The following is a 112,857-nucleotide window of genomic DNA, read 5'->3' on the forward strand; positions in this document are numbered from 1 at the left end:
GACAGCCTTCGCCGTGCCCGGCGGCGACGCCTACCTGGCCGGGCTGCTGATCCCGGCCCTGATGGGCGGGTTCGCGATGGTCGGGATCCGGGCGATGATCCGGACGACGAGAGAGCTCCGCGAGGCGCGGGCCACGGTGGCGCAGCTCGCGGCGAACGAGGAGCGCCTGCGGATGGCGCGGGACCTGCACGACCTGCTCGGCCACTCGCTGTCGCTGATCACGCTGAAGAGCGAGCTGGCGGGCCGCATGCTGCCCGGGCAGCCGGAGGCGGCGGCCCGGCAGGTCGCGGACATCGAGCGGGTCAGCCGGCAGGCGATGGTCGACGTACGGGAGGCCGTGAGCGGCTACCGGCGGCCGACCCTGCCCGGCGAACTGGCGGGCGCGCGGACCGCGCTGACGGCGGCCGGCGTGCGCGCGGACCTCCCGGCGGAGCCGGTGACGGGCCTCCCGAAGGAGGTGGAGTCGGCGCTCGCCTGGTCGCTGCGGGAGGCGGTGACCAACGTGGTCCGGCACAGCGGGGCACAGCGGTGCGGGGTCCGGCTGGAGGTCCTCCAGACCCTGGCGGGGCCGGTGGCGGAGCTGGCGGTGGAGGACGACGGCGAGGGAGGGGCGGTAGTGCCGGGGAACGGCCTGACGGGCCTGACGGAGCGCCTGGAGGCGGTCGGCGGCGCGCTGACGGCCGGTCCGGCCGGGAAGAAGGGCTTCCGGCTGCTGGCCCGGGTCCCCCTAGGATCGGGATCATGACGCCGCGACCCATCCGGATCCTCCTCGCCGAGGACCAGTCCATGGTCCGCGAAGCCCTTGCCGCGCTGCTGGGGCTGGAGCCGGACATCGAGGTGGTGGCGCAGGTCGCGCGGGGCGACGAGGTGCTGGCGGCGGCGCGGGCGCACGACGTGAACGTGGCGCTGCTGGACATCGAGATGCCGGGCATGACGGGCATCGAGGCGGCGGCGGCGCTGCGGGGCGCGCTGCCGGGGCTGGGGATCGTGATCCTGACGACCTTCGGCCGGCCCGGGTACCTGCGGGGCGCGATGGAGGCGGGAGCCTCGGCGTTCCTGGTCAAGGACGCGCCGGCCGCGCAGCTGGCGGACGCGGTGCGCAAGGTCATGGCGGGGGAGCGGGTCATCGACCCCACGCTGGCGGCGGCGGCCCTGGCGGAGGGAGCGAACCCGCTGACCGACCGGGAACGGGAGGTCCTGCGGGCGGCGGAGTCCGGTGCGACCAACGCCGAACTGGCGCAGCGGCTGCACCTGTCCCCGGGGACGGTCCGGAACTACCTCTCGACGGCGATCCAGAAGCTGGCCGCCCGCAACCGCGCCGAAGCGATCCGCGTGGCCCGCGACAAGGGCTGGCTCTAGCCCCTGCCGTAGCGCCGCCCGCCCCGCCGTTGCCGGGGGCTCCGCCCCGGACCCCAGCGCCTCAAAAGCCGGCGAGGCCGGAGTCGCCGGCGTGTGAGGCGCACGGCCTGGGGCGGAGCCCCAGGGGGCTTCAGTTCAGCAGCGCGCGAGCCGAAGTGGCCTCCGCGCGGATGCGGGACGCGGCGCCGGGGTCGATGGCGTCGACGACCTCCGCGTACGCCTCCAGCTCGGCCGCGCCCGCCGTGAACTCGGCCCGTTCCACCAGCAGCCGCGCCCGCTCGTACCGCAGCGACGCCGGGTGCGAGGGCAGGAGCAGCGAGAGGTCGAGGGCCCAGAGGGCCACCGCCGACTGCTCGGGGCGGGCCGAGGCCCACGCCCTGATGTTGTTCAGGACGCGCAGGACGATGTCCAGGGTGCGGGCCGGCTCGCGCGGCGACCGCGCCTGCTCCGCCGGCCCCGCGCCCAGCGAGGCGCCGCCCGCGAAGGGGTCGACGGTCACGCCCTCCTCCGGATCCCCGAAGCCCACCACGAAGTGCCCCGGCAGCCCCAGCCCGTAAACCGGCGCACCCGCCCGCCGCGCGACCTCCATCCAGACGACCGACAGGAGGATCGGCAGGCCCCGGCGCCGCCGCAGCACCTCGTGCAGCAGCGAGGACGACAGCCGGTCGTAGTCCGCCGGCGTGCCGTGGAAGCCCAGCCGCCCGCCGAGGAGTTCCGTCATCGCCGACGCCCACGCCCTGGCCCCGCGCAGCCCGTACGGGACCATCCCCGCCAGCCGGTCCAGCTCGATCTGCGCCCAGTCCATCGCCCGTTCGTCCAGGTCCGGGTCGGCCTCGGCCGCCAGCAGCAGGCACAGCACCGACAGGTCGGGCCGCTCCGCCCGGGCCTCCGCCGCGAACCGCTCCCGCGCGGAACTCACGCCGCCGCCCGGAAGTGGTGGTACATGTGGTGCGTCCCGAAGCCCATCCCGTCGTAGAGGCCCCGCGCCCCCGCGTTGTCCGTCTCCACCTGGAGCCACGCCGCCGACGCGCCCTCCTGAAGCGCCCGCCGCGCCAGCGCCGTCATCACCGCCGTCGCCAGGCCCCCGCGCCGGTGCTCCGGGTCCACCTCGACCGCCCCGAAGCCGGCCCAGCGCCCGTCCACCACCATCCGCCCGATCGCCCGCCCGGGCAGCGTCGCGAACCACACCGACGGGCCCTCCACCAGCATTCGCCGCGCCAGTTCGGGGTTCTCGACCTTCCCGTACCGGGCCAGCCACTCCTCGCCCGGGACCCGGGTCAGCCGTACCTCGTCCGCCACCGCGTCGACGGCGTCCGGGACGTCCGCCAGCGGCGCCAGCGCCCCGACGCGGACCTCCGCGGAGACCTCGTTCACCCAGCCCCGCTCCTCCAGCTCCGCGCACAGCGCCTCCTGGGTGCCCACGGCGCCCGTCGCGGCCTGCACGTACACCGGAAGCCCACGCTCCGCGTACCAGGCGGTCACTCGCGCGAGTGCTTCGTCCAGCGGTATCCCGGGGTCGCCGAGCGGCAGTACGGAGTTGGCGCGGCGGGTGAACCCCTCGGCCGCGCGCAGGGTCCACTCGCCCAGCGGCTCGCTCTCCAGCGGCTGCCAGGCCCGTGCCGTGACCCGCGCCAGCTCCTCGAAGGAGGCCGCCGGACCCCGCCGCCGGGCCGGTGCCGGGGGCACGACCTTGCCCGCCACCAGTGACGATTCCGCGATCCGGACCGTCTTCGCGTTCTTTTGTGTGATCACGAGCACACCCTCGTTCCAGGATGTGAGAACCCCTACCGCGTCACTGAACGCCGGGGGGCCGTCCCCCTTGAGATCCACCCGTCGTACAGAGACTCGTTTACCCACGTCAGCGGGGGTAATCCGGATCTCCAGCAGTCCACCCGCGGTGATTTCCACAGCTCTGTCCGCCCCTCCTGTTCGGATCGTGCCCGGGAACGGAGATACTAGGTGCGGGCATCGACGACGCCGCGCTCCCGCGCGATATGGAAAGCCCTACCGAGGAGGAACGAGAGCGTGACCTACGTCATCGCGGAGCCTTGTGTCGACGTCAAGGACAAGGCATGCATCGAAGAGTGCCCCGTCGACTGCATCTACGAGGGCCAGCGGTCCTTGTACATCCACCCGGACGAGTGCGTCGACTGTGGTGCTTGTGAGCCGGTCTGCCCGGTCGAGGCCATCTTCTACGAGGACGACACCCCGGAGGAGTGGAAGGACTACTACAAGGCGAACGTCGAGTTCTTCGACGAGCTCGGTTCGCCCGGTGGTGCCTCCAAGCTGGGCCTGATCGAGCGCGACCACCCCTTCATCGCCGCGCTGCCGCCGATGGGCGAGGGCCACTGACGGCCTCCGCCCCTGGCGGTTCGCGTGCCTCGGTCCCGTACGGCCCCTCGGCCGCGCGGGACCGAGCCGTTTCCGGCTCCCGTACGTACATCCCACAGCCCAGAGAGAGCAGAGCACCGTGGCCGCACTTTCCGCACGTCTTCCCGCCTTTCCCTGGGACAAGCTGGAGCCGTACAAGGCGACGGCGGCGGCCCACGCGGACGGCATCGTCGACCTGTCGGTCGGCACCCCCGTCGACCCGGTGCCGCAGCTGATCCAGCGCGCCCTCGTCGAGGCCGCGGACTCCCCGGGCTACCCGACGGTGTGGGGCACGGCCGCCCTGCGCGACGCGATCACCGGCTGGCTGCGCGGCCGCCTCGGCGCGAGCGCCGCCGGGCACCGCAACGTGCTGCCGGTGGTCGGCTCCAAGGAACTGGTGGCCTGGCTGCCGACCCAGCTGGGTCTGGGCGCCGGCGACAAGGTCGCGTACCCGCGGCTCGCCTACCCGACGTACGAGGTCGGCGCGCGCCTGTGCGGCGCCGAGGCGGTCGTGTACGACGACCCGACCGAGCTCGACCCGGCCGGCGTCAAGCTGCTCTGGCTCAACTCCCCGTCCAACCCGACCGGGAAGGTCATCCCCAAGGACGACCTGATCCGGATCGTGGCCTGGGCGCGCGAGCACGGGATCCTCGTCTTCAGCGACGAGTGCTACCTGGAGCTGGGCTGGGAGGCCGAGCCCGTCTCCGTCCTCCACGACGAGGTCTGCGGCGGGTCCTACGAGGGCCTGGTCGCCGTCCACTCGCTCTCCAAGCGGTCGAACCTGGCGGGCTACCGGGCGGCCTTCGTCGCCGGTGACGCCGACGTGCTCCGCGAGCTGCTGGAGATCCGCAAGCACGGCGGCATGATGACCCCCGCCCCGGTGCAGGCGGCCACCGTCGCCGCGCTCGGCGACGACGAGCACGTCGAGGAGCAGCGCGGCCGCTACGCCGCCCGCCGCGCGGCGCTGCGCGGGGCCCTGGAGGCGCACGGCTTCCGCATCGAGCACAGCGAGGCCAGCCTCTACCTGTGGGCGACCCGGGACGAGCCCTGCTGGGAGACGGTGGCGTACCTCGCCGGGCTCGGCATCCTCGTCGCGCCGGGCGACTTCTACGGGGAGGCGGGCGAGCGGTTCGTACGGGTCGCCTTCACGGCCACGGACGAGCGGGTCGCGGCGGCCGTCAAGCGGCTCGGCTGACCGGCGCTCGCGCCACGCACGACAGCCCGAGGGGCCGACAGCCCGAGGGGCCGGGAGTTCGTACTCCCGGCCCCTCGGTACGTGCGCGCGTGGCGGTGGTCAGCCGCCCAGGCCGCCCAGGGGCAGCCCGCCCAGCGGCAGCTCCGGCGCGGCGGGCAGCCCGGAGGTGGCCTGACCGGCGGCCGGCAGACCGCCGAGCAGCGAACCGGCGGTGCCGGTGAGCTCGCCCGGGGCGACCGGGGCCACCTGCGTGGCGGTGTCGGTGGCCGCGGCGGCGGTGGCCTCGCCGGTGCCGAGGGCCTCGCCCGCCGGAGAGTCGGCGGCGGGGGCGGTGAGCGCGCCCAGCTGCGGCAGCTGCGGCACGGCGTCCAGGCCCGCGGCGCTGGCCGCGCCGGCCGCACCGACCACGGGTGCTGCGCCGGCGGCGAGCAGCAGCGCGGTGCGGGCGATCCGGCGGGTCAGGGGGAGGGTCATGATGCTCCTAAGCGGTAGCGGCTGAGTACGCCGTGTACAACCGCTGTCGGGGCGGGCGAAGTTGCGGACCCCCCGGGTAAAGGATCAGTAACGCATCGTTTAATCGGCTTCCGCGACAACCGCATTGGATGCGCGCCGACCAGGCGTTTCCGCCGCTCGCGGGCACTGTGGGGCCGGTGCGCCAGTCACCCCCGTGTGGGGGACGTCCCGCACACGTGAACGCGGCCCGCGGCGGCGCGTGGTGGCGCGCGGCGGCGCGCCCCGGCTCACTGGGCCACGAAGATCCGCACCTCGTTCGCGTCCGCGCCGTACGGGTCGCCGCCGGACGCGCCGGCGCCGCCCTTGTCCTGCCAGGCGCCCTTGGCCTCACCGGCGACCCAGCCCTGCGCGCTGTAGGAGACCCGGGCGATGCCAAGGTTGCGCGAGTTGGCGACCGCCCAGTGCGCCAGCGCCTTGCCCCGGCGGTGCTCGGCCTCGTCGCCCTCCGGCTTCAGCGGCAGGTTGATCTCCGCCTCCTTGACGCCCCGGCCCGCGTCCGCGGTGGTGGCGGGCGCACCGCCACCGCCGGTCGCCAGGACCTTCTTCCCGAAGATCCGCACCAGTTGCTCCCGCACCTTCTCCGGGTCGCCCGGCTCGGTGGGCGCGGGGCCGCCGCAGGTCAGGGAGCCCCGGCCGCCGAAGGCCGCCGTCAGCACCATGGCGTCCGGCTCGTGCTTCGCGTACGCCTGCGGGTAGCCGCTGCGCTGCACCTTCTGCGCGGCCACGGTCAGCGGGAGCCGCGAGTAGCCCGGGACCTTGACCAGGTGGTCGTAGAAGATGCCCGACGAGTAGACGGGGTCCCTGATCTCGTCCGGGGTGCCCCAGCCCATGGAGGGCCGCTGCTGGAACAGGCCGAGCGAATCCCGGTCGCCGTGGTCGAGGTTGCGCAGGGCCGACTCCTGCATCGCGGTCGCCAGGGCGATGGTCACCGCCCGGTCCGGCAGGCCCTTGGAGACGCCGACCGCGGCTATCGTCGCCGCGTTCGCCGCCTGCTCCGGGGACATGTCGAACGACTCGCGGGTGCCGCCCTGCCCGGCCTCGTCGGCTCCGGTGACCACGCTGGCAGTGCAGTGCGGGGCACCGCCGCCCTCGTTCGACGCGTACTGCACCGAGAGGTAACCGACGAGCGCGAGCAGTACGAGCAGGCCGGCGGCCTTGCGGGCCGGCCGGCGACGTCGCTGACGGGAGTGATCGCTCTGAGACACGCGGCCCACCGTACTTGAGCCATCCGGCGCGTCCACCGGCCGGACGTACAGGGCTTCGTCACACCCCGGGGCGTTAGGGTCAGAGCCATGTCCGAATCCGAGCTGGACCTCACCCTGGACGCCGCCGAGCTGACTGCCCGGCTCGTCGACATCCCCTCCGTGAGCGGGGACGAAAAGGTACTCGCCGACCTCGTGGAAAGCGCGCTGCGCGACCTGCCGCACCTCACGGTGGACCGCCACGGCAACAACGTCGTGGCCCGCACGCACCTCGGCCGCGCCGAGCGCGTCGTCCTCGCCGGCCACCTCGACACCGTGCCGATCGCCGACAACCTCCCCTCCCGCCTCGACGAGAACGACGTCCTGTGGGGCTGCGGCACGACCGACATGAAGTCCGGCGTCGCCGTACAGCTGCGCATCGCCGCGACCGTGCCCGAGCCGAACCGGGACCTGACCTTCGTCTTCTACGACCAGGAGGAGGTCGCCGCCGACCTCAACGGCCTGGGCAAGGTCGCCGAGGCCCACCCCGACTGGCTGACCGGCGACTTCGCGGTCCTGCTGGAGCCCTCCGACGGAGAGGTCGAGGGCGGCTGCCAGGGCACCCTGCGCGTGCTGCTGCGCACCGCCGGCGAGCGCGCGCACTCCGCCCGCAGCTGGATGGGCTCCAACGCCATCCACTCGGCGAGCGCGATTCTCGCCAAACTCGCCGCCTACGAGCCCCGCAAGCCGGTGATCGACGGCCTGGAGTACCACGAGGGCCTGAACGCGGTCCGCATCGAGGGCGGCGTCGCGAACAACGTGATCCCCGACGCCTGCACCGTGACGGTGAACTTCCGCTACGCCCCCGACCGCAGCGTGGAGGAGGCCCTGGCCCACGTCCGGGAGGTCTTCGCGGACTGCGACATCGCGGAGTTCGTGGTCGACGACTCCTCCGGCGGCGCCCTCCCCGGCCTTGCCCACCCGGCGGCCGCGGCCTTCATGGAGGCGGTCGGCGGCCGCGCCATGCCGAAGTTCGGCTGGACCGACGTGGCCCGCTTCAGCGCCCTCGGCATCCCGGCGGTCAACTACGGCCCGGGCGACGCCCTGCTGGCCCACAAGGTCGACGAACGCGTCGAGACGAAGGCCATCCTCCACTGCGAGGAACGACTCCGCGCCTGGCTGACCTCCTGAATTCCGCTTGTCGTCACCTTTGTGCGCCTACCCTGATCCAACGATCAGCAGGAGGGAGCACATCATGGGCAACCCCGAAGGCAACGCTCGTCGTCGGCCCCAGGAGCAGCAGCTCGGGCCGGTGCTGAGGAGGCGGAGCCAGGTGCAGGCGGGCAGTACGACGGACCAGCGGCTGCTGGATTCGGCCGGGCCCTCCGAGTGGGTGCACACCGATCCCTGGCGGGTCCTGCGCATCCAGTCGGAGTTCATCGAGGGCTTCGGCACGCTGGCGGAGCTGCCGCCGGCGATCAGCGTGTTCGGATCGGCCCGTACTCCGGTGGACTCGCCGGAGTACGAGGCGGGCGTACGGATCGGGCACGCGCTCGTCGACGCCGGTTTCGCCGTCATCACGGGCGGCGGCCCGGGCGCCATGGAGGCGGCCAACAAGGGCGCCCGCGAGGCCAATGGCATCTCGGTCGGTCTCGGCATCGAGCTGCCCTTCGAGCAGGGGCTCAACCAGCACGTCGACCTGGGGCTGAACTTCCGGTACTTCTTCGTCCGCAAGACGATGTTCGTGAAGTACAGCCAGGGCTTCGTCGTCCTGCCGGGCGGCCTCGGCACGCTGGACGAGATGTTCGAGGCGCTGACCCTGGTGCAGACCCAGAAGATCACCCGGTTCCCGATCGTGCTGTTCGGCACGGAGTACTGGGGCGGCCTGATCGACTGGCTGAAGAACACGGTCATCGCCCAGGGCAAGGCCTCGGAGCGCGACCTCTACCTCTTCCACGTCACGGACGACGTGGACGAGGCGATCGCGCTCGTCACGAAGGAAGTCGGGAAGTAGGACCCGCCAGGGCTCAGGCGAGCCCCCGGCGGGCGACCGCCGGGGGCCGGTGGCCCTGGATCGATCGGACCATGTCGAGGATCTGCCGCGTCTCCGCGACCTCGTGGACGCGGTAGACCTGGGCGCCGAGCCAGGCCGAGACGGCCGTCGTGGCCAGGGTGCCCAGCAGGCGCTCCTTGACCGGCATGTCGAGGGTCTCGCCGACGAAGTCCTTGTTCGACAGCGAGACCAGCACCGGCCAGCCCGTGTCCGTCATCTCCGACAGGCGGCGGGTGGCCTCCAGCGAGTGCCGGGTGTTCTTCCCGAAGTCGTGCCCCGGGTCGATCATGATCCCGTCGCGGCGGACGCCGAGCAGGGCCGCCCGCTCCGCGAGGCCCACCGTGACCCGCAGGATGTCCGCCATCACGTCGTCGTACGCCATCCGGTGCGGCCGCGTGCGCGGCTCGACCTCGCCCGCGTGCGTGCAGACCAGGCCCGCCCCGTACCGCGCGGCGACCTCCGCCAGCTTGGGGTCAACCCCGCCCCACGCGTCGTTGAGCAGGTCCGCCCCGGCCTCGCAGACGGCCTCGCCGACCTCGTGCCGCCAGGTGTCCACGCTGATCACCACGTCCGGGTGGCGGCGCCGTACCTCGGCGACGAAGCCGACCGTGCGCCGCGCCTCCTCGGCCGCGTCCACGTGCTCGCCCGGGCCCGCCTTGACCCCGCCGATGTCGATGATCGCGGCGCCCTCGGCGACCGCCTGCTCGACCCGGTCCAGCGCGGGCTCGTCGCGGAAGGTCGCGCCCTGGTCGTAGAAGGAGTCCGGAGTCCGGTTCACGATGGCCATGATCACCGGCTCGTGCGTGTCGAACTCGCGCCTGCCCAGTCGCAGCATCCCGTTCTTTCCTCCTCCGGCGGCCCTCGCGCCTCGCTTGCGACCTTAACCTGATGGCTGAAGCCGCCCTCAGTCTGTCAGGGAGTTGATCGTGTTCTGGTTCTTGCTGATCGCGCTGGTCGTGGTCGTCGCAGCGGTCACCCTCGCGGTGGTCGGCGGCGGTTCCGAGGCCGTGCTGCCCGAGGCCGAGCCGGACCGGGTGGCCGACGGGCTGCCGGAGACCCGCCCCGTCGCGCGGGCCGACATCGACGCGCTGCGGCTGCCGGTCGCGCCGCGCGGCTACCGGATGGCCGAGGTGGACGACGTACTGGACCGGCTGGCGGCGGAGCTGGCCGAGCGGGACGCGCGGATCGCGCAGCTGGAGGCCTCCGCGGAGGCTCTCCGCGCCGGGTCCGCGGCGGGGCCCGACCTGACGAAGCGGGCCGGGCAGTGACGGCCGTCGCCGGCCCCGACGGCGGGCTGCGGTGCCCGTGGGCGCTGTCCACGCCGGAGTACATCGCCTACCACGACACGGAGTGGGGTCGTCCGCTCCACGGGGACGACGCCCTGTACGAGCGGCTGTGCCTGGAGGCGTTCCAGTCGGGGCTGTCCTGGCTGACGATCCTGCGCCGCAGGGAGGGCTTCCGTACGGCCTTCTCCTCCTTCGAGATCGCGAAGGTCGCGGAGTTCGACGACAGCGACGCCGAGCGGCTGCTCGCGGACGAGGGGATCATCCGCAACCGGGCGAAGATCGAGGCGACCCTCGCCAACGCCAAGGTGCTGGCCGGGTGGGAGCCGGGCGAGCTGGACACCCTGATCTGGTCCCACGCCCCGGAACCAGGCCGGGCCCCGCGCACGATCGCCGACGTGCCGGCGGTCACCGCGGAGTCCACGGCCCTGTCCAAGGCCCTCAAGAAGGCCGGCATCCGCTTCGTCGGCCCCACCACGGCCTACGCCCTGATGCAGGCCTGCGGCCTGGTCAACGACCACCTCGCGGCCTGCGTCTCGCGCGAGGCGGCCGTGCTGCCGAAGGCCTGAGCGGGGGCGCGGGTCCGAGCGGGGCCGCGGTTGCGGGTGGGATCAGCGGCCCAGGTACCGCGGCGGCTGCTTCGCGAGGAAGGCCTGCACGGCGATGGCGTGGTCCTCGGAGGCGCCGGCCCGGGTCTGGACGACGTCCTCGTGGGCCAGCGAGTCCCGCAGGGAGTGCGTGGCCCCGTAGGCGAGGGACTCCTTGATCGCGGCGTAGGCGACCGTCGGGCCGGCGGCCAGGGTACGGGCGACCGACTCGGCCTCCGCGGCCAGCGACTCCGCCGGGACCAGGCGGTTCGCGATGCCCAGGTCGTACGCCTCCTGCGCCTTGACGGAGCGCGGGAAGAGCAGCAGGTCCGAGGCGCGGGAGGCGCCGATCAGGCGCGGCAGGGTCCAGGAGACCCCCGAGTCGGCGGTCAGCGCGACCCCGGCGAAGGAGGTGTTGAAGGACGCCGTGTCGGCGACGACGCGGTAGTCCGCGGCCAGCGCGAAGCCGAAGCCGGCCCCGGCGGCGACGCCGTTCACGCCCGCGACCACCGGCTTCGGCATCTCGGTGAGCGCCCGCACGATGGGGTTGTAGTGCTCGGAGACGGTGCTCATCGTCAGCGACGAGCCGGTCTCGCGGTCGGACGTCAGGTTGCCGATGTGCTCCTTGAGGTCCTGGCCGACGCAGAAGGCGCGGCCGCCGGCGGCCGTGAGCAGCACGGCCCGTACGGCGGTGTCCTCGGCTGCCGCCCGGACCGCGTCGCGCAGGGCGACCTTGGCCTCCGTGTTCATCGCGTTCATCGCGTCGGGACGGTTGATCGTGATGGTCGCGAGTCCGTCCGTCACTTCGTAGAGCACGCTGTCGGCCATGGCAGGGGGTCCCCCTTCGTCGCGGGCTTGGCTACCGGCCGGTACCGGCCGGTGCAAGGGTCAGCATGGCGGACCGGACCGCCACCGGACATGTGATGTGCGTCAAAGAAAGCGAACGGCAGTCCTGGGGCGGAGCGGCGAAGTATGGCAGGCGGGTCCCCGAAATGAGTGGTTTTGGCCAAGCGCGTTGCACAAGCGTTCCCGGCCGATGTTGGTCATCGGGTCCTGACATGCGGGATAATGGCCGGGAAGCATTGTGTTCGATGCCGGGCATTAGGCGCCTGAATGGGGCCGTCGGCTGACGATGAGCTGGTTTCAGGAAGGGGAACGAGCATGGCGGCCATGAAGCCGCGGACGGGCGACGGCCCGCTCGAGGTCACCAAGGAGGGGCGGGGCATCGTCATGCGCGTACCGCTCGAGGGCGGCGGTCGGCTTGTCGTCGAGCTGACTCCGGACGAGGCGGACGCCCTGGGTGACGCCCTGAAGAAGGTCGTCGGCTAACCCGCTGACCGCACTTTCACCAAGATCTGAACTCTGCGCTGCCCCGATCGCCACCCGCGGTCGGGGCAGCGCTGCGTTTTCCCCCGGGGCGTTCGGACGCGGGGCCGTACGGGCGCGGGCTGACGGACGCGGGGCCGTACGGGCGCGGGCTGACGGACGCGGGCCGCACGGACGTGGGGCCGTACGGGGATCAGCGCCGTACCGCGCACAGCAGGCCGTCGCCCACCGGGAGCAGGGCCGCCTCCAGGGCCGGGCTCTCGCGGACGCTGCGCAGCAGCTCGCGCACGCGGAGGACCTCGACCGGCTGGGCGGCGGAGTCGACCGTACGGCCGTCGGAGAAGACCCCCTCGAAGCAGACCAGCCCGCCGGGACGCAGCAGGCGCAACGATTCGGCGAGGTAGTCGAGGGACTCGGTGGGGTCCCCGTCGCAGAAGACGAGGTCGTACCCGCCGTCCGCGAGCCGGGGCAGGACGTCGAGCGCGCGGCCGGGGATGAACCGGGCGCGGTTGCCGGCGAAGCCGGCGGCGCGGAACGCCTGACGGGCGAAGGCCTGCCGGTCGGGTTCGGGATCCACGGTGGTGAGCACCCCGTCGGGGCGCATCCCGTGGAGGAGGTGGATGCCGGAGACGCCGGTTCCGGTGCCGATCTCCGCGACCGCCTTGGCGTCCGCGGTGGCGGCGAGCAGGCGCAGCGCGGCGCCGGTGCCGGGGGAGACGGAGCGCAGGCCCGCTTCCCTGGACCGGTCGCGGGCCCATCGCAGAGCGTCGTCCTCGGCGACAAACGCGTCGGCGAACGCCCAGCTCGTCTGCCGGTTGCCGGTAATGACCCTCTCCTGTCCCCATAGTTGGCGCAACGGTGACTGTATCCGTTGACGTCGGGAACCCGCAGATGGGACCGGGCGTTGTGAGGGATAGACGCCGGACGGATGAGGGATAGACAGGGACGGTGCCGGGCAGATCGCCGGTCCGGTGCCGTCGGGGGACTGAATACCCGTGCAAAGTTACTGCAAAAAAGCTTATCCAAAGCTGACGGAGGGGGTGGCTATGGTAGGGACTCCACTGGACACCACCAGAGCCGACAGGGGAGGTGCGGCTGCGCCTGTGGATCGTTGGGGCGTGATGAAGCGCCTCTTCCGGTCACCGGGTGAGCCGAAATCCGTGACCTACATTGCTGACCGTTTCCACACCGCCACCGCAACCACCGCGACCTTTGCCGCCGATGCGGGATCGCAGGCGTGGACCCCTCCTTCATGGGAGGAGATCGTCAGCACGCACAGCGCGCGGGTCTACCGCCTTGCCTACCGTCTGACGGGTAACCAGCACGACGCCGAGGACCTGACGCAGGAAGTCTTCGTCCGCGTCTTCCGCTCGCTGTCCACGTACACGCCCGGCACCTTCGAGGGCTGGCTGCACCGGATCACCACCAACCTGTTCCTGGACATGGTCCGCCGCAAGCAGCGGATCCGCTTCGACGCCCTCGGCGACGACGCCGCCGAGCGGCTGCCGAGCCGTGAGCCGTCCCCGCAGCAGGTGCTGCACGACACCCACTTCGACGCGGACGTACAGCAGGCGCTGGACACCCTCGCGCCCGAGTTCCGCGCGGCCGTGGTGCTGTGCGACATCGAGGGCCTGTCGTACGAGGAGATCGCCGCCACCCTGGGCGTGAAGCTCGGCACCGTGCGCAGCCGTATCCACCGGGGCCGTTCGCACCTGCGCAAGGCGCTCAAGCACCGCTCTCCCGAGGCCCGTGCGGAGCAGCGCGCGCTGGCGGGCGTGGCCGTGGGCGCTCCGGGTGCCGGGGGAGAGGGCGGAACCGAGTGAGCGGAGTCAGTCCGTCCCCTGCCGAACAGCACCTGGGTGACCGGCTCGCCGCCCTGGTGGACGGGGAGCTCGGCCATGACGCGCGCGAGCGGGTCCTGGCCCACCTGGCGACCTGTGCCAAGTGCAAGGCCGAGGCCGATGCGCAACGCCGTCTGAAGACCCTGTTCGTGGAGAGCGCGCCGCCGCCACTGTCCGCCGGGCTGCTGGCCCGGTTGCAGGGCCTGCCGGGCGGGGACCTCGACGGTTCCTCCGGGCTGCCGGGTCCTGTCGGGCCGGCGGGGGCGTCCGGTGGCGCCGCCGGTTCGTCCGGTCCTGCCCGTTCCTCCGGCGGGGGCGATCCGTTCGCCTCCTTCGGATACGCCGCGGCGGCGATGCCGCGCGAGGGTTTCCGCATCCACGAGGTGGGCCGCCCCCGGCGCCGCTTCGCGTTCGTCGCGGCCGGGGCCGTGTCGCTGGCCGCGCTCGCGCTGGGCGGCACCCTGCCGATCGAGACCGCGGAGCCGAACGCGCGGGGGGACGCACCCGCCTCGCGGCCCGGTCCCGCCGTGTCGGTGACCGATGCCGTGATCCTCGACCGGCTCCCCTCCCCGGGCAGTGTTCCGCCGAGTCTGCGCTCCGGCGGGCCGCAGCCTCCGGTGCGGCCCTCGGAGACCCCGTCGGCCCGGCCGGTGTCGTTGTCCCGCTGACCCCGGCGTGGTGGGGACCTGGTTGAATCTGCGGCAGATGCGCCGCCCGGGCGGTGCGCCAGGTACGCGGGGAGCGCCCATGTCCGACAGCCAGCAGACCGATCCGGCTCCGCGGTGGTGGAGCCGGCCCGACGGCCTGCCCGACGCCGCACCCGACGGCGTCCCGGCCCCCCGCCCCTCGTCCGACGCCGAGCCCGTGGCTGAGCCCGTGGCCGGGCCCGCGACCGGGGACCAGCCCGAGGGCGACCCCGGAACCGGCGATTCCGACGGGCAGGCACCGGGTGCGGACGGGCCGCGGTACGACCCGTGGGCCGTGCGGCCGCTGCACGTCGTGGACGCCGGGAAGGCGCCCCGGGGGATCCGGATCTGGCAGATGGTCGCCCTCGGCGTCGGCACCGCCCTGCTCGCCGGCGGCATCGGCGGCTACCTCGGCGTCCTCGCCGAGCGCCAGAGCGGCACCCGTCTGGAGCTCCCCCAGGCCGCCCCGGTGAGCAAGGACCGCGCGCCCGAGAGCGTGGCCGGGATCGCCGCCACCGCCCTGCCCGGCGTGGTCACCCTGCACGTCAGCGGCGGCGGGGGCAGCGGCACCGGAACCGGCTTCGTCCTCGACGCGCAGGGCCACATCCTGACCAACAACCACGTGGTCGCCGACGCCAAGGCGATAACGGTCACCTTCAGCACCGGCGAGAGCGTGGCCGCCGAACTCGTCGGCCGCGACGGCGGCTACGACCTGGCCGTGGTCAAGGTGACCGGCGTCCGCGGCCTGCGGCCACTGGCCCTCGGCAACTCCGAGAACGTGAAGGTCGGCGACCCGGTGGTGGCCATCGGAGCGCCCTTCGACCTCTCCAACACCGTCACCGCCGGCATCATCAGCGCCACCGGACGCCCCATCACCGCGGGCGGCGACAAGGGCGACGGCGGCGACGTCAGCTACGTCGACGCCCTCCAGACCGACGCCCCCATCAACCCCGGCAACTCCGGTGGCCCGCTCCTCGACGCCAAGGCGCACGTGATCGGCATCAACAGCGCGATCCGGGGTGCCGACAAGGACGATTCCGACCAGCAGAGCGGCAGCATCGGCCTCGGCTTCGCCATCCCCGTCAACCAGGGCAAGCGCGTCGCCGAGGAGCTGATCCGCACCGGCCACGCCACCCACCCCGTCATCGGGGTCACCCTCGACATGCAGTACACCGGCGACGGGGCCCGCGTCGCGGCCAAGGGCGAGGACGGCAAGTCCGCCGTCCCTCCCGGCCCCGGGGCGCGCGCCGGGATGAAGCCGGGCGACGTGATCACCAAGGTGGACGGACAGCGCGTCCACGGCGGCGACGAGCTGATCATCAAGATCCGGGCGCACCGCCCGGGCGACGCGCTGACCCTGACGGTCCTGCGCGAGGGCCGGGAGCGCACGCTGGAAGTGGTGCTGGGCTCGTCGAACGGGTCATGACGGGACCGAACGACGTCTTCCGGCCGAACTCACGCCGGGAAACGACTTTCGGGACCATTCGCGTGTAGAGGCCCGGCGAGTACGACGGGTACCGTGGTCCGGGCCGGACGTGGAGAGATTCGAGGAGCGGCAAGGTGTTCAACGACATAGGCGGCCTTGAGCTGGTCACGATCGTGGTGCTGGCCATCCTCGTCTTCGGACCGGACAAGCTCCCCAAGGTCATTCAGGACGTGACCGGGTTCATCCGGAAGGTCCGCGCGTTCTCCGACAGTGCCAAGCAGGACATCCGCTCGGAGCTCGGACCGGAGTTCAAGGACTTCGAGTTCGAGGACCTGAACCCGAAGACCTTCATCCGCAAGCAGCTGGGCGAGAACGAGGACCTCAACGAGCTGCGCAGCAGCTTCGACCTCCGCAAGGAGCTCAACGAGGTCACCGACGCGGTCAACGGCAAGGAGCCGGAGGTCGCGCCGACCGCCGCCGCCACGCCGGGCGCCGCCGCCGCTTCCGCGGGCCCGGACCTGCTCAAGAAGCCCGCCGTACCCGCCCCGGAAGCCCGTACGCCCTTCGACGCCGACGCCACCTGAGCCACCGGCCTGCCCGGCGATCCGCGGTCGGATGGCTATCCTCCATCTGTCCGGACGCAGGAAAGCGTGGGGGAGCCCCGTTCCGGACCCCACGGAACGAGAGGCCGCTCAGATGGAGACGACGAGCAGTAGCCGGGTAGGCGCACAGCCCGCCGAAGCACCCGCGTCCGCCGCCGCACCCCCGCAGACCGCCGCGCAGTCCGCGCCGCCCACGCCCCAGGAGCCCGCCGTGCCCGTTCCGGCGGCCCGCCGGACGGCCGAGGGGTACCTGCGGGCCGACTTCCCCTGGTACGGGCTGGACGGGGCCTTCACCGGCCCCCGCTGGCTCATGCAGGTGGGCACCGCCGCCGACGGCACCGTGGAGCACGGCTCCACCGGCCACGGCGACGAGCCCTCCGCGCGCGGCGAGCTCGCCACCGGCGAGAAGGAGCGCTTCGCGGTGGTCGTCACCGTCGCCAGCAACCCGCTGCGCCGCAGCAGCGACGGCACCGGCGTCCTGGAGGCCACCTCGGTGTCCTCGGCCGCCTGGCTGGCCGGCTCGGGCCTGCTGGCGTACAGCTGGCCCGGCCAGATGGACCACACCCTGCGCAACGAATGGCTGGACCAGCAGACCGAGGCCGCGTGGGAGCTCGCGGACGACCTCGGCGGGGACGACTGGTCGACGCTGTCGCTGCCGGTCGACGGGGAGCCGACGCCGTTCCACTACCGCGAGTCGGAGTTCGGCTGGGTCCTCGCCGGCTCCACGCCGGGCGGGGTGCACCTGGGCGCGTACGGGCGGGGCATGAGCGCGTACGGGCTCGGCTTCTCGGTCATCGGGGACCTGAGCGCGTACGAGTAGGACGTACGGGCGCGGCACCGGAGACGAAAGGCGCCGCCGACGCTGTCGGCGGCGCCTTTCGCACCTCGGGTACGGGCACCGGCCCGCCCGTGTCAGAACTTGTTGCGCGGCGTGATGCCCAGCGAGAGGCCGGCCAGGCCGCGGGCGCGGCCGCCCAGCTTGCCCGCGATCGCGCGCAGCGCTGCGCCGGCCGGGGAGTCCGGGTCGGACAGGACGACGGGCTTGCCCTCGTCGCCGCCCTCGCGCAGCCGCACGTCGATCGGGATCGAGCCGAGCACCGGCACCGTCGCGCCGACCGTCTTGGTCAGCCCGTCGGCGACCTTCTGGCCGCCGCCGGTGCCGAACACGTCGACCATCTCGTCGCAGTGCGGGCACGGCAGGCCGGACATGTTCTCGACCACGCCGACGATCTTCTGGTGGGTCTGCACGGCGATCGAGCCGGCCCGCTCCGCGACCTCGGCCGCGGCCTGCTGCGGGGTGGTCACGACGAGGATCTCCGCGTTCGGCACCAGCTGGGCGACGGAGATCGCGATGTCACCCGTACCCGGGGGCAGGTCCAGCAGCAGCACGTCCAGGTCGCCCCAGAACACGTCGGCCAGGAACTGCTGGAGGGCCCGGTGGAGCATCGGGCCGCGCCACACCACCGGCGCGTTGCCCGGGGTGAACATGCCGATGGAGATGACCTTCACGCCGTGCGCCGACGGCGGCATGATCATGTTCTCGACCTGGGTGGGACGGCCGTCCACGCCCAGCATGCGCGGCACGCTGTGGCCGTAGATGTCCGCGTCCACGACGCCGACCTTGAGGCCGTCCGCCGCCATCGCCGCGGCGAGGTTCACCGTCACCGACGACTTGCCGACGCCGCCCTTGCCGGACGCGACCGCGTACACACGGGTCAGCGAGCCCGGCTTGGCGAAGGGCACCTCGCGCTCGGCGGTGCCGCCGCGCAGCGTGGCCGCCAGGTCCTTGCGCTGCTCGTCGCTCATCACGTCGAGGGAGACGGCGACGGAGGTGACGCCCGCGACCTTCTCGACGGCCTCGGTGACGTTCTTGGTGATGGTCTCGCGCATGGGGCAGCCCGACACCGTGAGGTAGACCGTGACGGCGACGGCTCCGCCCTCGCCGATCTCCACCGATTTGACCATGCCGAGCTCGGTGATCGGCCGGTGGATCTCGGGGTCGTTCACCGTCGACAGCGCGTCCAGGATCGCATCCTGCTCGGGCACGGCGGCGGAGCTTGTGTCGGTAGCCATGTCCCGATGGTACGGCTCGGTAGCAGGCGTCAGGAAAGCCTGTCAGCGGTCGCCTTCATCACGTTCCCTCGGGAATAGCCGGCGCTCGTCCATCTCCTTGATCAGGTCCTGGAACTCGGACCTGATCCAGTCGCGGGTGGCGACCTCGCCCAGGCCCATGCGCAGCGAGGCGATCTCCCGGGTCAGGTACTCGGTGTCGGCGATGGAGCGCTCGTTCTGCTTGCGGTCCTGCTCCAGGTTGACGCGGTCCCGGTCGTCCTGCCGGTTCTGCGCGAGCAGGATCAGCGGGGCCGCGTAGGACGCCTGGAGGGACAGCATCAGCGTCAGGAAGATGAACGGGTACTCGTCGAACCGCAGGTCGTCCGGCGCGAAGATGTTCCAGAGCACCCAGACGATGATGACCAGGGTCATCCAGACGATGAACCGGCCCGTGCCCAGGAACCGCGCCACCCGCTCCGACAGCCGCCCGAAGGCCTCCGGGTCGTACACCGGCAGCAGCCGCCGCCGGTCGGCCCGCGGCTGGTCCAGGCGCACCCGTGTCGACCGGGTCAGCGCGCTGGATCCGGACGCGGAAGCGGCCGGCTTGGCCCGCAGCCGCTCGGCGACCTCCTCCTCGCGCCCCGAGAGCCCCTGCTCGCGCGAGGTCTCGCGGGCGTGCTCGCGGGCCAGCTCACGCCGCACGCGGGCCTGCTCACGGCGCCGGTCGCGCGCCGGGTCACGCCGCCGTTCACCGCCCATCGGAGAGCTCCTCGGAGTGGAAGTCCGTCTCCCGCCAGTCGTCCGGCAGCAGGTGGTCCAGTACGTCGTCCACGGTCACCGCGCCCAGCAGCGAGCCGCTCTCGTCGACGACGGGCACCGCCACCATGTTGTACGCGGCCAGGTAGCTGGTCACCACCGGAAGCGAGGCATCCGGGCGCAGCGGCGGCAGGTCCGTGTCCACGATCGAGCTGACCAGTGTGAACGGCGGGTCGCGCAGCAGCCGCTGGAAGTGCACCGTGCCCAGGTACTTGCCGGTCGGCGTCTCGTCCGGCGGCCGGCACACGTACACCTGCGCGGCGAGGGCCGGCGACAGGTCCGACTGCCGTACGCGCGCCAGGGCGTCCGCGACGGTGGCGTCCGGCCGCAGCACGATCGGCTCGGTGGTCATCAGACCGCCCGCGGTGTTCTCCTCGTACGACAGCAGGCGGCGCACGTCGGCCGCGTCGTCCGGCCGCATCAGGGTCAGCAGCCGCTCCTGGTCGTCCTCGGGCAGCTCGGAGAGCAGGTCGGCCGCGTCGTCGGGGTCCATCGCCTCCAGGACGTCGGCGGCGCGCTCCTCCTTCAGCTTGCCGAGGATCTCCACCTGCTCGTCCTCGGGCAGCTCCTCCAGGACGTCCGCGAGCCGGTCGTCGTCGAGGGCGTTGGCCACCTCGGCGCGCCGCTTCGGCGTCAGGTGGTGCAGGACGTTCGCCACGTCGGCCGGGCGCATCTGCTCGAAGGTGGCGACCAGGCTCTCGGCGCCCTGCCCGTGCTCCTCCAGCGAGAAGCCCGTCACCGCCGACCACTCGACCGTCAGGGTCTCGCCGCGCCGGCGCAGCGCGCCGCCCTTGCCCTTGCGCACGAAGATCCGGTCGATCTCCCAGTCGCGGCGGGCCGGCAGCTGCTGGATGGCCACGTCGAGGACGGTGACCTCCTCGCCGGTGGCGCCCAGCGTCACCCGGCGGTCCAGCAGCTCGCCGAGGATCAGCCGCTCGGTGGGGCGCTGCTCGAAGCGCCGCATGTTCACCACGCCGGTGGTGATGACCTGCCCGGATTCCACGCCCGTCACGCGGGTCATGGGGACGAAGATCCGGCGCCGGCTGACGACCTCGACCACCAGGCCCAGCAGCCGTGGCGGGCGGCCGCCGACGCGCAGCATCGCGACGAGGTCGCGGACGCGGCCGACCTGATCGCCGTTGGGATCGAAGACGGGCACTCCCGACAGATGCGAGACGAAGATCCGGGGGGCGCCTGCAGCCATCCGAGCGCCTCCTCGTGCCTCGATCAACGGTCCTGCCGTGCCTCAGGCTAGCCCGTGCCCGGCGCAACCGTCCTGGTGGGGCGGCCGCTCAGGTGCCCCGCAGGGCCTGCCCGGCCGGGAGCGGGCCGCGCCGCGCGGCCGGGTACGCTGCCTGCTGCCCACAGACGCCGACGAGAGGCACCAGCCCGTGACCGCCTACTTCCCTGCCGCTCGGCTGCGCCGGGCCGCGTTCGTCGGCGCGCTGTGCGCGGGTCTCGCCGTCGCCGGCACGGGCTGCGGGGCGGATCCCGACGAGGGCACCAACGGGGTCGGCAAGCTCTCCGCCGACCAGATCGCGGGGAAGGCGAAGGAGGCGGCCACGGCGGCCGAGTCCGTGCACCTGTCCGGCACGCTGGTCAGCGGCGGCAAGACCTTCACCCTCGACATGCGGCTGGGCTCCGGCGGCGGCTCCGGCGAGGTGAAGTCGGACGAGAACACCTTCCGGCTGCTGCGCGTGGGCGAGCAGCTCTTCCTGAAGGCCGACGCCGCGTTCTGGGGGCAGTCCGACTCCGCCGGGAAGCTCGGCGACAAGTTCGTGAAGGTGCCCGAGGGCGACCCCTCGTACAAGCAGTTCCGCGGGTTCACGGACATGGACACGCTGCTCGGGGTGCTCCTCGGGCTGGACGGCAAGGTCGCCAAGAACGAGGAGTACACCAAGGTCGGGCACACCCGCGCGGTCCAGCTCACCGGGGACCAGGGAAAGGGCGGCAAGCTGTCGGTCTCGCTGGAGGGCACCCCGTACCCGCTGATGATGGAGCGGGCCGGCGGCGCCGGGCGGGTGGAGCTCGGCGAGTGGGGCAAGACCGTCCCGCTGGAGGCGCCGTCGCAGGACGAGACCGTCGACTACGGGTCGCAGCTGCCGACGACCAAGGGGCAGGCCACCGGTGGCGGCGGGGCCTCGCCCGCGCCGAAGGGCTCAGGGCAGGGGAACAACCCGAGCAAGCCCTGAGCGGGGCCCGGCGGGGCGCCGGGGTTTTAGCGGGCCGTCTTCTTCCGCTTCAGCAGCAGCTTCGGCAGTCCCGCCGGGACGGGCCTGCGGGTGATCGCGGGGGAGTCCAGCGGGGCCGCGGCCAGCGAGCCGCCCGGCAGGTCGGTGCTCGCGGAGACCGGCTCCAGGCGCAGCAGCCGGCACTCGCGCGCCCAGCGGTCGGTCATCGACTCCGAGTCGGGCGCGTTCAGCCGCTTGCCCTTGAGCTCGGCGACCGCGGCCTCCCACTGCTCACCGCGGGGCGCCAGCTCGCGTACGGTCGCCGTCCAGGCGACCAGCCGGCCGCCCTTGTCCTTGCTGCGCACGGTGACCTCGGCGCTCGCGCCGTCCACGAGCCCAGGGAACGGCTGCTCCCCGGGACCGTCGCCCAGCACGTGCGCGGCGCCGTCCACCCAGGCGTGCCACAGGGCCCGGTCGACCCCGGTGCCCCGGACCCAGATGAGGCCGGACTTCTTGGTGGCCTCCTCGACGAGGGCCAGATCGAGCGTGCTGAGAGTCATGCGCACAGCGTAGGGGGTGCCCGTCGGCCGGTCAGAGCCAGCCGTGACGGCGCAGCGCGCGGTGGATGGTGAAGCAGGCGCCGGCGATCGCGCCCATCACCATCGGGTAGCCGTAGCGCCAGTGGAGCTCCGGCATGTGCTCGAAGTTCATCCCGTACACCCCGCAGATCATCGTGGGCACGGCGATGATCGCCGCCCAGGAGGTGATCTTGCGCATGTCCTCGTTCTGCGCGACCGTCGCCTGCGCGAGATTGGCCTGGAGGATCGAGTTCAGCAGCTCGTCGAAGCCGACGACCTGCTCGTGCACCCGCGCCAGGTGGTCGGCCACGTCGCGGAAGTACTTCTGGATGTCGGGGTCCACCAGCCGCATCGGGCGCTCGCTCAGCAGTTCCATGGGCCGCAGCAGCGGGGAGACGGCCCGCTTGAACTCCAGCACCTCGCGCTTGAGCTGGTAGATGCGGCCCGCGTCGCCGCCGCGCGCACTGCCCTTGGCGGGGGCGGCGAACACCGCGCTCTCCACCTCGTCGATGTCGTCCTGTACGGCCGCGGCGACCGCGATGTAGCCGTCGACGACGTGGTCGGCGATGGAGTGCAGGACCGAGGAGGGGCCCTTGGACAGGAGGGCCGGGTCGTCCTGGAGCCGGTGCCGCAGCCCCTTGAGGGAGCCCTGGCCGCCGTGCCGGACGGTGATGACGAAGTCGGGACCCGTGAAGCACATCACCTCGCCGGTCTCCACCACCTCGCTGGTGGCGGTGAGTTCGGCGTGCTCCACGTAGTGGATGGTCTTGAAGACGGTGAAGAGGGTGTCGTCGTAGCGCTCCAGCTTCGGCCGCTGGTGCGCGTGCACCGCGTCCTCCACGGCCAGCGGGTGCAGGCCGAAGATGGCGGCGATCCCGGCGAACTCGGCCTCGGTCGGCTCGTGCAGGCCGATCCACGCGAAACCGCCGTCCTCGCGGACCCGGCGGATCGCCTCACGGGGCGTCAGGCGGTCGGGCCCCAGCACGCGCCGGCCGTCGCGGTACACGGCGCAGTCGACGACCGCGCTGCTCGCGGACGGGTCGCGGGTGGTGTCGTAGCCGGGCTGTACGGGAGTCGACCGGCGCAGCGCGGGGCGGACGGCGGCACGGAGGTAGGGCAGCATCGACATGGCAGGCTCCTTCGCACGCACGGCTGCGGACCGTACGGGTGGGAGGTCCTTCCGGGGCGCGGACGCCGCGGGCGGGCAGGCCCGGGCAGGCGGAAGGAACAGGACGGGAGGACAAAGTTCTGCCGTCGCTCTTCTACTGATCGCAGGATCAAAGGGGGCGCGGTACGCCCGTCAGAGAAGTGGAAGAGCGATTGGTACTGCACGATCGACTTCGATCCATCGCAGCCCCACCTCCTCCGGCCGGTCCCCCGTGAGGGACGTCCTGTCGTTCACCGCCTTGACGACATGCTTCTGCATGCGGGGTGAACCAGCTGTCAACACTATCAGCCGACGGATGGTCAAGACCCGCCCTTTACCCGGGGGATACGAGTTCTATGCTCGCTCCATGGCAGAAATTCTGGCCCTTGTGGAGGCCCGGCTGCGCAGCGCGTTCGGCGAACCCGACGCCCGCGCCGCCGTCACCTTCCTCGGCACCGACCGCATCGAGGTACTCCGCTTCGCCGAGGGCGACCTCGTGCGGTACGCGACCCTCGGGATGTCCGCACACCCCATGACCGACCCGACCGCCGTCGTCGCCGACCCGGTGCGCGGCCCGCGCGCCGAGCTGGTGCTGACCGTACGGGGCGGGCTGGCCCCCACCGACCGGGTGCTGCGCCCGCTCGCCGTACTGGGCGCCTCCCCGCAGGTGGAGGGCCTCGTCGTGGCCCCCGGCGCCTCCCTCGACGTGGGCGAACCGCTGTGGGAGGGGGCCCCGTTCACCTCGGTGCTCGTCGCCGAGCCCGGCGGTCTGGTCGAGGACCTGGAGCTCGACGAGCCGATGGACCCGGTGCTCTTCTTCCCCCTCCTGCCGATGACGGCGAACGAGGCGGCGTGGAAGCGGGTGCACGGCGCGGCCGCCCTCCAGGAACGCTGGCTCGCGCGCGGCACGGATCTGCGGGACCCTCTCCGTACGGCCGTCGCGCTGGACTGACCGCCCGGACGGGTGATCGCGTCTTGACGGGGCGCGCGGCGGGGAGGAGCGTGGCTTCTTATGAGGGGCGAACCAAGTTGCCCGAAGTGCGGTGGCCGGGTCAGGGCGCCCGGTCTTTTCGCCGACTCCTGGCAGTGCGCGGTGCACGGCACGGTCCACCCCTTGCAACCCGTGATCCCGCCGAGCGTCGAGGGCCTCAGCGTGGTGGTGCACCGGGCGCAGGTGCCGGTGTGGATGCCGTGGCCGCTGCCGGTGGGGTGGCTGTTCACCGGGGTCGCCTCGGCCGGTGACGACCGCAGCGGGGGCCGGGCCACGGCCGTGGCCTGCTCGGGCCCCGGGCCGCTGGGCGGCATGGGGGAACTGCTGCTGGTCGCCGAGGAACTCGGCGTCGGCCTGGGCGCGCGGTACGCGGGGATCGACGGCCCGGACCCGGGCCCCTTCATCAACGTCTCGGCCCCGCCGCACGCCAAGGTGGTCGCGGCGGGCCGGCCCACCCCGCTGTGGCACGTCGCCGACACCCCGGACGACCGCGCCGTCTTCGCGGGCGAGGCGCGGGGCCTGTGGCTCTGGGCGATCGTCTGGCCGGAGCAGTCGGGCCTGCTGATGTACGACGAACTCGTCCTGACCGACCTGCGCGACGCGGGCGCCGAGGTCGAACTCCTGCCGTGCGGCGCCCTGAGCCCGCGCGTCCTCGGTCCCTCCTAGGTCCTGACGTCAAAGTGGCGCCGGTCGGGCCCGCTCCGGCGCAGGTGGCGGGGCGAGGGGGCCGGGGCGTGGGTATCCTGGGGTGTCCCCCCGTACGCGCGAAAACCATGGAGTTCGGCTGTGCGCATCGACCTGCACGCCCACTCCACGGCTTCCGACGGGACCGACAGCCCCGCCGAACTGGTGCGGAGCGCCGCCGGTGCCGGGCTGGACGTCGTCGCGCTGACCGACCACGACACCGTGCGCGGATACGGGGAAGCCATCGCGGCGCTCCCCGAGGGACTCACCCTGGTGACCGGCGCCGAGCTGTCCTGCCGGCTCGACGGCATCGGGCTGCACATGCTCGCGTACCTCTTCGACCCCGACGAGCCCGAGCTCGCCCGGGAGCGGGAGCTCGTCCGCGACGACCGCACCCCGCGCGCGCAGGCCATGGTCGGCAAGCTGCGGGACCTCGGCGTGGACATCACCTGGGAGCGCGTCGACGAGATCGCCGGCGCGGGCTCCGTCGGGCGGCCGCACATCGCGACCGCGCTGGTGGAGCTGGGCGTCGTCCCCACCGTCTCCGACGCGTTCACGCCGGACTGGCTCGCCGACGGCGGGCGCGCGTACGCCGAGAAGCACGAGCTCGACCCGTTCGACGCCATCCGCCTGGTCAAGGCGGCCGGCGGCGTCACCGTCTTCGCGCACCCGGCCGCCGTCAAGCGCGGCCAGTGCGTCCCCGAGAGCGCGATAGCCGCCCTCGCCGCCGCGGGCCTGGACGGCATCGAGGTGGACCACATGGACCACGACGCCGACACGCGCGTCCGGCTCCGCGGCCTCGCCGCCGACCTGGGGCTGCTGACCACCGGATCCAGCGACTACCACGGCAGCCGCAAGACCTGTCGCCTCGGGGAGTACACCACCGACCCCGAGATCTACGGCGAGATCACGCGCCGCGCCACCGGGGCCTTCCCCGTTCCCGGCGCGGGCGGACGCACCGTGCGGTAGTTCCCGCTCCGGTCGCTTTCCCCGCTTCCCCCTTCCGCGGGGCTCGCCCTTTTTTTGCTACACCCCTCTCTCCTGCAAGGCATCACTGTGTTTGATTTCGCCGTCTTCGGATCCCTTTTTCTCACGCTTTTTGTGATTATGGACCCGCCGGGCATCACGCCGATCTTTCTCGCGCTGACCTCCGGCCGGCCCGCCAAAGTCCAGCGCCGCATGGCCTGGCAGGCCGTCTGCGTGGCCTTCGGCGTCATCGCCGTCTTCGGTGTCTGCGGCCAGCAGATCCTGGACTACCTGCACGTCTCCGTCCCGGCGCTGATGATCGCCGGTGGTCTGCTGCTCCTGCTGATCGCGCTCGACCTGCTCACCGGCAAGACCGACGAGCCGAAGCAGACCAAGGACGTCAACGTCGCCCTCGTCCCGCTCGGCATGCCGCTGCTCGCCGGGCCCGGCGCCATCGTGTCCGTCATCCTGGCCGTCCAGAAGGCCGACGGGGTCTCCGGGCAGGTCTCGGTCTGGGCCGCGATCGTCGCCATGCACGTCGTGCTGTGGGTGACCATGCGCTACTCGCTGGTGATCATCCGGGTCATCAAGGACGGCGGCGTCGTCCTCGTGACGCGCCTGGCCGGCATGATGCTCTCCGCGATCGCCGTCCAGCAGATCATCAACGGCGTGCTCCAGGTCGTCCACGGCGCCTGACCGGCCGCCGACCGGCACACGAACGCCCCCGCGACCTTCGGGTCACGGGGGCGTTCGACGTCTTCACGAGGTGTCAGGAGGACGCACTCTCGGCCGGTCGGATCAGAATGCGCTGGCCGATGGCGGCCGCCTGCTGCACGATCCGGTTGACGGAGGCCGCGTCCACGACGGTGCTGTCCACGGCGGATCCGTCGACATCGTCCAGGCGCAGAATCTCGAAGCGCACGGGCTTCTCCCTTCGTCAGTGTTCTCCTTGCACAGGGTCCAACGAAGTGTAAGACGCAAACATTCCCTACGCTAAGGAAATTTTTTCACTGGCTAACTACTGGCCGCTCGCAGAGGTCTCCGTGCGGCCCCGCGCGGCGTCCCAGAACGCGGTCAGCGCCGCCGCCGTCGCGGCCGGGTCCCCGGCGTTCGGCGAGTGCTCCGTCCCCGGGATCACCACCCGCCCCGCGCCGAGGCGCCGGGCCATGTCGTCCATCGAGGAGACGGGCCAGACCGGGTCGGTGACCCCGGACAGCACCAGCTTCGGCAGCGCGGGCGCCGCGCGCACCAGGTCGTCGATCCGGTCGGGCTCCGCGATCAACGCCCGGCCGGTGCCTATGAGCTGCTCCGGCACGGTCGCCAGCCACCGCTCGCGCAGGAACTCCGTCAGCTCCGGGGAGTCCGGGACGGCGTCGCGCGGGTCCTGGGCCCGCATCGCCGCCCAGATGCCCGGCATGTCGTCCCGCATCGCCTCCAAGGCGGCGACCAGCAGCTTCGTACGGGCACGCTGCTCCTCGCAGACGGCGCCCGGCCCGGTGCTCAGCAGCGCGAGGCTCGCGAACGGGCCCGGGTCGCGCACCACGGCCGCCCGCACGACCAGCCCGCCGAGCGAATGGCCCAGCAGGTGCAGCGGGCCCGCGCCGAGGGCCTCGGCCTGGGCGAGCACGTCGCGGGCCAGCTCCTCCAGCGCGTACGCCGACTCCTCGCGCGGGCCGGGGCTCTCGTACTGGCCGCGCCCGTCGACCGCGACCGCCCGGTAGCCGGCGCCGGCCAGCGGCTCCAGCATGCCGATGAAGTCCTCCTTGCTGCCGGTGTACCCGGGCACCAGCAGGGCGGTGCCGCGCACCGGCTCGCCGGCCTCGTGCACGGCGAATTCCCCGCGCGCCGTCCGCAGGAGGCGGGCGCGGGCGACGGACGGCAGGGTGAGGCGCGGCGGCTTGCTCATGCCCCGAGGTTACCGGTCCGTAGGGTCCTACGCAGAGGGCCCCGGCCCCCTCGAAAGGGGACCGGGGCCCTCGGGCGGGCGGAGGGCTACGCCTCCGGGGCCGCCTCGGCGACCTTGCGGGTCCGGGTGCGCTTCGGCTTGACCGGAGCGTCCTCGGCGACGGCGGCCTCGACCGGAGCGGCAGCGGCGACCTTGCGGGTCCGGGTCCGCTTCGGCTTGACCGGAGCCTCCTCGGCGACGGCCTCGGCGACGGGCGCGGCCGGTGCGGCCTCGGCGACCGGAGCGGCGGCGGCGACCTTGCGGGTCCGCGTGCGCTTCGGCTTCACCGGAGCCTCCTCGGCGACCGCGACCGCGGCGGCGACCGGGGTCTCCACCACGGCGGCCTGCGCGACGATCTCGGCGGCCGGAGCCTTGCGGGGAGCGCGGGTACGACGCTGCTGCCGTACGGGCTCCACCATCGGCGCCATCTGGAAGTCGGGCTCCACGACCGGGGCGGCCGGAGCCTCCACGACCGGGGCGGCCTCGACCAGCGCGACCGGAGCCGACGACCGGGTCCGGCGGCGGCGCGGCCTGCGCGGCTCGTCGGCGGCCGGAGCCTGCGGGGCCTCGGCGGCGACGACCGGCGCCACCGCCTCGGCGACGACCGCCGCCTCGGCGCCCAGCTCCGCACCACCGCGGGTGCGGCGGCGCTGACGCGGCGTACGGGTGCGCGCGGGACGCTCCTCCGCCACCGGAGCGGCGGCGGCCGGGCCGCGACCGCCACGGCCACCGCGGCCGCCGGTCTCGCCCAGGTCCTCGAGGTTCTCGGCCTTCAGGCCGGCCCGCGTGCGCTCGGCGCGCGGCAGGATGCCCTTGGTGCCGGCCGGGATGTTCAGCTCCTCGAACAGGTGCGGCGACGTGGAGTACGTCTCGACCGGCTCGTGGAAGTCCAGCTCCAGCGCCTTGTTGATCAGCTGCCAGCGCGGGATGTCGTCCCAGTCGACCAGCGTGACGGCGATGCCCTTGTTGCCCGCGCGGCCGGTGCGGCCCACGCGGTGCAGGAAGGTCTTCTCGTCCTCGGGCGCCTGGTAGTTGATGACGTGGGTGACACCCTCGACGTCGATGCCGCGGGCGGCGACGTCGGTGCAGACCAGCACGTCGACCTTGCCGTTGCGGAACGCGCGCAGCGCCTGCTCGCGCGCGCCCTGGCCCAGGTCGCCGTGAACGGCGCCGGAGGCGAAGCCGCGCTTCTCCAGCTGCTCGGCGATGTCGGCCGCCGTGCGCTTGGTGCGGCAGAAGATCATGGCGAGGCCACGGCCCTCGGCCTGCAGGATGCGGGAGACGAGCTCCGGCTTGTCCATGTTGTGCGCACGGAAGACGTGCTGCTTGATGTTGGCGACGGTCACGCCCTCGCCCTCGGGGGAGGTGGCGCGGATGTGCGTCGGCTGCGTCATGTACCGGCGGGCCAGGCCGATGACCGCGCCCGGCATGGTCGCCGAGAACAGCATGGTCTGACGCTTCGGCGGCAGGTAGTTGATGATCTTCTCGACGTCGGGCAGGAAGCCCAGGTCGAGCATCTCGTCGGCCTCGTCGAGGACGAGGGCCTTGACGCGGGACAGGTCGAGCTTCTTCTGCCCGGCCAGGTCCAGGAGGCGGCCCGGGGTGCCGACGATCACGTCGACGCCCTTCTTGAGGGCCTCGACCTGGGGCTCGTACGCGCGGCCGCCGTATATGGCGAGGACGCGGACGTTGCGGACCTTGCCCGCGGTCAGGAGGTCGTTGGTGACCTGGGTGCACAGCTCGCGGGTCGGAACCACCACGAGGGCCTGCGGGGAGTCGGTCAGCTGCTCGGGCGTCGCCCGGCCCGCCTCGACGTCCGCGGGGACGATGACCCGCTCCAGCAGCGGAAGGCCGAAACCGAGCGTCTTGCCGGTTCCGGTCTTGGCCTGGCCGATGACGTCCGTGCCGGAAAGGGCGACGGGGAGGGTCATCTCCTGGATCGGGAAGGGGGACACGATGCCGACGGCCTCAAGGGCCTCGGCCGTCTCGGGAAAGATCCCAAGGTCTCGGAACGTAGTCAGGGTGCTGCCTCTTCTGTGAGACGCGGCGCGAGGCGGCGAGGGGGGTCGTACCGTGCCGGGCTTGCAGTACTGCGCCCCCACGTTCGGGGGAGCCACACAAAGCTGCGCGGGACCACTAGCCTTCGCTCAAGCGCTTCTGCCGCTGAGGGGGCCCCTCGTGGGACGCGGTACGCATGAACGTACGCATCACGCCGAGGGCGGTCGGGTGGAGCCGATCGGGCCACCGACCGGGCATCCTCATTCTGATGGCCCGCCGAGTATTCGGCAGGCGCATTACCACTGTACCCCGGATTCGCGCAGCTGTGTTGGGTGAATTCACCTGGTAGTCGCGTTTACATGGGCTGACTGCGACAAGAGGCGGTGCCTTGCGAGCCCTTTCGGCGGGCTATTGTGCGGAGCATGTCGACCGTTGAAAACGCATCGCCCGCCGACGACGGCACCCCCGCCGAGGCGGTCGGAATCGCAGCCCAGGACTGGGCCACCGCCTCCGCCTCGCCGCAGTACCGGGCCGCCGTCGTGGACCTGCTCGGCGCGCTCGCGTACGGAGAGCTCGCTGCCTTCGAGCGCCTCGCGGAGGACGCGAAGCTCGCGCCCACCCTTGACGACAAGGCCGAGCTCGCGAAGATGGCCTCCGCCGAGTTCCACCACTTCGAGCGGCTGCGCGACCGGCTGTCGGCGATCGACGCCGAGCCGACCGCCGCGATGGAGCCCTTCGCCAAGGGCGTCGACGACTTCCACCGCCAGACCGCGCCCTCGGACTGGCTGGAGGGCCTGGTCAAGGCCTACGTCGGCGACTCGATCGCCAGTGACTTCTACCGCGAGGTCGCCAGCCACCTCGACACCGACACCCGCGCCCTCGTCCTCGGTGTGCTCGACGACACCGGCCACGGCAACTTCGCCGTCGAGAAGGTGCGCGCCGCGATCGAGGCCGACCCGCGCTGCGGCGGCCGGCTCGCGCTGTGGGCCCGCCGGCTGATGGGCGAGGCGCTCTCGCAGGCCCAGCGCGTGGTCGCGGAGCGTGACGCGCTCTCCACCATGCTGGTCGGCGGCGTGGACGGCATGGCGGCCGGTTTCGACCTCGCGGCCGTCGGCGAGATGTTCACCCGGATCACCAAGGCCCACACCAAGCGGATGGCCGCCCTGGGCCTCGCGGCCTGAGGCCGCCACCGACCACCCACACGTACGCCGGCCCCGGCGCGGAAACATCCCGCGCCGGGGCCGGCGTACGTCGTCGTCAGGGCCCACCCGCGAGGGCTCACCCGCGCCGCCCGCGGTGGCGCTCACCCCCGCGACGGAAGTGAAAACGGAGCCCGCTGGGGCGACCTCCCGGCCCCCGCCGCGGGACGCAGCAGGAGCGACAGGACGACCGCCGACACCAGCACCCCGCCGCCGAAGACCGCGGGCAGGTTGCTGTGCCCCGGGCCGAGCGCGGTGTGGGTGAGATAGGCCCCGAACAGTGCCCCGAGCACCCCGCTGACCAGCACGATCCCGGGAGCGGGCAGCCGCGTCGCGAGCGTGCGCACGGCGCCCGCGGACAGGGCCAGGCCCAGCAGAGCGGAGCCGAGCGCCTCGATCAGCAGCATGGGGGTCCTTCCCGGGGGGTCAGGGCAACCGGTTCACTGCCGTCCTACCCGAAGCGGAAGGAAGAGAAACGGCCTGGTGGAATCATCCACCAGGCCGTTTCCCGCGTTCTCGGTGCTGCGGTTGCCGACGCCCCGCAGGGCCTCAGAGCGCCCCGAAGCCGACCTTGCGCGCGCTGGGCTCGCCCAGATCCACGTACGAGAGGCGGTCGGACGGCACCAGGACCTTGCGGCCCTTGCTGTCGGTCAGGCTCAGCAGCGGCGCAGAGCCGGACAGCGCCGCGGTGACGATGCGCTCCAGCTCCTCGGCGCTCAGGTCGCTCTCCAGCACGATCTCCCGGGGTGCGTGCTGCACGCCGATCTTGACCTCCACGGCTTTGTCCCTCCGACGGTCCGGTTCGCGCGATCAGCCGCGCCGTACCCGGTCCACATTAGCCCGGAGAGGGGACCCGCACGCCGCGCGCGGACACGCTCGCAGCGAACAACGCCATGTCAGGCCGGTCAGCCCTCGGTGCCGTGCAGCGGGAAGCCGGCGATGCCGCGCCAGGCGAGCGAGGTCAGCAGGCCGACCGCCGTGTCGCGCGCGACCGGGCTCTCGCTGGAGAGCCAGTACCGCGCCACGACCTGCGACACCCCGCCCAGGCCCACGGCGAGCAGCATCGACTCGTCCTTCGACAGGCCGGTGTCCTCGGCGATGACGTCCGAGATCGCCTCCGCGCACTGGAGCGAGACCCGGTCGACGCGCTCGCGCACCGCCGGCTCGTTCGTCAGGTCGGACTCGAAGACCAGCCGGAAGGCGCCGCCCTCGTCCTCGACGTACGCGAAGTAGGCGTCCATCGTCGCGGCCACGCGCAGCTTGTTGTCGGTCGTCGAGGCCAGCGCCGTGCGCACCGCAAGCAGCAGCGCCTCGCAGTGCTGGTCCAGCAGCGCCAGGTAGAGGTCGAGCTTGCCGGGGAAGTGCTGGTACAGCACCGGCTTGCTGACACCGGCACGCTCGGCGATGTCGTCCATGGCCGCCGCGTGGTAACCCTGGGCGACGAAAACCTCCTGGGCCGCGCCCAGCAGCTGGTTGCGCCGGGCTCGGCGCGGCAGTCGCGTGCCCCGGGGACGCGCTGCCTCCGTCTGCTCGATGGCTGTCACGCCGCCTCCCACTTTCTCTAAGAACACAGTGCGCTCTGCGCCGCGCCGCCATCGTACTTTTCGGTAACCGAATCTGGAGGGTTCAAGCCGAGTTTTCTCGCGGTACGGACCGGTCTGACGCGCTGGTCAGCGGTAGTCGTCCTCGTCCAGGGGCACCACTCTGGCCTGCTCGAAGGCGTCCCCATCGGTCGCCTCGCTCCCGTCCAGGGAGGTGAGCGGGTCGTCCTCGCGAGGTTGCAGTTCGGCGTCCTGCTCCACGGCGTCCGCCTCGGGCGTCTCCGCGTCGAGGGTGTCCCGGAGCTGCTCCTGGAAAGTGTCCGGTTCCGCAGGGTCGACAGTCATGCCGCTCCCCTCGCCTTCTACGCCGCCTGATCGAGCACGGCCGTACTCACCTATGAGCCTAGGAGGATCGAGGGGGCGACGCCAGGCAGGCCTGTGACGGCGAACACAAGAGGGTCGGCGTGATCGTCTCGTAACATTGGCCCATGTCTTCGACCGAGCTGCCGGGCGTACGGTCCACCCCCGAGCTGTCTTCCCAGGTGGGAGCGGTGCGGGTGGCCGACGGTGAGCAGCTGCGCACCGCCCGGCTGCCGGGGCTGGAACTGAACGTCCGGGTCCGCCCGCCGGTACGGACGGGGCTTCCGCCCGCTTTGTTCGTGCACGGACTCGGCGGTTCCTCACAGAACTGGACCGACCTGATGGCGGCGCTGGCCGACAGCGTCGACGGCGAGGCCCTGGACCTGCCGGGCTTCGGCTGGTCCCCGCCGCCCGCCGACCGGGACTACTCCGTGACCGCGCTCGCCCGCGTCGTCATCCGCTACCTCGACGCCGCCGGGCGCGGGCCGGTGCACCTGATCGGGAACTCCCTCGGCGGCGCCGTCTCCACCCGGGTCGCGGCCGTCCGGCCGGACCTGGTGAGCACGCTGACGCTGGTCTCGCCCGCGCTGCCGGAGCTGCGCGTGCAGAAGTCGGCGGTCCCGACGGCGCTGCTGGCGGTGCCCGGGATGGCCGGGCTGTTCGGCCGGCTGACCCGGGACCTGAGTGCCGAGCAGCGCACCCGCGGGGTGATGGGCCTCTGTTACGGGGACCCCTCCCGGGTGACACCGGACGGCTTCCGCAACGCCGTCGAGGAGATGGAACGGCGGATGGCCCTGCCGTACTTCTGGGAGGCGATGACGCGCTCCTCGCGCGGCATCGTCGACGCGTACACCCTGGGCGGGCAGCACGGGCTGTGGCGGCAGGCCCAGCGGGTCCTGGCACCCACCCTGCTGGTCTACGGTGGCCGGGACCAGTTGGTCTCGTACCGTATGGCGCGCAAGGCCGCGGCGGCCTTCCGGGGCTCACGGCTGCTGTGCCTGCCCGAGGCCGGGCACGTGGCGATGATGGAGTACCCCGAGGTGGTGGCCGCCGCCTTCCGGGAGCTGCTGGGCGACACCGGCGCGCAGGCGGGCGCCACCGACCGGGACACCGACGACGAAGACGGCAGAGGCTGAGGACCGTGGGACGACATAGTCGCAAGGAGCCTGCCCCTGGGGGCGGGTCCGCCCCCGCCCGACCGGCGCCGGTGGAGCCCGCGCCCTACGAGTCTTATGGGGCGTATGAGCCTCATGAGGCGTACGAGTCCTACGACTCCGGGGCGTACGAGGCGTACGCGCCGCCGCCCCAGGACTCGCACGCGTCCTTCGACGCCTTCGGGGCGTCGTACGAGCCGTTCGACCCGTACGGGCGCACCGCCGAGCCCACCGTCATCCACCAGGGGTACGTGCCTCCCGCCAGGCCCGGGCAGGACGCGCGGGACGGCGGGCACCCGCAGCTGCGCGAGCCCGGCGGTGCCTGGGGGGCCGTTCCCGCGCCTTCGCCCGCCTCCGCTTCCGGCGCCGTCTACGGGGACTGGCGCGGGGTGCCGCGCGCCCGGAGCGCCGGCTCGGCCGCCGGGTTCCCGCAGGCCACGCTAGCGCCGCCGGAGTTCCCCGACCTGGAACCCGCCGCCGTCCCCGCCGCCGCCCCCGGCCGTGCCCTCGACCCCGATCCCGGCCCGGTCACCTCCACCGGGTCGCACCGGCGGGTGCCCGGCCCCCGCAAACCGGCCGATCCGGTCGCTCCGTCCGCCCCCGTCGAGGAGCAGCGGCCGCCCGGCACCTCCCGGGGCACGAAGGTCCGTACGTACACGGGGATGGCCGCCGCGGCCGTCACCACCGTCCTCGCCGTCGTCGTCGCCGGGCAGGTGGTCACCGGCGGCAAGGACAAGGCCACCGCCATCAGCGCCGGGGACGACGGCCGCGACCGCGCGGCCCCCGGCCAGTCCGCCGCCTCCCGGGGCGACGGCCGTTCCACGCCCGACGCGGCGGCCCCGGCCCCGGTGCCGGCCGCGCCGGAGCTGACGTTCGAGCAGAAGATGGCCCAGCAGCTCCCGATCGACGCGAAGCTGAAGGGCCCCGGGACCTTCGACACCGTGCCCGGCCTGGCCAAGGCGCCCGGCAAGGGCCGGCTGGTGCGCTACCGGGTGGACGTCGAGCAGGGCCTGGGGCTGGACCCGCAGCTGTTCGCCGAGGCCGTGCAGCGCACGCTCAACGACGACCGCAGCTGGGCGCACAAGGGCGCGATGACCTTCGAGCGGGTGTCGTCCGGCAAGGCAGACTTCGTGATCACGCTGGCCAGCCCGGGGACCACCGGCGTCTGGTGCGCCAAGTCCGACCTGGACACCGTCGCCGAAAACGTCTCCTGTGACTCCGCGTCCACCGAGCGCGTCATGATCAACGCGTTCCGCTGGGCGCAGGGCTCCACGACGTACGGCGCGGGCGAGATGTTCGCGTACCGGCAGATGCTCATCAACCACGAGGTCGGCCACCGGCTCGGACACGGGCACGTGAACTGCCAGACGCCGGGCGCGCTCGCCCCGATCATGCAGCAGCAGACGAAGTCGCTGGACATCGGCGGAATTCGCTGCAAGGCCAACCCGTGGGTGTTTCCGGGGAGTTGACGGGTAATGGTGGTGTGCGGGCGGGATCCTTCATTGACAACCCGTCCGATGATCGGTAATTGTTCTCCGCATGTCGCACCACCACGCCACTTTCGCGAGCGCCGCCATTGAGCGGGCGCTGCTTGGTGTGACCGCGCACAGCGTGTCCGACGTTCTCTGTCGCTGACGCTCCCCCGGGGCTCAAAGGCCCGGGAGGTAACCCCGGCCTGAGCGCGCGACGCATTTCCCTTTATCCGTTTCGCCGCGCCCGGGTTCTCTCATGCCCGCAGGCGCGGCTTCTCATTAACGGCTGTCATTGATCCCGGCATTTCCGCCGGTCTCCGACCGCCGACCGCCGCCCCTCGCGTGGCCTGCTTCCGCATTCCCCTTCACGCCGAGAGGTCCCTTTTCCCATGCTCTGTCAGTCCCACACATCGCGCCGCGTGGCCGCGGTCGCCGTCAGCCTCGTCCTGGCCGGGGGCGCCGCGGCGTGCGGGCCCAAGGGCGGTGCGGACGACGCCGGTTCGGGTTCCGGCGCCGTCGGCGGCGCCCCGAAGAAGGGCGGCACGCTGACCGTCCTGAACGCCGAGCCGCAGAGCGACTTCGACCCGGCCCGCCTCTACACCTCCGGCGGCGGAAACGTTCCCTCGCTGGTGTTCCGCACCCTGACCACCCGCAACCGCGAGGCCAGCGCGGCCGGCACCAAGGTCGTGCCCGACCTGGCCACCGACACCGGCAAGCCCAACGCCGACGCCACCGAGTGGACGTACACCCTCAAGGACGGGCTGAAGTACGAGGACGGCACCCCGATCACCACCGCCGACATCAAGTACGGCATCGAGCGGTCCTTCGCCGCCGAGCTGTCGGGCGGCGCCCCGTACCTGCGGGACTGGCTCGTCGGCGGGGAGTCGTACGAGGGTCCGTACAAGAACGGCGGCAAGGGCCTCGACTCGATCGTCGTGCCCGACGAGAAGACGATCACCTTCAAGCTGCGCAAGCCCGAGGGCGAGTTCCCCTTCCTCGCCACCCAGACCCAGTTCGCGCCCGTGCCCAAGGCCAAGGACACCGGGGTCAAGTACGAGGAGCACCCGGTCTCCTCCGGCCCGTACAAGGTCGTCAAGAACGACGGCGACGGCGAGCACCTCACCCTGGAGCGCAACGAGCACTGGGACGAGAAGACCGACGAGGAGCGCAAGGCCTACCCGGACAAGATCGACGTCCGCTCCGGGCTCGACGCGGCGGTCATCAACCAGCGGCTCTCCACCAGCTCCGGCGCCGACGCCGCCGCCGTCACCACCGACACCAACCTCGGCCCGGCCGAGCTGGCCCAGATCGGCGGCGACAAGGAGCTCGCGGCGCGGGTCGGCACCGGCCACTTCGGCTACACCAACTACCTGGCCTTCAACCCGAAGGTGGCCCCCTTCGACAACCCGAAGGTGCGCCAGGCCATCTCGTACGCCGTCAACCGCACCAGCGTCGTCAACGCGGCGGGCGGCTCGGCGCTGGCCGAGCCCGCCACCACCTTCCTGCCCGAGCAGGAGGCCTTCGGCTTCACCAAGTACGACCACTTCCCGGCCGGCGCCACCGGCGACGCCGCGAAGGCCAGGGAACTGCTGAAGGAGGCCGGCTTCCCCGACGGCATCAGCATCACCCTGACCCACTCCACCGCGCAGAACCGGCAGACCGGCCCCGAGATCGCCACCGCCGTCCAGCAGGCCCTCGGCGCCGCCGGGATCACGGTCAAGCTGGAGGGCCTGGAGGCCAACGCGTTCAACGAGCGGCGCTGGGACGCCAAGAACACCCCCGGCTTCTTCCTCTCCCGCTGGGGCGCCGACTGGCCGTCCGGCGGGCCGTTCCTCGCGCCGATCTTCGACGGCCGGCAGATCGTCACCAACGGCTCGAACTACAACCACGCGCAGCTGAACGATGCGTCCGTGAACACCGAGATCGACGAGATCGCCAAGCTGACCGACCTCGCGGCCGCCGGCAAGCGCTGGGGCGCCCTCGACAAGAAGATCGGCGAGCAGGCGCTCGACGTGCCGCTGTTCCACCCGGTCTACAAGCGGATCGTCGGCAAGGAGGTCAAGAACGTCGTGATCAGCGACTGGACCGGCGTCCTCGACATCTCGCAGGTCTCCGTCAAGTGACCGTCCTCCTCGAACCGGCCGCGCCCGCGCCCGGGGCCCTCGCCCCGGGCGCGGGCGCCGCGCGCCAGGTCTGGCGGCGGCTGCGCCGACGGCCCTCCGCCGTCCTCGCGGCCGGCGCCCTGGCGCTGCTCGTCCTCCTCGCCCTCGCGGCTCCGCTGCTCGCCCACCTCACCGGCCAGGACCCGAACGCCTACCACGACGACCTCGTCGACTCCGCGCGCGGCGGCGTGCCGCTGGGCTCCTTCGGCGGGGTGTCCGGCGACCACTGGCTCGGCGTCGAACCCGGCACCGGCCGCGACCTGTTCACCCGGCTGCTGTACGGGGCGCGGATCTCGCTGCTCGTCGCGCTCGGGGCGACCGCCCTCCAGATCCTCCTCGGCGTCGTCGCCGGACTGGCCGCCGCGCTCGGCAACCGGTTCCTCGGCCGGTTCATCGCCCGCATCACCGACGTGATGATCGCCCTGCCCCTGCTGGTGCTCGCCATCGCGCTGACCGCCGTCGTCCCGCCGGACTTCCCGCGGCCGCTGCTGCTGATCCTGGCCATCGGCGTCCTCGACTGGGGCGGCACCGCCCGGATGGTGCGGGCCCAGACCCTGTCGCTGCGCGGCCTCGACTTCGTCGAAGCGGCCCGGCTCTCGGGCAACGGCACGCTGCGGATCGCCCGCCGCGAGCTGCTGCCCTCGCTGGCCGCGCCCGTCATCACCCTGGCCGCGCTCAAGGTCCCCACCAACATGGTGATCGAGGCCTCGCTCTCCTTCCTCGGAGTCGGCGTCAAACCGCCCACCCCGTCCTGGGGACAGATGCTGTCCGGCGCCCAGACCTGGTTCCGGGCCGATCCCGCCTACGTGCTGCTCCCCGCCGGGCTGCTCTTCGTCACCGTGCTGGCCTTCACCGTCCTCGGCGACGCCGTCCGCACCGCCCTCGACCCTCGCGCGGGCTCGCGCCTGCGGGTCGGCACCGCAAAGGAGCGCACGGCGTGACCCGTTTCGTGCTCGGACGGCTCGGCGGGGCCCTGCTGGTCCTGCTCGCGCTATCCCTCGCCGTCTACGCCCTCTTCTACGTCGCCCCCGGCGACCCCGCCCGCCTCGCCTGCGGGGAACGCTGCAACCCGGCGCAGATCGCCCAGGTGCGCGAGCAGCTCGGACTGAACGACTCCGTCGTCGTGCAGTACCTGCGCTTCCTCCAGGGGCTGCTGACCGGCCGCGACTACTCCGGCGGCGCCGGACTGGTGCTGCACTGCGACGCGCCCTGCCTCGGCTTCTCGTACCAGAACGACCGGCAGGTCACCGAGCTGATCCTGGAGCGGCTGCCCGCCACCCTGTCGCTGGCGCTGGGCGCGCTGGTCATCTGGCTCGTCGTCGGGGTCGGCACCGGGCTGCTGTCCGCGCTGCGCCGCGGCGGGATCACCGAGCGGGTCCTGACCGTGCTCACCCTCGCCGCGACCGGCACCCCCGTCTTCATCCTCGGCCTGCTGCTCCTCATGGTCGTCTGCGCCTACCTCCAGTGGCTGCCGTTCCCGACGTACGTGCCGTTCGGCGAGGACCCCGAGCAGTGGGCCTGGAACCTGCTGCTGCCCTGGGTCACGCTCGGCTTCTTCGAGAGCGCCAAGTACGCCCGGATCACGCGTGGTTCCACCCTGGAGACGCTCGCCGAGGACCACATCCGCACCTTCCGCGCCTACGGGGTGGGGGAGCGGGCCCTGGTCACCAGGCACGCGGTGCGCGGCGCCGTCGCGCCCGTGATCGCGCTGAGCGCCGTGGACTTCGGGACGATGATCGGCGGCGCCGTGCTGACCGAGTCCCTGTTCGGCATCCCCGGGCTCGGCAAGACCCTCATCGACGGCGTCCGGGTCGTGGACCTGCCCGTCGTCGTGGGCGTTGTCCTGGCCATCGGCGCGGCCGTCGTGATCGCCGGAGCCGTCGCCGACCTGCTGTACGCCGTCGCCGACCGAAGGGTGACCCTGTCATGACCGAGCTGACGACGGGCGACGCGCTCGTCGAGGTGCGCGACCTCGCCGTCGACTTCCCGGTCGGGGGGCCGGGGGCGTACGTACGGGCCGTGGACGGCCTCTCGTTCACGATGCGGCCGGGGCACGCCCTGGGCATCGTCGGCGAGTCCGGCAGCGGCAAGTCCACCGTGGCCGCCGCCCTGCTGGGACTGCACCGGGGCACCGGCGCCCGGCTCGGCGGCGTCGTGCTCGTGGACGGCACCGACGTGGGTTCCGCCTCCGCCGCCGAGCTGCGCAGGCTGCGCGGCGGGGCCGCCGCGATGGTCTTCCAGGACCCCCTCAGCTCCCTCGACCCGTACTACGCCATCGGCGACCAGATCGCCGAGGTGTACCGGGTCCACGCGGCCGTCTCCCGGCGGGCCGCGCGCGCCCGCGCCGTGGAGGTGCTCGACCGGGTCGGCATCCCCGACGCGGTGCGCCGCTCCCGGGCGCGGCCGCACGAGTTCAGCGGCGGCATGCGGCAACGGGCCCTGATCGCCATGGCCCTGGCCTGCGAGCCGCGGCTGCTGATCGCCGACGAGCCGACGACCGCGCTGGACGTCACCGTGCAGGCGCAGATCCTGGAGCTCCTGCACGGGCTGCGCGAGGAGCGCGGACTCGGACTGCTGCTCGTCACGCACGACGTGGGCGTGGCGGCCGAGAGCGTGGACGAGCTGCTCGTGATGCGGGACGGCCGCGCCGTCGAGCGGGGGCCGGTGCAGGAGGTGCTGGCCCGGCCGGCGGACCCGTACACCCGGGACCTGCTGGCGGCCGTGCCCCGGCTGGACGGGCCGCGCGGCGCCCGGGGCCCGGTCGCCTCCGCCGAGGACGTGCCCGTCGTCGAGGCCTTCTCGCTGCGCCGGGAGTTCGGGCGCGGCAAGCGCCGGGTCACCGCCGTCGGCGGCGTCTCCCTCGCCGTCCGCGCGGGCGAGACCCTGGGCATCGTCGGAGAGAGCGGCAGCGGCAAGAGCACGCTCGGCCGGATGCTCGTCGGCCTGCTGGAACCCGGTTCCGGGCAGGTCCGCCACGCGGGCGCCGAAGCCGACGGCATCCCCACCGGGGTCCAGATGGTGTTCCAGGACCCGGCGTCCTCGCTCAACCCGCGCCGCTCGGTCGGCGAGTCCGTCGCCGACCCGCTGCGCGCCGCCGGTGAGCGGGACGAGGCCGTGATCCGGGCCCGGGTCGGGGAACTCCTCGCACGCGTCGGGCTGGAGCCCGGGCACTACGACCGCTACCCGCACGAGTTCAGCGGCGGCCAGCGCCAGCGGATCGGGATCGCCCGGGCGCTGGCGCCGCGGCCCCGCCTGATCGTCTGCGACGAGCCCGTCTCCGCCCTCGACGTCACCACGCAGGCGCAGGTCACCGCCCCTGCTGGCGGAGCTCCAGCGGGAGCTGGGCATCGCGCTCGTCTTCATCGCGCACGACCTCGCCGTGGTCCGGCAGGTCAGCGACCGGGTCGCAGTCATGCGGGGCGGCGAGATCGTCGAGGAGGGCCCGGTGGACGAGGTGTACGACCGGCCCGCGCACCCCTACACCCGGCAACTGCTGGACGCGGTCCCCGCGCTCGGCCCGAAGCCGGCCGCCGGGCGGGAGGTGTTCGCGTAGGGCCGCGGGTGTCCGCGTAGCGCCGCGGGTGTCCGCGCAGGGCCGCCGGTGTTCGCGTGGGCGGGGCCCCGGCCAGGGCCGTAGGCCCTTCCTAGCGCGCTCGAACGCGAACCGTACGGGAAAGTTACGACTCTTCACCCCTTCCGGTGGCGCGACGGACAACCGTCCGTCGCGCCTTCGGCATATCCGCTTGAGTTCTTCCGCGGCGGGTCGCCGGACCCACGACGACCGCCTGAACGGGAGATCGGGGGTGCCACTCGTGCGGATCGGACTGCTCACCGAAGGTGGTTATCCGTATGCGACGGGAGAGGCGAGGCTCTGGTGTGACCGGCTGGTGCGCGGGCTCCCGCAGCACGAGTTCGAGCTCTACGCGCTGAGCCGCAGCGCCGAGCAGGAGGAGCGCGGCCGGGTCGTGCTGCCGGAGCACGTCACGCGGGTCTGGACCGCCCCGCTGTGGGCCCCGGCCGACGACGGCCGCACCTACAACTGGCGCGAGCGCCGCCGCTTCGCCGAGCGCTTCAAGGAGCTGGTCCGCGGCATCTGCGCGGGCGAGAGCGAACCCTTCGCCGCCGGGCTGTACGGACTGGCCGAACTCGCCCGGGAACAGGGCGGGCTGTACGCGGCGCTGCGCTCCGAGACCGCCGTGCGGGCCGTGGAGTCGGCCTGCCGGGCCCCGGGCGCGAGCCGCACCGTACAGACCGCGCAGGTCCCGGACCTGCTGGAGTTCGTGGACGAGCTGGAGCGCGCGCTGCGGCCGTTGTCCCTCGACTGGTACGAGGAGCTCGGCGCGGTCGACGTCTGCCACGCGGCCGCCGGCGGGATCGCGGCCCTCCCCGGACTGCTGGCCAAACGCTTCTTCGGGGTGCCGCTGCTCGTCACCGAGTACGGGGTCCGGCTGCGCGCCCACTACCTGGAGCACTCCGCCGGGACCCGGCCCGCCGTGCACGCGCTGCTCGCGGCCTTCCACATCCGCCTCGCCGGCGAGATCTACGCCGAGGCGGACTTCCTGACCCCCGGCAACGCGCACGCGCGGCGCTGGCAGGAGCGGTGCGGGGCGCGCCGGGACCGGCTGCGGACCGTGTACCCGGGGATGGAGGCGGACCGATTCGCCACCGTCGGGGAGGCCACCGACTTCGGGGACCCGGACACGCTGGTGTGGGTCGGCCGGGTGGAGCCGGCCAAGGACCTGATCGCCCTGTTGCACGCGTTCGCCGAGGTGCGGCGGGCCGAACCGAACACCCGGCTGCGGATCTTCGCGACCGGGGTGGCGCCCGGCTACCTCGCCGACTGCCGGTCGCTGGCCGCGCAGCTCTTCCCGGACGAGGCCGCCGACGCGGTCACGGTGGGGGAGAACCCCGTCACCTTCGAGGAGATCGGCGGCCCCGAGGCGCCCTCGCCGGCCGACGCGTACGGGGCGGGGCGGGTGGTCGTGCTGTCCTCCGTCATCGAGGGCTTCCCGATCACGCTGGCCGAGGCCATGTTCTGCGGCCGGGCCACCGTGTCCACCGACGTGGGAGCGGTGTGCGAGGTGATCGGCGGCACCGGGCTCGTGGTGCCGCCGCGCAACCCCCGGGCACTGGCCGACGCCTGCCTGTCGCTGCTGCGGGACCCGGCCCGGGCGCAGCGGCTGGGCGCGGCCGCGCGGGCGCGGGCCCTGGAGCTGTTCACCGTCGAGCAGAACGTGGCCGCGTTCCGGGAGATCTACCTCCAGCTGCTGGCCCGGGGGCCGGCCCGGCCGGACGGGGAGGTCCCGTTCGCGCAGCCGCCGGAGGCGCGCGTCCCGGGGCACTGGACGACACCGACGTGGGCCGCGATCCCGGCGCCGACGCCGGGCGGCTCGACCCCGGACGGCCCGGGGACGCCGCGGCCTTCGCGCGCGGAGCAGCTCGCGCGCACACCGCAGGGCCCGGGGCCGCGCACACCGCAGGGCCCGGCGCCGCAGGCCCCGGAGAGCGCTCGGACGCCGGGGGCCCCGGCCGCGCAGGCCGCGGGACCGCAGGCTTCGGGGGCGCCGGGAGCCTCGGCTCCGCCGGCCGTGCGGGGGCCACGGGCGTCCGCGTCGGGGACCTCGTGGCCGGCGCAGGGTCCGGCCTCGCGGGGAGCGGAGGCCGCTTCCACGCCTGAGGCCCCGGCTCCGCACGTCTCGGGGGCGCCCGGGGGCTCGGGTTCGTACGGGTCGGGATCGTGGGCGCCGCAGGCTTCCGCTCCGCAGGGGTCGGGGGCTGCCGTATGAGCGTGGACGAAGCGGTGCCCGTGGCACCCCGGCGGCGGCCCGGCGGGGATCCCGTCAAGGCGTTGCTGCACCGGCACCGGGCGCTGTGCGAGCGGGCCGTGGACCCGTTGGAGATCGCCGCCGGGCTGGAGGCGCACGGGCTCACCGACCGCACCGCCGCGCGGTTTCGGCACCGGGACGTCTTCTCCCTCGCCGAGGAGCTGTACGCGCGGACCCCGCGCGGCGAGGCGCCGCCGGCCCCCGCCGGTGCGCCCGGCACCGGGACCCCGCGCGCGCTGCGCCGCCTCGGGTACGCCCTGCTGCCCGGGGCCCTCGCCCTGGGGGTGAGCGCCGCCGGGGTGCCCTGGGCCGGGCCCGTCGCGGTGGCCGCGGTGGTCGCCGCGCTGGTGTGGCCCGGCCGGACCGCCGGGGGGAGGTTCCCCGGGCTCGCGCACCTGCTCGCGGCGGTCACCGTCGGCTGGGCGGCGTACCTGCACGGCGCCGCCCTCGCCGTCTGTCTCGCGCTGGCCGTCGCGCCCGGATACCTGGCCGCCGCCGGGTACGCGGCCCGGGCCCGGCGCAGGCTCGCCGGGAGCCGGGCGCTGGAGGAGTTCGCCGCCGGGGCGAGGCCGCTGCTCTTCGGGGCCGTCGCCGTGTTCACCGCGGCCGCCGCGGGGGCGGCCGCGCTCGCCGGGGCTCCGCTCGCCGAGGCCGTGCCGCTCGCGGTGCTGCTGTTCCTGACCCGGCTGCTGCTCAGCCACGGAGCCCGCGGCGCCCACCGCAGGCCCGTCGCCGCCGCGCTGGCCCTCGCCCTGATCCCGGCGGCGGTGCCCGCGGCCGCGGCGGGGCTCCTCGTACTCGCCGTCCTCGCGCTGTCCCGCGCGTCGGCGCACGCACCCGACCGGGACGACCGGCCCTGACGACGCCGATGTCGCCCCCGTCCCCGTACCTGTCCCCGTACCCGTCCCCGTCCGCAAGCCGCCGCCCGACCTTCGGAGCCGACGCCGAAGCCCCGTACCCCCTACCCACCAACCAAGGAGAAACAGGATGACCGGCCAGCCAACCAACCAAGGGGCCGCGCGATGAGGGTGCTGCTGATCGGAGCCAACGGATACCTCGGCCGCTACGTCGCGGACCGGCTGCTCGCCGACCCCGCCGTCCAGCTCACCGCGCTCGGCCGCGGTGACGACGCCGACGTCCGCTTCGACCTCGCCACCGGGAGCCCCGGCGCGCTCACCCGGTTCCTCGACGCCGTCCACCCGGGCGTCGTCGTCAACTGCGCCGGCGCCACCCGCGGCGGCGCCCGGGAGCTGACCCGGCACAACACCGTCGCCGTCGCCACCATCTGCGAGTCGCTGCGCCGCAGCGGCTGCGGGGCCCGGCTCGTCCAGCTCGGCTGCGCCGCCGAGTACGGGCCCAGCCAGCCCGGGTCGTCCACGGCCGAGGACGCCGTGCCCAGACCCGGCGGACCGTACGGCGTCAGCAAACTCGCCGCCACCGAGCTGGTGCTCGGCTCGGGGCTCGACGCCGTCGTCCTGCGGGTGTTCTCGCCCGTCGGGCCCGGCACCCCGGCCGGGTCCCCGCTCGGCCGCCTCGCCGAGGCCATGCGGCGGGCGATGCAGTCCGGGGACGGCGAGCTCAAGCTGAGCGGGCTCGGCGTGCAGCGCGACTTCGTGGACGTACGGGACGTGGCGCGGGCCGTGCACGCCGCCTCGCTCTCCGCCGCCCAGGGCGTCGTCAACATCGGCACCGGCCGCGCGGTCCGGCTCCGCGACGCGGCGGCCGTGCTCGCCCGGGTCGCCGGGTACGGAGGCTCCCTGCACGAGCTCGACGTACCGCCCGGCGGGGACCGGCAGCAGGGCGGCCACGGCCACGGCCACGGCCCCGGTCACGGCTACCCGGGGCGGGCGGCCGGCCTGGCCGCGATCGGCTCCCCGCGCTCGGAGGCGACGCCCGAGCAGCTCGCGGCCGCGCTGCCGCCCCCGTACCCCTACCCGGACGGCTGCGGCGCCTGGCAGCAGGCCGACGTGCGCACGGCCCGCGACCGCCTCGGCTGGCGGCCCCGGATCAACCTGGAGGAGTCCCTCGCGGACATCTGGATGGAGGCGGCGTGCCGCATCTGACCACCCCGCCGGGTGCCCGGCTGCCGGCCGTGGAGGCCGGCGGCCTGGGCTTCGGGATCCCCGGCTACGCGCACCCGCTGCTCGCCCCGGTGGAGTGGGCCGAACTGACCCGGCCCGGAACCCCGCTGCACTGGGCCGTGCTCAACGTCACGGACGGCCCGGGCGGGCGGCCCGACCCGCACTGCACGGAGGCGGCGGCGAAGCTCCGGGAAGCCGGCGGGACGCTGCTGGGCCATCTCGCGATGCGGGACGGGAAGCGGTCGTTCGGGGAGCTGGTCTCCGACGCCCACCGCTTCCTGGACTGGTACCGGGTCGGCGGGTTCTACCTCGCCGGCGCCCCGGCGGACCGGGAGGAACTGGACGCGGTGCGCCGGGTCGTGGACACCCTGCGGGGCCTCGGCGACGGGCTCCGGATCGTGCTCGGGCACGGCACCCACCCGTACGCGGGGTACGCGGAGGCCGCCGACCAGCTGGTGACCTTCTCCGGGGCCTGGGCCGACTACCGGTGGTCGCAGGTGGCGGAGTGGACCGCCGAGTACCCGCCGGAGCGGTTCTGCCACCTCGTCCACGGAGTGCCGCGCACGCATCTGGAGGAGGCCGTGCGGATCGCCCGCTGGCAGGGCGCCGGGACCATCTGGTTCACCGACCGCAGGGGCGCGGGGGACCGGGATCCCTGGGCCTCGATGCCCGCGTACTGGGACGAAATCGTCTCACGCATCGGACCGGGTGTCTCGGAATGAAGAAGGGCGTGGCAGTGTTACGGGAAGAACCACCGTTCAGACATAGCAATCTACGGAGTCCCCGTGTCGCTGCCACCCCTGGTCGAGCCGGCTGCTGAGCTCACCGTTGACGAGGTCCGTCGGTACTCCCGCCACCTGATCATCCCGGATGTCGGGATGGACGGCCAGAAGCGCCTGAAGAACGCCAAGGTGCTGGCCGTGGGCGCGGGCGGCCTCGGCTCGCCCGCCCTCATGTACCTGGCCGCGGCCGGCGTAGGCACGCTGGGCATCGTGGAGTTCGACGAGGTCGACGAGTCGAACCTGCAGCGCCAGATCATCCACAGCCAGGCGGACATCGGCCGTTCCAAGGCCGAGTCTGCCCGTGACAGCGTGCTGGGCATCAACCCGTACGTCAACGTGGTCCTTCACGAAGAGCGGCTCGAAGCCGAGAACGTGATGGAGATCTTCAGCCAGTACGACCTCATCGTCGACGGCACGGACAACTTCGCCACGCGCTACCTCGTCAACGACGCCTGCGTGCTGCTGAACAAGCCGTACGTGTGGGGCTCCATCTACCGCTTCGACGGCCAGGCCTCGGTCTTCTGGTCCGAGCACGGGCCGTGCTACCGCTGCCTGTACCCGGAGCCGCCGCCGCCGGGCATGGTCCCGAGCTGCGCCGAGGGCGGCGTGCTGGGCGTGCTCTGCGCGTCCATCGGGTCCATCCAGGTCACCGAGGCCATCAAGGTCCTCACGGGCGTGGGCGAGCCGCTGGTCGGCCGCCTGATGATCTACGACGCCCTGGAGATGCAGTACCGCCAGGTCAAGGTCCGCAAGGACCCCGACTGCGCCGTCTGCGGTCCGAACGCGACCGTCAAGGAGCTCATCGACTACGAGGCCTTCTGCGGCGTCGTGTCGGAGGAGGCCCAGGAGGCGGCCGCCGGCTCCACGATCACTCCGAAGCAGCTCAAGGAGTGGATCGACAACGAAGAGCCGATCGAGATCATCGACGTCCGCGAGATCAACGAGTACGAGATCGTCTCGATCCCCGGCGCGAAGCTGATCCCCAAGGGCGAGTTCCTGATGGGCACCGCCCTCCAGGACCTGCCGCAGGACAAGCGCATCGTCTTGCACTGCAAGACGGGTGTCCGCAGTGCGGAAGTCCTCGCGGTCCTGAAGTCCGCGGGCTTCGCGGACGCGGTCCACGTCGGCGGCGGCGTCATCGGCTGGGTCCACCAGATCGAGCCCGAGAAGCCGGTCTACTAAGCCGTTCCGGGAAGGGGCCGTGGCCGCGCGTCCGCGCGGGTGCGGCCCCTTCTCACGCTCCGAGGGGTTCGGCCGGCACGGACGGGGTCGGCTGTGCGGGGCTCTGCGTCGCCGTGCAGACAGCGCCGGCGGCGGGCACCTTCCCGTCCAGCAGGTAGGAGTTCACGGCCGCCTGCACACAGGGGTCGCCGCTGTTGTACGCGCCGTGCCCCTCGCCCTTGTACGTGAGCTCCACCCCGACGCCGGGACCTAGCCGCTCCACCATGTTGCGGGCGCCCTCGTACGGGGTCGCCGGGTCCCCGGTGTTGCCGATCACCAGGATCGGCGCGGAACCCGGGGCGGACACGTCCGGGGTCTCCCACGCGCCCGGGACCGGCCAGTCGGTGCAGCTCAGCATCGCCCAGCCGAGGAACTCCCCGAAGACGGGCGAGGCGGCGCGGAACGCCGACAGCTTGGCCTTCGTCTCCTCCAGCGTGTAGCGGTCCTTGGAGTCCGCACAGTTGATCGCCGTGTTGGCCGCGCCGATGTTGCTGTAATTGCCGTTCTGGTCCCGGCCGTTGAGTGCGTCGGACAGCGCCATCAGCAGCTGCCCCTGACCGCCCTCGGCCTCGTCCAGCCCCTGCTCCAGCAGCGGCCAGAGCTCCTGGGAGTACAGCGCCTGGGCGATGCCGTTGGTCGCGGCGGACTCGGTCAGCATCCGGTCGCCGATGCCCGGGATGGGCTTGGCGGCCAGCTCCTTCTGGAGCTTGATGATGTTGTCCTCGATCTCCTTGGCGGTGCTGCCCTGGAGCCGGCACTCCTCGCCCCGGTTCACGCAGTCCTGCGCCCAGTTGCCGAGCGCCAGCTGGAAGCCCTTGGCCTGGCCGAGCGCCCCCTCCTCGGAGGTCTTCGTCGGGTCCACGACGGCGTCGAAGACGGCCCGGCCGACGTTCTTGGGGAACAGGTGGGCGTAGACCCCGCCGAGTTCGGTGCCGTAGGAGATCCCGAAGTAGTTGAGCTTCTCGTCGCCGAGGGCCTGGCGGATCCGGTCCAGGTCGCGGGCGGCGTTCTCGGTGCCGACGTACGGCAGGAGCGCGCCGGAGTTCGTCCGGCAGGCCTGCTGGTACCGCTTGATGCCGTCGACGTAGGCCTTCTCCTGCTGCGGGGTCGCGGGGGTGTTGTCCTGCGCGTAGTACGCGTCGAGCTGCTTGTTGTCCTCGCACTTGACGGGCGCGCTGGCGCCGACGCCCCGGGGGTCGAAGCTGACCAGGTCGTAGCGCTCGCGCAGCGCGTCGTACTCCTTGGCGGCGCCGGGGAGCGTACTGATCCCGGATCCGCCGGGCCCGCCGAAGTTGAAGACGAGCGACCCGAGCCGCTTGTCCTTGTCCCGCGCCTTGGCCCGGATCAGCGCGAGAGGAATCGTTTCTCCTTCGGGGTCGGCGTAGTCGAGCGGGACGTGCAGCGTGGCGCACTGCCAGTCCTTCGGCGGCGCCTCCCCGCCTCCCTCGGCGGGGGTCGGCGCCTCGCACTCCCCCCACTTCAGCGGCTCGGCCCCCTCGGTGCCGCCGGCCTTGGGTTTCTTCTCCCCGCCACTGTCGGAACACCCGCCGACCAGCCCCACGGCGACGACGACAGCAACGGCGGCCCGCAGCAGATTTCTCGACATGGCTCCATCCTGCGTTCCCCGGCTGCGCCCCGCCCGCGCGCTGACCCATTCGGGGCCGCCCGGACGCGCCGGCCAACGGCTGGGCGGCGGCGATTCCGGCGCCCGTGCCCGCCCCCCCCGCGACCGGCCCCACCGACGCCCGAGACGTGGGTGCACCCCGCACTCCACCCGGGCGAGGCCCCGAACCGCCCCACGAACCCCGCCGCAGCCGCAGCCGCAGCCGCAGCGGCGCCGGACCCGAACCCGGACCGGACCCGGACCCGGACCCGGAGCGAGAGCGGGACCCGGACCCGGAGCGGGAGTCGCAGTCGCAGAGGGAGTTGCGCCGCAGCCGCAGCTCGCCGGAGCGGGAGCCGGTGCTGCAGCCGCAGCCGCGTCGCAGCCGGCGGGAGCCGCAGCCCGACCGGGAGCCCCGCCGCAGTCGCAGTCGGAGCGGGAGCCGGCGCCGGAGCCGGGAGCTCCCCCCACAACCCCGCGGAGCTAAATGGCTTCCTTGCGGGTCAGGAAGTTGAACGACACCCACCCCGGCAACACCGGCAGCCAGAACGTCATCAGCCGGAACAACAGCACCGCCGAAATAGCGACCTCCTTGTCCAGCCCGGCCGCGATCAGCCCGAGCGTCAGGGTGGTCTCCACCGCGCCCATGCCGCCCGGCGTCGGCGCCGCCGACCCCAGCGCGTTGCCGGCCAGGAACACCACCGCGATGCTCGCGTAGCTGATGGCCTGCCCGCCGCCGAACGCCCGGATCGACGCGTCCAGGCACATCACGAAGCAGCCCGTCAGCAGCAGCATCCCGCCGATGCCCGCCGCCAGCTTCTGCGGCCGCTGGAGCACGTCCAGCATGCGCGGCACGACACCGGCGAACAGCGCCCGGACCCGGGTCGCGACGAACTTCCGCAGGAACGGCACCGCCGTCACCACGAGGACCAGCACCGCCACCGTCAGCAGACCCGCGATGACCGTCCTCGACGGGGTCATCTCCGGGGTCTTCTCCGTACCCGTCAGGTACCCGAACGCCAGCAGCAGCAGGATGTGGCTCGCCAGCCCGAACAGCTGCGAGGCGCCGACACTGGCGACCGCCAGCCCCGGCCGGACCCCGGAGCGCTGCAGGAACCGGGTGTTCAGCGCCACGCCGCCGACCGCGGCCGGCGCCACCAGCTTCACGAACGACCCCGCCACCTGCGCGAGTACCGTCCGCAGGAACGGCACCCGCTCCGGCACGAAGCCCAGCAGGCTCGCCGCCGCCGCGAAGTAGGTCAGGACCGAGAAGGCCAGCGCCGCCCCGACCCAGCCCCACCGCGCCTCGCTGATGATCGTCGCGAAGTCCACGTGGGCCAGCTGCGTCAGCAGGAAGTACGCGCCGAACGCGCCCGCGATGAACGAGACCAGCGTGCGCGGCCGGATCCGCTCCAGCCGGGCCGGCTCCACCGGCGCCTGCGGGCGGATCAGCAGCACCTGCTGGCGGATCTGGCTCAGCAGATCCTCCTCGCGGGCCCCGTCGAGCGCGTCGTCCAGCGCCCTCTTCTCGGCCTTGCGGTCGACGGCCGGGCTCGTGTCGGAGCCCGCCGCCTCCCGCGCGGCCTTCGCCGCCCGCGAGGACTCCAATACGGCTTCGCGCTGCCGGTCGGCCCGCTCCCGGGCCAGCCTGCGCAGCGTCGCCCGCGTGGAGCGGCTCAGCGCGATCGGCTGGAGCAGCGGCAGGCAGTCCGCGACCGCGTCCGGGCCGAGCACCGACACCGCCGAGGCGACCGCCCTCTCCGCCCCGACCCGCAGGCCCAGCGTGGTCAGCAGCTGCGCGATGTCCATCCGGAGCACCAGGTCCCCGGCCGCGATCTCGCCGCCGCGCAGGTCGGTGAGGATGACGTTGCCGGAACGATCCACCACCAGGGCGTCACCGGTCAGCCTGCGGTGCGCGATGCGCCGCGACTGCAGCGCCCGTACCTGCTCCCAGGCGTTGCGGGCCAGCCCGTCGGTGATCTCCTCGTCGGGCAGGGAGTCCAGGGAGCGGCCGCCCAGGTGCTCGTACACCAGCATCACGGCGTCCGGGCCGAGCTCGGAGGTCGCGATCAGCTTCGGCGCGTTCGCCCCGGCCGCGATGGCCGCGTACGCGAGCAGCGCCTCCTGCTCCAGCGCCTGGCGCAGCGAGGAGTTCAGGCTGCGCCGGGTGGTGATGCCGCGCAGGGTGAGGCGGCGCCAGACGCGGTAGAAGAACCCGTGCGCCTGCTGCTCGCGGTCCACGACCGTGACGTCGAGCGGTGGCCCGTCCTCCAGGGTGACGTGGTAGCTGCGCCCCCGGTCGGTCTGCTCGGAATCGGATCCGTCGGGTGATTCGGCGCGCATCGCGCTGACCGGCTGGAAGCCGACCCGGCGCAGGCCGGCCAGGAGGTTCTGTCCGGTGGGCCGGACGTTCGGCGAGCCGACGGCGTACAGGGTCCCGTACGCGACGCTCCAGCCGATCAGCACGGTCAGGATGATCGAGAAGGGTGTGGTGTACCCACTGACCAGCATCGCGAAGGCGTCGAGCAGCAGCACCAGCCACAGCGCCACGCGCCAGCGCGGTCTGCGGGTCATCCCGACGGCCGTCATGTACGCGATGACGGGCGCGAGGTATCCGTGCACCGGGTCGGTGAGCGCTCCGCCGGCGCCGGCGGAGCGGGTGAGGGCGTCCTGGATGCTCTGGGGGGCGGCCTCGGAGACCCACAGGTCGGTCGCGAGGGTCACCCCGTGGGCGAGGACGGCGGCGAGCACGCCGTCGGCGATGCGCAGTCCGTCGCGTTTGATCAGCCGCTCGATGGCGAAGGCGACGGGGACGAGGAGCACGGCGATGCTGGAGACCAGCCCGGCAACCTTGATCAGCAGGTCCGGCGCCTGGCCGGTGCCCTTGCTGATGTCCTCCTCCAGGCCGACGGTGGTGCCGTGGGCGAAGGCGGCGATGGCGAGGACGACGGCGATGCCGAGGACGCCGACGAGCAGCCGGACCAGGTCGGAGGGGCGGTGGACGCGGGCGGCGAGCAGCGGTTCGTCGACCTCGACCTGATCGGCGGCCGTCGGGGCGTGACCGTGGGGCCGCTCCGGGCCCTCGCCGTGGTCGTGGTCGTGGCCCTGATCGCGGGCGTCGTCGACGCGGGCGTCGTCGCCGTCGCCGTTGTCGCCGCCGGCGCGCGCGGCGGCGCCGTGGTCGGGCTGCGCGGGCGGACCGCCCGGCAGCCGCTCCCGGCCGCCGCGCCGGGGGCCGGGCCGCCGGGCCGTGCGGAGGCGTCACCGCCCCCCGGGGCCGGGCCGCCGGCCTGCGGCGGCGGGGTGTCGGAGGGCGCGGCGGAGCCGTCGTCTGGGCGCGCGCCGTCGTTCCTCGCCGCGCCGTCCGGAGGGCTCACACCCTGCTCCTTCGCCTTCACATCCGTCTCTTCTTGATCACGTATCACGCGTCACCGCCCGGAAGATGGTGGCACGGACGGACAGGCGGGGGAGGCATCAGGGTGCGCGCCATTACGGAAGGAAACCTTCCGAGGCTTTGTCGGTGAGGTGCGGCACCATGTGCCGAATGAGCGAAGAGCTGCCCGAGTACGCGGAGCGGGTACTGGACGCGGCCGAGCGGATTCCGCCCGGCCGGGTGATGACGTACGGGGACGTCGCAGAGTGGCTCGGCGAGGGCGGACCGCGCCAAGTCGGGCGCGTGATGGCCCTGTACGGGGGAGCCGTGCCCTGGTGGCGGGTGGTCAGGGCGGACGGCCGGCCCCTGCCCGGCAGCGAGCGGCGCGCCCTGGAGCACTACCGGACGGAGTCCACCCCGCTGCGCGAGACCGCCTCCGGAGAGCAGCGGCTCGACATGCGCAGGGCGCGCTGGGACGGACACGACGGGGAATCCGGGCCCGGCGGAAGGGACGAGGCTCACATCTGACAGCTTCCGCCATGGGGCGCCCGGGCGGGCGGTCGAAGACGCGTACGGGGGAGTGCGCGACGGACCGTGCGAGGCGCCCGGGGTCCCTGCGCGGGACGTGGTGGTTGGCGTAGCGTTGCCTCTTCGGCCATCGCCCCCCGGGCCGTCGCCGCGACAGCAGACCTCGCAGACCTCCCAGACCCCGCAGCCCCAGAAGACCCCGCAGACGCACCAGGACCGGCAGCTCACGTGATCACCTCTCCCTCCGACCGCTCCGAGCGGCGTACGCGGACCCCCGACGCGTACCGCTTGGTGCGCACCGGACCGGAACGGTTGGATCCTCCTGTTCTGGACGCAGCGCAGCGCGCGGTGGTTGAACACCCGGGCGGACCGCTGCTCGTGCTGGCCGGCCCGGGTACGGGCAAGACGACCACGCTGGTCGAGGCGGCCGCCGCCCGCGTCGAGGCCGGCACCGACCCCTCCCGGATCCTGATCCTCACCTTCAGCCGCAAGGCGGCGGTCGAACTCCGCGACCGGGCCGCGCTGCGGCTGGGCGGGGCGCGGGCGCCGCAGGCCACCACGTTCCACTCCTTCTGCTACGGGCTGGTCCGCGCCCACCAGGACACCGACCTGTTCGCGGATCCGCTGCGGCTGCTGTCCGGTCCGGAGCAGGACGTGATGGTCCGCACCCTGCTGGAGGGCCAGCGCCGGCTCCGCTCCATCCGCTGGCCCGACGACCTGCGGGCCGCGCTGACCACGCGGGGCTTCGCCGACGAGGTGCGCGCGGTGCTGGCCCGCGCCCGTGAGCTGGGCCTGGGCCCGCGCGCCCTGTCCGACTTCGCGTCCCGCCAGGGCCGTCCCGACTGGCAGGCGGCGGCGGCCTTCCTCTCGGAGTACCTGGACGTCCTGGACCTCCAGGGCACCCTGGACTACGCGGAGCTGCTGCACCGCGCCGTGCTGCTGGCGGAGCGCACGCCGGCGCTGGCGGCGGCGTACGACGCGATCTACGTCGACGAGTTCCAGGACACCGACGCCTCGCAGCTGCGGCTGCTGCGCGCGCTGACGGGGCCGGGCGGGACGCTGGTCGCCTTCGGCGACCCGGACCAGTCGATCTACGCGTTCCGCGGCGCCGACATCAACAACGTCCTGGACTTCGAAGGCGCCTTCCCGGGCGCCCGGGTACGGGCCCTGACCGTCGGCCGCCGCTCGTCCGTGACCCTCCTGACCGCGAGCCGCCTCCTGACCACCCGCATGCCGGTTCCCCGCCTGCCGGCTCACGCCGTCCGCGCACACCGCGCCCTGCAGCCGACCCGTGAGGGGGGCCGGGTCGACGTCTTCACGTACCCGACGGCGGGCGCGGAGCTGGACAACATCGCCGACATCCTTCGCCGGGCGCACCTGGAGGACGGCGTGCCGTGGCAGGACATGGCCGTCCTGGTCCGCTCCGGCGGCCGCACCCTCCCGGCGATGCGCCGCGCCCTGATCTCCGCCGGCGTCCCCGCCGAGACGGACGGCACGGACACCCCCCTCCGCCACGAACCCGCCATAACCCCCCTCCTGACCGCCCTCCGCGTCGCCGCCACGGCCGCGGACGCCCCCCTCGACCTCCCGACCCAGCCGCCCGCCCCGTCGGCCCCCGCCGAGAACGCGGACGCCGCGATCGACATCCCGGCGCAGCCGTCCGGCCCCTCGGACACCGCAGGCGCGCTGCCGGCCGACGCGGCGCAGCCGGCGGAGGTCCTGGGCGGCGAGCTCGATCGCGATCCCGGGGCGGGCGGGCGGGGAGCCTCCCGCGACCCCGCCCCCGGGCGGATTGCCGATCCGGCGGCTCAGGCCGGCGACGCCCCGGCGCAGCCGGGCGGGGTCTCGGGCGCCGAAGGCGCCGGGGTGGGCGAGGGCGGTGCCGATGCGGTCGGGGCCGGGACCGTCGAGGTGGGTGGGGTCGGTGTCGAGGGGGCCATCGCGTTGCTCGCGTCGCCGCTCGGGGGGATGGACGCCGCCGATCTGCGGCGGCTCGGGCGGGCGTTGCGGGACGAGGAGCGGGCCGCCGGGGTCAAGGTGCCCGCGCCCTCCGACGTCCTGCTGGCCCGGGCCCTCGCCGAGCCCGAGCGGCTCACCGCCCACGACCCCGCCTACGCCCGCGGAGCGCAGCGCCTCGGCCTGCTCCTGCGCAAGGCCCGCGAGCTCCTCCAGGGCGGCGGCACCGCCGAAGAGGCCCTCTGGGTCCTCTGGGACGGCACCCCCTGGCCCCAGCGCCTCGAACGCAGCGCCCGCCGCGGCGGCGCGGCCGGCCGCAACGCCGACCGCGACCTCGACGCTGTCTGCGCCCTCTTCGACACCGCCGCCCGCGCGGAAGAACGTACCGGCGGCCGCGGCGCACTCAACTTCCTCGAACAGCTGGAAGCCGAGGACATCGCCGCCGACACCCTCACCGGCAAGACCGCCCGCACCGACGCCGTACGGCTGATGACCGCCCACCGCTCCAAGGGCCTGGAGTGGTCCCTCGTCGTCGTCGCCGGCGTCCAGGAAGGGCTCTGGCCCGACCTCCGCCGCCGCGGCTCCCTCCTGGAGGCCGACCGCATCGGCCGCGACGGCCTCGCCGAACCCCTCACCCCCGGCGCGCTCCTCGCCGAGGAGCGCCGGCTGTTCTACGTCGCCGCCACCCGCGCCCGCGACCGCCTCGTCGTCACCGCAGTCAAGGCCCCCGCCGACGACGGCGACCAGCCCTCCCGCTTCCTCACCGAGCTCGGAGTCACCCCCAAGGACGTAACCGGCCGCCCGCGCCGCCCCCTCGCCGTGCCCGCGCTCGTCGCGGAACTCCGCGCCACCACCGTCGACCCCGACGCCTCGCCCGCCCTCCGCGACGCCGCCGCCCGCCGCCTCGCCCGCCTCGCCGCGCTCACCGACGGGGACGACCGCCCGCTCGTCCCCGCCGCGCACCCGCAGCGCTGGTGGGGCCTGTACGAGCCCACCCGCAGCAGCGTCCCGCTCCGCGACCGGGACCGGCCCGTGGCCCTGTCCGGCAGCGCCCTGGACCAGCTCGCCAACACCTGCTCGCTCCAGTGGTTCCTCGGCCGCGAGGTCAAGGCCGACGCCCCCTCCACCGCCGCCCAGGGCTTCGGCAACGTCGTCCACGTCCTCGCCGACGAGGTCGCCTCCGGCCGCACCCCCGCCGACCTCGCCGTCCTCATGGAACGCCTCGACACCGTCTGGGACGCCCTCGCCTTCGACGCCCCCTGGAAGTCCCGCCAGGAGAAGGAGAACGCCCGCGCCGCCCTGGAACGCTTCCTGCGCTGGCACACCACCGACCGCGGCGGCCGCGAGGCCGTGGCCACCGAGCACGACTTCGACGTCACCCTCGAAGCCGGCGAGTACGCCGTCCGCATCCGCGGCTCCATGGACCGCGTCGAGGCCGACCCGCAGGGCCGCGCCTACGTCGTCGACTTCAAGACCGGCAAGGGCGCCCCGACGAAGGACGAGGTCGCCCGCCACCCCCAGCTCGCCGTCTACCAGCTCGCCGTCCGCGAGGGCGCCGTCGACGAGGTCTTCGACGGGCTGCGCCCCGAGGCGGGCGGCGCCGAACTCGTCCAGCTGCGCCAGGGCGCGGCCCAGCGCGACGGCGGCGACGCCGTGCCCAAGATCCAGGCCCAGCAGCCGCTCGACGGCGAATGGGTCGGCGACCTGCTCGCCAGCGCCGCGGGCCGGGTCCTCGACGAGCGCTTCGCGCCCGCCACCGGCAAGCACTGCGACCACTGCTCCTTCCGCAGCGCCTGCACGGCCCGCCCCGAGGGCCGCCAGACCGTGGAGTGAGCGCAGCGGGTCTTGTGGGGTGAGACGGCGGCGGGGAGTGTCAGTCGCTCGGGCTAGCCTCTTCACGTGTCCGCGCGTCCGTCCGTCCTCACCGACCCCGAGCAGCTCAAAGAGCTCCTCGGCATCCCTTTCACGCCCGAGCAGATGGCCTGTGTCACCGCCCCCGCCGCCCCGCAGGTGATCGTCGCGGGCGCCGGCTCCGGCAAGACCACCGTCATGGCCGCCCGCGTCGTCTGGCTGGTCGGCACCGGCGCCGTCGCCCCCGAGCAGGTCCTCGGCCTGACCTTCACCAACAAGGCCGCCGGTGAGCTCGCCGAGCGCGTCCGCAAGGCCCTCGCGCGGGCCGGCATCACCGACCCGGACCCTTCGCCGGCCGAGGCCGACGCGGCCGGCGGCGAGCCGCGCATCTCCACGTACCACGCCTTCGCCGGTCAGCTCCTCAAGGACCACGGCATGCGCATCGGCCTGGAGCCCAGCGCCCGGCTGCTCGCCGACGCCACCCGCTTCCAGCTCGCCGCCCGTGTGCTGCGCGAGGCCCCCGGCCCGTACCCGTCGCTGACCAAGTCGATCCCCGACCTCGTCAGCGACCTGCTCGCGCTTGACGCGGAACTCTCCGAGCACCTGGTCACGACCGAGGACCTGCGCGCGTACGACACCGGCCTGCTGGACGTGCTGGCCGGCACCAAGCTCGGCAACGAGGACCTGCGCAAGGTCCCCGAGGCGGTGCGCGGCCGCCTCGAACTGGTCGAGCTCGTCGCGCGCTACCGCGCCGCCAAGCGCTCCCGCGACCTGCTCGACTTCAGCGACCAGATAGCCCTCTCCGCGCGGCTGGCCACCACCCGGCCCGAGGTGGGGGCGCTGCTGCGCGAGGAGTTCCGGGTGGTCCTGCTCGACGAGTACCAGGACACCTCCGTCGCGCAGCGGCTGCTGCTGTCCGGCCTCTTCGGTGCGGGCACCGGGCACGCGGTGACCGCCGTCGGCGACCCCTGCCAGGCGATCTACGGCTGGCGGGGGGCCTCCGTGGCCAACCTGGACGACTTCCCCGAGCACTTCCCGCACGGTGACGGCAGCCCCGCCACCCGCTTCTCGCTGAGCGAGAACCGGCGCAGCGGCGGCCGCCTGCTGGACCTGGCCAACGGCCTGGCCGCGCCGCTGCGGTCGATGCACGAGGGGGTCGAGGCGCTGCGCCCGGCGCCGGGGGAGGAGCTGGCCGGCTCGGTGCGGTGTGCGCTGCTGCCCACGCACGCGCAGGAGCTGGAGTGGCTCGCGGACTCGGTGGCGCACCTGGTCCGCACCGGGACGGAGCCGAGCGAGATCGCGGTGCTGTGCCGGTCCGGCGGCGACTTCGCCCGGATCCAGGCCGTGCTGGTCGCCCGGGACGTGCCGGTCGAGGTGGTCGGTCTGTCCGGGCTGCTGCACCTGCCGGAGGTCGCCGACCTGGTCGCCGTCTGCGAGGTCCTCCAGGACCCGGGCGCCAACGCCTCGCTGGTCCGGCTGCTGATCGGGCCGCGCTGGCGGATCGGCGCCAGGGACCTCGCGCTGCTGGGCCGCCGGGCGCGGCAGCTGGTCGCCCGGGCGCCGGGCGAGGTGGACCCGGACGAGCGCCTCGCGGCGGCGGTCGAGGGGGTGGACCCGGTCGAGGTCGTCTCGCTCGCGGACGCGCTGGAGACGTTCCTGGACGGCGCGGGGCACTCCTCCGCCGCGCCCGTGGACGACCTGCCGTTCTCGGCGGAGGCCCGGGTCCGGTTCGCGCACCTCGCCCAGGAGCTGCGCGACCTGCGGCGTTCGCTCGCCGACCCGCTGATGGACGTACTGCACCGGGTGCTGGGCACGACCGGGCTGGACGTGGAGCTGTCGGCGTCCCCGCACGCCCTGGCGGCCCGCCGCCGCGAGACGCTGTCCGGCTTCCTGGACGTGGCGGCCGGCTTCGCCTCCCTGGACGGCGAGGCCTCGCTCCTGGCGTTCCTGGCGTTCCTGCGTACGGCGGCCCAGTACGAGAAGGGCCTGGACCACGCGCTGCCGGGCGGGGAGAACACGGTCAAGGTCCTCACCGCGCACAAGTCCAAGGGCCTGGAATGGGACGTGGTGGTGGTCCCGGACCTGTGCGCGGGCTCGTTCCCGAAGGAGAAGGCCCCGGAGGCCTGGACCTCGTACGCGAAGGTCCTGCCGTACGCGCTGCGCGGCGACGCGGAGACCCTGCCGGGGGATCCGGCGTGGACCTCGGCGGGCCTGAAGTCCTTCAAGGCGGCCCTGAAGTCCCACAAGGAGGTCGAGGAGCTCCGCCTCGGGTACGTGACGTTCACGCGCCCGCGCTCTCTCCTGCTGGCCTCGGGCCACTGGTGGGGCCCGACGCAGAAGAGGCGCCGGGGCCCGTCGGCGTTCCTGGACGCCCTGCGCCGCCACTGCGAGGCGGGCCACGGCGAGATCGAGGCCTGGGCGGACGAACCGGAGCCGGACGCGGTCAACCCGGCCCTGTCGACGCCCGAAACCCCGGACCACTCCTGGCCCCTCCCCCTGGACCCGACGTCCCTCGCCCTCCGCCGCCGGGCGGCCGCGCTGGTCGAATCCCACCTGGCCACCCCGCCTCCGGCGCAGCTCTCCTACCTCTGGCCCCCCGACTGCGAGGACCCGTCCTACGAGGACGCCCCCTGGCCGGAGGAGGACCCGTGGTCCCCACCCCCACCCGACGACCTCCCGTGGCCGGAGGCCCTCCCCGACCCACACGCCCAGCAGCCCCACCCCGCGGGCGGCGCAGCCGTGCCCGGGGCGCGTCCCGCCGACGGGCCCGTACCGCCCCCGGCCGGCGCCGACGCAGCCGTGCCCGGAGCCCCCGGCGGGGTCCGGGGCGGAGCCCCGGTTTCGGGAAGGGGCGGGCTGGGGGACCAGCCCTCCCCGCACGCGGACGCCCCCACACCGCGGGACGCCTCCTGGGCGGAGCCCGCCAGCGCCGCCTGGGCCGGCGACGAATCGTGGGCGGAGCCCACCGGCCCCGCCGCAGCGGGCGGTTTCGCCGGGGCGGAGCCCGTCGGCGCCGCCCGGGCAGGCGATGACCCCTGGGCGGAGCCCGCCGGGGGTGTGGACCCGGCGGAGTCGACCGGGCGGGTCACGTCCGAAGAGGCGCGGGCCATCGCCTCCTGGGACCGGGACCTCGACGCCCTGGAGGGCGAGCTCCGGCGAGCGAGGGCCGCCGTCCGCGACGTCCCGCTGCCCGCCGCCCTCTCCGCCAGCCAGCTCCTGCGCCTCGCCGCCGACGAACAGGCCTTCGCCCGCGACCTCGCCCGCCCCATGCCCCAGCCCCCCCAGCCCGCGGCGCGCCAAGGCACGCGCTTCCACGCCTGGGTGGAGTCCCGCTTCGACGAGCTCCCGCTCCCCCTCCTCGACGTCCTCGATCCCGAGACCGAGCTCCCCGGCTCCGACCAGGAGATCGCCGACGAGGCCGACCTCGCCTCCCTCAAGGCGGCCTTCGAGCGCAGCGCCTACGCCGAGCGGACCCCCCACCGCATGGAGGTCCCCGTCCAGCTCACCCTCGCCGGCCGCGTCATCCGCGGCCGGATCGACGCCGTCTACAAGAACCCCGACGGCACCGTCGAGATCGTCGACTGGAAGACCGGCCGCTCCACCGACGCCGACCCCCTCCAGCTCGCCGTCTACCGTCTGGCCTGGTCGGAGACCACCGGCACCCCCCTCGCCGACATCACCGCCGCCTTCCTCCACGTCCGCAGCGGCCGCGTGATCCGCCCGCGCGACCTCCCCGACCGGGCCCGTCTTGAGCGGATCCTCCAAGGCAAATCGGACGCGGACGGCGACCCTCAGGCGGACGGATAGGCTCGTGGCCATGAGCGAATTCCCGGCGGACAGCGTCGTCCGCACGTACATCGACACCCACCGCGCGGACTTCCTCGACGACCTCGTCGACTGGCTGCGCATCCCCTCCGTCTCGGCGCAGCCCGAGCACGCGGGCGACGTACGCCGCAGCGCCGAGTGGCTCGCCGGCAAGCTCAAGGAGACCGGCTTCCCGGTCGCCGAAGTCTGGGAGACCGACGGCGCCCCGGCCGTCTTCGCCGAGTGGCCCGCCGCCGACCCGGCCGCCCCCACCGTCCTCGTCTACGGGCACCACGACGTGCAGCCCGCCGCCCTCGCCGACGGCTGGCACACCGACCCGTTCGAGCCCGTCGTCCGGGACGGCCGGATGTACGGCCGCGGCGCCGCCGACGACAAGGGCCAGGTCTTCTTCCACACCCTCGGCGTCCGCGCGCACCTCGCCGCGACCGGCGCCGACGCCCCCGCCGTGCACCTCAAGCTGCTCGTCGAGGGCGAGGAGGAGTCGGGCTCCCCGCACTTCCGCGCCCTGGTCGAGCGCGAGGCGGAGCGCCTCGCCACCGACATCGTGATCGTCTCCGACACCGGCATGTGGTCCGAGACCACGCCCACCGTCTGCACCGGCATGCGCGGCGTCGCCGACTGCGAGATCGACCTCCACGGCCCGGACCAGGACATCCACTCCGGCGCCTTCGGCGGGGCCGTCCCCAACCCGGCCACCGTCGCCGCCCGCCTCGTCGCTGCCCTGCACGACGCCGACGAGCGCGTCACCATCCCCGGCTTCTACGACAACATCGCCGAGCTCACGGACGCCGAACGCGAGCTGATCGCCGAGCTGCCGTTCGACGAGGCCGAGTGGCTCCGTACGGCCAAGTCGCACGCCGCGTCCGGCGAGAAGGGCTACTCCACGCTGGAGCGCGTCTGGGCCCGCCCGACCGCCGAGGTCAACGGCATCGGCGGCGGCTACCAGGGCCCCGGCGGCAAGACCATCGTGCCCGCCTCCGCGCACCTGAAGCTCTCGTTCCGCCTGGTCTCCGGACAGGACCCCTACGAGGTCGAGGCGGCCGTCCGGGAGTGGGTCGCGGCCCGGATCCCCGCCGGAATCCGGCATTCCATCACCTTCGGCGCCCCCACCCGGCCCTGCCTGACCCCGCTGGACCACCCCGCCCTGCAGTCCGTCGTACGGGCCATGGGCCGCGCCTTCGGCCAGAAGGTCCGCTTCACCCGCGAGGGCGGCTCGGGGCCGGCGGCGGACCTCCAGGACGTCCTGGCCGCGCCCGTCCTCTTCCTCGGGATCTCCGTACCCTCCGACGGCTGGCACTCGCCGAACGAGAAGGTCGAGCTCGACCTGCTCCTCAAGGGCGTCGAGACGACCGCCTACCTCTGGGGAGACCTCGCCCGGAACTGGCCCGCCGCCCCCTGACCCCCGCGCCGCCCGGCGCTCCCGCGCACCCACGTCCGTACGCCTGCCTTGTCCCACCACCGGGGGAGTTGGAAGTACCTGTGAGCACCCATACCGAGCCCAAGCGCCCGATCTCGCTCGCCGCGCCCAGCGGAATCGACCGCGCCGCGCACCACCGCCTCGACGAGGCATGGCTCGCCGCCGCCTGGAGCCACCCCACGACCCGCGTGTTCGTCGTCTCCGGCGGCCAGGTCCTGATCGACGACACCCCCGACGGCGGCAGCGGGATCGTGATGACCCCCGCCTTCGAGGCCCCCGTCACCGAGACCCACCGCTACTTCCTGGGCACCGACGAGGACGGCGTACGGTACTTCGCGCTCCAGAAGGACGCCCTGCCGGGCCGCATGGACCAGTCGGCCCGCCCGGCCGGCCTGCGCGAGGCGGGGCTGCTGCTGTCCCCGCGTGACGCCGGGCTGATGGTGCACGCCGTCGCGCTGGAGAACTGGCAGCGGATGCACCGCTTCTGCTCCCGCTGCGGCGAGCGCACCGTCGTCGCGGCCGCCGGGCACATCCGGCGCTGCCCGGGCTGCGGCGCCGAGCACTACCCGCGCACCGACCCGGCCGTGATCATGCTGGTCACGGACGAGCACGACCGCGCGCTGCTGGGCCGCCAGGTGCACTGGCCCGAGGGCCGGTTCTCGACGCTGGCCGGCTTCGTGGAGCCGGGCGAGTCCATAGAGCAGTCGGTGATCCGCGAGGTGTGGGAGGAGGCGGGGGTCCGCGTCGGCGAGGTCGAGTACGTCGCCAGCCAGCCCTGGCCGTTCCCGTACAGCCTGATGCTGGGCTTCACGGCCCGCGCCGTCACCTCGGAGATCACGGTGGACGGCGAGGAGATCGAGGAGGCCCGCTGGTTCTCCCGCGAGGAACTGCGTGCCGCGATCGAGAGCGGCGAGGTGCTGCCCCCGGCGGGGATCTCGATCGCCGCGCGCCTCGTCGAGCTCTGGTACGGCGAACCGCTGCCGCGCCCGGCGGCGTAACGTTCGTCACACCGGCCCGATACGGCAGAAGGCCCCCGCCGCGTGGCGGGGGCCTTTCTGCGCGCGTACGGCGTCCCGGGGCCGGTTCAGACGGCGAGGGCCTGCTTGACCTGGGCCAGGCTCGGGTTGGTCATGACGGACTCGTTGCCGCCGACCGACTTCACGAGGACGGTCGGAACCGTCTGGTTGCCGCCGTTCGCCTGCTCCACGAACGCCGCGGACGCCGGGTCGAGCTCGATGTTGATCTCGTTGTACGCGATGCCTTCCCGGTCCAGCTGCTTCTTCAGCCGGTTGCAATAGCCGCACCAGGTCGTGCTGTACATCGTGACGGTGCCCGTGTCCTGCATGCTGCGCTCTCCTTCGTGGGGCCTCGGTGGTCCGAGTACTCGAACGTGCGGGACCGCCCCGCCATTCCCGCCCGCCGCGGCGCACCGGTACGACGGACAGGTGCCGCCTGTGGACAACTTTCTCGCCCGGCCCACCAGACCTGGCAGCATGGCGGGGTGACAGCAGCAACGCACTCCTCAGCTTTCCCCGCCGCCGCGGACTCGGCCGACGCGGTGCTCCTGGGCCTGGACCCGGAGCAGCGCGAGGTCGCGACGACCCTGCGCGGACCGGTGTGCGTGCTGGCCGGCGCCGGGACGGGCAAGACCCGCGCGATCACCCACCGCATCGCCTACGGCGTCCGCTCCGGCCAGCTGATGCCCGCCAGTGTGCTGGCCGTCACCTTCACCAACCGCGCCGCCGGCGAGATGCGCGGCCGGCTGCGCACCCTCGGCGCGGGCGGGGTCCAGGCCCGGACCTTCCACTCCGCCGCCCTGCGCCAGCTCCAGTACTTCTGGCCCAAGGCCATCGGCGGCGACGTGCCCCGCCTCGTCGAGCGCAAGATCCAGCTCGTCGCCGAGGCCGGCGCGCGCTGCCGCATCCGCCTCGACCGGGGTGAGCTGCGCGACGTCACCGGCGAGATCGAGTGGGCCAAGGTCACCCAGACCGTGCCCGCCGACTATCCGGCGGCCGCTCTCAAGGCCGGCCGCGAGGCCCCCCGCGACATGGCCGAGATCGCCCAGATCTACGGGACGTACGAACAGCTCAAGCGCGACCGGGGCATGATCGACTTCGAGGACGTGCTGCTCCTCACCGTCGGCATCCTCCAGGACCGGCACGACATCGCCGAGCAGATCCGCACCCAGTACCAGCACTTCGTGGTGGACGAGTACCAGGACGTCAGCCCCCTCCAGCAGCGCCTGCTGGAGCTGTGGCTCGGCGACCGCGACAGCCTCTGCGTCGTCGGCGACGCCAGCCAGACGATCTACTCCTTCACCGGCGCCACCCCCGATCACCTGCTGTCCTTCCGCACCCGGTACCCGCAGGCCACCGTGGTCAAGCTGATCCGCGACTACCGCTCCACCCCGCAGGTGGTGCACCTCGCCAACGGGCTGCTGGGCCAGGCCAAGGGCCGGGCCGCAGAGCACCGGCTGGAGCTGGTCTCGCAGCGCGAGCCCGGCCCCGACCCGGTCTACGCCGAGTACCCCGACGAGCCCGCCGAGGCCGAGGGCGTCGCCGCCCGGATCCGGGACCTGATCGCCGCCGGCGTCCCGGCCGGCGAGATCGCCGTCCTCTACCGCATCAACGCCCAGTCCGAGGTCTACGAACAGGCCCTCGCCGACGCCGGGGTCCCCTACCAGCTGCGCGGAGCCGAGCGGTTCTTCGAGCGCGCCGAGGTCCAGAAGGCGATCCTCGCCCTGCGCGGAGCCGCCCGCTCCGGCGGCAACGACCCGCTGCTCGACGACGTCGTGGAGCTCGGCTCCCAGGTCCGCGCCGTGCTCAGCTCCACCGGCTGGACCGCGCAGCCGCCGGCCGGCTCCGGCGCCGTCCGCGACCAGTGGGAATCCCTGGCCGCGCTCGTCCGCCTCGCCGAGGACTTCGCCCGGGCCCGGCCCGGCGCCACCCTGGCCGACCTCACCGTCGAGCTGGAGGAGCGCAAGGCCGCCCAGCACGCGCCGACCGTCCAGGGCGTCACCCTCGCCTCGCTGCACGCGGCGAAGGGCCTGGAGTGGGACGCCGTGTTCCTGGTCGGCCTCACCGACGGCATGATGCCGATCACGTACGCGAAGACCGACGAGCAGGTCGAGGAGGAGCGCCGGCTGCTCTACGTCGGCGTCACCCGGGCGCGGATCCACCTGACGCTCTCCTGGGGCCTCTCCCGGGCTCCGGGCGGCCGGGCCTCCCGACGCCCCAGCCGCTTCCTGAACGGCCTGCGACCGGGCTCCGCGGCCCCGGGCAGCCGGGCCGGCGGCGCGGCCGAGCGCGGGGTCCGGGCGCGCGGCCGCCGCGGGCCGGCGCTGTGCCGGGTCTGCGGCAAGACCCTGACCGAGGCCGGCGAGCTGAAGCTGATGCGCTGCGAGGAGTGCCCGTCCGACATGGACGAGGGCCTCTACGAGCGGCTGCGGGAGTGGCGCGCGGTCCAGTCGAAGGAGCAGGGGCTGCCCGCGTACTGCGTCTTCACGGACAAGACCCTGATGGCGATCGCGGAGGCCGCTCCGGCCGAGGCGGGCGAGCTCTCGATGATCTCGGGGGTGGGCGGTCGCAAGCTTGACCGGTACGGAGCCGACGTCCTGGCCATCTGCGCAGGTGGGGAGCCTGGGGGCGGGGAAGCTGACGACGCGTAGAAACTCGTCGGAAAAATAGTTTGCACATGCCCAGCGAATCCCCATAGGTTCTTAGCAACGGAAACGGTGGCTTCTCCGAAGCCCCTGATCCGTGCTGTACTTATCCGAATACGTATGGGACAGGCCCTCCGGGGCCGAGTCCCCGAGACGCCGAGAGGAGGCGAGACCAGTGACCAGCTTCATGACCTTCACCAAAATGACCGATCGCTCGGTTGCCGCCTCCTGCCTGCTCGGCTCCTCCGCTCTTCAGCTCTCGCTCCGGGGTACCGGTCTGTCTGCGATTTCCGCCGACAGCCGCGCCCTCCTGGCCGCCTCCGCGCTGCCGGCGAGTGAGCGCAATGAGCGACCGACCCAGGCACCGGTGGCAGTACTGGCCGAAGCACAGGCGCATGGCGCCTATGGCTTCGCGGCCGCAGCCGGTGCCGGATCCCAGACGAAGCAGACGACGAAGCAGCAGCACCACCTGATGTGGGCCTTCCGTGGGCTCGAACCCTGGAGTGATCCAGCCTGATCTCGATCAGGCCGGCGCCTTCAGGGCCGCGGAACCCCACCCGGGATCCGCGGCCCTTCTGTTTGTCCCCGAACAGGGACGGACGCACGAAGGGGCCTCGGGACTGGCAAGACCAGGTACCAGCCGACCCCGGCCGACCCCGGCCGGAACGACTAGACGACAAAGACGAGGAAGAAAACACCGTGCAACTCGAAGCGCACGCCCCGTCCGTACCGCAGACCCAGACTCTCTCCCCGCCCGCAGTCCCGGAGGACTCCACCTTGACCCCGCTCACCGCGCTCACCGCGCTCGACGACGCCATCGAGAACCTCGGCGTTCCGGTTCCCTGCCGCACCTTCGACCCCGAGGTCTTCTTCGCCGAGTCCCCGGCCGACGTCGAGTACGCCAAGTCGCTCTGCCGCACCTGCCCGCTCGTCGAGGCCTGCCTCGCCGGCGCCGTCGAGCGCCGCGAGCCCTGGGGCGTCTGGGGTGGCGAGCTCTTCGTCCAGGGAGTCGTCGTGGCCCGCAAGCGGCCGCGTGGCCGTCCGCGCAAGAACCCGGTCTCGGCATGAACGCCATCGGAACCATCGACCGCCCCCTGACGCACGACCCCTTGAAGCAGGCCCTCATGACCCCCTACGCCACCACGAGCGAGCAGCCGCACGGCTCCGCCACCGCAGACTTCATCACCGCAGGCGCGATCACCTCGCGTCAGAACAGGACCCGCGAAATGCAACTCATCCCAGAAGCCATGGCTCGTGCCCATATGGACGACCGCATGCGTGAGGCGGACGCCGAGCGTCACGCCCTGCGCCTGGTCGCCGCGCGCCGCATGCAGCGGCGAGCCGAGCGCGTCTCCATGCGCGCCCGGCGCGCGCTCGCCATGGCGGTCATGCAGTAAGAGCCGGCAGCGGCTCACCCGGGGGGACCGGTCCGAAGGGACCGGTCCCCCCGGTGCGTTGCGCAGGGCGCTCCGGCCCCCGCGGGGATATCGTCTGGAGGTGGACCAGCCGACTCCCCACCCCACCCCGTCGGGGCATCAGGCCCAGCCCGTCGTCTGCGCGCGCTGCGGCACACAGTCCCCTGACGGCGCCCCGCCCACCTGGACTTGCTCCGTGGAGAACGGGACCAGACAGTACTTCTGCGTCGACTGCGCGCGCGCCAACCTCCGGGCGATCGAGGGCCGCCTCGACTCCTCCTGGTGGTGACGGGCCCGCCACCCGCTCAGTCCTCCGGCAGGAACCCCGGGAGCCACTCCTCCAGTTCGTCCCGCAGCCGCACGGTCGCCCCGAGCTGGCACAGCACGCCGATGGTGCTCAGCGTCACCCGGTGGATCAGCAGGTACGAGGGCGGCAGATTGATCTGACGGCCCAACTGGTGCGCGGGGGAGCGGGGATCCCCGATCCGCGCCGCCTGACCGCGCAGCCACGGCCGGGTGAAGGTGAACTCCTCCGCCTCGGCGGGCTCGATGATCGGCTTCAGGTAGTCCAGCACCGCCCCGGGATCCAGCTCGATGCTCTCCCTGACGAACCCCTCGGCGCGCAGGTGCCCGTAAACCCCCTCGGCGTCGCCGTCCAGCGTCATCCGCAGCGACCTGCCGATGGGCCTCGGCCACCCGCCCGGCAGCCGGTCGACCGTGCCGAAGTCCAGCACGCCCAGCCGCATCCGCCCGTCGGCACCGGATATCAGCCGGAAGTTGCCCGGATGCGGATCGGCGTGCAGCAGCCCGGTGCGCGCGGGTCCCGAGAAGAGGAACCGGGCCAGCAGCTGGCCCGCGCGGTCGCGCTCCTGCGGTGTGCCGTCGGCTATCACCTCCGACAGCGGGGTCCCCTCCATCCACTCGCTGACCAGGACCTGCTCGCCCTGGTGCACGACATCCGGCACGACCACGTCGGCGTCGTCCGCGAAGGCGTCCGCGTGGCTGCGCTGCGCTTCCGCCTCCAGCTCGTAGTCCAACTCCTCGGAGACCCGGTCGCGCAGTTCCTTGATCAGCGGCTTGATGTCCATGCCCGGGACCAGCGGCCCCAGCAGCCCGGCGAACCGGCTCAGCTGCTTGAGGTCCGACAGCAGCGCCTCTCCGGCGCCCGGGTACTGGATCTTGACCGCGACCTGGCGGCCGTCGTGCCACACCGCCCGGTGCACCTGCCCGATCGAGGCGGCCGCGGCCGGCTTCTCCTCGAACTCCTCGAACAGGTCCCGCCAGTCCTCGCCGAGCCGCTCGGCCAGCACCTGCCGCACCGTCCCCGCCGGCAGCGGCGGGGCCGCCTCCTGGAGCTTGGTCAGCGCCGCCCGGTACGGTCCGGCGATCTCCTCGGGCAGTGCCGACTCGAAGACCGACAGGGCCTGCCCGAACTTCATGGCACCGCCCTTGAGTTCACCGAGGGTGCGGAACAGCTGCTCGGCGGTGCGCTGCTGGAGCTCGCGCGCCACTATCTCCGCCGACTTGCCCCCGATGCGCTTGCCCAGCCCCCAGGTGGCCCGGCCGGCGAAACCGAGCGGCAGCGCGGCCAGCTTGACCGTGCGGGTGACCGCTTTCCGGGGAAGATCAGACACAACGCCCCTCCAGTTCGCAGACAGCTGTGCCGCAAGCGGCAGTTCGAGGTGACTCCCGGACGACAAGCATCGTGTCATGGCGCCCTCCCGGAGCCCGAGGCCGATCCCGACTCCGCCGCTTGCGCCGCGCCGGCGGCCGCGTCGGCCGCCGCGCACGGGCACTGCGGGTGGGCGCGGACCGGCGAGGGCTGCCAGTGCAGGGCGGGGAGGGAGGCCTCCCAGCGGGTGCCGGTCGAGGCGGGCAGCTCCCCGTCGAGGAAGGACAGGGCATGTGCCGCGGCCAGCCCCGCCACCGACGTGGAAAGGCCCAGGTCACATGCGGCCGCGGTGCGGCGGCGGTGCGCCGAGCGCCACTGGACCAGCATCCGGGGCCAGGCCGGGTCCCGGCCGACCCGGTCGCGCTCCATGCACCCCGCGCACGCCGTGGCACCCGGGAGCACCAGCGGGCCCACCAGGCCGGTGCCCTCCAGCACCCCCGCGTACAGATGCGGGGTGCCCGCGGCGATCCAGTCGGCCGCGACGCCCGGATCCGGGGCCCAGGCGTGCAGCCCGTCCCGGGGCGCGACCACCACCAGGGCCGGCCCCGGCTCCGGGCCCCCGCACTCGCCGGCCCGCGGCGCCCGTCCCGGGGCCGACTCCCGCACCAGCGCCCCCGCCGCCTCGGCCCGCAGCCGGCCGACGCTGCCCGGTCCCAGCCCGCCCGGCGCCACGTCGGCCGCCTCCACCCGGCCCCCGTCCAGCACGTCGACCCGGCCGACCCCCGCTCCCGCCAGGACGGCGGCGATCACGGCGCCCACCCGGCCGCTGCCGCGCACCTGCACCCGTAAGGCCCGGCGGGCCGCGATCCCCCTGAGGTCCCCGCCGGGCTCCGGACGCACCAGCGACAGCGACGCCAGGTCCGGCCCCAGCCGCTCCAGCGTCTCCGGCCGGCGCCGCACGGCCTGGGCCCGCGGACCGCCCGCCGTGGCGTCGTCGAGCAGCCCGGCTCCCGCCAGCCGCCGCACCAACTCCGCCACCTGCCCTTCCGGAAGTCCCATCCCCGCGGCCTCCGACCGCAGCAGCTCCATCCCCCGCGTGCCGTCGATCCGGTCGATCAGCGAGCCCGTCGCCGTGTCCACCGGACCGAGCACCACCGCGTGGGCGGGCGTCACCCCGAATTGCACCGTCTGCAGATCCCGCCAGGCCCGGGCGAGCGCCGGCTTCACTTTCGGATACATCGCACTTCCCCCTCGTACGAGTGCGGCTGACCGCCGCGCCCAATTGCTCGTCCTCGCAGCGTGCCCGCCCGCCGCATTCGGTGCGGGAATTTGTCCACAGGCAAGGGGTATTAGGCATATGAGATGGAGAAAAAGGGTGTTTCCCGTGCGGGCGATGAATCGATCATGCTTGAAGCCCGCACGGGCGGGACTTCCGCGGCGACGACCGGGTACCTTCGTGGCGTGTCCGCCGACCCATCGCAGCGCGCCGTCGAAGTCCGCCGGAGCGCGCGCCGCCGCAGGACCGTATCCGCCTACCGTGAGGGTGACCGGACGGTCGTCCTGATCCCTGCCCGGATGTCCGAGGCGGAGGAGCAGCGCTGGGTGGGCGTCATGCTCGACAAACTGGCGGCCCAGGAGAGCAAACGCACCCTCGGCGACGCGGAACTCACCGAGCGGGCGGAGCGTTTGTCGGAGCAGTACTTCAGCGGCCGCGCCCGCCCCCGCTCGGTGCGCTGGGTCACCAACCAGAACACCCGCTGGGGCTCCTGCACCCCCGCCGAAGGCAGCATCCGGCTCTCGCACCGCCTCCAGGGCATGCCGGAGTACGTCGTCGACTACGTGCTGCTGCACGAGCTCGCCCACCTCCTCGTGCCCGGTCACGGCCCGCGTTTCTGGGAGCTGCTGGAGGCCTACCCGCGCACCGAGCGGGCCCGCGGCTACCTGGAGGGAGTGGTCGCCGCCGAGCGCCTGCCCAAGGTGCCCGCCGCCCGGGAGGAATGACCTCACGTCACGCAACGTGATGTGTACCGGGTCGGTACCGACTTGGCCGGATGTCGGCAGGAGCCGTTAGCCTGGGCGGCACGTATTCACAGTCGGGATGGGGGACGGTCGTTACGTATGGCCAGGGAATTCCAACGAGGTCACAAGGCCAAGATCAGCGATCTGACGGCGGGCACCGACCTGTACGTGGGCGTGTCGATCACCGGGCCCGGACTCGCCTTCGATATCAGCTGTTTCGGGCTCGACGCGAATGAGCAGCTGTCGGACGACCGTTACTTCGTCTTCTACAACCAGCCGAAGTCTCCGGAAGAGTCCATTCAGCAGCTCGGCGCGCAGGCCGGCGACAGCGAATCCTTCCGGGTGACCCTCGACCGGATTCCGGCGGGCATTCACCGGCTGTCCTTCACCGCGTCGATCGACGGCGCCGGCCAGATGTCGCAGATCGGCCCGGGCTACATCCGGATCGTGGCCGGCGGCGAGGAAGTCGTCCGCTACTCCTTCACGGGCGCGGAGTTCAGCACCGAGCGCGCGCTGATGATCGGCGACTTCTACCTCAAGGACGTGTGGCGCTTCGCCGCCGTCGGCCAGGGCTTCGACGGCGGACTCGCCGCGCTCCTGAAGAACTTCGGCGGCGAGGTCGCCGAGGAGGCGGAGCCGGAGCAGCAGGTCCCGGCCCAGGCCGCCGGCGCGCCCGGGTTCGCCCCGCCGCCGCAGGCCGCCGCCCCGGCGCCCGCGCCCGCCTTCGGCGCCCCCGCCCAGGCACCCGCACCCGCCCCGGCGGCCCCCGCGCCGGCGTTCGGCAGCCCGCCGCAGCCCGCCGCCCCGCAGCAGCAGCCGGTGCACTCGGCCCCCACCATGGTCGGGCCGCTCACCACGCCGCCCGCCGCCCCGTACGGCCAGCCGCCCCACCCCCCGCAGCAGCCCGGACCCCCTTCGTACGGGCAGGTCCCGGGCCGGCAGCCCGGTTACGGCGGCCAGGTGCCCCCGCCCGCCCCGGCCCCCGCGCCCTACGGGCAGCAGCCCTCGTACGGCCAGGTCCCGGGCCAGGCTCCCGGCCAGGTCCCCGGCCAGCAGCCGCCCGCGTACGGCCAGCAGCCCGGCTACGGCGGCCAGCAGCAGCCCCCGTACGGTCAGCAGCCCCAGCACGCCGCCGGAGCCGGCCTCGCCGCCGCCCTCCAGCCGTACAAGGAAGCCCCCACCGGCGCCCGCTGGACCCCGCAGAACCAGCAGCTCATGCGGGTAGACCTCGCGATGGGCGGCCAGGCCGTCCTCGCCCGCCAGGGCAGCATGGTCCTGTACCAGGGCAAGGTCGACTTCAGCTACAAGGGCGCGGGCTTCGCCGGCCGCATCGTCGGCAACGCCACCGGCCAGGAGATGCAGCTGATGCGCTGCACCGGCCGCGGCCAGGTCTTCCTCGCCGAGACCGGCGCCCACCTGCACGCCATCGAGCTCCAGGGCGACGGGATCTGCGTCTCCGCCGAGAACGTGCTCGCCTTCGACGAGTCGCTCCAGCACGAGGTCCGCCGCATCGAGGGCCACGGCATCCCGGGCGGCGCCCTGTTCACCATGCAGTTCCAGGGCTCCGGCACGGTGATCGTCAAGACGCAGGGCGTGCCCGTAGTCCTGCCCGTCACCCCGACGACCTTCGCCGACAGCAACGCCATCGTCGCCTGGTCCGCCGCCTCGCAGGTGATCATCTCCAGCCAGGTCCGGCTGCGGCGCAACGCCTACCCCGGCCACAGCGGGGAGACCGTGAACCTCCAGTTCCGCGGCGCGCCCGGCAACTTCATCGTCGTCCAGCCGTACGAGGTCTGAGGGAGCCCGTCATGAACGCAATGAACCAGCAGCTCGCGGGCTACGCCCCGACCCCCGTCACGGCCCGCATGGAGAACCACGGCCGGGCCATGCTCAAGGTCGCCATGCAGAGCGGCCAGGACCTCTTCGCGCGCACCGGCTCGATGGTCGCGTACGAGGGCTTCGTCCAGTACGAGCCGAACCCGCCCGCCGTCCGCCAGATGGCCTCGCAGTGGCTCACCGGCGAAGGCGCACCGCTGATGAAGTGCACCGGAGACGGCCTGCTCTACCTGGCCGACTACGGCGCGGACGTCGTCGTCATCAACCTGAACAACGACGCGCTGTCCGTCAACGGCACCAACGTGCTCGCCTTCGACGCGCACCTCCAGTGGGGCGTCGAGCGCGTCAAGGGCATGGCCAAGTTCGCCGGCCAGGGCCTGTTCAACGTGCAGATCGCCGGCACCGGCTGGGTCGCCATCACCTCCCGCGGCACCCCGATCGTGGTCGACTGCGGCCGCGGCGAGGACGAGACGTACGTCGACCCGGACGCGCTCGTCGCCTGGTCGCCGAACCTCAAGGTCAAGGGCAAGCGCAGCTTCAAGGCCTCGTCGATGATCGGCCGGGGCAGCGGGGAGGCCTACCAGATGGCCTTCTCCGGCCAGGGCATCGTCGTCGTACAGCCCAGCGAGGACAGCACCGACCGGCTCCGGGCCCGGGGCTGAGGGGGAGAAGGCACATCATGCAGAGCTCACTTTTCGCCCATGCCGAGGCGCAGTCCCAGGAGCGGTACACCGTCCAGAACCCGCAGCTCCTGCGGGTCTCGCTGACCGGCTCCGACGACGTACTCGCCCGCAAGGGCGCGATGGTCGCCTACCAGGGCATCATCGACTTCGACGGCGAGTACCAGAGCGGCAACCAGCGAAACGCCCGCCGCCGCACCGGCGAGGGCCTCGACCTGATGCGCTGCTCCGGGCAGGGCACGGTCTACCTGGCCAACCTCGCCCAGTACGTGCACGTCGTCGACGTCGACCAGGACGGCCTGACGGTCGACAGCAGCTACGTCCTCGCCCTGGACTCCACCCTGCACACCGAGGTCATCGCGGTGGACAGCCAGTACGGGATCTCCGGGTCCGGCAAGTACCAGCTCAACATCTCCGGCCGCGGCAAGGTCGCCCTGATGACCTCCGGGCAGCCGCTGATGATGCAGGTCACGCCCGACAAGTACGTCAACGCCGACGCGGACGCGATCGTCGCCTGGTCGACCTCGCTCCGGGTGCAGATGCAGGCCCAGACGCACTCCACCGGCGTCTGGCGGCGACGCGGCAACACCGGCGAGGGCTGGGAGCTGAGCTTCCTCGGCACCGGCTACGCGCTGGTGCAGCCCAGCGAGGCGCTGCCGCCGCAGAACGCCCAGCTCGGCCAGGGCGTCGCCGCCCAGTTCGGCATGGGGCAGCACGGATCCCACGCCCAGAACCAGAACAACGCCTGGAACTGACGAACACCGATTCCTCTACGAGAACAGCTGGAAGGGGCGCTCCCGCCGATGCGGGGACGCCCCTTCCGTCCACTCCTCCGGCCTTCGCCGACCCGGTCCCTCAGAGCCTGGCCAGCGTCGCCTCCAGCAGCCGCACCACCGAGGTGTCGGCCACCTCGGCCACCTCCGCGTAGGCGAACCAGCGCAGGTCCAGCGACTCCTCGCTGATCTCCGCGACCGCGTCGGCCGGAGCCAGCGCCGCGTACTGCACGTCCAGGTGCCAGTTGCACGGGGCCGGGATCGGATGCCGGTCCAGCCGCACCGGCCCGCCCGGCAGCAGGCTCAGCCCGGACGCGATGCCCGACTCCTCGACGGCCTCGCGCAGCGCGGCCCCGGCCAGCGTCGCGTCATCGGGCTCGCAGTGCCCGCCCATCTGCAGCCAGATGCCGAGCTTCTTGTGCAGGGTCAGCAGCACCCGGCCGCGCGCCGGGTCGATGACCAGCGCGCTGCCCGTGACGTGCCCGGCCCGGCAGGGCTTGTAGACCCCGTCCGGATGCTCGGCGAGGTGCTCCAGGTAGACGTCCCGCAGGGTGCTCTGCTGCTCGTCTTGGCCCTCGTACTTCTCCAGGACCAGGACGGTGTCGTCGTAGAGGCTCACTTCTTCTCGTCGCCGTCCTCGTCGCGCTTCTGCGCGGCCTCGCCGAGCATCTTGTCGATCTCCGAGAAGTCGAGCTGCTCGCGGTGCACGAACCCGTCCGGGTCGTCCAGGTCGGAAGCCGTCGGCAGCATGTCCGGGTGCTCCCAGAGCCCGTCGCGGCCGTCCACGCCGCGCGCGTCGGTGAGCGAGGCCCACAGCCGCGAGGCGTCCCGCAGCCGGCGCGGCCGCAGCTCCAGGCCGATCAGGGTGGCGAAGGTCTGCTCCGCCGGGCCGCCCGAGGCGCGCCGCCTGCGCATCGTCTCGCGCATGGCGTCCGCCGAGCCCAGCCGCGGCTTGGCCGCCTCGTGCACGACCGCGTCCACCCAGCCCTCGACCAGCGCGAGCGCCGTCTCCAGGCGGGCCAGGGCGGCCTTCTGCTCCGGGGTGTCCTGCGGCTGGAACATGCCGCCCTGGAGCGCCTCCTGGAGCTGCTCCGGGTTCGACGGGTCGAGCTGGCCGACCACGTCCTCCAGCTTCGAGGTGTCGACCTTGATGCCGCGGGCGTAGCCCTCGACGGCGCCGAACAGGTGCGAGCGCAGCCACGGCACGTGCGCGAAGAGCCGGGCGTGCGCGGCCTCGCGCAGCGCCAGGTACAGCCGCACCTCCTCGGCGGGCACGCCGAGGTCCTTGCCGAAGCTCGCGATGTTCAGCGGCAGCAGCGCCGCCTTGCCCGCCGGACCGAGCGGCAGCCCGACGTCCGTCGAGCCGACGACCTCGCCCGCGAGCACGCCCACGGCCTGGCCGATCTGCTGGCCGAACATGGCGCCGCCCATGGAGCGCATCATGCCGAGCAGCGGGCCCGCCATGGCCTGCATCTCCTCGGGCAGCACGCCGCCCATGGCCGCGCCGACGCGCTCGGCGACCGGGTCGACGAGCTCCTTCCACACCGGCAGGGTCGCCTCGACCCACTCCGCGCGGCTCCACGCCACGGCGGTGGTGGCACCGGACGGCAGCGAGGTCACCCCGTCCAGCCAGTGGTCGGCCAGGCGGACGGCCTCCTCGACGGCGGACTTCTCGACGGCGCCGACGCTGGCGTCCTTCACGCCGTCCTGCGTGCCCTGGGCGACGGTCTGGCGGGCGATGTCCTTGGCCATGTCCCAGTTCACGGGACCGCCCTCGTAGCTGAGCATCTGGCCGAGCTGCTGGAAGGCGGCGCCGAGGTCGTTCGGGTTCATCGAGCCGAACATCGCGGCGAACGGGTTGTCCGCGCCGCCGGGGCCGCCGGGGCCGCCCGCGCCGCCCGGCAGCCCCATCCCCCCGGCGAAGCCGAACGGATTCGGGCCGCCCTGACCGCCCTGGTTGCCCTTCTTCTTGCCCTCGTCGCCGTTCTCCGGCTCCTCCGGCGGAAGGCCGAATCCGAATGGGGTGTCGCTCACGGGTTTCCTCGGCTCGTAGGGCCGCCGGCGGGTGCCGACGGGCAATGGTCCTGCAACACCACCCAGCGTAGACACCACACCCGCTTCGGGGCTCGGTGCTCCGCCGGGTCCTGGGCTGCGGCAGGATGGACATCACCTGGTAGGTACGCGTCACGGCGCGTCCCCTACTGAAGACAACCGCTGGAGACGCCTGGTGAGTTCCCCAGATCCGCATGCGTTGGACAAGCGCGGCCCGGACAAGCACGGCCACGGGCCGCACGACGCCGAAATCAGCCCTGAGCCCGGCGACGGCGCCCAGGTCGTTCGCCAGCCGCGAAATCCGGCCGGAGCGTCGCGGCGAGGCCCCGTCATCGCCGTCACGGGCGCCGCGGGCGGTGTCGGCGCTGCCCTGGTGAGCAGGCTGGTCGCCTCGGAGGAGGTCAAGGCGGTCGTCGCGATCGACGAGCGCCGGGGCGACTGTGCCGAGGCGCAGTGGCACGTCCTGGACGTACGGGACCCCGCGATCGCCGAGAAGCTGCGCGGCGCGGACGTGGTGGTCCACCTCGCGCTGGACCTCGACCTGGAGACGGACCCGGCGGCCCGTACGGCGTACAACGTGCGCGGGACCCAGACCGTCCTGACCGCCGCCGCGGCGGCAGGCGTGCACCGGGTCGTGCTGTGCACCTCGGCGATGGTCTACGGGGCCCTGCCGGACAACGACATCCCGCTCTCGGAGGACTCCGAGCTCCGCGCGACGGCCGAGGCGACCGGCCTGGCCGACCTCCTGGAGATCGAGCGGCTGGGCCGGCGGGCGCCGCGCGCGCACCCGGGCCTGAACGTCACGGTGATCCGCCCGGCGGTCCTGGTCGGAGGTACGGACACGGCGCTGACCCGGTACTTCGAGTCGCCCCGCCTGCTCGTGGTGGCCGGATCCCGGCCGACCTGGCAGTTCTGCCACGTGGAGGACCTGGTCAGCGCCCTGGAGTACGCGGCGCTGGAGAAGGTCGAGGGCGAGCTCGCGGTGGGCTGCGAGGGCTGGCTGGAGCAGGAGGAGGTCGAGGAGCTGAGCGGCATCCGCCGCATGGAGCTCCCGTCGGCGGTGGCGCTGGGCGCGGCCGCCCGGCTGCACCGGATCGGCCTGACCCCGTCCCCGGCCGGGGACCTCGCGTACACGATGCACCCGTGGGTGGTCAGCGTGAGCGGGCTGCACGCGGCCGGCTGGCGGCCCCGCTGGACGAACGAGGAGGTCCTGGCCGAGCTCCTCCAGGAGGTCGCGGGCCGCCACACGGTCGCCGGCCGCCGCCTGGGCCGCAAGGACGCCGCCACGGCCGCCGGTGCGGCGGGCGCCACGGTCGCGCTCCTCGGCGCCGCCGCAGCGGTCCGCCGGGCCCGCCGCCGCCGCGGCATCTGACCCGGCCGGGCGGGCCCGGCGCGCACTCGTACCCCGAAAAGTCTGTAGGAGGCTCCATAACCGCAGGTCGTACACCCGGTCGAATCGGCTATATCGCTGGATGAGACCGGTGGTGCACGATGGCTGTATGGCACCGCACTTCGACCACCCCGGCGAGCAGGCCGCCCAGGACCCCATCAGGCTGCTCGAAATCCGCGAGACCCCGCTCTCGCTCGACGAGGTCTTCCAGGCCGTGGGCGACGACTCGACGGGCGGTACGACGCTCTTCGTCGGCACGGTGCGCAACCACGACGGCGGGGCCGACGTCGACGCGCTCGGCTACTCGTGCCACCCCTCCGCCGAGGCGGAGATGCGCCGCGTCGCCGAGCGCGTCGTGGCGAAGTACCCGGTCCGCGCCCTGGCGGCCGTGCACCGGATCGGCGACCTGGCCGTCGGCGACCTGGCGGTCGTCGTCGCCGTGTCCTGCCCGCACCGCGGGGAGGCCTTCGAGGCGTGCCGGATGCTGATCGACGACCTCAAGCACGACGTGCCGATCTGGAAGCACCAGATGTTCTCCGACGGCACCGAGGAGTGGGTCGGGGCCTGCTGAGCCGCGGGGAGCCCCCGCCCGCGGGGTCTCCCCCGCAAGGGGGTACCGTCGCACCCGTTCGGCCGTGCAACACGCCCCCGATTTGCGTAACCCCTTCCCGGGCACGAGCGTTGAAGCCACCGACGACAGGTACTTTTCGGGGTAGGGAGGCAGGCCGATGGCGTCTCTGGCGTGGTTGCTGATTCCGCTTTTCGCCGCGATCGGAGCGGCGATATGGGGCAGCTGGGCGGCACGCGACCGCACGCAAGGTGACATATCCGAACTCGCGGGCTACGCACGCTTCCGTGAGGCCATGGACCGGGCGGACCGGTCCGAGGCATGGGGGAAGGCGCATTCCGGTTCCGACGCCGTCTGAGCGTCCCGGGTGCGCGCCGGTGAGAATCCGCTGAGAACGCGCGGAGCCCGCGCGTACGGAGCCCGTACGGAGCCCGTACGGACCGGCCCCACGGGCCGCCCGCCAGGGCCGTCCCGTACTGTCGATCCATGCCACGCCGCACTGCGACGATGCTCGCCTCCACCCTCATGCTGTTCGCGTTGCTCTGCGCAGGGGTGTTCTTCAAGGTCCCGTACTCCGAGATGAGCCCGGGTCCGACCGTGAACACCCTCGGGGACTCGCGCGGCGAGCCCGTACTGAGCATCTCGGGGCGCAAGACGTACCCCACCACCGGGCACCTCAACATGACCACGGTCCGCGTCACGGGCGCGGACTACGACATGAACCTGCTGGAAGCGGCGTACGGCTGGCTGGCCGGGGACAACATCGTCGTGCCGCACGACAACCTGTACCCGAACGGCAAGACGGACAAGGAATCCACGCAGGAGAACGCCGAGGAGTTCAGCCAGTCGCAGGAGAGCGCCAAGGTGGCGGCCCTCAAGCAGCTCGGCATCCCGGTGACCGCCCGCGTCGTCGTCTCCTCCGTCGTCAAGGCCAGCCCGTCCGAGGGCAAGCTGCACGCCGGCGACGTGATCCAGGCCGTGGACGGCACCCCGGTGAAGGAACCCGGCGACGTCGCCAAGCTGGTCACCAAGCACAAGCCCGGCGAGCCCGTCGAGTTCACGATCGTGCCCGCCGCCGAGGCGGCCGAGGCCGAGCGCGCGAACCGCGAGCCCGGCAGCCCGGACAAGGTCACGATCACCGCGGGCAAGGCGGAGGGCGACGGCCACGCCGTCGTCGGCATCAGGGCCGGGACCGACCACACCTTCCCGTTCACGGTCGACATCAAGCTCGCGGACGTCGGCGGACCGAGCGCCGGCCTGATGTTCGCCCTCGGCATCGTCGACAAGCTCACCCCCGAGGACCTGACCGGCGGGAAGTTCATCGCGGGTACGGGCACCATCGACGACGCGGGCAAGGTCGGCCCGATCGGCGGCATCCAGATGAAGACCATCGGCGCCCGCCAGGCCGGCGCCGAGTACTTCCTGACCCCGGCCGAGAACTGCGCCTCCGCCGCCTCGAACGTGCCGGACGGCCTCACCCTGGTGAAGGTCTCCACCATCGACGACGCCACGAAGGCGCTGGAGAAGATCAGCAAGGGGGACAAGGCAGGGCTGCCGCGCTGCGACAAGCCCTGACCGGCCCCCGTACTGCCCTACGAGAAGGTCGCGGCCAGCGCCTCCGCCAGCCCGGGCACCAGGCCCCCGCCGGTGAGGACCTCGGTCGAGGAGTCCTTCTCGCGCAGCCGGACGGCCGACTCGCGCGACCCGTCGCGCAGGACGGCCACGGTCAGCCGTACCTCCTGCCGCTCCGGGTGCCCGGCGACCCACTTCGCGAGCTGCTTGTCGGTCAGCCCCTCCGGCACGGAGGCCTCCGCCGACGGCGGCAGCATCAGCCGCTCCACCGTCAGCGCGCAGCCGGCGACCGACGGGGGCCACTGGATCGTGCCCAGGAACTTGTCGAGGGCGGTCCCGGCCGGCAGCTTGTCCTGCTCGATCGGGGTGAGGGAGGTCTTGCCGGTGTCGTCCTGGTCGAGGCCGAGCTGGCTCGCGAGGCGGGGCTCCTGCTTGCGGAGCTTCGCGGTGTCGACGAGGGCGAACAGCCGGGCGGGCTGGTCCCAGCCGAGGCCGGCCGCGTACTCGTCGATTTCGAGGCAGGCACGCGTGAGCGGACTGGCCGCCATGGGAGTGCCGGGGGAAGGCGAAACGTTGGACATGGACAACATCCTGCCTCCTTTCCGACGGATACCGGGAACTGACTAAAGCCTCAGTAAGTTCAATGAGTGGGCTCTACGATCGGGGGCCCCGTTGATTACCAGACCCAGCGACTTTCAGAGGTGCGCACCTTGGCTTTCCAGATGCCGGACCGCGGCGGAGGCCCTTCGGGGCCACGGATGAGAGTCGGCCGCCCCTCCCGGCGCGCCCGCACTCTACTGATGACCTTGGGCGTCCTGGCCGTCCTGGCCATGGCGTTCATCATGTTCGCGGGCTTCTGGACGGACTGGCTCTGGTTCCGTTCCGTCAAGTACTCCGTCGTGTTCACCACCACCCTGTGGACCAAGGTCGGCCTGTTCGCCGTCTTCGGCCTGCTGATGGCGGGTGCCGTGGGCTTCAACATCTGGCTGGCGTACCGGCTGCGGCCGCCGCTCAGCGCGATGTCGATGGAGCAGCAGAGCCTCGACCGCTACCGGATGAGCATCGCGCCGTACAAGAAGTGGCTGCTCCTGGGCATCGCCGCGCTCGTCGGCATGATCGCGGGCGCCTCGGCGGCGGGCCAGTGGAAGACCTGGCTGATGTACGTGAACGGGGTGCCCTTCGGCACGAAGGACCCCCAGTTCAACATGGACGTGTCGTTCTACACGTTCGACCTGCCCTGGTACCGCTTCCTGCTCGGCTTCGGCTTCGCGGCCGTCGTCCTGTCGGTGATCGCCGCCGCCGTCGTGCACTACCTGTACGGCGGACTGCGCGTGACCAGCCCGGGCGCCCGGGCCACCGCCGCCGCGACCGGGCACCTGTCGGTGCTGCTCGGCCTCTTCGTCACCTTCAAGGCGATCGCGTACTGGCTCGACCGGTACGGGCTCGCGGTGAAGTCGAGCGACTTCAAGGCCGCCGACAACTGGACCGGTCTGCGGTACGTCGACGCCAACGCGTACCTGCCGGCCAAGACGATCCTCGTCGCGATCGCCGCGATCTGCGCGGTGCTGTTCTTCGCGACGCTGTGGCGCCGCACCTGGCAGCTCCCCGTGATCGGTTTCGGCCTGATGGTGCTCTCGGCGATCCTGATCGGCGGGCTGTACCCGGCGATCGTGCAGAAGTTCCAGGTCCAGCCGAACGAGCAGGCCAAGGAATCGCCGTACGTCGAGAAGAACATCAAGGCGACGCGCGACGCCTACGGGATCGCCGGGTCCGAGGTCTCGGACTACCCGGGCGTTCCGCAGACGGACGACAAGGCCAAGCTGCGGCAGGCGGCCGACAGCACGGCCAGCGTCCGCCTCCTCGACCCGAACATCGTCTCCCCGGCCTTCCAGCAGCTCCAGCAGGTCAAGGGCTACTACGGCTTCCCGTCCACGCTCGCCGTGGACCGGTACAGCGGCCAGGACACGGTCATCGGGCTGCGCGAGCTGAACATCGGCGGCATCCCGAAGAACAACTGGATCAACGACCACTTCAAGTACACGCACGGCTACGGCGTGGTCGCGGCCAAGGGCACCACCGTCGGTGACCAGGGCGCCCCGGACTTCACCCAGTCCGACCTCCCCTCCAAGGGGATGTTCGGCACGGACTTCCAGCAGCGCATCTACTACGGCGAGCAGACGAAGCAGTACTCGATCGTCGGCGGGCCGCAGAAGGAGCTCGACTACTCCGACGACAACGGCGAGAAGGAGACGAGCTACCAGGGCAAGTCCGGCGTCAACCTGGACAACCCGGTCAACCGGGCCGCCTACGCGCTCGCCTTCAGCGAGCCGCAGATCCTGTACTCGGGCGCCATCGGCGAGGGCTCGCGGATCCTGTACAACCGCACGCCCAAGGAGCGCGTCGAGGCCGTCGCGCCGTGGCTGACCATCGACGGCGCGCCGTACCCGGCCGTCATCGACAAGAAGGTCGTCTGGATCGTCGACGCGTACACGACCACCAACGGCTACCCGTACGCCTCGCGCACCACGCTGGGCGACACGACCGCCGACTCGCTGACCAACAGCCAGCGCGCGGTGGTGGCGCAGGAGAACCAGGTCAACTACATCCGGAACTCGGTGAAGGCCACCGTCGACGCGTACGACGGCACGGTCAACCTGTACCAGTGGGACACCAAGGACCCGGTCCTGAAGACCTGGATGAAGGCGTTCCCGGGCACGGTGAAGCCCAAGGGCGACATCTCCAAGGCGCTCATGGACCACCTGCGCTACCCGCAGGACCTCTTCAAGGTCCAGCGCGAGCTGCTCACCCGGTACCACGTCACGGACCCGCAGACGTTCCTCAGCGGCAGTGAGGCCTGGGCCGTCCCGGACGACCCGACGGCCAAGGCGGGTACGGCGCTGCCGCCGTACTACCTGTCGATGAAGATGCCGGGCCAGAAGGAGAAGGGCCAGGTCTTCTCGCTCACCACGACGTTCACGCCGAACGAGCGGCCCAACCTGAGCGCCTACATGGCGGTCAACGCGGATCCGGGCACCCCGGACTACGGGAAGATCAGCATCCTGAAGCTGCCGACGAGCAAGCCGGTCGACGGTCCCAAGCAGGTGCAGAGCAAGTTCCAGTCCGAGCCGAAGATCGCCGAGTCCATCCGCCTGCTGCGCGGTGGCGACTCCGAGGTCGAGTACGGCAACCTGCTCGCCGTGCCGCTCGAAGGCGGGATGCTCTACGTCGAGCCGGTGTACGTGCGCAGCTCCGGGCTGAAGTACCCGCTGCTGCGCAAGGTGCTGGTGACCTACGGCGGCCAGACGGCCTTCGAGGACACCCTGGAGAAGGCGCTGAACGTGGTCTTCGGGGCCGAGGCACCGACGACGCCCGTGCCGCCGGAGCAGCCGCCGGGCGAGGGCACCGTCACTCCGCCGACCGCGCAGAACCCGACCGTCAAGGCGGCCCTGGACGACGCGGCGAAGGCCATCGACGCGGCCGAGAAGGCCCGTCAGGCCGGCGACTGGGCGGCCTTCGGCAAGGCCCAGGACGAGATCAAGGCGGCGCTCGAGCGGGCGATCGACGCGGAGGCGAAGGCGACGGCCCCCAAGACGGGCGGCTGACGCGGTAATGGCTCCGTCCCGCGTCGTGATACTGTGGTTTCACCGACGCGGGGTGGAGCAGCTCGGTAGCTCGCTGGGCTCATAACCCAGAGGTCGCAGGTTCAAATCCTGTCCCCGCTACTGAAGATGAAGGCCCGGATCCATGGGATCCGGGCCTTCGTCATGTCTACGGGGTAGCTGGGGCGGGTGAGTTCGGGCGGGAGCGTGTTTGACTTGTCTCCCTGTGGGCATGTCGACAAAACGCTGTAGTGACCTCACTGGCTGCGACATACCAGGTGTACGCGGGTAGCAGGTGATGCGACGATGGGATTTATGGGGGACAGGTCAACTCTGCTGGAGACAGGGCGGTTTGTGAGGGCGGAGGCCGAGCCGGGCACGGGAGCCGTGGAGGCGGCTCAGACCGTTAACGCGCAGACCGCACTGACCGATGCGGATTTCGCGGATGAAGCGTTCGTTGAGGCGGACGCGGCGAGTGACGCCGAGCTCGAAGCCCGGCACCGGGTGGCCGCCGACAAGGGCGACCCGGGTGCCATGAGCGTGCTCGGCGCGCTGCTGCTGCGCCGCGGCGACCTGGCCGGGGCCGAGCCCTACCTGCGCGGCGCCACCGCCGAGGGGGACCGTGCCGCCGCGAACAACCTGGGCGTGCTCCTGCACCAGCGCGGCTACCCCGAGGACGCGGCCGGCTGGTGGCGGGTCGCCGCCGTCGCCGGTTCCGCCCCGGCCGCGCACGCGCTGGGCCGTCACTACCGCGAGCGCGGGGACGAGCCGGCCGCCGAGTACTGGATGCGCCAGGCGGCGGAATCCGGCCACGCGCTGGGCGCGTACGGGCTGGCCGACCTGCTGGAGCACCGCGGCGACAAGGGCGTGGAGCGCTGGTTCCGGGCCGCCGCCGAACAGGGGCACCGCGAGGCCGCGTACCGGTTGGCGCGCCACCTGCGCAAGGGCGACCCGGCCGAGGCCGAGCAGTGGTACCGGCAGGCCGCCGCGCGCGGGCACCGCCGTGCCGCGCTGCACCTGGGCGCGCTGCTGGAGGCGCGCGGCGAGCTCAAGGAGGCCGGGCGCTGGTACCTGACCTCCGCCAAGCAGGGCGAGGCGCGGGCGGCGTGCGCGCTCGGCTTCCTGCTGCGCGACGCCGGGGACGAGGAGAGCGCGGCCGCGTGGTGGCGCCGGGCGGCCCAGGACGGCGACGGCAACGCGGCGAACGCCCTGGGCGCGCTGCACGCGGCGCGCGGCGAGACCCAGACCGCCGAGCGCTGGTACCGGGCCGCGATGGACGCGGGCGACCAGAACGGGGCGTACAACCTCGCGCTGCTGTGCGCCGCGCAGGAGCGGACCGCGCAGGCCGAGCAGTGGTACCGGCGCGCGGCGTACGCGGGGCACCGCGAGGCGGCCAACGCGCTGGCGATCCTGCTGCTCCAGGGCGGGGACGCGGCGGGCGCGGAGCCGTGGTTCTCGAAGGCGGCGGAGGCGGGGAGCGTCGACGCGGCGTTCAACCTCGGCATCCTCTTCGCCAGCCGGGACGAGGACCGTACGGCGCTGAAGTGGTACGAGCGGGCCGCGTCGGCGGGACACACCGACGCGGCGCTCCAGGTCGGGATCGCGCTGGTCCGCGACGGCGAGGAGCGGGCCGCGGAGCGGCACCTGCGGTGCGCGGCCGGCGGCGGCAGCGCGGAGGCGGCGTTCCGGCTGGCCTCGCTGCTGGAGTCGCTGGCCCCGCCGCCGGAGCCGGTGGCGCTGGGCGAGCCGGTGGGCGGCGCCGCGCGGACCGAGAGTGAGGAGTGGTACGAGCGGGCCGCCGAGCAGGGGCACCGGCGGGCGCAGGTCCGGGTCGGGATGCTGGCCGCCGCCCGGGGCGACCTGGGGGTCGCGGCGCGGTGGTACCGGGAGGCGGCGGAGGCCGGTTCCCGCAACGGGGCGTTCAACCTGGGGCTGCTGCTGGCCCGCGAGGGGAACGAGCCGGAGGCGGCCCTGTGGTGGACCCGGGCGGCGGTGGCCGGGCACGGCCGGGCGGCGCTGCGGCTGGGGCTGCTGGCGGCGCGGCACGGGGACCTGGCGGAGGGGCAGAAGTGGTGCGTGCGGGCCATGGAACTCGGCCCGGCCGAGGTCTCGGAGCGGGCGGCCCGGCTGCGCGACGCGCTGGCCGAGGAACTCTCGGCCTGAGTGCCGTTCGTTAAGCGATTTGCATCTGTTGGCCGCGTCCCCGTACAGTTGGGTTTACCGACGCGGGGTGGAGCAGCTCGGTAGCTCGCTGGGCTCATAACCCAGAGGTCGCAGGTTCAAATCCTGTCCCCGCTACTGAATGACTCAGGGCCCGGATCCAATGGATCCGGGCCCTGAGTCGTTTCCCACTGCCAAGTGTGCGAAGAGGAGGGGCCCGGGAGCATCGCTCCCGGGCCCCTCTTTCGCGTTCTCGCCGACCGGGCGCTACGCCCCCGCGCAGTTCGGGCAGAGGCCGCGGTACGTCACCTCGACGCCCGACACCGTGAAGCCGAAGCGCTCCGAGTCGGGGAGGTCGGCCAGCGGGTTGCCCGCCGGGTGGACGTCGCGGATCGCGCCGCACTGGGCGCAGACCAGGTGCTGGTGGGGGCGGTGGGCGTTCGGGTCGTACCGCTTGGCGCGCCGGTCCGTGGACACCTCCAGGACCTCGCCGAGGGTCACGAGCTCGCCGAGCGTGTTGTAGACCGTCGCCCGGGAGATCTCCGGCAGCTTGGCCACGGCGCGCGCGTGCACCTCGTCGGCCGTCAGGTGCACGTGGTCACCGTCGAGCACCTCGGCCACGACGCGCCGCTGTGCGGTCATGCGCCATCCGCGTCCGCGAAGTCGTTCCAGCAGGTCACTCATGTACGCCAGCCTAACAGCGAGGCGATCCGGTGTAGAAGCCGAACCGGTGTGGAGTTGGATCCTTACTTGACTTAGACAAAGTCCATCGTAGGATCGAGTACGGCAAACGCCAAGGACAGGTGCAGCAGGAATGACGCAGGAGGCGCACGTGACGCAGGGACCGCTCACCACGGAGGCCGGGGCTCCGGTCGCTGACAACCAGAACAGCGAGACCGCCGGCCTCGGCGGCCCCGTTCTCGTTCAGGACCAGCTCCTCCTGGAGAAGCTCGCCCACTTCAACCGTGAGCGCATCCCGGAGCGCGTGGTGCACGCCCGCGGCGCCGGCGCGTACGGCACGTTCACGCTGACCCGCGACGTCTCGCAGTGGACCCGGGCGAAGTTCCTGTCCGAGGTCGGCAAGGAGACCGAGACCTTCCTGCGCTTCTCCACCGTCGCCGGCAACCTCGGCGCGGCCGACGCGGTGCGCGACCCCCGCGGCTGGGCGCTGAAGTTCTACACCGAAGAGGGCAACTACGACCTCGTCGGCAACAACACCCCGGTGTTCTTCATCAAGGACGCCATCAAGTTCCCGGACTTCATCCACACCCAGAAGCGCGACCCGTACACGGGCTCGCAGGAAGCCGACAACGTGTGGGACTTCTGGGGCCTGAGCCCCGAGTCCACCCACCAGGTGACCTGGCTGTTCGGTGACCGCGGCATACCGGCGTCCTACCGCCACATGAACGGCTACGGCTCGCACACGTTCCAGTGGAACAACGAGGCCGGCGAGGTCTTCTGGGTCAAGTACCACTTCAAGACCGACCAGGGCATCAAGAACCTCACCCAGGCCGAGGCCAACAAGCTCGCCGGCGAGGACCCGGACTCCCACCAGCGCGACCTGCGCGAGTCCATCGAGCGCGGCGAGTTCCCGACCTGGACCGTGCAGGTCCAGATCATGCCGGCGGCCGAGGCGGCCGAGTACCGCTTCAACCCGTTCGACCTCACCAAGGTGTGGCCGCACGAGGACTACCCGCCGATCGAGATCGGCAAGCTGGAGCTCAACCGCAACCCGGAGAACGTCTTCGCCGAGGTCGAGCAGTCGATCTTCTCCCCGGCGCACTTCGTCCCCGGCATCGGTCCGTCCCCCGACAAGATGCTCCAGGGCCGTCTCTTCGCGTACGGCGACGCCCACCGCTACCGCGTCGGCATCAACGCCGACCACCTGCCGGTGAACCGCCCGCACGCCACCGAGGCGCGCACCAACTCCCGTGACGGCTTCCTCTACGACGGCCGCCACAAGGGTGCGAAGAACTACGAGCCGAACAGCTTCGGCGGCCCGTTCCAGACGGACCGCCCGCTGTGGCAGTCCACCGCGGTCACCGGCGGCACGGGCAACCACGCCGCGCCGGTGCACGCCGAGGACAACGACTTCGTCCAGGCGGGCAACCTCTACCGCCTGATGTCGGAGGACGAGAAGTCCCGTCTGGTCGAGAACCTCTCCGGCTTCATCGCCAAGGTCTCGCGTGACGACCTGGCCGAGCGGGCGATCAACAACTTCCGCCAGGCCGACGGAGACTTCGGCAAGCGTCTGGAGGCCGCGGTCCAGGCCCTCCGCGGCTGACCACCCGGCGGCGCAGCCGCCGCCCGCTCGCCGAGAGCCGAAGGGCCGGTCCTGCCAGGGCCGGCCCTTCGGCTGTGCGGGCCACGGGGCCCGCGCGGAGCTGCGGTGGCTACGCGGCCACGCGGCTGCGCCGGGCGGGTACCCAGCAGCGGATGATGTCGCGCACGGACACGATGCCGACCGGGCCGCCGTTCTCCAGCACGATCAGGTGCCGGAAGCCGCCGTGCGCCATCGCCTCGGCGGCTTCCTGGAGCGTTGCCTCGGGGGTGCAGAACACGACGTTGTTGGTGGTGTGGGCGCCGACGGACTCCCGGTCGGGATCGTGGCCCGCGCCGATCGAGTTGAGGATGTCGCGCTCGGTCAGGATGCCGATGCCGCTGTGTTCGGGGTCGAGGACGACGGCCGCGCCGACGCGCCGGCCGGACATCAGGCAGGCCGCCTGACGGAGGGTGTGCGCGGGTCCGAGGGTGAGGATCACGGTGCTCATGGCGTCACGGACGAGCATGAAGAGAGCCACCTCCTGGGTGTACCGCCCGCTTGGGTGGGTGCGCGGAGGGACGAGGCCCCGCACTTAGAGAAGGGCTTCACAAGCGCACAAGCGGGCGGATCCTCAGATTCCCACGAGTACGGAGGGTCATCAAGAGGGCGCGCTCAGCACGCGCGTGGGAGCGGGGCACACGGGCCGCGCGTCAGGCGCGCGGGCGCAGGTACCCCAGCATCTCCTCGTGCAGCAGCCCGTTCGACGCCGCCGCGTTGCCGCCGTCCACCCCGTCGGCCCCGTCCAGGCTGGTGAAACGGCCGCCGGCCTCCTGGACCACGACCGCGATGGCCGCCATGTCCCACAGGTTCAGCTCCGGCTCGGCGCACAGGTCGAGCGAGCCCTCGGCGACCATCATGTACGGCCAGAAGTCGCCGTACCCCCGCGTACGCCAGCACGCGCGGGTCAGTTCCAGGAACCCGGGGAGCCGGCCCTGCTCCTCCCAGCCGGTCAGCGAGGAGTAGGCGAAGGAGGCGTCGCCCATGGTGCCCACCTGCGAGACGCCGAGGCGTACGGGCTCACCGCCCAGCGCACCGCCCGCGAACGCGCCCCCGCCCTGCGCCGCCCACCAGCGACGGCCGAGCGCCGGCGCCGAGACCACGCCGACCACGGGGCGGAAGGCCCCGTCCGCGCTCTCGGCCATCAGGGAGATCAGGGTCGCCCAGACGGGGACCCCGCGCACGTAGTTCTTCGTACCGTCGATCGGGTCCACGACCCAGCGGCGCGGGCCGGAGCCCTCCAGGCCGTACTCCTCTCCCAGGATCGCGTCCTCGGGCCGCGCGGCCAGGATCCCGGCCCGGATGATCTCCTCGGCGGCCTTGTCCGCCTCGCTCACCGGCGTCATGTCCGGCTTGGTCTCGACCTTCAGGTCAAGGGCGCGGAACCGCTGCATCGTGGCGGCGTCCGCCGCGTCGGCGAGTTCGAGGGCGAGGCGCAGGTCATCGTCATACTCGGGCATGCCCGAACAGTATCGGGACGGCCGCACCCCCGCGAAAGGCGTCCACAGTGCGGCCGGGCACGCGCCCTTGACAGGATCTGTCGGCCCGTCAACTCTGGCGGGGGAACCGAGAGGAGCCGGGCGGAGCCAGGGGAGGCGCGGATGCCGGCAGCGCGGGAGTCCTTGTTGGAGGCGGCGGGAGCGGCGCTCTCGGCGCGCCCCTGGCCGGCCGTGCGGATGGTCGACGTGGCGGCGGCCGCCGGGGTGTCCCGGCAGACCCTCTACAACGAGTTCGGCGGCAAGGCGGGCCTGGGCCGCGCCCTGGTCCGGCGCGAGGCCGACCGGTACCTGTCCGGGGTGGACCGTGCCCTCGGCGCGCCGGCGGAGCAGGGCGAGCGCCTCGCGGCCGTGGCGGAGTGGACCGTACAGGCGGCCCGCGCGCATCCCCTCGTACGGGCCCTGCTGACCGGGTTCTGGGACGGGAACCTGCCCGTGCCGCCCGGGGAGCCCTCCCGGCCCGGGATCCCGGCGCTCGGACCCGGGGACCTGACCCGGGCGGTCCGCGACCGGGCCGCGGTCGCGCTCACCCCGGACGGCGGCGACGGGGACGGGGCGCGCCAGGGCGAGCTCGCGCTGCGCCTCGCGCTCTCCTACGTCCTCGTCCCCGGCGAGGAGCCCGGCATCGGCGAACTGGTGCGGCTGCTCAGTGGGCCGAACCGGACAGCTGGAGGCCGATGACGCCCAGGATCACCAGCGAGATCGAGACGAGTTTCAGGGTGGACACCAGGTCCCCGAGGAAGACCATCCCGTAGATCGCGGTCCCGGCCGCGCCGATGCCCGTCCACACCGCGTACGCGGGACCCACGTCCAGCTTCTTCAGCGCCAGCGTGAGCAGGCCGAAGCTGCCGAGCGCGAAGCAGGCGAAGGCCACCGTCGGCCACAGGCGGGTGAAACCGTGGGACAGCTTGAGGCAGACCGCGAAGCCCGTCTCCAGGAATCCGGCGACAATGACGAGCAGCCACGCCATGGCGAATGCCTCCCCGCGTCACGTGACTACGCGTCACTTGGTGCGATTATGCATTTACCAGACACCACCCGCGGCAAACACGGCAAGCACCGCGACAGGACCCCGACAGGACCGCGCGGCGATCAGTCGCCCTCGCGCCGCTCCCGCGTCTCCAGCAGCCGGCGCAGCGAATACAGCCGCGCCGGGTCCGCGTGGCCGTCCTCCACCCACTTGTCGAGCGCGCAGTCCGGCTCGTCGTGGCTGCACGCGCGCGGGCACTCCTCCGTACCCGGCACCAGGTCCGGGAAGGCCAGGATCACCCGGGACGGATCCACGTGGTGCAGGCCGAAGGAGCGCACGCCCGGGGTGTCGATGACCCAGCCCTCGCCCGAGGGCAGCGGCAGCGCGAGCGCGGAGGTGGTGGTGTGCCGGCCGCGGCCGGTCACCGCGTTGACGTGGCCGGTGGCGCGCTGGCGGCCCTCGGCGACGAGCGAGTTGACCAGCGTCGTCTTGCCGACGCCGGAGTGGCCGACGAACGCGGTGATCCGGCCGTTGAGGCGCTCGCGCACCCGGTCGGCCGCGTCGCCGGTCGCCAACTCCTCGCGGTTGGTGACGACGTAGTTCACGCCCAGCGTCGAGTAGATCTCCAGGATCTTGTCGGCGGACGTGAGGTCGGACTTGGTGAGCACCAGCAGCGGCTCCAGCCCGGCGTCGTACGCGGCCACCAGACAGCGGTCGATCATGCGGGGCCGGGGCTCCGGATCGGCCAGCGCCGTGACGATGGCCAGTTGGTCGGCGTTGGCGACGACCACGCGCTCGTACGGGTCGTCGTCGTCGGCGGTGCGCCGCAGGACGGACTTGCGCTCCTCGATCCGCACGATCCGGGCGAGGGTGTCCTTCTTGCCGGACAGGTCGCCGACGATCCAGACCCGGTCGCCGACCACCGCCGCCTTGCGGCCCAGTTCGCGGGCCTTCATGGCGTGCACCGTGCGGTCCTCGACCAGGCAGGTCAGCCGGCCGCGGTCCACGGTGAGGACGAAGCCCTCGGCGGCGTCCTCGTGTTTGGGGCGGATGCTGGTCCGCGGCCGGTTGCCCTTGGGGTTGGGCCGCTGGCGGATGTCGTCCTCGTCGGTGTGCTTGCCGTACCTGCGCATGACGGGGCCCTACGCTCCCGCAACCCGCGAAGTTCGGCCCAGCATGTCTGTCCACATCTTCGGGAAGTCCGGCAGCGTCTTCGCGGTCGTCGCCACGTTCTCGATCTCCACGCCCTCCACGGCCAGTCCGATCACCGCGCCGGCGGTGGCCATGCGGTGGTCGTCGTACGTGTGGAAGGTGCCGCCGCGCAGCGGGCGCGGGCGGATGCGCAGGCCGTCGGCGGTCTCGGTGACGTCGCCGCCGAGCGCGTTGATCTCGCGGGTGAGGGCCGCCAGCCGGTCCGTCTCGTGCAGCCGCAGGTGGGCGACGCCGCGCAGCACCGACTCGGAGTCCGCCAGTGCGGCGACCGCCGCGATGCCCGGGGTCAGCTCGCCGACCTCGCCGAGGTCCACGTCGATGCCGTGGATCTTGCCGGTGCCGGTGAAGACCAGGCCCGCGTCGGTCAGCTCGCAGGAGCCGCCCATCTCCGTGAAGATCCGGCGCAGCGCGTCGCCGGGCTGCGTGGTGCGGCGCGGCCAGTCCGGGATGGTGACCGTGCCGCCGGTGATCAGGGCGGCCGCCATGAAGGGCTGGGCGTTGGACAGGTCCGGCTCCACGACCATGTCGCGGCCGAGCAGCGCGCCGGGCGCGACCCGCCAGACGTCCTTCTCGCCGCCGGCCTCGGGGGTGTCCACCTGGGCGCCCGCCGCGCGCAGCATCTCCACCGTCATCCGGATGTGCGGCATCGAGGGCAGGGTGGTGCCCACGTGCCGGACCTCGACGCCCTGGTTGAAGCGCGGGGCGGAGAGCAGCAGCGCGGAGACGAACTGCGAGGAGTTGCTGGCGTCGATCTCGACCGTGCCGCCCTCCAGGGCCCCGCCGCCCTGGACGGTCAGCGGCAGCGCGCCCCGGCCGTCGTCGTCGATCCGGGCGCCGAGGGCGCGCAGCGCGGTGATGACCTGGCCGAGCGGGCGCTCGTAGGACCGCGGGTCGCCGTCGAAGCGGATGTCGCCCGCGGCGAGGGTGGCGACGGGCGGCAGGAAGCGCATGACCGTGCCCGCGTTGCCGACGTCGACGGTGGCCGGGCCGTGCAGGGCGGCGGGGATGATCCGCCAGGCCTCGCCGCTGTCGCCGTTGCCGCCGGAGCTGGAGGAGACGGTCTCCTCGATGCCGACGCCCAGCGCGCGCAGCGCGTCCGACATCAGCTGGGAGTCGCGGGAGCGCAGCGGGCGGCGCACCCAGCCCGGCTCGGCGGCCAGGGCGGCCAGGACCAGCGCGCGGTTGGTGACCGATTTGGACCCCGGCACGGTGACGGTGGCGTGGACGGCCCCGTCCGCGAGCGGGGCGGGCCAGAGGGCGTGGAGCGCGGGGGTCTCGGTCATGGCCCCCACTTTAGTGGCTCCCCGTGACCTCGGATCTTGATCACCGGCCCGTCTCAGAGGCCGAGAAGCCAGCGCCCGCCGCCGATCAGGGAGCACAGCGCGACGGCGTGGAAGAGGAACAGCCAGACCAGCGGGTGCACATGGGTGAGGCGGCCCAGCTGGTCCGCGTCGGAGTCGGGTGCTCCGCCGTGCCGGCGTTTGGCCTGAAGTTCGAAGACCGGCCGGACCCCGCCCAGCAGCAGGAACCACACCACGGCGTACGCGAAAGCCGCCTGGACCTCGGCCGGGGCCAGCCAGGACACCAGCACGAACGCCGCGCCGGTGAGGACGACCGTCAGCGCCCCGTACGCGTTGCGGATCATCACCAGCATCGCCACCAGCAGCGCGGTCGCCGCCCACAGCAGCAGGGTGATCCGGTGCGCCGACAGCAGCGCGGCCCCGCCGAGGCCCAGCAGCGAGGGCGCCGTGTATCCGGCGGCGGCGGTCAGGATCATGCCGAGGCCGGTCGGCTTGCCGCGGCTGACGGTGACGCCGCTGGTGTCCGAGTGCAGCCGTATCCCGTCCAGGCTCCGGCCGGTCAGCAGAGCGAGCAGCCCGTGCCCGCCCTCGTGCGCGATGGTCACGGCGTTGCGGGACAGCCGCCACAGCGGGCGGGGGCCCACGGCGGTCAACGCGACCAGGCCCGTCACGATCACCAGCCACAGTTCGGGCGGGGTCTGTATGCCCGTGAGCCGGTCCCACAGGCCGGCGGGCGTGGTGCTGTCCATAGAGTGGCGGACTCCTTGCGGTGGTGGACGGGTGCCGTGGCAGTGTGGCAGCCATGTGCGGACGGTATGCAGCGAGTCGTGGACCCGAGGATCTGGTGAAGCTCTTCGGCGTCGAGAAGTGGGAGCCCGAGGAGACGCTGGCCCCCGACTGGAACGTGGCGCCGACCAAGGAGGTCCACGTCGTTCTCGACCGTCCCGTGAAAGACGCCGCGGACCCGCGTCCGGTTCGTCAGCTGCGCGTGCTGAGGTGGGGACTCGTCCCGTCCTGGGCCAAGAGCCCCGAGGGCGCCGCCCGGATGATCAACGCCCGGTCCGAGACCCTCGCCGAGAAGCCGTCCTTCCGCCGCCCGTTCGCGCAGCGCCGCTGCATCATCCCCGCCGACGGCTACTACGAGTGGGTCACCGCCCACGACGAACGGCAGCTGGAGGTCGAGGGCAAGAAGAAACGGGCCCGCAAGCAGCCCTACTTCGTGCTCCCCGCCGACGGCACCGTCTTCGCGATGGCCGGGATATACGAGTTCTGGCGCGACCGGACCCTGCCCGACGAGCACCCGACGGCCTGGTGGGTCACCTGCTCGGTGATCACCACCGAGGCGGAGACCGAGCCGCTGGCGGTGGCCCCCGCCGACGGGCCGGGCTCCCTCTCGGCCATCCACCCCCGGATGCCGGTGATGCTCACCCCGGACAAGTGGGATCCCTGGCTGGACCCGGCCCGGAACGACCCCGACGAGCTCCAGGACCTGCTGGCACCGCCGCCGGGCGGGCTGATGCGGGCCTACCCGGTGTCCACCGCCGTGAGCAACGTCCGCAACAACGGGCCCGAGCTGCTGACGGAGCTGGCCGCGCCGGAGGAGGCGACCCTGTTCTGACCCGGCATGATCGGCGCATGACCACGCGTACCGAGAGTGTCGACACCCCGGCGGGCGAGGCCCGCGTCACCTGGCACCCGGCGGCCGGCGGCCCGGCCCGGCTGGTGCTCGCCGTCAGCCACGGGGCCGGCGGCGGCATCGAGGCGCGGGACCTGCGGGCGCTGGCGGCCGCGCTGCCCGCCCGCGGCGTCACGGTGGCCCTGGTCGAGCAGCCCTGGCGGGTGGCCGGCAAGAAGGTCGCCGCCGCGCCCAAGGTGCTCGACGAGGGCTGGCGCGGGCTGTGGCCGGCGCTGGCGCGACCCGGGCTGCCGGTGGTGGCCGGCGGGCGCAGCGCCGGGGCCCGGGTGGCGTGCCGGACCGCCGCCGATCTGGACGCGGCCGCCGTGCTGGCGCTGTCCTTCCCGCTGCACCCGCCGGGCCGGCCGGAGAAGTCCCGGGCCGGGGAGCTGCTGGGCGCCGGGCGGCCCACGCTGGTGGTGCAGGGCGGCCGGGACCCGTTCGGGCGCCCCGAGGAGTTCCCGCCGCCGGCCGGCGGGGATCCGTACCGGCTCGTGGAGGTCCCGTACGGCGACCACGGCTTCGCGGTGCCGAAGAAGGCGGACCTCACGCAGGACGAGGCCCTCGCGGTGATCACGGAGAACGTCGCCGAATGGCTCGCGGGACTCCCGCTCTGAGCGCGTCTTCGAGGGCGACCTGACATATCCCGGGGTGATCCGCGTCACCGTCGCCGCGGAATCCGCCGGACGGCCCGGAAACGGGCCGCAAACCCGTGCCGCGCCTGGGAATGCGCCGCCCGGTCGGGCTGTTGACCCACATGTCGGAACGCACAGGGAATTCGTCGGAGGAGAGGGAGCGCATGCCCCAGGTCATCAGCCAGAACCGTCCGCAGGCCGCTGACCTGGACTGGACGGTGCTCCCCGCGCCCAAGCGCGGTCGGCTTCGGGCGGCGGAAGCCCGGGATGGTCGACTATTCTCCGATTCGAGCGGGTCCGCTTTCGGCCCCGCCACGCAGTCGGAGGAGGTGGGTCCTGTCGCTGGGACCGACGAAGGCCACGCGGAGGAGACGACCCCGGAGCGCAACGCGCGCTTCGAGCGGGACGCCCTCGGCTACCTCGACCAGATGTACTCGGCCGCGCTGCGCATGACGCGCAATCCGGCCGACGCCGAGGACCTGGTCCAGGAGACGTACGCGAAGGCATACGCGTCCTTCCACCAGTTCCGCGAGGGCACCAACCTGAAGGCGTGGCTCTACCGCATTCTGACCAACACGTTCATCAACTCCTACCGCAAGAAGCAGCGCGAACCCCAGCGCAGCGCGGCCGAGGAGATCGAGGACTGGCAGCTCGCGCGGGCCGAGTCGCACATGTCGACCGGTTTGCGTTCCGCCGAATCGCAGGCGCTCGACCACCTGCCCGATTCGGATGTGAAAGAAGCGCTGCAAGCCATCCCGGAGGAGTTCCGCATCGCGGTCTATCTTGCCGACGTAGAGGGCTTTGCGTACAAGGAGATCGCGGACATCATGGGTACACCCATCGGTACGGTCATGTCGCGACTGCACCGTGGCCGCCGTCAACTCCGCGGAATGCTGGAGGACTATGCCCGTGAGCGCGGGCTGGTCCCCGCCGGCGCGGGAGAGTCGAACGACCTGAAAGGCTCGGGCTCATGAGCTGCGGAGAGCCGCACGAGACGGAGTGCTCTGAGGTCCTGGACCACCTTTATGAGTTCCTCGACCACGAGATGCCGGACAGCGACTGCACGAAGTTCGAGACACACTTCGGCGAGTGCAATCCCTGCCTGGAGAAGTACGGCCTCGAAAAGGCCGTGAAGAAGCTGGTGAAGCGCTGCTGCGGGTCGGACGACGTGCCGACCGACCTGCGTTCCAAGGTGATGGGCCGGATCGAGCTGATCCGCTCGGGACAAGCCGTGCCCGAAGGTGACATCACCGATGTCGCGGCCGGGCCGCCCGCGAGTCCGGCGACCGGTTAGCCGCGTTCGCCCGCAGTTGTCGAACACACGCCCCCGGAAGGGCACTTCGTTCACCCGAAGGTGCTAATCCGGGGGCGTCCGCATGGCCCAGTGCGAAGTTGTGGCCCGCCGGGCGCGGGCCCCGCCTTATTCTCCCCAGTCGGTGCCGCTTCGATCGCGGGGAGGAGAGCGCCATGCGGGGAATTGCGCCGGCGGCGCGCGGCTGTGTCCTGTTCGCCGTCCTCGCCGCGCTCGCGTGCGCCGCTCCCGCCTTCGCGCGCCCCGGTACGCCGTGGCCGGCCGTGGCCGTGCTCGCGGTCCTCTACGCCGGGTGCGAACTGGTGAAGGTCTGCCCGTCGCTCGGGCGGCGGGTGCCCGAGGGCATCGGCTCCTTCTTCCCCGTGCTGCTGGCCGCCGTGTTCCTGCTGCCGCCGGCCGCCGCCGCGCTCGTGGCGCTGCCCGGCGGGTACGCGGCGGCGGTGGCCGAGCGGCCCGTGCGGGTGCGCCGGGTGTGGCACGCGGCGCAGCAGGCGGTCGCCGCCTGGACCGCGGGCCAGGTGTTCGGGCTGCTGAACGGCCCGGCCGCGCTGGGCGCGGGCCCCGGCAGCACCGCCGGGCCCCCCGGTACGGCCGGGTGGGTCGCGGACTTCCCGTACGCGCTGCTCCCGGCGGCGGCCGCCGCCGTCGCGTTCTGCCTGGTGCTGACCGCGCTGGACGGGGCGATCCTGGCCGCCGTCGAACGCCGGCCCGCCGCGACCGTCCGGCGGGGGCCGCCGATACCGGTCAGGTCCCTGGTCCCGCACTGCGTCCACGGCCTGGCCGGGCTGATGATGGCCGTCATGTGGCGCAGCCCGTACGGGCTCCCGGCGGCGCTGCTGGTGCTGCTGCCGATGTACGTCTCCTGCTGGGTGTTCGCCCAGTACCACCGCGAGCGCGCCGCGCACCGGGCCACGATCCGGGCGCTGGTCCAGGCCGTGGACATCAAGGACCGCTATACGCGCGGGCACAGCGAGCGGGTCGGCCAGGCCTCCGCGATGATCGCCCGCGAGCTGGGGATGGCCGGGGAGCGGCTGGAGGTCGTCCGGATCGCCGGGATCCTGCACGACGTCGGGAAACTCGGCGTACCGACCCGGCTGCTGCGCAAGGACGGGCCGCTGACCCCCGAGGAGCGGCGGGTCATCGAACTGCACCCCGAGTACGGGCACGAGATGGTGCGGGGCATCGGCTTCCTCGGGGAGGCCCGGTCCGCGATCCTGCACCACCACGAGCGGGTCGACGGCTCGGGCTATCCCTACGGGCTGTCCGGTGCGCAGATCCCTGAACTGGCCCGGGTGGTGGCGGTGGCCGACGCGTTCGACGCGATGACCTCGACCCGCTCGTACAGCCGGGCGCGGCCGGTGCCGGCCGCCCTGGCCGAGCTGGAACGGTGCGCGGGGGCGCAGTTCGACCCGGCGATGGTGAACGCCCTGGTGGACGCCGTCGGCCGGCACGGCTGGCACCCGGTCGTCACCTCCGACGAGAACCTCCAGGTGATCCCGGCCGCTCCGGCCGTCGCAGCCCCGGCGGCGCCCCCGGCCACCACCATCACCCCGGACGCCGCCCCGGCCGTGAAGCCGTCCGGGCTGGTCGGCAGCCGGCCCCGGGAGCGCGGGGGCGGGGGATGAGGGCGTGGGCCGTGTGGGCGGTGCGGGGGGCCGCCGGGGCGCTGACCCTCGCCGGGCTGGGGCACACGCTGTGGCACGGGATCGCCGAGCCGGGCATCGCCCTCGCCTTCGGCGCCCTCGTCACGCTCGGGGAGCTCGCCCGCCGGGACCGGGGCGACGAGCACCGGGCCGGCGTCCCTCGCGGGGACGGCCGCCGCAGCGGCGCAGGACACCGCGACGGACTCCACCGCGGCGACCACCGCGACGCCGTCGGTCCGTTCGCCGCCGGGGACCGGGGGCCCGCGCCGCTCGGCTCCGCCGCGGCATTCGCGTACGCCCTGCTCGGCCAGGCCGCCGGGCATCCCACCCGGCACGGGGCGCTCCAGGTCGTGGCCGTCGTGGTCGCCGCCGCCCTCGCCGGGACCGTCCCGCACATCGCCCGGGGCCGCGGCCCCGCCCTCGACCACGTGGCCCGCCGGGTACTGACCGTCGCCTTCGCCGCCGCCTGTTTCCAGCCGCTGTACAACTCGGGCCGGCTCGAGGACTGGACCGGGCAGGGCCCGTACCTCGTCGGCTTCCTGGTCGGCCTGCTGGGCTTGACCGCCCTGTGCGACGCCGTGCTCGCCGCCGCCCTCGCCGCGTCCGGGACCGGGTGGCCGTACGGCCCGCTGCTGCGCGAGGAGCTGCGCGCCCGGCCCGGCATCGGCTCCGCGATCTGCGCCACCGGCGTGGTCATGGCGCTCGGCGTCGCGGTGGCCGGGCTGTGGGCCCTGCCCGTGTTCTGCGTGCCGCTGCTGCTGACCCAGATGTCCTTCCACCGGATCACCGCGATCCGCACCACCTACCGCCAGACCATCACCTCGCTCGCCCGGGCCACCGAGATCGCCGGCTACACCCGGCCCGGCCACTCCCGCCGGGTCGCGGCCCTGAGCCGCGCCGTCGGCCGGGAGCTGGGGCTGTCCGAGCGGGAGCTCACGGTGCTGGAGTACGCGGCCCTGATGCACGACATCGGGCAGCTCTCCCTCGTCGACCCCGTCCCGGAGGGGGCCACGGCCGAGCTGCCCGCCGCCGAGGCCCGCCGGATCGCGGAGCTCGGCGGGGAGGTGGCCCGCCGGACCGGGGTGCCGGCCGAGGTCGCGGTCGTGGTGGAACTCCAGGCGGACCCGTACCGGCGCCAGCCCGTCGCCGCGCGGATCGTGCGCGCCGTCAACGCGTACGACGACCTGCTGGGGGCGGCCCGTCACCCGGGCGGCTCACTGGCCGCCCTGGAGCAGCTCAGGCTGGGCACGGGGCGGGACTACCACCCCGAGGTCGTGGAGTCTTTGGCGAGGGTTCTGGCCAGGGGCGGACGTGCCAGAGTTGTTCCCGTCCCACCGGGGTAACCCATGGGTAATGAGCGGCCGTCCGAGCGGGCATGGTTGGATGCCAGTAAGAGTGTCAGTGTGTCCGTGAGAGTGTCCGCAAGGCTGCACCGTTGGACCGGCAGGCGGGAATCGTGAGGATCTTCGGGAAGGTACGGCATCGGCCCTCCGCCTCGTGGCGGCAGGCCACCGACCGCGCGTTCACGCTGATCGGCGACGGTCGGTACGAGGACGCGGGCGCACTCCTGACCCGGGCGGCGGACCTGGAGCCCTGGCTGTCGGAGTCCTGGTTCAACCTGGCGCTGCTCCACAAGTTCCGGCACGACTGGGAACAGGCGCGGGCCGCCGGGCTGCGCGCCGTGGCCCTGCTGGACCGAGAGACCGGCGCCCCGGACTGGTGGAACGTCGGGATCGCCGCGACCGCGCTCCAGGACTGGCCGCTGGCCCGCCGCGCCTGGCAGGCGTACGGGCTGAAGGTGCCCGGGGAGGCCGCCGGGAACGGCGAGCCCGTCGGCATGGAGCTGGGCAGCGCCGCCGTACGGCTGTCGCCGGAGGGCGAGGCCGAGGTGGTGTGGGGCCGCAGGCTGGACCCGGCGCGGATGGAGGTCCTGTCGATCCCGCTGCCCTCGTCCGGGCGGCGCTGGGGCGAGGTGGTCCTGCACGACGGGGTGCCGCACGGCGAGCGGGTCACCGCGGCCGGGCCCTCGTACCCCGTCTTCGACGAGATCGAGCTGTGGGCCCCCTCACCGGTGCCGACCTGGGTCGTGCTGCTGGAGGCGGCCGGCGAGGCGGACCGCGACGCCCTGGAGCAGCTGGCCTCGGACGCCGGGTTCGCCGCGGAGGACTGGTCCTCGTCGGTGCGGCTGCTGTGCCGGACCTGCTCGGAGAGCGCGATGCCGAGCGGCGAGGGCGACGGGGAGCACCTGGACCCGCACGACCACAGCGAACCGGGGCACCCCGGGCCGCTGGGCCACCGTACGGCCGGGTCGGGCTCGCTGTGGGTCCCCGAGCGCGAGTGCGGGATCGCGGCGCCGGCCGGACTGGTGCGCGGACTGCTCGACGGCTGGGTCGCGGACAGCCCGGACACCCGGGAGTGGCGGGATCTCGAAGAAGTCTGCTGAGCCGGGGCCGTAGGCTGTACGGGCACATCGGTGGCCATCGGCGACCACGGGTGAACGGGACTTACGGAAGGCGTACGGCGGACATGGCGCAGCAGGAGAACGAGGTTGTCGGTGTGGTCGAGGCCGTGAACGACGGGTACGTGGTGGACACCGAGAACTGTGCGGAGCGCGAGCTCGCCCACCGCGAGCGCGGCACCGCCCGCCCGATCACCGTCGTCGGCAACCCGGTCCTGCACCGGGAGTGCAAGGACGTCACCGAGTTCGGCGACGAGCTGGCGCAGCTGATCGACGACATGTTCGCCAGCCAGAAGGCCGCCGAGGGCGTGGGCCTGGCCGCGAACCAGATCGGCGTGGACGCCAAGGTCTTCGTCTACGACTGCCCGGACGACGACGGCGTGCGGCACACCGGCGTCGTGATCAACCCGAAGCTGATCGAGCTGCCGGCCGCCACCCGCGTCCTGGACGACTCGAACGAGGGCTGCCTGTCGGTCCCGACCGCGTACGCCGCGCTGGCGCGCCCGGACTACGCCGAGGTCGAGGGCCAGGACGCGCAGGGCAACCCGATCAAGGTGCGCGGCACGGGCTACTTCGCGCGCTGCCTCCAGCACGAGACGGACCACCTGTACGGGTACCTGTACATCGACCGCCTCTCCAAGCGCGACCGCAAGGACGCGCTGCGGCAGATGGAAGAGGGCACCCCGCGCTACGAGACGGTCCCCAACGCCTAAGCCACCGCCCGCGGGCCGCGGAACGCGCGCCGGAAGGCGTTCGGCGTGGTGCCCAGGGTGCGCAGGAAGTGGTGGCGCAGGGCTGCCGCGTTGCCGAAGCCGCAGCGGCCGGCGATCGCGTCGACCGTGTCGTCCGTGGCCTCCAGGAGCTCCTGCGCCAGCAGCACGCGCTGGCGCAGCACCCACTGGTAGGGGGTGGTCCCGGTCTCCTGGAGGAAGCGGCGGGCGAAGGTGCGCGGGGACATCGCGGCGCGCTCCGCGAGCTGCTCGACGGTGATCTCGTCCTCCAGGTGACGGGCCATCCAGCCGATCACCTCGCCCACCGTGTCGCACTCCGTGCGCGGCAGCGGCCGCCGGATGAACTGGGCCTGGCCGCCGTCGCGGTGCGGCGGGACGACCATCCGCCGCGCGATGACGTTGGCCACCTCGGCCCCGTGCTCCTGGCGGACCACGTGCAGGCACGCGTCGATGCCCGAGGCCGTGCCCGCGGCGGTGATCACCGGCCCCTCGTCCACGTACAGCACGTCGGGGTCCACCTTGGCCTTCGGGAAGCGCCGGACCAGCGCCGGGGTGTGCATCCAGTGCGTGGTGCAGCGCCGGCCGTCCAGCAGCCCGGCGGCGCCCAGCACGAAGGCCCCGCTGCACACGCTCAGCACCCGCGCGCCCCGGTCCACGGCCCGGCGCAGCGCCGCCAGCAGCGGCTCCGGGTACTCCCGCGTCGGCGCCGCGCGGTCGGCGGGCACGCAGATCAGGTCCGCGCTCTCCAGCCGCTCCAGCCCGTGCGGGACGACGATGTCGAAGTGCCCGTCGCCGGTGGGGGAGCGCCGGTCCTCCGCCGTGCACACGGCGAAGTCGTACACCGGCAGCCCCATCTCGCTGCGGTCGACCCCGAAGACCTCGCAGAAGATGCCCAGCTCGAAGGGGGCGACGCCATTGACGAGGGCCACGGCCACGTTGTTCAGCATGACTCCAGTGTGGCAGTAATTCGACCTTTCATGACAGTCCTGCCACTGTCCGGGTTTCGCCGCACTGGGGAGAGTGGAGTCATGAACACGTTCCTCGACTACCTCGTCGTCCTCGCCATCGCCGCCTTCCTCCTCGGCCCCGCGCTCTACGGCGCGCTGCGCGACCGCCGCATCGACGGGCAGCTACGCGCGGCCAAGCAGCGCGCGCAGATCATCCGGGAGGGGCATGGGAGTGCGCAGCCCCGCCGCCGTACGCCCCGTGTTTCCGTACGGCACGCGCCCGGTCACTGACCCGGCCCCCGCCACCAGGATCCGTACCACCTGCCCCACCGCCTCCGCCCGGTCCCGGCAGAGCACCGCGAGGCGGAACATGTGCCAGTGGGCACGGGTGTGGGGCCAGGCCCAGTCCTGGGAGATGATGTGGGCCCGCTCCAGGGCCGTCCACATGGCCCGGGTGTCGGGCGCCGCGTCGCGGGCGCGCAGCAGCTCGGCCTCGAAGGCCTCGCGCACGGCCGGCGGCATGGTCTTCCCGGTACAGGCGGCGACGCATTTCCTCATCGTGTTTCGCATGCGTCCACAGTGCGGCCGAAGACCCCTCGGGCGCTTGAACGAACCTGCTGCATCGCGCGCGAGCCGCTACATCCACCGGATGGTGCGGGTGAAGTCCGACGGCGCCATCCCGAACATCCGCCGCCACACCCGGCTGAGATGCGCCCCGTCCGCGAAGCCGGCGCCGTGCGCCGCGTCCGTCAGGGAGTGCCCCCGGGAGGCGAGTTCGGCGGCCCGCATCAGCCGCAGCCACAGCACGTACGGCCGGAACGGCAGCCCCAGCTGCGCCTGGAACAGGTGCGCGAGGCGGCTCTCCGACAGGCACGCCACCTCGGCCGCCTGGGACAGCCGTACCCGGTCCTGACCCGGCAGCCAGGCCAGTACCCGCGCCAGCCCCGGATGCGGATCCCCGCCCGCCAGCGGCTCCCGGGGCAGTACGGAGTCCAGCGCGCAGGCCGCCTCGAAGGGATCGGCGGGCAGCACGGTCGGAACGAGGTCCCCCGCGTCCCCCGCCAGCTCCGTGAGCCGGCGCCCGGCCGAGGAGAGCGGGTCGAAGTGCAGGACCACCCCGCGCGCGACCCCGCCCAGCACGGAGTGCCGTACCCCGGCCGGGACCACGTACGCCCGGCACCGGAAGGGCTCCCCGCCCGGCCCGGCCAGCACCAGCTCGTCCCCGTCCAGCGCGGCGATGACCTGCACGGAATGGTGCGCGTGCGCGGTCGCGGACCCGACGGCGCCCCCGTACAGCAGGCCCCCGGGCCGCAGCCGGGCCCGCCCGGCCCACCCGGTCACGGACACGACGAAGCGCCCCCGCCCAGGATCCCGGTCATCCGGGTCGTTCTCCCCATGGGCGGGGACGCTATCAAGCCGTGACGGCCTTGCCGGGACGGGACCTAGAAGTCCTCGTCCAGGTCGACCGTGCCCTCGACCGCGACCTGGTAGGCCGACGGACGGCGCTCGAAGAAGTTCGTCAGCTCCTGCACGCCCTGGAGCTCCATGAAGGAGAACGGGTTCTGCGAGCCGTACACCGGCGGGAAGCCGAGGCGGACCAGGCGCTGGTCCGCGACGCACTCCAGGTACTCGCGCATCGACTCGGTGTTCATGCCCGGCAGGCCGTCACCGCACAGGTCGCGGCCGAACTGCAGCTCCGCCTCCACGGCCTCCTTCAGCATGTCGGTGACCTGCTGCTGGAGCGCGTCGTCGAAGAGCTCCGGCTCCTCCTTGCGGACCGTGTCCACGACCTCGAACGCGAAGTTCATGTGCATGGTCTCGTCGCGGAACACCCAGTTGGTGCCCGTGGCCAGGCCGTGCAGCAGGCCGCGCGAGCGGAACCAGTACACGTAGGCGAAGGCGCCGTAGAAGAACAGGCCCTCGATGCACGCCGCGAAGCAGATCAGGTTCAGCAGGAAACGACGGCGGTCGGCCTGCGTCTCCAGCCGGTCGATCTTCTCGACCGAGTCCATCCACTTGAAGCAGAACTGAGCCTTCTCGCGGATCGACGGGATCTCCTCGACGGCGTCGAACGCGGCCGCGCGGTCGTCCGGGTCGGGCAGGTAGGTGTCGAGCAGCGTCAGGTAGAACTGGACGTGCACGGCCTCCTCGAACAGCTGGCGCGACAGGTACAGGCGCGCCTCCGGGGAGTTGATGTGCTTGTAGAGCGTCAGCACCAGGTTGTTCGAGACGATCGAGTCACCGGTCGCGAAGAACGCGACCAGGCGGCCGATCATGTGCTGCTCGGCGGGCGTCAGCTTCGCGAGGTCGGCGACGTCCGAGTGGAGGTCGACCTCCTCGACGGTCCAGGTGTTCTTGATCGCGTCGCGGTAGCGCTCGTAGAAGTCCGGGTAGCGCATGGGACGGAGCGTGAGCTCGAAGCCCGGGTCCAGGAGGTTCTTGTCGGTGGAGCTCATTACTGGCAGGCCTCGCAGGACTCGGGGTTCTCAAGGGAGCAGGCCAGCGCCTCGGCGTCGGCGACCGCCTGGGGCAGCGCGACGGGGGTGGCCGCCTGCGCGGCGCGGGCGATCTTCGTCGCGGGGCGCGAACGCAGGTAGTACGTGGTCTTCAGCCCCTGCTTCCAGGCGTACGCGTACATCGACGACAGCTTGCCGATGGTGGGCGTCTCCAGGAACAGGTTCAGCGACTGCGACTGGTCGAGGAACGGCGTACGGGCCGCCGCCATGTCGATCAGACCGCGCTGCGGGATCTCCCACGCCGTGCGGTACAGCTCGCGCACCTCGGCCGGGATCCAGCCGAAGCCCTGGACGGAGCCGGAGGACTCGCGCAGCGCCTCGCGGGTCTGGGCGTCCCAGACGCCGAGGCCCTTCAGCTCCTCCACCAGGTAACCGTTGACCTGGAGGAACTCACCCGACAGCGTCTCGCGCTTGAAGAGGTTGGAGACCTGCGGCTCGATGCACTCGTACACGCCGGCGATGGAGGCGATCGTCGCCGTCGGCGCGATGGCCAGCAGCAGCGAGTTGCGCATGCCGGACTTCGCGACGCGGGCGCGCAGCGCGTCCCAGCGCTCGGGCCAGTTCAGCTCGACGTCGTAGTGGTCCGGGTGCAGGACGCCGCGGGCGGTACGGGTCTGCTCCCAGGCCGGGAGCGGTCCGCTGCGCTCGGCGAGGTCGCAGGAGGCCTCGTACGCGGCCAGCATGATGCGCTCGGAGAGCTTGGTGGACAGCGCCTTCGCCTCGGGGGAGTCGAACGGCAGCTTCAGCTTGAAGAAGACGTCCTGGAGGCCCATCGCGCCCAGGCCCACCGGACGCCAGCGGGCGTTGGAGCGGCCTGCCTGCTCGGTCGGGTAGAAGTTGATGTCCACCACGCGGTCGAGGAAGGTCACGGCGGTGCGGACGGTCTCGTCCAGCCGCTCCCAGTCGATCTCGCCCGACTCCGTCAGGACGAACGCGCCCAGGTTGACCGAGCCGAGGTTGCAGACGGCGGTCTCGCCGTCGTTGGTGACCTCGATGATCTCGGTGCAGAGGTTCGAGGAGTGGACGACGGTGCCCGGCTCGGCGGTCTGGTTCGCCGTGCGGTTGGAGGCGTCCTTGAAGGTCATCCAGCCCTGGCCGGTCTGCGCGAGGGTGCGCATCATCCGGCCGTACAGGTCGCGGGCGGGCATGGTCTTGCGGGCCAGGCCGTCCGCCTCGGCCTTGCGGTAGGCGGCGTCGAACTCGTCGCCCCACAGGTCGACCAGCTCGGGCACGTCGGCCGGGGAGAACAGCGACCAGTCGGCGTCGGCGTTCACACGGCGCATGAACTCGTCCGGCACCCAGTGGGCCAGGTTCAGGTTGTGGGTGCGGCGCTGGTCCTCGCCGGTGTTGTCGCGGAGCTCCAGGAACTCCTCGATGTCCGCGTGCCAGGTCTCCAGGTAGACCGCGGCGGCGCCCTTGCGGCGGCCGCCCTGGTTCACGGCGGCGACGGAGGCGTCCAGCGTCTTCAGGAACGGCACGATGCCGTTGGAGTGGCCGTTCGTACCCCGGATCAGCGAACCGCGGGCGCGGATGCGGGAGTACGAGAGGCCGATGCCGCCGGCGTGCTTGGAGAGGCGGGCGACCTGGTGGTAGCGGTCGTAGATCGAGTCGAGCTCGTCCAGCGGGGAGTCCAGCAGGTAGCAGGAGGACATCTGCGGGTGCCGGGTGCCGGAGTTGAAGAGCGTGGGGGAGGACGGCAGGTAGTCGAGGCGGCTCATCAGCCGGTAGAGCGAGGCCACTTCCTCGACGGCCTGGACGGTGTCGTTCTCGGCGAGGCCGCACGCCACGCGCAGCATGAAGAACTGCGGGGTCTCGACCACCTGGCGGGTGATCGGGTGGCGCAGCAGGTAGCGGCTGTGCAGGGTGCGCAGGCCGAAGAAGCCGAAGCGGTCGTCGGCGCCCTCGGCGAGCGTGTGCTCGACCAGCGCGTCCAGGCGGGCCGCGTGGGCCTGGACGAACGCGGCGGTGCGGTCGGCGATCAGGCCCTCGCGGTGGCCGACGGCGACGGAGGCGGAGAAGGAGGTGGCCCCCTGGCCGGCGGCCTCGTCGCGGACGGCGAGCGTCAGCAGGCGGGCGGCGAGGCGGGAGTACGCCGGGTCCTCGGAGATCAGACCGGCCGCGGCCTCCGTGGCGAGCGAGCGCAGCTCGGCCTCGTCGGCGGCCGAGCTGCGGCCGCGCAGGGCGGCGGCGGCCACCCGGCCGGGGTCGGTGTCGGGAAGGTCGGCGGTCAGCTCGGTGAGGGTACGCAGCAGTGCGGCCCCAGGTCCCCCGGTCTCGATTCCGGTGTCGGACGGGTCGGACTCGGCGCGCGGTGCGGAAGGCGCGATGGTCACGGGGGGAGCTCTCCCTCGCTCGGCTCCGGGGCACCTGCGGTGCGGGGAGCGAGCGGGCGCGCGCGGACAGGGGCCCCGGAGGGCACACCGCGCGGCGTCCACCGGCCCAACCGCGAGGCCCGGACGTGTCGAAACCCGGTTCGGTCGAGCCGGGCGCGCTGTCGGCAGGTCCTCGGACTTGCGGTGACACCAATGGGTGTACTTCATACCGTTGCGGGACAGTTCCGGATTCACACCGGATTCCCCTGCGACGACAGCGAGGATGAGCATACATGTGGGGGGCCGTTGATGCGCGACCCCCCACATGTTGTGTCGGCCTGCTACCGATCCAGTACGCGCAGCTCCAACGCGTAGGTCAGCAGCGGCACCTCGGGGACCGGGGACCAGTCCCGGTCCGGGGTCCGTACGAAGCCCAGCCGCTCGTATATCCGGTGCGCGGCGGGGCTCTCGGCCTGGGTGGAGAGCACCAGCCGGGCCACGCCGTCGATGGCCCGCGCCCGCTCGACGCAGGCGCGCACCAGGGCCTCCCCGGCGCCCTTCCCGCGCCCGGCCCGGCCGACGGCCAGCATCCGGAACTCGGCCTCGCCGGGCCCGGCCACATCGGCCATCCGGCTGCCGGGCGGGGCGAAGGTCACACCGCCCAGGAGCACGCCGTCGAGCGTGGCCACGATCACCTCACCCTCGCCGGCCCGCCCGGCGACGTCACGCAGCTTGCGCTCGTAGGAGTCGTCCTCGTTGCCGTCCAGGAGCCCGTCGTCGAGATACGCCTGGGCACAGATGTCCCCGAGCCCGGCGTAGTCCTCGGGCACGGCAGTTCTGATCACGATGTCCATGGGGTCGAGTGTGCGGGACGGGTGTCGGCGCCCGGCGCTATCGTCGGAGACGGCACCGTCGAGGAAGGCGAGCGAGGCATGACCGTGATGACCGACAGGCCCCAGATGCTGACCGCGGACTTCGAGACTCTCGCGCGCATAGGCGCCCGGGAGGTCGAAGGGCTGCGGCTTGAGTTCATCACCGGCAAGATGGGGGTCAAAGCGGTGCCGGACGGGGATCACGACCGAATCGTTGTCTGGCTCGCCCGCATGTGCATGCAGTACCGGCCTGAACAGTGGCTGCATGTCGAGCGCGGATTGATGGTCGAGGAGTATCGCTCGGGTCGCGCGCGCCCAGACGCGTTGATGGCCCCGGACGATGCGTTCGTCGGCCAGGGCGAGTGGGCTGATCCGACTCCGGTCCTGATGGTTGTCGAGGTCACCTCGTACGACTCCGACACCGACGGGCGCGACCGCAAAGAGAAGCCCCGCGCGTACGCGGAGACCGGCATCCCGGTCTACCTGCTGATCGACCGGGACAACGGCCTGGTTCTGGTTCACAGCGAGCCCGACGGGCAGCGGTACGAGACCGTACAGACCGTTCCTTTCGGAAAGGACGTCTGCCTGCCCGACCCCGTCGGTATCACCCTCCCCACCGAGCCACTCAAAGACTGGGTGCGCTGAACCCGAGCAATGTGAAGGGCCCCGCCGCATCCGGCGGGGCCCTCGGGTGAGTCAGGGCTCAGCAGCAGCGGAAGCCCTCGCGGGGGTCCGCTTCGCGCGAGTCCGTGCGGGCGCGTTCGAAGGCGCGCCGGGTGAGGACCTCGGCCGCGGGGTCGTGCGCGCGGGCGTGGGCGACGTAGCGGTCGTACGCCGCCTCGCCCGAGAACTCGCGCACGAAGAACCGCGCCCTCGCCAGCGCCGCGCGGACGCCGCTCACGCCACGGGCTCCTTCGCGCGGCCGCCGCCCGAGTCCAGGCCGGCCGCCGTGAGCTCCTCCCGCTCCTCGGCCGTCGGGATCAGCCCGGCGGGGGCGATGATCTTCGACTCGGTCCACGGGACCTCGGACAGCCGCACGCTCTCCGGGCTGCTGATCGCCTTGAAGCAGGTCCGGGCCGCGTCCAGCAGCACGATGACGATCAGGATCGCGAACAGCGCCGACAGCGCGCCGTCCACCGTGGCGTTGGTGACCACGGTGTGCATCTCGTCCATGTTCTTGGCGGGCGGCAGCACCTTCCCGGCGTCGATCCCGGTCTGGTACTTGTCGCGCTGCGCGAAGAACCCGACCTTCACGTCGTCCGAGAAGATCTTCTGGTAGCTCGCGGTGAGCGTGACCGCCACGTCCCAGGCCAGCGGCACCCCCGTCACCCACGCCCACTTGAGCCGGCCGGACTTGACCAGCAGCGTGGTGCAGACGGCCAGGGCCACCGCGGCGAGCAGCTGGTTCGCGATGCCGAACAGCGGGAACAGCTGGTTGATGCCGCCCAGCGGGTCCTTGACGCCGACCCACAGGAAGTAGCCCCAGCCGCCGACGACCACCGCGCTCGCCAGCCACACGCCCGGCTTCCAGCTGACGTCCTTGAAGGACTTGTGCACGTTGCCGAGGGTGTCCTGGAGCATGAACCGGCCCACGCGGGTGCCCGCGTCGACCGTCGTCAGGATGAACAGGGCCTCGAACATGATGGCGAAGTGGTACCAGAAGGCCTTCATGCCGGCCCCGCCGATGACGGACGAGAAGATCTCCGACATTCCGAGTGCGAAGGTCGGCGCGCCGCCGGTCCGGGACAGCAGGCTGGTCTCCTCGACGTCCTTGGCCGCCTGCGCGAGCGCCTCGGGGGAGATGGCGAACCCGAAGTTCGTGACGGCCTGCGAGGCCGTCTCCACCGTGGTGCCGATGACGCCGGCGGGGGAGTTGACCGCGAAGAACAGGCCGGGCTCGATGATGCAGGCCGCGATGATCGCCATGACGGCGACGAAGGACTCGGTCAGCATCGCGCCGTAGCCGATGACCCGGACCTGGGTCTCCTTCTGGATCATCTTCGGCGTGGTGCCCGAGGAGACCAGGGAGTGGAAGCCGGACAGCGCGCCGCAGGCGATGGTGATGAACACGAAGGGGAACATCGAACCGGCGAAGACCGGTCCGTCGCCGCGCGCCGCGAAGTCGGTGACCGCGGGCATCTTCAGCGTCGGCATCGCCAGCACCACGCCCACCGCCATCAGCGCGATGGTGCCGACCTTCATGAAGGTGGAGAGGTAGTCGCGGGGCGCGAGCAGCATCCACACCGGCAGCACCGACGCGATGAACCCGTACACGATCATCCAGACGACCAGCGTCTCCTTCTCCAGGGTGAAGGTGGACGCCAGCGAGGACTCCGCGACCCAGCCGCCCGCGACGATGGCGAGCAGCAGCAGCGCGACACCGATGACCGAGACCTCGGTGACCCGGCCCGGCCGCAGGACGCGCAGGTAGACGCCCATGAAGAGGGCGATCGGGATGGTCATGCCGATGGAGAAGACGCCCCACGGGGAGTGCGCCAGCGCGTTGACGATGACCAGGGCTAGCACGGCCAGCAGGATGATCATGATGGCGAACACGGCGATCAGGGCGGCGGCCCCGCCCACCGGGCCGATCTCGTCGCGGGCCATCTGGCCGAGCGAACGCCCGTCGCGGCGGGTGGAGAAGAAGAGGGTGACCATGTCCTGGACGGCGCCGGCGAAGATGACGCCCGCGACGATCCAGATGGTGCCCGGCAGGTAGCCCATCTGCGCGGCGAGCACGGGCCCGACCAGCGGACCGGCGCCGGCGACGGCGGCGAAGTGGTGGCCGAAGAGCACCCTGCGGTCGGTCGGGTGGAAGTCGACACCGTTGTCAAGGCGTTCGGCGGGGGTGGCGCGGGTCTTGTCCACCTTCAGCACGCGGTCCGCGATGAACCGCGCGTAGAAGCGGTAGCCGATGGCGTACGAGCCCAGCGCGGCGGCGAGCAGCCAGGCGGCCGAGATCTCCTCGCCGCGGGAGAGGGCCAGGACGCCCCAGCCGATGGCCCCGACGAGCGCCACGAACACCCAGACGGCGACCGACTTGGGCGAGAGGCCCCCGGCGGGGGAAGGCGAGCCCGGCGTGCTGTCCGGACTCGCCGTGTTCCGTTCTGTACCTGTTGCTTCCGGTTCCGGCATGATCCCTCGTCCCCTCGTTGATCATCTGCGTAAGCGCAGGGAATCTACGGGGGCCTGCCCGGTGAACGTAAGCCCCCGTCCGCATAGCGGTACGAGAGTCAACTACGGATCAGACGGCGGGGCGCTGGAGTCGGGCGACGAACTTGTAACGATCGCCGCGGTACACCGATCGCACCCACTCGACGGGTTCGCCGTCGGCGTCCAGCGAGTGCCGGGAGAGCATCAGCATCGGCAGCCCGACGTCGGTGCCGAGAAGTCCGGCCTCGCGCGGGGTCGCCAGGGAGGTCTCGATGGTCTCCTCGGCCTCGGCGAGCCGTACGTCGTACACCTCGGCCAAGGCCGTGTAGAGGGAGGTGTACTTGGCCAGTGAGCGGCGCAGCGCGGGGAAGCGCTTGGCCGAGAGGTGGGTGGTCTCGATGGCCATGGGCTCGCCGCTGGCCAGCCGCAGCCGCTCGATGCGCAGCACCCGCCCGCCGGTGGCGATCTTCAGGAGCCCGGCGAGGGTGTCGTCGGCGGTGACGTAACCGATGTCCAGCAGCTGGGACGTCGGTTCCAACCCCTGGGCCCGCATGTCCTCCGTGTACGAGGAGAGTTGGAGCGGCTGGGAGACCTTGGGCTTGGCGACGAAGGTGCCCTTGCCCTGGATGCGCTCCAGCCGGCCCTCGACGACGAGCTCCTGCAGCGCCTGCCGGACCGTGGTCCGGGAGGTGTCGAACTCGGCCGCCAGCGTGCGCTCCGGCGGTACCGGCGTGCCGGGGGGCAGCGTCTCGGTCATGTCGAGCAAGTGCCGCTTGAGTCGGTAGTACTTGGGCACGCGCGCCGTGCGAGTGGCCGCCCCGCCCTCCGGCTCCGTGGTCGCCCCTTCGGTGGCCATCGCCGCCCGCCTTCCCGACTCCAGTTTCGCTGCCGTCACCGGCTCCTCCGATATGTGCGGTCACATCGTGACACGGGTGGGAGGACAGGCCTCCTCCCTCCCCCAGGTGTCGGTCCGGTAACGGACCGATCACCCGCTCATTAGACCCTTGACACCCCTAAAGGTCTAGGCCAAGCTCCGGTTACTGGTCTAAACCAATATGGATCAGATCCCGGCCCCACGTGCAGTACTTCGCGTATGTCACCGCGGCGGGCAAGGGAAGTGCAGGCAGGCATCCCTGAGGAGGGTGGCGTGAAGCGCAAGCTCATCGCGGCGGTTGGAGTCGCGGGCATGGTTATCGGCCTCGCGGCGTGCGGTGATTCCGACAGCAAGGGTGGCGGCGACGGCAAGGCCTCCGGTGCGAAGGAACTGACCGTCTGGCTGACGGTCGACGCCCAGAACAACTGGCCCGAGCTGGTGAAGGCGGCCGACGACGCGATTGTCGCCAAGCACCCCGGTCTGACGATCAAGCACGAGTACTACGGCTGGCCGGACAAGAACGCCAAGCTCGACGCCGTGCTCGCCACGGACAAGGCCCCGGACGTTGTCGAGATGGGCAACTCCGAGATGATCGGCTACATGTCGACCGGCGCCTTCTCCGAGGTCGACCCGTCGAAGTTCGAGAACTCGGCCGCCTGGCTGGACGCCCTCAAGGAGTCCGTGACCTACGACGGCAAGACCTACGGCGTCCCCTACTACGCCGGTGGCCGTGTGGGCACCTGGCGCAAGGACATCGCCGCCGAGGCCGGCATCACCGCCGCGCCGAAGACGTGGGCCGAGTACACCGCCGCGCTGGACAAGATCCAGTCCGCCAAGGGCGACAAGTTCAGCGCCCTGTACCAGCCCTCCCCGGACTGGTACGCCGCGATGTCCTACGTCTACGACGCGGGCGGCGCCATCGCCAAGAAGGACGGCGACAAGTGGAAGGGCACCCTGTCCTCCGCCGAGTCGC

Annotated in this window: 106 protein-coding genes, 2 tRNA genes, 2 pseudogenes and 1 riboswitch (2 of these 111 cut by a window edge); of the genes and pseudogenes, 67 read left to right on the plus strand and 43 right to left on the minus strand. The window is 72.8% G+C overall.

Features of this window, described 5'->3' with window-relative positions:
- Both OG982_RS19730 and OG982_RS19735 read left to right on the plus strand, forming a co-directional pair.
- Positions 1–745, plus strand: the 3' portion of a protein-coding gene (locus OG982_RS19730) for a sensor histidine kinase (RefSeq protein WP_266784949.1). It extends 380 nt beyond the left edge of the window; 745 of the gene's 1,125 nt are visible here — the last part of the coding sequence; the start codon falls outside the window, past its left edge; the stop codon is at positions 743–745.
- Positions 742–1,359, plus strand: a complete 618-nt coding sequence (locus OG982_RS19735; protein WP_266784947.1) for a response regulator transcription factor — start codon at positions 742–744, stop codon at positions 1,357–1,359. Before OG982_RS19730 ends, OG982_RS19735 begins: the two co-directional genes overlap by 4 nt.
- Positions 1,360–1,489: 130 nt before the next feature.
- On the opposite strand, the gene OG982_RS19740 is transcribed toward OG982_RS19735, so the two are convergent.
- Complete coding sequence (locus OG982_RS19740) at positions 1,490–2,278, minus strand: transglutaminase-like domain-containing protein (RefSeq protein ID WP_266784945.1); 789 nt, start codon at positions 2,276–2,278, stop codon at positions 1,490–1,492.
- On the minus strand, positions 2,275–3,267 hold the full coding sequence (locus tag OG982_RS19745; protein WP_266784943.1) for an N-acetyltransferase: 993 nt from the start codon (positions 3,265–3,267) through the stop codon (positions 2,275–2,277). The genes OG982_RS19740 and OG982_RS19745 overlap by 4 nt, the downstream gene beginning before the upstream one ends.
- A gap of 117 nt (positions 3,268–3,384) precedes the next feature.
- Between OG982_RS19745 and fdxA the strand changes: the two genes are divergently transcribed.
- Together fdxA and dapC are read left to right on the plus strand one after the other, a co-directional pair.
- Positions 3,385–3,711: a ferredoxin gene (gene fdxA, locus OG982_RS19750; RefSeq protein ID WP_030291119.1), complete on the plus strand. Its 327-nt coding sequence runs from the start codon at positions 3,385–3,387 to the stop codon at positions 3,709–3,711.
- Positions 3,712–3,829: 118 nt separating this feature from the next.
- On the plus strand, positions 3,830–4,924 hold the full coding sequence (dapC, locus tag OG982_RS19755) for a succinyldiaminopimelate transaminase (RefSeq protein ID WP_266784928.1): 1,095 nt from the start codon (positions 3,830–3,832) through the stop codon (positions 4,922–4,924).
- A 99-nt stretch (positions 4,925–5,023) separates the two neighbouring features.
- Here the strand turns inward: dapC and OG982_RS19760 are convergent, their stop codons facing one another.
- Together OG982_RS19760 and OG982_RS19765 are read right to left on the minus strand one after the other, a co-directional pair.
- Positions 5,024–5,398, minus strand: a complete 375-nt coding sequence (locus OG982_RS19760) for an ATP-binding protein (RefSeq protein ID WP_266784927.1) — start codon at positions 5,396–5,398, stop codon at positions 5,024–5,026.
- 266 nt (positions 5,399–5,664) lie between these two features.
- A complete protein-coding gene (locus OG982_RS19765) occupies positions 5,665–6,642 on the minus strand; it encodes a hypothetical protein (RefSeq protein ID WP_266784925.1) in 978 nt (325 codons plus the stop codon).
- An 87-nt stretch (positions 6,643–6,729) separates the two neighbouring features.
- Between OG982_RS19765 and dapE the strand changes: the two genes are divergently transcribed.
- Together dapE and OG982_RS19775 are read left to right on the plus strand one after the other, a co-directional pair.
- Positions 6,730–7,809 (plus strand): succinyl-diaminopimelate desuccinylase, encoded by a 1,080-nt coding sequence (gene dapE / locus OG982_RS19770; protein WP_266948983.1) that lies wholly within the window; start codon positions 6,730–6,732, stop codon positions 7,807–7,809.
- 64 nt (positions 7,810–7,873) lie between these two features.
- Positions 7,874–8,632 (plus strand): TIGR00730 family Rossman fold protein, encoded by a 759-nt coding sequence (locus OG982_RS19775; protein ID WP_266784921.1) that lies wholly within the window; start codon positions 7,874–7,876, stop codon positions 8,630–8,632.
- A 13-nt stretch (positions 8,633–8,645) separates the two neighbouring features.
- Here the strand turns inward: OG982_RS19775 and folP are convergent, their stop codons facing one another.
- A complete protein-coding gene (gene folP, locus OG982_RS19780) occupies positions 8,646–9,506 on the minus strand; it encodes a dihydropteroate synthase (RefSeq protein ID WP_266784919.1) in 861 nt (286 codons plus the stop codon).
- An 85-nt stretch (positions 9,507–9,591) separates the two neighbouring features.
- Between folP and OG982_RS19785 the strand changes: the two genes are divergently transcribed.
- Positions 9,592–9,939: a DivIVA domain-containing protein gene (locus tag OG982_RS19785; protein ID WP_266948985.1), complete on the plus strand. Its 348-nt coding sequence runs from the start codon at positions 9,592–9,594 to the stop codon at positions 9,937–9,939.
- Positions 9,936–10,523, plus strand: coding sequence for a DNA-3-methyladenine glycosylase I (locus tag OG982_RS19790; RefSeq protein ID WP_323139266.1), 588 nt, complete (start codon positions 9,936–9,938; stop codon positions 10,521–10,523). The genes OG982_RS19785 and OG982_RS19790 overlap by 4 nt, the downstream gene beginning before the upstream one ends.
- Positions 10,524–10,565: 42 nt before the next feature.
- Here OG982_RS19790 and OG982_RS19795 read toward each other — a convergent pair whose 3' ends face one another.
- Positions 10,566–11,369 carry an enoyl-CoA hydratase/isomerase family protein gene (locus OG982_RS19795; RefSeq protein WP_266784915.1) on the minus strand — a complete coding sequence of 268 codons (804 nt, stop codon included), beginning with the start codon at positions 11,367–11,369 and terminating at the stop codon, positions 10,566–10,568.
- A gap of 333 nt (positions 11,370–11,702) precedes the next feature.
- Here OG982_RS19795 and OG982_RS19800 point away from each other — a divergent pair, with 333 nt between their 5' ends.
- Entirely contained in the window at positions 11,703–11,870 is a 168-nt protein-coding gene (locus OG982_RS19800) for a DUF3117 domain-containing protein (RefSeq protein ID WP_003966491.1), read from the plus strand.
- Between the two features lie 190 nt (positions 11,871–12,060).
- On the opposite strand, the gene OG982_RS19805 is transcribed toward OG982_RS19800, so the two are convergent.
- Positions 12,061–12,723, minus strand: coding sequence for an O-methyltransferase (locus tag OG982_RS19805; RefSeq protein WP_030710037.1), 663 nt, complete (start codon positions 12,721–12,723; stop codon positions 12,061–12,063).
- A 190-nt stretch (positions 12,724–12,913) separates the two neighbouring features.
- Here OG982_RS19805 and sigE point away from each other — a divergent pair, with 190 nt between their 5' ends.
- The 5 genes and pseudogenes from sigE to OG982_RS19830 all read left to right on the plus strand — a co-directional run bounded on the left by sigE (position 12,914) and on the right by OG982_RS19830 (position 17,242).
- On the plus strand, positions 12,914–13,690 hold the full coding sequence (gene sigE / locus OG982_RS19810) for an RNA polymerase sigma factor SigE (protein WP_266784912.1): 777 nt from the start codon (positions 12,914–12,916) through the stop codon (positions 13,688–13,690).
- Positions 13,687–14,187, plus strand: a pseudogene (locus tag OG982_RS19815) (zf-HC2 domain-containing protein); the annotation flags it as partial. The gene sigE and the pseudogene OG982_RS19815, both read left to right, overlap by 4 nt.
- A gap of 199 nt (positions 14,188–14,386) precedes the next feature.
- Positions 14,387–15,820, plus strand: coding sequence for a trypsin-like peptidase domain-containing protein (locus OG982_RS19820; RefSeq protein ID WP_266784910.1), 1,434 nt, complete (start codon positions 14,387–14,389; stop codon positions 15,818–15,820).
- A 134-nt stretch (positions 15,821–15,954) separates the two neighbouring features.
- Positions 15,955–16,404, plus strand: coding sequence for a sec-independent translocase (locus tag OG982_RS19825; protein WP_266948987.1), 450 nt, complete (start codon positions 15,955–15,957; stop codon positions 16,402–16,404).
- 112 nt (positions 16,405–16,516) lie between these two features.
- The gene (locus OG982_RS19830; protein WP_266784906.1) at positions 16,517–17,242 is read left to right on the plus strand and encodes a hypothetical protein; all 726 of its coding nucleotides are present in this window, start codon (positions 16,517–16,519) and stop codon (positions 17,240–17,242) included.
- A 92-nt stretch (positions 17,243–17,334) separates the two neighbouring features.
- Here the strand turns inward: OG982_RS19830 and OG982_RS19835 are convergent, their stop codons facing one another.
- The 3 genes from OG982_RS19835 to OG982_RS19845 all read right to left on the minus strand — a co-directional run bounded on the left by OG982_RS19835 (position 17,335) and on the right by OG982_RS19845 (position 20,494).
- Positions 17,335–18,468 carry an Mrp/NBP35 family ATP-binding protein gene (locus OG982_RS19835; protein WP_266791840.1) on the minus strand — a complete coding sequence of 378 codons (1,134 nt, stop codon included), beginning with the start codon at positions 18,466–18,468 and terminating at the stop codon, positions 17,335–17,337.
- A 69-nt stretch (positions 18,469–18,537) separates the two neighbouring features.
- Positions 18,538–19,233: a DUF1003 domain-containing protein gene (locus OG982_RS19840; RefSeq protein ID WP_266784904.1), complete on the minus strand. Its 696-nt coding sequence runs from the start codon at positions 19,231–19,233 to the stop codon at positions 18,538–18,540.
- A complete protein-coding gene (locus tag OG982_RS19845) occupies positions 19,223–20,494 on the minus strand; it encodes a CBS domain-containing protein (RefSeq protein WP_266784902.1) in 1,272 nt (423 codons plus the stop codon). Before OG982_RS19845 ends, OG982_RS19840 begins: the two co-directional genes overlap by 11 nt.
- Before the next feature lie 187 nt (positions 20,495–20,681).
- Between OG982_RS19845 and OG982_RS19850 the strand changes: the two genes are divergently transcribed.
- Entirely contained in the window at positions 20,682–21,482 is an 801-nt protein-coding gene (locus OG982_RS19850; RefSeq protein ID WP_266791839.1) for a hypothetical protein, read from the plus strand.
- 26 nt (positions 21,483–21,508) lie between these two features.
- Here OG982_RS19850 and OG982_RS19855 read toward each other — a convergent pair whose 3' ends face one another.
- Both OG982_RS19855 and OG982_RS19860 read right to left on the minus strand, forming a co-directional pair.
- A complete protein-coding gene (locus tag OG982_RS19855) occupies positions 21,509–22,021 on the minus strand; it encodes a hypothetical protein (RefSeq protein ID WP_266784900.1) in 513 nt (170 codons plus the stop codon).
- A gap of 31 nt (positions 22,022–22,052) precedes the next feature.
- The gene (locus OG982_RS19860) at positions 22,053–23,168 is read right to left on the minus strand and encodes a magnesium and cobalt transport protein CorA (protein ID WP_266948989.1); all 1,116 of its coding nucleotides are present in this window, start codon (positions 23,166–23,168) and stop codon (positions 22,053–22,055) included.
- Positions 23,169–23,553: 385 nt separating this feature from the next.
- Here OG982_RS19860 and OG982_RS19865 point away from each other — a divergent pair, with 385 nt between their 5' ends.
- From OG982_RS19865 to OG982_RS19880, 4 genes are all read left to right on the plus strand, one after another.
- Entirely contained in the window at positions 23,554–24,138 is a 585-nt protein-coding gene (locus OG982_RS19865) for a suppressor of fused domain protein (protein WP_266784896.1), read from the plus strand.
- A gap of 60 nt (positions 24,139–24,198) precedes the next feature.
- A complete protein-coding gene (locus OG982_RS19870; RefSeq protein WP_266784894.1) occupies positions 24,199–24,843 on the plus strand; it encodes a DUF6758 family protein in 645 nt (214 codons plus the stop codon).
- A gap of 120 nt (positions 24,844–24,963) precedes the next feature.
- Positions 24,964–25,830: a PHP domain-containing protein gene (locus tag OG982_RS19875; protein ID WP_266784892.1), complete on the plus strand. Its 867-nt coding sequence runs from the start codon at positions 24,964–24,966 to the stop codon at positions 25,828–25,830.
- Between the two features lie 87 nt (positions 25,831–25,917).
- Positions 25,918–26,523 carry a MarC family protein gene (locus tag OG982_RS19880; protein ID WP_266948990.1) on the plus strand — a complete coding sequence of 202 codons (606 nt, stop codon included), beginning with the start codon at positions 25,918–25,920 and terminating at the stop codon, positions 26,521–26,523.
- A gap of 73 nt (positions 26,524–26,596) precedes the next feature.
- Here OG982_RS19880 and OG982_RS19885 read toward each other — a convergent pair whose 3' ends face one another.
- The 3 genes from OG982_RS19885 to OG982_RS19895 form a co-directional block, all read right to left on the minus strand.
- Complete coding sequence (locus OG982_RS19885) at positions 26,597–26,749, minus strand: hypothetical protein (protein ID WP_164495937.1); 153 nt, start codon at positions 26,747–26,749, stop codon at positions 26,597–26,599.
- A gap of 96 nt (positions 26,750–26,845) precedes the next feature.
- On the minus strand, positions 26,846–27,733 hold the full coding sequence (locus tag OG982_RS19890) for an alpha/beta hydrolase (RefSeq protein ID WP_266784886.1): 888 nt from the start codon (positions 27,731–27,733) through the stop codon (positions 26,846–26,848).
- A gap of 86 nt (positions 27,734–27,819) precedes the next feature.
- The gene (locus OG982_RS19895; RefSeq protein ID WP_266784884.1) at positions 27,820–29,727 is read right to left on the minus strand and encodes a DEAD/DEAH box helicase; all 1,908 of its coding nucleotides are present in this window, start codon (positions 29,725–29,727) and stop codon (positions 27,820–27,822) included.
- 465 nt (positions 29,728–30,192) lie between these two features.
- Here OG982_RS19895 and OG982_RS19900 point away from each other — a divergent pair, with 465 nt between their 5' ends.
- Entirely contained in the window at positions 30,193–30,951 is a 759-nt protein-coding gene (locus OG982_RS19900) for a ferritin-like fold-containing protein (RefSeq protein WP_266784882.1), read from the plus strand.
- Between the two features lie 122 nt (positions 30,952–31,073).
- Here the strand turns inward: OG982_RS19900 and OG982_RS19905 are convergent, their stop codons facing one another.
- The 4 genes from OG982_RS19905 to OG982_RS19920 form a co-directional block, all read right to left on the minus strand.
- Complete coding sequence (locus OG982_RS19905; protein WP_266784880.1) at positions 31,074–31,376, minus strand: hypothetical protein; 303 nt, start codon at positions 31,374–31,376, stop codon at positions 31,074–31,076.
- A 142-nt stretch (positions 31,377–31,518) separates the two neighbouring features.
- Positions 31,519–31,746 (minus strand): DUF3107 domain-containing protein, encoded by a 228-nt coding sequence (locus tag OG982_RS19910; RefSeq protein WP_266784878.1) that lies wholly within the window; start codon positions 31,744–31,746, stop codon positions 31,519–31,521.
- A gap of 128 nt (positions 31,747–31,874) precedes the next feature.
- Complete coding sequence (locus OG982_RS19915; RefSeq protein WP_266784876.1) at positions 31,875–32,513, minus strand: TetR/AcrR family transcriptional regulator; 639 nt, start codon at positions 32,511–32,513, stop codon at positions 31,875–31,877.
- Between the two features lie 126 nt (positions 32,514–32,639).
- Complete coding sequence (locus tag OG982_RS19920) at positions 32,640–32,855, minus strand: hypothetical protein (protein ID WP_266784874.1); 216 nt, start codon at positions 32,853–32,855, stop codon at positions 32,640–32,642.
- A 143-nt stretch (positions 32,856–32,998) separates the two neighbouring features.
- On the opposite strand from OG982_RS19920, the gene OG982_RS19925 reads away from it, so the two are divergent.
- The 12 genes and pseudogenes from OG982_RS19925 (at position 32,999) to moeZ (ending at position 47,528) form a co-directional block, all read left to right on the plus strand.
- On the plus strand, positions 32,999–34,006 hold the full coding sequence (locus OG982_RS19925) for an alpha/beta fold hydrolase (RefSeq protein ID WP_266784872.1): 1,008 nt from the start codon (positions 32,999–33,001) through the stop codon (positions 34,004–34,006).
- Between the two features lie 269 nt (positions 34,007–34,275).
- Complete coding sequence (locus OG982_RS19930) at positions 34,276–35,493, plus strand: DUF3152 domain-containing protein (protein ID WP_266949951.1); 1,218 nt, start codon at positions 34,276–34,278, stop codon at positions 35,491–35,493.
- Between the two features lie 70 nt (positions 35,494–35,563).
- Positions 35,564–35,659, plus strand: a complete 96-nt coding sequence (locus OG982_RS30990; RefSeq protein ID WP_323139267.1) for an Ms4533A family Cys-rich leader peptide — start codon at positions 35,564–35,566, stop codon at positions 35,657–35,659.
- 226 nt (positions 35,660–35,885) lie between these two features.
- On the plus strand, positions 35,886–37,619 hold the full coding sequence (locus OG982_RS19935) for an ABC transporter substrate-binding protein (protein ID WP_266948991.1): 1,734 nt from the start codon (positions 35,886–35,888) through the stop codon (positions 37,617–37,619).
- Positions 37,616–38,599 (plus strand): ABC transporter permease, encoded by a 984-nt coding sequence (locus OG982_RS19940; RefSeq protein ID WP_266784868.1) that lies wholly within the window; start codon positions 37,616–37,618, stop codon positions 38,597–38,599. The genes OG982_RS19935 and OG982_RS19940 overlap by 4 nt, the downstream gene beginning before the upstream one ends.
- Complete coding sequence (locus OG982_RS19945) at positions 38,596–39,588, plus strand: ABC transporter permease (RefSeq protein WP_266784866.1); 993 nt, start codon at positions 38,596–38,598, stop codon at positions 39,586–39,588. Before OG982_RS19940 ends, OG982_RS19945 begins: the two co-directional genes overlap by 4 nt.
- A pseudogene (locus OG982_RS19950) lies at positions 39,585–41,211 on the plus strand (dipeptide ABC transporter ATP-binding protein). The gene OG982_RS19945 and the pseudogene OG982_RS19950 overlap by 4 nt, the downstream one beginning before the upstream one ends.
- 259 nt (positions 41,212–41,470) lie before the next feature.
- On the plus strand, positions 41,471–43,444 hold the full coding sequence (locus OG982_RS19955; protein ID WP_266948992.1) for a DUF3492 domain-containing protein: 1,974 nt from the start codon (positions 41,471–41,473) through the stop codon (positions 43,442–43,444).
- Positions 43,441–44,343: a hypothetical protein gene (locus OG982_RS19960; RefSeq protein ID WP_266784862.1), complete on the plus strand. Its 903-nt coding sequence runs from the start codon at positions 43,441–43,443 to the stop codon at positions 44,341–44,343. The genes OG982_RS19955 and OG982_RS19960 overlap by 4 nt, the downstream gene beginning before the upstream one ends.
- A gap of 162 nt (positions 44,344–44,505) precedes the next feature.
- Entirely contained in the window at positions 44,506–45,546 is a 1,041-nt protein-coding gene (locus OG982_RS19965) for an NAD-dependent epimerase/dehydratase family protein (RefSeq protein WP_266784860.1), read from the plus strand.
- Entirely contained in the window at positions 45,534–46,286 is a 753-nt protein-coding gene (locus tag OG982_RS19970; protein WP_266784858.1) for a spherulation-specific family 4 protein, read from the plus strand. The genes OG982_RS19965 and OG982_RS19970 overlap by 13 nt, the downstream gene beginning before the upstream one ends.
- A gap of 63 nt (positions 46,287–46,349) precedes the next feature.
- Positions 46,350–47,528, plus strand: coding sequence for an adenylyltransferase/sulfurtransferase MoeZ (gene moeZ / locus OG982_RS19975; RefSeq protein ID WP_266784856.1), 1,179 nt, complete (start codon positions 46,350–46,352; stop codon positions 47,526–47,528).
- A 52-nt stretch (positions 47,529–47,580) separates the two neighbouring features.
- On the opposite strand, the gene OG982_RS19980 is transcribed toward moeZ, so the two are convergent.
- Positions 47,581–49,173 (minus strand): alpha/beta hydrolase, encoded by a 1,593-nt coding sequence (locus OG982_RS19980; RefSeq protein ID WP_266784854.1) that lies wholly within the window; start codon positions 49,171–49,173, stop codon positions 47,581–47,583.
- A 480-nt stretch (positions 49,174–49,653) separates the two neighbouring features.
- Entirely contained in the window at positions 49,654–52,188 is a 2,535-nt protein-coding gene (locus tag OG982_RS19985) for a lysylphosphatidylglycerol synthase transmembrane domain-containing protein (protein WP_266949953.1), read from the minus strand.
- On the opposite strand from OG982_RS19985, the gene OG982_RS19990 reads away from it, so the two are divergent.
- The 6 genes from OG982_RS19990 to nudC all read left to right on the plus strand — a co-directional run bounded on the left by OG982_RS19990 (position 52,090) and on the right by nudC (position 63,118).
- Complete coding sequence (locus tag OG982_RS19990) at positions 52,090–52,584, plus strand: hypothetical protein (RefSeq protein WP_266948993.1); 495 nt, start codon at positions 52,090–52,092, stop codon at positions 52,582–52,584. The genes OG982_RS19985 and OG982_RS19990 overlap by 99 nt on opposite strands.
- Before the next feature lie 130 nt (positions 52,585–52,714).
- Positions 52,715–53,071 (plus strand): MGMT family protein, encoded by a 357-nt coding sequence (locus tag OG982_RS19995; protein ID WP_323139268.1) that lies wholly within the window; start codon positions 52,715–52,717, stop codon positions 53,069–53,071.
- A gap of 228 nt (positions 53,072–53,299) precedes the next feature.
- Positions 53,300–56,860 (plus strand): ATP-dependent helicase, encoded by a 3,561-nt coding sequence (locus OG982_RS20000; RefSeq protein ID WP_266948995.1) that lies wholly within the window; start codon positions 53,300–53,302, stop codon positions 56,858–56,860.
- Positions 56,861–56,926: 66 nt separating this feature from the next.
- Complete coding sequence (locus OG982_RS20005; RefSeq protein WP_266784846.1) at positions 56,927–60,685, plus strand: UvrD-helicase domain-containing protein; 3,759 nt, start codon at positions 56,927–56,929, stop codon at positions 60,683–60,685.
- 10 nt (positions 60,686–60,695) lie between these two features.
- The gene (locus OG982_RS20010) at positions 60,696–62,102 is read left to right on the plus strand and encodes a dipeptidase (RefSeq protein WP_266784844.1); all 1,407 of its coding nucleotides are present in this window, start codon (positions 60,696–60,698) and stop codon (positions 62,100–62,102) included.
- A gap of 80 nt (positions 62,103–62,182) precedes the next feature.
- Positions 62,183–63,118: an NAD(+) diphosphatase gene (gene nudC, locus OG982_RS20015; protein ID WP_266784842.1), complete on the plus strand. Its 936-nt coding sequence runs from the start codon at positions 62,183–62,185 to the stop codon at positions 63,116–63,118.
- An 86-nt stretch (positions 63,119–63,204) separates the two neighbouring features.
- Here nudC and OG982_RS20020 read toward each other — a convergent pair whose 3' ends face one another.
- The gene (locus tag OG982_RS20020) at positions 63,205–63,465 is read right to left on the minus strand and encodes a mycoredoxin (protein ID WP_008741472.1); all 261 of its coding nucleotides are present in this window, start codon (positions 63,463–63,465) and stop codon (positions 63,205–63,207) included.
- 156 nt (positions 63,466–63,621) lie between these two features.
- Here OG982_RS20020 and OG982_RS20025 point away from each other — a divergent pair, with 156 nt between their 5' ends.
- The 5 genes from OG982_RS20025 to OG982_RS20045 all read left to right on the plus strand — a co-directional run bounded on the left by OG982_RS20025 (position 63,622) and on the right by OG982_RS20045 (position 67,485).
- A complete protein-coding gene (locus tag OG982_RS20025; protein ID WP_266784839.1) occupies positions 63,622–65,787 on the plus strand; it encodes an ATP-dependent DNA helicase UvrD2 in 2,166 nt (721 codons plus the stop codon).
- Between the two features lie 181 nt (positions 65,788–65,968).
- Positions 65,969–66,298 (plus strand): hypothetical protein, encoded by a 330-nt coding sequence (locus OG982_RS20030; RefSeq protein ID WP_266791835.1) that lies wholly within the window; start codon positions 65,969–65,971, stop codon positions 66,296–66,298.
- A gap of 182 nt (positions 66,299–66,480) precedes the next feature.
- A complete protein-coding gene (locus OG982_RS20035; protein WP_266784801.1) occupies positions 66,481–66,849 on the plus strand; it encodes a WhiB family transcriptional regulator in 369 nt (122 codons plus the stop codon).
- Complete coding sequence (locus OG982_RS20040) at positions 66,846–67,178, plus strand: hypothetical protein (RefSeq protein WP_266784799.1); 333 nt, start codon at positions 66,846–66,848, stop codon at positions 67,176–67,178. Before OG982_RS20035 ends, OG982_RS20040 begins: the two co-directional genes overlap by 4 nt.
- Before the next feature lie 100 nt (positions 67,179–67,278).
- A complete protein-coding gene (locus tag OG982_RS20045; protein ID WP_266784797.1) occupies positions 67,279–67,485 on the plus strand; it encodes a hypothetical protein in 207 nt (68 codons plus the stop codon).
- A gap of 16 nt (positions 67,486–67,501) precedes the next feature.
- Here OG982_RS20045 and OG982_RS20050 read toward each other — a convergent pair whose 3' ends face one another.
- Together OG982_RS20050 and OG982_RS20055 are read right to left on the minus strand one after the other, a co-directional pair.
- Entirely contained in the window at positions 67,502–68,830 is a 1,329-nt protein-coding gene (locus OG982_RS20050; RefSeq protein ID WP_266948997.1) for an AarF/ABC1/UbiB kinase family protein, read from the minus strand.
- 74 nt (positions 68,831–68,904) lie between these two features.
- Positions 68,905–70,047: a ThiF family adenylyltransferase gene (locus tag OG982_RS20055; RefSeq protein WP_266784793.1), complete on the minus strand. Its 1,143-nt coding sequence runs from the start codon at positions 70,045–70,047 to the stop codon at positions 68,905–68,907.
- 222 nt (positions 70,048–70,269) lie between these two features.
- On the opposite strand from OG982_RS20055, the gene OG982_RS20060 reads away from it, so the two are divergent.
- The 4 genes from OG982_RS20060 to OG982_RS20075 all read left to right on the plus strand — a co-directional run bounded on the left by OG982_RS20060 (position 70,270) and on the right by OG982_RS20075 (position 74,098).
- Positions 70,270–70,809, plus strand: coding sequence for a M48 family metallopeptidase (locus OG982_RS20060; protein WP_266784791.1), 540 nt, complete (start codon positions 70,270–70,272; stop codon positions 70,807–70,809).
- Positions 70,810–70,926: 117 nt separating this feature from the next.
- Positions 70,927–72,624: a TerD family protein gene (locus OG982_RS20065; protein WP_266784789.1), complete on the plus strand. Its 1,698-nt coding sequence runs from the start codon at positions 70,927–70,929 to the stop codon at positions 72,622–72,624.
- A gap of 20 nt (positions 72,625–72,644) precedes the next feature.
- Entirely contained in the window at positions 72,645–73,325 is a 681-nt protein-coding gene (locus OG982_RS20070) for an AIM24 family protein (protein ID WP_266791833.1), read from the plus strand.
- Positions 73,326–73,342: 17 nt separating this feature from the next.
- Positions 73,343–74,098 (plus strand): AIM24 family protein, encoded by a 756-nt coding sequence (locus tag OG982_RS20075; RefSeq protein WP_266784787.1) that lies wholly within the window; start codon positions 73,343–73,345, stop codon positions 74,096–74,098.
- Between the two features lie 100 nt (positions 74,099–74,198).
- On the opposite strand, the gene OG982_RS20080 is transcribed toward OG982_RS20075, so the two are convergent.
- Both OG982_RS20080 and OG982_RS20085 read right to left on the minus strand, forming a co-directional pair.
- On the minus strand, positions 74,199–74,735 hold the full coding sequence (locus tag OG982_RS20080; protein ID WP_266784785.1) for an NUDIX hydrolase: 537 nt from the start codon (positions 74,733–74,735) through the stop codon (positions 74,199–74,201).
- Positions 74,732–76,150 (minus strand): zinc-dependent metalloprotease, encoded by a 1,419-nt coding sequence (locus OG982_RS20085; protein ID WP_266784783.1) that lies wholly within the window; start codon positions 76,148–76,150, stop codon positions 74,732–74,734. Before OG982_RS20085 ends, OG982_RS20080 begins: the two co-directional genes overlap by 4 nt.
- 268 nt (positions 76,151–76,418) lie before the next feature.
- Here OG982_RS20085 and OG982_RS20090 point away from each other — a divergent pair, with 268 nt between their 5' ends.
- The 4 genes from OG982_RS20090 (at position 76,419) to OG982_RS20105 (ending at position 79,701) form a co-directional block, all read left to right on the plus strand.
- A complete protein-coding gene (locus tag OG982_RS20090) occupies positions 76,419–77,540 on the plus strand; it encodes an SDR family oxidoreductase (RefSeq protein ID WP_266791831.1) in 1,122 nt (373 codons plus the stop codon).
- A gap of 127 nt (positions 77,541–77,667) precedes the next feature.
- Entirely contained in the window at positions 77,668–78,129 is a 462-nt protein-coding gene (locus OG982_RS20095; protein WP_266948999.1) for a molybdenum cofactor biosynthesis protein MoaE, read from the plus strand.
- A gap of 157 nt (positions 78,130–78,286) precedes the next feature.
- Entirely contained in the window at positions 78,287–78,484 is a 198-nt protein-coding gene (locus tag OG982_RS20100; RefSeq protein WP_266784779.1) for a hypothetical protein, read from the plus strand.
- A 128-nt stretch (positions 78,485–78,612) separates the two neighbouring features.
- A complete protein-coding gene (locus OG982_RS20105) occupies positions 78,613–79,701 on the plus strand; it encodes a PDZ domain-containing protein (RefSeq protein ID WP_266784777.1) in 1,089 nt (362 codons plus the stop codon).
- 17 nt (positions 79,702–79,718) lie between these two features.
- On the opposite strand, the gene OG982_RS20110 is transcribed toward OG982_RS20105, so the two are convergent.
- Complete coding sequence (locus OG982_RS20110; RefSeq protein ID WP_266784775.1) at positions 79,719–80,288, minus strand: PPA1309 family protein; 570 nt, start codon at positions 80,286–80,288, stop codon at positions 79,719–79,721.
- A 132-nt stretch (positions 80,289–80,420) separates the two neighbouring features.
- Here OG982_RS20110 and OG982_RS20115 point away from each other — a divergent pair, with 132 nt between their 5' ends.
- From OG982_RS20115 to OG982_RS20130, 4 genes are all read left to right on the plus strand, one after another.
- On the plus strand, positions 80,421–83,300 hold the full coding sequence (locus tag OG982_RS20115) for a UPF0182 family protein (protein ID WP_266791829.1): 2,880 nt from the start codon (positions 80,421–80,423) through the stop codon (positions 83,298–83,300).
- A 46-nt stretch (positions 83,301–83,346) separates the two neighbouring features.
- A tRNA-Met gene (locus OG982_RS20120) sits at positions 83,347–83,420 on the plus strand.
- Positions 83,421–83,603: 183 nt separating this feature from the next.
- Positions 83,604–85,460, plus strand: coding sequence for a tetratricopeptide repeat protein (locus OG982_RS20125; RefSeq protein ID WP_266784773.1), 1,857 nt, complete (start codon positions 83,604–83,606; stop codon positions 85,458–85,460).
- Positions 85,461–85,521: 61 nt separating this feature from the next.
- Positions 85,522–85,595, plus strand: a tRNA-Met gene (locus OG982_RS20130).
- A gap of 129 nt (positions 85,596–85,724) precedes the next feature.
- On the opposite strand, the gene OG982_RS20135 is transcribed toward OG982_RS20130, so the two are convergent.
- Positions 85,725–86,141 carry a Fur family transcriptional regulator gene (locus OG982_RS20135; RefSeq protein WP_266784771.1) on the minus strand — a complete coding sequence of 139 codons (417 nt, stop codon included), beginning with the start codon at positions 86,139–86,141 and terminating at the stop codon, positions 85,725–85,727.
- Between the two features lie 130 nt (positions 86,142–86,271).
- Between OG982_RS20135 and OG982_RS20140 the strand changes: the two genes are divergently transcribed.
- On the plus strand, positions 86,272–87,741 hold the full coding sequence (locus OG982_RS20140) for a catalase (protein ID WP_323139269.1): 1,470 nt from the start codon (positions 86,272–86,274) through the stop codon (positions 87,739–87,741).
- 109 nt (positions 87,742–87,850) lie between these two features.
- Here the strand turns inward: OG982_RS20140 and OG982_RS20145 are convergent, their stop codons facing one another.
- A complete protein-coding gene (locus OG982_RS20145) occupies positions 87,851–88,246 on the minus strand; it encodes a cyclic nucleotide-binding/CBS domain-containing protein (RefSeq protein WP_266791827.1) in 396 nt (131 codons plus the stop codon).
- A 184-nt stretch (positions 88,247–88,430) separates the two neighbouring features.
- Positions 88,431–89,237 (minus strand): histidinol-phosphatase, encoded by an 807-nt coding sequence (gene hisN, locus OG982_RS20150; protein ID WP_266784767.1) that lies wholly within the window; start codon positions 89,235–89,237, stop codon positions 88,431–88,433.
- A gap of 141 nt (positions 89,238–89,378) precedes the next feature.
- Between hisN and OG982_RS20155 the strand changes: the two genes are divergently transcribed.
- Positions 89,379–89,954: a TetR/AcrR family transcriptional regulator gene (locus OG982_RS20155; RefSeq protein WP_266784765.1), complete on the plus strand. Its 576-nt coding sequence runs from the start codon at positions 89,379–89,381 to the stop codon at positions 89,952–89,954.
- On the opposite strand, the gene OG982_RS20160 is transcribed toward OG982_RS20155, so the two are convergent.
- The 4 genes from OG982_RS20160 to OG982_RS20175 form a co-directional block, all read right to left on the minus strand.
- Positions 89,920–90,243 carry a multidrug efflux SMR transporter gene (locus OG982_RS20160; protein WP_266784763.1) on the minus strand — a complete coding sequence of 108 codons (324 nt, stop codon included), beginning with the start codon at positions 90,241–90,243 and terminating at the stop codon, positions 89,920–89,922. The genes OG982_RS20155 and OG982_RS20160 overlap by 35 nt on opposite strands.
- 122 nt (positions 90,244–90,365) lie before the next feature.
- Positions 90,366–91,376, minus strand: coding sequence for a ribosome small subunit-dependent GTPase A (rsgA, locus tag OG982_RS20165; protein ID WP_266784761.1), 1,011 nt, complete (start codon positions 91,374–91,376; stop codon positions 90,366–90,368).
- Positions 91,377–91,385: 9 nt separating this feature from the next.
- Entirely contained in the window at positions 91,386–92,738 is a 1,353-nt protein-coding gene (gene aroA, locus OG982_RS20170; RefSeq protein WP_266784759.1) for a 3-phosphoshikimate 1-carboxyvinyltransferase, read from the minus strand.
- A gap of 53 nt (positions 92,739–92,791) precedes the next feature.
- Positions 92,792–93,505 (minus strand): M50 family metallopeptidase, encoded by a 714-nt coding sequence (locus OG982_RS20175; RefSeq protein ID WP_266784757.1) that lies wholly within the window; start codon positions 93,503–93,505, stop codon positions 92,792–92,794.
- A gap of 53 nt (positions 93,506–93,558) precedes the next feature.
- Here OG982_RS20175 and OG982_RS20180 point away from each other — a divergent pair, with 53 nt between their 5' ends.
- The 8 genes from OG982_RS20180 (at position 93,559) to def (ending at position 101,192) form a co-directional block, all read left to right on the plus strand.
- A complete protein-coding gene (locus OG982_RS20180) occupies positions 93,559–94,374 on the plus strand; it encodes an SOS response-associated peptidase (protein WP_266784755.1) in 816 nt (271 codons plus the stop codon).
- Between the two features lie 17 nt (positions 94,375–94,391).
- Entirely contained in the window at positions 94,392–95,048 is a 657-nt protein-coding gene (locus tag OG982_RS20185) for an alpha/beta family hydrolase (RefSeq protein ID WP_266784753.1), read from the plus strand.
- A gap of 182 nt (positions 95,049–95,230) precedes the next feature.
- A complete protein-coding gene (locus tag OG982_RS20190; protein ID WP_266784751.1) occupies positions 95,231–96,040 on the plus strand; it encodes a sigma-70 family RNA polymerase sigma factor in 810 nt (269 codons plus the stop codon).
- Complete coding sequence (gene rsrA, locus OG982_RS20195; protein WP_266784749.1) at positions 96,037–96,360, plus strand: mycothiol system anti-sigma-R factor; 324 nt, start codon at positions 96,037–96,039, stop codon at positions 96,358–96,360. The genes OG982_RS20190 and rsrA overlap by 4 nt, the downstream gene beginning before the upstream one ends.
- Positions 96,361–96,533: 173 nt before the next feature.
- Positions 96,534–98,003, plus strand: coding sequence for an HD-GYP domain-containing protein (locus OG982_RS20200; RefSeq protein ID WP_266784747.1), 1,470 nt, complete (start codon positions 96,534–96,536; stop codon positions 98,001–98,003).
- On the plus strand, positions 98,000–99,364 hold the full coding sequence (locus OG982_RS20205; RefSeq protein WP_266784745.1) for an HD-GYP domain-containing protein: 1,365 nt from the start codon (positions 98,000–98,002) through the stop codon (positions 99,362–99,364). Before OG982_RS20200 ends, OG982_RS20205 begins: the two co-directional genes overlap by 4 nt.
- 113 nt (positions 99,365–99,477) lie before the next feature.
- A complete protein-coding gene (locus tag OG982_RS20210; protein WP_266784743.1) occupies positions 99,478–100,464 on the plus strand; it encodes a hypothetical protein in 987 nt (328 codons plus the stop codon).
- An 83-nt stretch (positions 100,465–100,547) separates the two neighbouring features.
- Positions 100,548–101,192, plus strand: coding sequence for a peptide deformylase (def, locus tag OG982_RS20215; RefSeq protein ID WP_266784741.1), 645 nt, complete (start codon positions 100,548–100,550; stop codon positions 101,190–101,192).
- Here the strand turns inward: def and OG982_RS20220 are convergent.
- The 6 genes from OG982_RS20220 to OG982_RS20245 all read right to left on the minus strand — a co-directional run bounded on the left by OG982_RS20220 (position 101,189) and on the right by OG982_RS20245 (position 107,839).
- Complete coding sequence (locus OG982_RS20220) at positions 101,189–102,157, minus strand: helix-turn-helix domain-containing protein (RefSeq protein ID WP_266784739.1); 969 nt, start codon at positions 102,155–102,157, stop codon at positions 101,189–101,191. The two genes, def and OG982_RS20220, sit on opposite strands and share 4 nt — an antisense overlap.
- Positions 102,158–102,340: 183 nt before the next feature.
- The gene (locus OG982_RS20225) at positions 102,341–102,727 is read right to left on the minus strand and encodes a DUF3703 domain-containing protein (protein WP_266784737.1); all 387 of its coding nucleotides are present in this window, start codon (positions 102,725–102,727) and stop codon (positions 102,341–102,343) included.
- Positions 102,728–102,793: 66 nt separating this feature from the next.
- Complete coding sequence (locus OG982_RS20230) at positions 102,794–103,504, minus strand: AraC family transcriptional regulator (protein WP_266784735.1); 711 nt, start codon at positions 103,502–103,504, stop codon at positions 102,794–102,796.
- Between the two features lie 95 nt (positions 103,505–103,599).
- Positions 103,600–104,613, minus strand: a complete 1,014-nt coding sequence (locus OG982_RS20235; protein ID WP_053691818.1) for a ribonucleotide-diphosphate reductase subunit beta — start codon at positions 104,611–104,613, stop codon at positions 103,600–103,602.
- Entirely contained in the window at positions 104,613–107,000 is a 2,388-nt protein-coding gene (locus OG982_RS20240) for a ribonucleoside-diphosphate reductase subunit alpha (protein ID WP_266791825.1), read from the minus strand. Before OG982_RS20240 ends, OG982_RS20235 begins: the two co-directional genes overlap by 1 nt.
- 173 nt (positions 107,001–107,173) lie before the next feature.
- A riboswitch (cobalamin riboswitch) is annotated at positions 107,174–107,251 on the minus strand.
- Positions 107,252–107,326: 75 nt separating this feature from the next.
- Positions 107,327–107,839, minus strand: a complete 513-nt coding sequence (locus tag OG982_RS20245) for a GNAT family N-acetyltransferase (RefSeq protein ID WP_266784732.1) — start codon at positions 107,837–107,839, stop codon at positions 107,327–107,329.
- A 78-nt stretch (positions 107,840–107,917) separates the two neighbouring features.
- Between OG982_RS20245 and OG982_RS20250 the strand changes: the two genes are divergently transcribed.
- On the plus strand, positions 107,918–108,502 hold the full coding sequence (locus OG982_RS20250; protein ID WP_266784730.1) for a Uma2 family endonuclease: 585 nt from the start codon (positions 107,918–107,920) through the stop codon (positions 108,500–108,502).
- Between the two features lie 58 nt (positions 108,503–108,560).
- Here the strand turns inward: OG982_RS20250 and OG982_RS20255 are convergent, their stop codons facing one another.
- From OG982_RS20255 to OG982_RS20265, 3 genes are all read right to left on the minus strand, one after another.
- Entirely contained in the window at positions 108,561–108,758 is a 198-nt protein-coding gene (locus OG982_RS20255; RefSeq protein ID WP_266784728.1) for a YbdD/YjiX family protein, read from the minus strand.
- The gene (locus OG982_RS20260) at positions 108,755–110,992 is read right to left on the minus strand and encodes a carbon starvation CstA family protein (RefSeq protein ID WP_266784726.1); all 2,238 of its coding nucleotides are present in this window, start codon (positions 110,990–110,992) and stop codon (positions 108,755–108,757) included. The genes OG982_RS20255 and OG982_RS20260 overlap by 4 nt, the downstream gene beginning before the upstream one ends.
- 109 nt (positions 110,993–111,101) lie before the next feature.
- The gene (locus tag OG982_RS20265; protein WP_123080305.1) at positions 111,102–111,866 is read right to left on the minus strand and encodes a GntR family transcriptional regulator; all 765 of its coding nucleotides are present in this window, start codon (positions 111,864–111,866) and stop codon (positions 111,102–111,104) included.
- Positions 111,867–112,157: 291 nt separating this feature from the next.
- On the opposite strand from OG982_RS20265, the gene OG982_RS20270 reads away from it, so the two are divergent.
- Positions 112,158–112,857, plus strand: partial view of an extracellular solute-binding protein gene (locus tag OG982_RS20270; protein WP_266784724.1) — the 5' portion only. It continues 587 nt past the right edge of the window; only the first 700 of its 1,287 coding nucleotides appear in the window; its start codon is at positions 112,158–112,160; its stop codon lies off the right edge, out of view.

This window comes from Streptomyces sp. NBC_01551 (genome assembly GCF_026339935.1).
Lineage (GTDB): Bacteria > Actinomycetota > Actinomycetes > Streptomycetales > Streptomycetaceae > Streptomyces.

Excerpts from the sequence above, each read along its gene's own strand:
- OG982_RS20155 (WP_266784765.1), top strand. The coding sequence starts at position 89,379 with ATGCCGGCAGCGCGGGAGTCCTTGTTGGAGGCGGCGGGAGCGGCGCTC.
- OG982_RS20175 (WP_266784757.1), bottom strand. The coding sequence starts at position 93,505 with ATGGACAGCACCACGCCCGCCGGCCTGTGGGACCGGCTCACGGGCATA.
- OG982_RS19960 (WP_266784862.1), top strand. The coding sequence starts at position 43,441 with ATGAGCGTGGACGAAGCGGTGCCCGTGGCACCCCGGCGGCGGCCCGGC.
- OG982_RS20010 (WP_266784844.1), top strand. The coding sequence starts at position 60,696 with ATGAGCGAATTCCCGGCGGACAGCGTCGTCCGCACGTACATCGACACC.
- OG982_RS19870 (WP_266784894.1), top strand. The coding sequence starts at position 24,199 with ATGAGGGGCGAACCAAGTTGCCCGAAGTGCGGTGGCCGGGTCAGGGCG.
- folP (WP_266784919.1), bottom strand. The coding sequence starts at position 9,506 with ATGCTGCGACTGGGCAGGCGCGAGTTCGACACGCACGAGCCGGTGATC.
- OG982_RS20235 (WP_053691818.1), bottom strand. The coding sequence starts at position 104,613 with ATGAGCTCCACCGACAAGAACCTCCTGGACCCGGGCTTCGAGCTCACG.
- OG982_RS20160 (WP_266784763.1), bottom strand. The coding sequence starts at position 90,243 with ATGGCGTGGCTGCTCGTCATTGTCGCCGGATTCCTGGAGACGGGCTTC.
- OG982_RS20040 (WP_266784799.1), top strand. The coding sequence starts at position 66,846 with ATGAACGCCATCGGAACCATCGACCGCCCCCTGACGCACGACCCCTTG.
- hisN (WP_266784767.1), bottom strand. The coding sequence starts at position 89,237 with ATGCCCGAGTATGACGATGACCTGCGCCTCGCCCTCGAACTCGCCGAC.
- OG982_RS20145 (WP_266791827.1), bottom strand. The coding sequence starts at position 88,246 with ATGCTCGTCCGTGACGCCATGAGCACCGTGATCCTCACCCTCGGACCC.
- OG982_RS20200 (WP_266784747.1), top strand. The coding sequence starts at position 96,534 with ATGCGGGGAATTGCGCCGGCGGCGCGCGGCTGTGTCCTGTTCGCCGTC.
- OG982_RS20110 (WP_266784775.1), bottom strand. The coding sequence starts at position 80,288 with ATGTTGTCCATGTCCAACGTTTCGCCTTCCCCCGGCACTCCCATGGCG.
- OG982_RS30990 (WP_323139267.1), top strand. The coding sequence starts at position 35,564 with ATGTCGCACCACCACGCCACTTTCGCGAGCGCCGCCATTGAGCGGGCG.
- OG982_RS20250 (WP_266784730.1), top strand. The coding sequence starts at position 107,918 with ATGACCGTGATGACCGACAGGCCCCAGATGCTGACCGCGGACTTCGAG.
- OG982_RS20075 (WP_266784787.1), top strand. The coding sequence starts at position 73,343 with ATGCAGAGCTCACTTTTCGCCCATGCCGAGGCGCAGTCCCAGGAGCGG.
- OG982_RS19865 (WP_266784896.1), top strand. The coding sequence starts at position 23,554 with ATGGCAGAAATTCTGGCCCTTGTGGAGGCCCGGCTGCGCAGCGCGTTC.
- aroA (WP_266784759.1), bottom strand. The coding sequence starts at position 92,738 with ATGACCGAGACCCCCGCGCTCCACGCCCTCTGGCCCGCCCCGCTCGCG.
- OG982_RS20100 (WP_266784779.1), top strand. The coding sequence starts at position 78,287 with ATGGCGTCTCTGGCGTGGTTGCTGATTCCGCTTTTCGCCGCGATCGGA.
- OG982_RS19920 (WP_266784874.1), bottom strand. The coding sequence starts at position 32,855 with ATGACTGTCGACCCTGCGGAACCGGACACTTTCCAGGAGCAGCTCCGG.
- OG982_RS19995 (WP_323139268.1), top strand. The coding sequence starts at position 52,715 with ATGAGCGAAGAGCTGCCCGAGTACGCGGAGCGGGTACTGGACGCGGCC.
- OG982_RS20135 (WP_266784771.1), bottom strand. The coding sequence starts at position 86,141 with ATGAGTGACCTGCTGGAACGACTTCGCGGACGCGGATGGCGCATGACC.
- OG982_RS19855 (WP_266784900.1), bottom strand. The coding sequence starts at position 22,021 with ATGACTCTCAGCACGCTCGATCTGGCCCTCGTCGAGGAGGCCACCAAG.
- def (WP_266784741.1), top strand. The coding sequence starts at position 100,548 with ATGGCGCAGCAGGAGAACGAGGTTGTCGGTGTGGTCGAGGCCGTGAAC.
- OG982_RS20095 (WP_266948999.1), top strand. The coding sequence starts at position 77,668 with ATGGCACCGCACTTCGACCACCCCGGCGAGCAGGCCGCCCAGGACCCC.
- OG982_RS19760 (WP_266784927.1), bottom strand. The coding sequence starts at position 5,398 with ATGACCCTCCCCCTGACCCGCCGGATCGCCCGCACCGCGCTGCTGCTC.
- OG982_RS20180 (WP_266784755.1), top strand. The coding sequence starts at position 93,559 with ATGTGCGGACGGTATGCAGCGAGTCGTGGACCCGAGGATCTGGTGAAG.
- OG982_RS19965 (WP_266784860.1), top strand. The coding sequence starts at position 44,506 with ATGAGGGTGCTGCTGATCGGAGCCAACGGATACCTCGGCCGCTACGTC.
- rsrA (WP_266784749.1), top strand. The coding sequence starts at position 96,037 with ATGAGCTGCGGAGAGCCGCACGAGACGGAGTGCTCTGAGGTCCTGGAC.
- OG982_RS20220 (WP_266784739.1), bottom strand. The coding sequence starts at position 102,157 with ATGCTGAACAACGTGGCCGTGGCCCTCGTCAATGGCGTCGCCCCCTTC.
- OG982_RS19845 (WP_266784902.1), bottom strand. The coding sequence starts at position 20,494 with ATGGCTGCAGGCGCCCCCCGGATCTTCGTCTCGCATCTGTCGGGAGTG.
- OG982_RS20140 (WP_323139269.1), top strand. The coding sequence starts at position 86,272 with ATGACGCAGGAGGCGCACGTGACGCAGGGACCGCTCACCACGGAGGCC.
- OG982_RS19775 (WP_266784921.1), top strand. The coding sequence starts at position 7,874 with ATGGGCAACCCCGAAGGCAACGCTCGTCGTCGGCCCCAGGAGCAGCAG.
- OG982_RS20020 (WP_008741472.1), bottom strand. The coding sequence starts at position 63,465 with ATGCAGGACACGGGCACCGTCACGATGTACAGCACGACCTGGTGCGGC.
- OG982_RS20125 (WP_266784773.1), top strand. The coding sequence starts at position 83,604 with ATGGGATTTATGGGGGACAGGTCAACTCTGCTGGAGACAGGGCGGTTT.
- OG982_RS19795 (WP_266784915.1), bottom strand. The coding sequence starts at position 11,369 with ATGGCCGACAGCGTGCTCTACGAAGTGACGGACGGACTCGCGACCATC.
- OG982_RS20265 (WP_123080305.1), bottom strand. The coding sequence starts at position 111,866 with ATGGCCACCGAAGGGGCGACCACGGAGCCGGAGGGCGGGGCGGCCACT.
- dapE (WP_266948983.1), top strand. The coding sequence starts at position 6,730 with ATGTCCGAATCCGAGCTGGACCTCACCCTGGACGCCGCCGAGCTGACT.
- OG982_RS20070 (WP_266791833.1), top strand. The coding sequence starts at position 72,645 with ATGAACCAGCAGCTCGCGGGCTACGCCCCGACCCCCGTCACGGCCCGC.
- OG982_RS20245 (WP_266784732.1), bottom strand. The coding sequence starts at position 107,839 with ATGGACATCGTGATCAGAACTGCCGTGCCCGAGGACTACGCCGGGCTC.
- OG982_RS20190 (WP_266784751.1), top strand. The coding sequence starts at position 95,231 with ATGCCCCAGGTCATCAGCCAGAACCGTCCGCAGGCCGCTGACCTGGAC.
- OG982_RS19935 (WP_266948991.1), top strand. The coding sequence starts at position 35,886 with ATGCTCTGTCAGTCCCACACATCGCGCCGCGTGGCCGCGGTCGCCGTC.
- OG982_RS19860 (WP_266948989.1), bottom strand. The coding sequence starts at position 23,168 with ATGTCGATGCTGCCCTACCTCCGTGCCGCCGTCCGCCCCGCGCTGCGC.
- OG982_RS19890 (WP_266784886.1), bottom strand. The coding sequence starts at position 27,733 with ATGAGCAAGCCGCCGCGCCTCACCCTGCCGTCCGTCGCCCGCGCCCGC.
- OG982_RS19905 (WP_266784880.1), bottom strand. The coding sequence starts at position 31,376 with ATGCTGCTGATCGAGGCGCTCGGCTCCGCTCTGCTGGGCCTGGCCCTG.
- OG982_RS19900 (WP_266784882.1), top strand. The coding sequence starts at position 30,193 with ATGTCGACCGTTGAAAACGCATCGCCCGCCGACGACGGCACCCCCGCC.
- OG982_RS19840 (WP_266784904.1), bottom strand. The coding sequence starts at position 19,233 with ATGGGCGGTGAACGGCGGCGTGACCCGGCGCGCGACCGGCGCCGTGAG.
- OG982_RS20115 (WP_266791829.1), top strand. The coding sequence starts at position 80,421 with ATGCCGGACCGCGGCGGAGGCCCTTCGGGGCCACGGATGAGAGTCGGC.
- OG982_RS19925 (WP_266784872.1), top strand. The coding sequence starts at position 32,999 with ATGTCTTCGACCGAGCTGCCGGGCGTACGGTCCACCCCCGAGCTGTCT.
- OG982_RS20205 (WP_266784745.1), top strand. The coding sequence starts at position 98,000 with ATGAGGGCGTGGGCCGTGTGGGCGGTGCGGGGGGCCGCCGGGGCGCTG.
- OG982_RS20105 (WP_266784777.1), top strand. The coding sequence starts at position 78,613 with ATGCCACGCCGCACTGCGACGATGCTCGCCTCCACCCTCATGCTGTTC.
- OG982_RS20030 (WP_266791835.1), top strand. The coding sequence starts at position 65,969 with ATGACCTTCACCAAAATGACCGATCGCTCGGTTGCCGCCTCCTGCCTG.
- OG982_RS20260 (WP_266784726.1), bottom strand. The coding sequence starts at position 110,992 with ATGCCGGAACCGGAAGCAACAGGTACAGAACGGAACACGGCGAGTCCG.
- OG982_RS19800 (WP_003966491.1), top strand. The coding sequence starts at position 11,703 with ATGGCGGCCATGAAGCCGCGGACGGGCGACGGCCCGCTCGAGGTCACC.
- OG982_RS20065 (WP_266784789.1), top strand. The coding sequence starts at position 70,927 with ATGGCCAGGGAATTCCAACGAGGTCACAAGGCCAAGATCAGCGATCTG.
- OG982_RS19735 (WP_266784947.1), top strand. The coding sequence starts at position 742 with ATGACGCCGCGACCCATCCGGATCCTCCTCGCCGAGGACCAGTCCATG.
- OG982_RS20225 (WP_266784737.1), bottom strand. The coding sequence starts at position 102,727 with ATGCGAAACACGATGAGGAAATGCGTCGCCGCCTGTACCGGGAAGACC.
- OG982_RS20055 (WP_266784793.1), bottom strand. The coding sequence starts at position 70,047 with ATGTATCCGAAAGTGAAGCCGGCGCTCGCCCGGGCCTGGCGGGATCTG.
- OG982_RS19980 (WP_266784854.1), bottom strand. The coding sequence starts at position 49,173 with ATGTCGAGAAATCTGCTGCGGGCCGCCGTTGCTGTCGTCGTCGCCGTG.
- sigE (WP_266784912.1), top strand. The coding sequence starts at position 12,914 with ATGGTAGGGACTCCACTGGACACCACCAGAGCCGACAGGGGAGGTGCG.
- OG982_RS20185 (WP_266784753.1), top strand. The coding sequence starts at position 94,392 with ATGACCACGCGTACCGAGAGTGTCGACACCCCGGCGGGCGAGGCCCGC.
- OG982_RS19830 (WP_266784906.1), top strand. The coding sequence starts at position 16,517 with ATGGAGACGACGAGCAGTAGCCGGGTAGGCGCACAGCCCGCCGAAGCA.
- rsgA (WP_266784761.1), bottom strand. The coding sequence starts at position 91,376 with ATGCGCAGGTACGGCAAGCACACCGACGAGGACGACATCCGCCAGCGG.